Source organism: Paucidesulfovibrio gracilis DSM 16080 (assembly GCF_900167125.1).
GTDB lineage: Bacteria > Desulfobacterota > Desulfovibrionia > Desulfovibrionales > Desulfovibrionaceae > Paucidesulfovibrio > Paucidesulfovibrio gracilis.
Genome location: NZ_FUYC01000009.1, coordinates 1 through 96,731, shown reverse-complemented (window position 1 = coordinate 96,731; position 96,731 = coordinate 1). Strand labels below are relative to the sequence as shown.

The window sequence follows — 96,731 nt, the reverse complement described above, 5'->3', positions numbered from 1 at the left end:
GCACCATTTTGCGGTACGCCGAGTTCAGATCTATGCACACGACCTCGACCTTTTTTCGCCCCTTCATGGAGTTCAAAAAAGTCTGGAGTTCCAGCTCACTGCGACCCTCTGCGATGTCGAGCACCTTGTGCTTCCCGAGGTCGCAAAATGTTGTGAGAAAACCCTTCCGGCGAGTGAAGCGGTGCTCGTCGATCCCCAGGATGCGCGGCCAGATTTTGTTTTTCCGGTGGCTGGCTTTGTTGGTGATGACCTGGTGGTAATAGCGCTCGGCGCTGGCGGGTCTACACCAAAAACGTCTCGCAACGCCTGACGAACAGTTCGCTTTTGTGACTGCCTCTGTTTTTGGTGTAGCCCCCATCATCCGAACACGAAAAGGATCCCGAACGAGTGCGGTCCCCCGGTCACCACCGGGCGTGTTGCTGATTATAACCTCGGGAAGCGTGTGGAAACGGTTACCCGGCTTGCGCCCCGGGCCGACTCTCGCTAGAGTCTGAAATGATTGATGCACACGCAAAAGGCGATTTCAGACCATTGGAGCGACATGATGCGGCTTTTGAAAAACAACACCACAAAAAAAGGGAGCCAGCTTTTTGCCAGCCCCCTTTACAATTCGTGGTGGGTCACCAAGGAATCGAACCTTGAACCTCCGGATTAAGAGTCCGCTGCTCTGCCAATTGAGCTAGTGACCCGCGAAGTTGCGCTATCGCGTCAACGGGAGAGGTATCTATCCGCTGGGGCATGAACTGTCAACACTAAAAATCACTTTTTTTTCACAATATAAAAAAGATATGAAAAAACAAGCTGTTTCGATTCTATTTTTTCTTCTCGGCGTGGCCTGCTTCCACCCTGCACACGCCCAGTATGTGGCCCCGGATGAACCCTTCCAGGTCTCGTTCGCCACATACGCCCTTTCCACGGCCGACGAAAGTACGGGTCCAGCGCACCTGATCGTTCTGACGCTGACCCCGAAAGACGGCTGGTACGCCTATGCCGGTGACCACCCCGGTCCTGTTGGCCGCCCTCCGCAGATTACGGCCCAAACCCTGCCCGAGAACACCTCCCTCGTGCCGTATCTTCCACCGGGGCAGGACAAGCCGGATCCCTTCGATTCCCAGCGGACCATGCGGGTCTATCCCGGCAGCACGCCATTGTTTCTTCCGCTGCCAGGCGGTACGGACTCCGTGGACCGCGTCCAGATCCGTCTGCGTCTGTCGCTCTGCCAGGACACCAAATGCAGGGAGACCGTGGTCAACATGGTCTACCCTATGGAAAAACTCGACGGCGCAACGCTTCCACAGGCCCAGGAACAACCCTGGTGGCCACAATACGAGGCAGCAAGACAACTGGGACCGCAGCGGCCAAACCAAACGACAACAATGCCGGTGTTCGCTCCACCCACAGACCAGACAGCATCCCCCATCCGGGAATCGGACGCCACCCGATGGAACCTGTCGCCTCGGTCCGCGGCCCCCACGCTGGAGGTCGGAGGTCTGATTACGGCTCTGGCCCTGGGGCTGTTGGCCGGACTCATTCTCAATTTCATGCCCTGCGTACTGCCCGTGGTCAGCCTCAAGCTCTCGGGCCTGCTGGCCGGAGGCAGCCTGGAGGAAACGGACAAACGACGCGCTTTCCGCGAACACAATATCTATTTCAGCCTCGGCGTGCTTTCCTGGTTCGCTTTTTTGGCGGCCCTGCTGGCCGCAACGGGAATGGCCTGGGGCGAAATTTTCCAAAGCCCCCTGCTGGTGACCATCCTTTCCGCCGTGGTTCTGGCCCTGGCCCTGAGTCTCTTCGGCGTCTTCACCCTGCCTGTCGTAGATCTCAAGCTGGACACCAAAACCAGCCGTCCAGAAGCCCAGGCCTTCTTCACCGGCGTGCTGGCCACTCTGCTCGCCACTCCTTGCAGCGGGCCGTTCCTTGGCGGCGTGTTGGGCTGGGCCTTGTGGCGGCCCGTTTATGAAGTCATGCTCGTGTTTCTCTGCGTGGGGCTGGGCATGAGTCTGCCGTATCTGACCATGGCCCTGTTTCCCGGTCTTTCGCGCCACTTTCCCAGACCCGGCGCCTGGACCGGCTATGTGGAGCGCGGCGCCGGCTTTTTCCTCCTGGCCACGGTGGCCTATCTGGTAAACATCCTGCCCGAGGAAGCGCTTACGGGCGCCCTGGTTCTGCTTTGGTGTACGGCACTGGCCTCCTGGCTCTGGGGCTTGGGCGGCCCGGCCGCCTCCCGCAGCAAACGGCTCTGGGTGCGCCTGTCCGCTCTCTTGCTTGCTGTCGTGGCCGTGGCATGGCTGGCTATCCCCCGGCCCACGACTCAATCCTGGGTGGAGTTCCACCCCGATGACCTACAAAAACGACTCGGCAGGGAACTGATCGTGGCGGATTTTACGGCGGACTGGTGTCCCACCTGTAAATTCCTGGAACAAACCGTGCTTGTGGATCAACAGCTGCAGCGGTGGGCCGAGGAATTCAATGCCACGTTCGTTCGCGTGGATCTGACGGAAGACGATCCCGAAGCGGAAGCACTGCTTCGGGCGTTGAACAGCCGCTCCATTCCCCTGCTGGCCATCTTCCCCCAAGGGGAACACGCCAATTCCCCCATCGTGCTTCGTGACATCTTTACCACTCGGGGCATTGACGCAGCCTTGAAACAAGCTCAAAACGAATCCGCAGACGAATGACACATCGTGCAAATAATTCGTTGAAGGTATCGGGCTATTCAAAGACATGAGACGCAACACGTTGGGAGAAAACACAATCAAGGCCTCGCCACAGTACGCGAGGTCCGACATGCCTCCTAACGGTGCATAGCCCGCCGCGTTTCAACAATCCGACAAGCTACAAGGAGACCGCATGCTCAACTTCCAATTCTTCATGCCCACACGGCTCATCTTCGGTCCTGGTAGCCTCGCGCAACTGGGCGACACCGCGCACCTGCCCAAAGGGGAAAAGGCCATGATCTTCATCGGTGCATCCGGTGCCATGGTGCAAAACGGCTACCTGGCTCGCGTGCAAGGCCTGCTGGCGGAACAAGGCGTTCGGAGCGTGGTGTACGACAAAGTCCGGCCCAACCCGGAATCAGCCCAAGTGGAAGAAGCCGCTCAAACCTGCCGGGAACTCGGCGTCGACTTTCTCGTTGGCCTGGGCGGAGGCAGCACCATTGACACGGCCAAGGCCGTGGCCCTGCTCGCCACCAATCCAGGCTCCTATTGGGACTACATGCAGGGCGGCAGCGGCGGCAAAATGGAAACGGAACACCCCGGCCTGCCCCTGGTGGCCATTCCCACCACCGCTGGAACCGGCACCGAGGCCGATCCCTGGACCGTGATCACCAAAACCGGTTCCCAGGAAAAAATCGGCTTTGGCACGGACCAGACCTTTCCGGCCTTGTCCATCGTGGATCCGGAACTCATGGTCTCCCTTTCCCCGCGCCAAACCGCGTATACGGGCATGGATGCGTTCTTCCACGCCGTGGAGTCCTATCTAAATACCCGACGTTCCCCTATGAACGACATGCTGGCCATGGAGGCCGTGAACCTCATCGGCCTGTACCTGCCTGACGCCGTGGCCGACGGCGCCAACATGGAAGCGCGCACAGCACTGGCATGGGCGAGCACCGCGGCAGGCATCTGCGAAACCATCGGCGGCTGCATCTCGCACCACTCGTTGGAACATGCCCTAAGCGGTTTTAACCCGGATCTGCCCCACGGCGCCGGGCTTGTACTGCTCGCGCCGCATTACTTTAAACGGCTGGGCGAGATGGCGCCGCAACGTTTTTCGGACCTGGCACTGGCCCTCGGGGATGAAGAAGCCCAGCAACGGCCTGAGGCGGACGGTCCAGCATTATTCCTGGCGCAGCTTGTGGAACTGATCCAGAGCGTAGGACTGGCAGACGAAAAACTCACGGACTACGGCTTTTCCGAAGACCAAGCCGATGCCCTGGCCCAAAACGCCTTCGAAAACATGGGCAAGCTCTTCCCGGTCACTCCGGCCAAAATGTCCCATGATGACGTGGCTGGCATCTTCCGGGCCGCCATCAACGCCTGACCTTCCAATACGACGTCATGGACCGGGAACTTTTCCCGGTCCTTTTTTTTGACTCCGCCTCCATCCCTGAACCGATGGGATTGCCTTCGCCACCGAACCAGGGTATGCGCCCACACATTCCGCATCGTCCCCGGCCGGACGGCCGCAATGTGAAGCCGGTTCGGGTTTTGCATCAGGACCGTCACATACCAAGGACATTGCCAAGGAGGTATCATGCGCTTTATTCATAACACCAACACGGATCCGGCCTTCAACCTCGCCTGCGAGGAATGGCTGCTCAAAAACTCGCCGGATGACGTGTTCATGCTCTGGCGCAATGCCCCGGCCGTTATCGTTGGCCGGAACCAAAACACCCTCTCTCAGATCGACGAGGAATTCGTGCGCACCCGCGATATCCCCGTAATCCGACGTCTCAGCGGTGGCGGGGCTGTTTTTCACGACCTGGGCAACATCAACTTTACGTTCATCGACCTGAAGCACTCAGGCAGCGGCCTGGATTTTCGCCGTTTCACCGAACCCATACTGGATGCGCTCCGCGGCATGGGCGTGCCTTGCGATTTTGACGGACGCAACGACCTAGTCATCAACGGTCAAAAATTTTCCGGCAATGCCCAGCATATCCATAAGAATCGAGTTTTGCACCACGGCACACTGCTTTTCTCCGCGGAAATCACCGACCTTTCCGGCGCGCTACGCGTAGACCCGGAAAAATATCGCGACAAAGCCGTCAAGAGCGTGCAAAAGCGTGTGACCAACATTTCAAGCCATCTCCCGGAACCAATGGACGTGGCCCAGTTTTTGGACCGGTTGATGGGGCATATTTCCTCCGGTACGGCTCAGGGAGGGCTGGAGCTTTCCGAAATGGAAAAACTGGCCGTAGATTCTCTGGCGGATGTAAAATACCGCACCTGGGATTGGAATTTCGGCTATTCCCCACAGTACGGCATGGTCCGAAAAACCAGGACCACCGGCGGACTGCTGGAAGTACACCTGGACGTAAAACAAGGGCGCATTGAACAAATCAGACTCTTTGGCGATTATTTCGGCAGCCGGAACGTGGGGGAGCTGGAGAAGCGGCTCCAAGGTTGTCGGCATGAACGCACCGCCCTGCGAAAGCTGATTGCATCTGTTCCTCTCGCGGATTACTTGCGGGACGTACAACCGGAAGAGCTGTTGAACTGCCTGTTCTGAGCTTCCCCGCACCAGTCCGGAACACATCCAAGGGAGCGGTGTTCCGTTTTCGATCAATGTTCCCTACCGGGACACGGGAGAAAGCGGTCTCATGGGCAGTTATCAACAAAAAAAGTATTAATTTCAAACTATTACACATAAGGCACGAGCTTTGCTTTGGAGACTCCTGACGTGGATCAACCTCAACCTCAGGAGAACAGGACAATGAACGCAGCTGAAAACGCCTCCATGACCCTTGCCAAGATGCAGCAACAGGCTGGTGAGGTGTTCCCCAACTACCTCAACTTCACGAAACAAATCAGCCAATTTGGTCCTATTGACCATAAAATGCAGGAACTCATTCACGTGGCCTGCTCACTCATGTCGCAATGTGAAATGTGCATCTCCCTGCATGTGCAGGGCGCGGCGAGCCTCGGTGCCACCAAGGAGGAAATCCTGCAGGCCGCCATGCTTGCCATCTCCATGGGCGGTTCACCCAAGCTGATGTATATGAAGTACGTGTTCGAGGAAGTAGAGGATCTTTTCGATTAGCCGAACGCTTTACCGACTCGGGGGGGGACCGGTCGACGCGGCCGGTTCCTCCTCTCCATCGACACCTTTGAATCAAGGAACAAGACCATGGACATTACTACCCACACGACCATTGACCAGACCCTTTGCGGCACGCCGGTGGAGCTTGAGGAGGGTCGGAGCATTGTCCGCCTGAACACACGCATGAATATGGCCGCCGATGAAACCGGACTTGTGCATGGAGGTTTTATCTTCGGTCTGGCGGATTACGCGGCCATGCTGGCCGTCAACCACCCGAACGTAGTGCTGGGTAGCGCGGAAAGCCGCTTCCTGCGTCCGGTACGCGCCGGTGAGACCGTGGAAGCCCATGCCCAGAGCGATCCGTTCAACGGCCGCAAGCACATCGTCAACGTCAGCGTGTTGCGCAACGGCGATACCGTATTTGAAGGCGTATTTACCTGTTTCGTCACCGACCGGCACGTTCTGGCAGGTGGGTAATCCCTTAATCCCTTTCCCGCCTTTCCCACCTTTCCCGCTTTCCTGCCAAGGCTCCCGTTTCCCCTCATTCAGGACGGGAGCCGCTCTATTCCCCAACGCCGCTTCCTTTTTTGTTCAATACAAAAAGAGGGGAACGCTCCCGGGTCCGATCCAGGCGCGCTCCCCGTATCCGAGAGGGGAGGACATGCGGAACGATGGATCAAGAAAAAAGCGTGTCCCCACTGACGTTCCCCAGTCCGGGGTGTTGATCGAAACGGACCACGCCCACGGGAACATCCACACTGGCGGCCACCCGGGCTGTCCCGGCACTGCCGAAACCTCCACAAAGTTCAATGGCACCAATGCCTTCGTCTTCAACCAACTGCCGCGCCACTCCCTCGGCCTGGGCATAGTCGGAGACCGCGACGGCAAGCAGATGTATTTGCTTTGTTTTCACCCATTGCCGATGTTCTGCCGGATCGCCCTCCGGGGCAATAAAAATAAATGCGGCCTTCAATGGTTCGCTCATGAGGCTTCTCCTGTTAGTTCTTGGCATTCTCAACAAAAACACCGTATTCCCGGGCCAATTCCATGGCCTGGGAAACGCTGACCACCCAGGGACCGTCCGTGCGCAGGCGCACCGAAGCCCTCTGACCCCGATGAACTTCCACCTCCCGCTCCCCGTCCACGGCAATAATGCAGGGGCTTAGATCCACGGGAAAAACATCACCGGGGTGCATGTCCCGCACCATGCTCACGCCCACATCCGCCAACATGCCCGGAGCGATGGTGGCATGCACCCGCATGGAAGCATCTTGGGATAGATCCAGTGCCAATCCATGCGGCGTGTCGGGTTCAATGTGTCGAAGCGCGCCCCCCACGGCGGAAAGACCGATGGCGTCAGCGCGACAACGCGTCAAAAAAAGCTGCGGCACTTTTTCCATATCCCAAACCGCCCGGGAGGCCATGAACACGTCGCTGTACACGGCCGCGTCAACCAGCGCCACGTCAACAGGCTCCCCGTCCAACAGAATATCGAAGATGCAGGATTGGCGGCAGGCCATTTCCCGCGGGAGCCGCCCCGAGGCCACCAGGCCCGCTGCCAACCCCGCCACCGTCGCTTCGACCATAAACGGAAACACATTGTTGGTGCCGGTGGAAAGGGGCATGAGCGGAACCCTGGTGGTCCCCTTGCACACGGCTCGGCTTGTGCCGTCCCCTCCGAGTACCACCATGACATCCACACCCAATGTTTCCATAATGCCTGCCGCCACCACCGTGTCCTGTTGCGTGTTGCGCATGGGCATTTCCACCGGAAGCACCGGGATGGAAGGAGAAATGGCGTTCAAGGCACGGGGTACGATGCCGTATCCGTCCGGCATGTAGAGAATCCGATCCACTCCGGCCTGTTCCAGACCGAGAATCAACCGGCGGACAATGCGCACTTTTTCCTGATTATCAAAGACGCTGCCATGCGCCACCAACCGCCGGATATCCTTTCCCGAAGCCGGATTCGCCAAAATCGCCGCCGTACTCACCTGGACTCCCTTGGCTCGCGGTTTACAGACAAAAAGGGACGGCCCTCAGGACCGCCCCTTCCCTTATTGTGATCAGCGAAGCGCCTTGACAGCGGCCACGATCTCATCCTCACCAGGGATGTAGGCCTGTTCCAACGGCGGGGAGAACGGCACCGGGCAGAAGGGGGCGGCCACGCGCTTGATCGGAGCGTCCAGATAATCCAGCGCCTCTTCGGCCACAATGGCGGCGATTTCCGCGCCAGGACCGGCAAAGCCCACGGCCTCATGGGCTACCACCAGGGCATTGGTCTTTTTCACGGAGCCGAGAATGGTCTCCTTGTCCAATGGCTGGAGACAACGCGGGTCCACGACTTCGGCGCTGATGCCTTCGGCCTGGAGTTTTTCCGCAGCGGCAAGCGCCGTGTGGACCATCAGCGAGGTGGCCACGATGGTCACATCCGTGCCTTCGCGCTTGATGTCCGCCTTGCCCAAATCCACGGTGTAGCTTTCGTCGGGTACGTCACCGTCCACGCCGTACAGCAGCTTGTGCTCCAGGAAGACCACGGGGTTGTCGTCACGAATGGCGCTGATGAGCATTCCCTTGGCGTCGTACGGGGTCGAGGGAATGGCAACCTTCAGGCCGGGCATATGCATGAACCAGGCTTCCAGAGACTGGGAATGCTGGGCCGCAGCCCCGATGCCAGCCCCCTGGGGCATGCGCAGAGTCATGGGTACCGTGGCTTTGCCGCCGAACATGAACCGCATTTTGGCGGCCTGGTTGAAAAGCTGATCCAGGGACACGCCGATGAAGTCGACGAACATCAGCTCGGCAACCGGACGCAGACCGCTGGCAGCGGCACCAGCCGCCGTGCCGACAATGGCGCTTTCCGTAATGGGCGTATCCATGACGCGGCCTTCACCAAACGAATCGTACAGCCCCTGGGTCACGCCGAAGCAGCCGCCGAACTGTCCCACGTCCTCACCAATGATGAATACCTTCTCGTCCCGTTCCATTTCCTGCCTGAGCGCCTCATTCAGCGCCTGCAGATAGGTTTTCTTGGACATATCGTATCTCCGTTGCGTTGTATCGTTGCGGTAGGTCGATGTCGTGCGGCGCGGTTAGGCGTAGACGTCGTCCATCAATACCGATGGATCGGGCAGAGGGCTCTGCTCGGCAAAAGCCACGGCTTCTTCCACTTCTTTTTCAATGCGCGCCTTGATTTCCTTGAGATCCTTTTTCTTCAATACGCCGCTCTCCACGAGCTTCTCCTCAAAGCGGGGAATGGGATCTTTGGCCATCCACTCCTTGAGTTCCTCGTCGCAACGATAGGTGCAGGCATCCCCCTCAAAGTGGCCACGCCAGCGGTACGTCTTGCATTCCACCAAGGACGGGCCTTCGCCGTTGCGCGCGCGTTTTACGGCCTCGCTCACGGCCTCGTGCACGGCCAGGACATCGTTGCCATCCACCACAACACCAGGCATGTCATAGGCGGCGGCGCGGTCCGCAATGTCGGTCACGGCCATGGACTTGCACTGCGGGCAGGAGATGCCGTACCCGTTGTTTTCGTTCACAAATACGAGAGGAAGTTTCCAGGCGCTGGCCATGTTCAAGGACTCCTGCGTGGTGCCCTGGTTGGAAGCGCCGTCTCCGAAGAAGCAGATGACCACGTCGTCGGTTTTTTCATACTTGTTGGCCAGGGCCGCGCCCAGAGCCAACGGCCCGCCGCCGCCGACGATACCGTTGGCCCCCAGGATACCCAGATCAAAGTCGGCGATATGCATGGAACCGCCCTTCCCTTTGCAATAGCCGTCCTTTCGACCGAAGATCTCCGCCATCATCAGCTTGAGGTCGCCGCCCTTGGCCAACAGGTGACCGTGACCACGATGGGTGCTGGTAATTTTGTCATTGTTGGTCAGACCGGCGCAGGCTCCGGTGGCCACGGCCTCTTCCCCGAGGTACAGGTGTACGAACCCGGGAATCTGACCGGCTGCGAAGAACTCCTGCAGCTTGGTCTCGAACAGGCGGATCCTGTTCATGGTCTCGTACATCGACACCATCTGTTTCTTGTCGGGACTCATTCCTAACTCCTCCGTTATTCGTCTCCCGCGGAGCATCCGCAGGACATTGTTCCGGCAGCGGCCACGTTGCACGCGGTCACCTCCGCCTCATCCATATCCACCGACACGGTCAGTGCGGCACAGGCCATGACGATACGGCTGACGCCGGTCCCAAAGCTCGGAACCTCCAGCCCGTCCGCCAACATGCCGCCCTGCTCCAGGGTCAAGGAGCGCTCGCCGATGGGGATCGCCGCTAGAAGCGCCTCGCGGTCCACGGTGTCCGGCTCTGGCACCGCCACCCGGGCATGCACATGAACTCCCTGAAAACGGTCGCGGCCCAGGATCTCCAACAATCCACAAAGACAGACGCGAGACACGGAATCCCGTACAGCCCGCAATGCGGCCTTGGTCATATTTTCACCGTGCAGGTCCGCGCCGTATCCCATTTCAATGGCAAAACGCTTCATCGCCATGTGCGGCTCCTTGGACATCAGTATTTGCCGGGCATGCTGTTTCCCATGTGGGAACCCCGGACGTTAGGCCATCATCAGGCCGGGTTGCTCCAGCATGTCCGCCAGCTCCCGCAGGAAGGTCATGGCGGGCGCACCGTCCGTAACCATGTGGTTGAAGGTCAGAGAGAGGGTCATCATACTGCGAATGCAGATTTCCCCATTTTTGACCGCAGGTTTTTCCACCACACGGCCAACGCCGAGAATGCCGGTCTCGGGGGGATTCAAAATCGGGGTGAACCCGTCCATACCGAGCATGCTTACGTTGCTGATGGTGAAGGTGCCGCCCGAAATCTCATCCATATCCAGACCGCCCTTGCGGGCACGTCCGGCCACGTCGCGCACGCGCACGGCCAACTCCTCCAACCCGTACGTATCGGCCTGCTTCACGTTGGGTACGATCAGTCCCTCGGGCAGGGCCACGGCAATGCCCAGATTCACATGGGCATGCTGATGAATGCCGTCATCCTGCAAGGTGGCGTTCATGACGGGATGACGCTTCAGGGCGCGGCATACGGCGCATGCAATGATGTCGTTGTAGGAAAGCCGGTAGTCTGGATTGCGCTTGTTGCGTTCGAGTAATGTTTTGCGCAACGCCACCATCTCGGTCACGTCCGCTTCCACGAACACGGTGAGTTGGGCCGCGTTGGTCAGACTGGCATGCATGTTATCCGCAATGATCTTGCGCATGCCTTCCATGGGAACAATGGTGTCCTCACCGGAGGCGGCAATCGGCGCTGCCGGAGCGGAAGCAGGCGCCTCGCTCTGGGAAGCGGGCTGCGGTGCGGCGGCCTGTGGCTGCTGCCCGGCGGCATAATTCGGATTCATGGCCCGCAGGATATCGGCCTTGGTAATTTTACCACCCTCGCCGGAACCCTGCACGTCCGCCAGGTCAACGCCTTTCTTTTTCGCGAACGCAATGGCCTGGGGAGAAGCATTGATGCCTCCGCCGGACTCGGCAAAGGCCTTTACGTCCTTGACTGTAATCCGGCCCTTGGGACCGCTTCCGGTCACCGCGGACAGTCGCACACCGAGTTCCTTGGCCAAACGCCGGGCCGCTGGCATGGCCGGTACGAATTCTTCCTCCTGGCCACTGTCCGCCTCCGAGGCCGAAGCCTGGGGAGCCGAGGCAGCGGAATCCGGAGTCTCCTGCTTGGGGGCTTTGCCCGAAACCGGTCCCACCTCTTCGCCAGGAGCCGCAATAATGCCGAGCACGGCCTGCACCTCGGCGGTTTCACCGGCCGGCACCACGATCCGGGCCAGCACGCCGTCAGTCGGAGCCTCTACGGAGTTGGTAATTTTATCGGTTTCCACCTCAAACAGCGGTTCCCCCGCCTGGACGCTCTCCCCCTCGCTTTTCAGCCAGCGGGCGAGCTTTCCTTCCTTCATGGTCAGACCCCATTTGGGCATGATCACTTCAGTTGCCATTATTGGTCCTCCTGTGTTTGCGCGTATCGTCACAAGAAGAGCAACAACGGTGCCATACAATTTATATCAATAAATTCAATGAACAATAAACAATTTGGCCTGAGCCACACTGCTCAAGGCCTGTTCGGTTCCCGAACAAATTGTGCTAGCCTCTGGCTACGCCAAGGCTTCGAAAGCGATGAATCGCCGATTAACATATCGGAATACAAGAATACTTTTACATCATGTTCCAGTTTGGAACACTTGACGAAATCAACAAAGTAACGAAGCAAGAGCCGAAGGAAACGAATAAAACATCCAACGTGCGATCCCCCACTGACAACCGGAACAGTCCTTTCGGGAGGAATCATGTACACGCTCTATCGGGATGGAGAAGGATTCGGCGTACGCCAGGATACGACGGACATGGCCGTTGTTTCACCGGAACTACGCCCCCTGACGGCACGACGCGTGGCAAGTCCCCGCGTGGCCTACAATCAATGGAAATCCTTTGTTGAGGAGGGACGCGTCCGGGGTCGAAATCCCGATCCGTTACTCCTGGAATCCTGGGAGCGCTGCCGGCAACTCAACGTGGATCCTGCTCCCAGGAGTTGCTGGAACTTCACTCCGATGAATCAGATTGAGCCGTTCACCAACCTGTTGCGTGAAATAGCTTCAGACGTGGAACAACGCACCTATGCCGCACTCAAAGGCAAAGGCCTGCTTCTGACCATCACGGATGCCAAGGGACGGGTGGCACGTACCTGCGGGGAACTGGAAATTCTCAAACAAGCCGACAAACTCAACTTTGGTCCGGGAGCCAATTGGGCCGAAAAAAGCGTGGGTACCAACGCCATCGGTACGGCCCTGGCCACAGGACGCCCCATGCAGGTCTTCGGGCAGGAACACTTCTGCGAAAGCCACCATGCATGGAACTGCACGGCATGCCCCATCTTTGACGCCCGCGGAGAACTTTGGGGCTGCTTCGACATCTCCGGTCCTCCGGATGCGGATCACTCCATGTCCTTTGACCTGGTCCTCAATGCGGTGCGGGAACTTGAAAAACGGCTCTTCCACATGCATATGGTCGAAATGGAGGGAAAATTCTGCTCCCTGATGTCGGCCGCCTTCAACTCCGTACTCACAGGCGTGCTTTCCGTAGGGGTGGATGGCCGCATCAACAGCGCCAACGGCGCCGCAGAAGCCCTGCTCGGTCAATCGGGACAATCCCTACGCGGACGCTTCGCTTCCAACTTTTTGGATTTTGAATCTTTTCTTGCCCGGCAAAAACACGACTCTCCCCGGGCCGAACCAGTGGAACTCCGCTGCCTGACCAATCCCAACGTCACGGCCCGCGCCGCCCCGGTATTCTCCATTGACGGACAATGGTGCGATACGGTGATCACTCTCACAGAGCGTCAGCAATGCCGCAGCTGGACCACCCCGGCTGCGCTGGATAATCTGTCCGAACCGCCCAAGGGATTCGCCGCCATTCTGCACCGCAGCAACGCCATGCGTGAAACCATCCAAAGGGCGGCCAACGCAGCGCGCACGCCATCCACTGTTCTGCTTACCGGAGAATCCGGCACCGGCAAGGAACTGTTCGCCCGAGGAATCCATCAAGCTGGTCCCAAGGCGGACGGTCCGTTCGTGGCCGTGAACTGCGGCGCGCTTTCCGAAGAACTGGTCCAGAGTGAATTATTCGGCTATTGCGGCGGCGCTTTCACCGGGGCGGACAAAAAAGGCCGCATCGGGAAATTTGAACAAGCCAACCACGGGGTGCTCTTCCTGGACGAAATTTCGGAAATGCCCCTGAACATGCAGGTCAATTTATTGCGGGCCTTGGAGGAACGCCGCATCGTCCGGGTGGGTGGATCCACGAGCCGGCCTGTGGACGTGAAAGTCATCGCCGCCACCAACCGTGACTTGGCCCAGCACGTGGCGGACGGGGCGTTTCGTGAAGACCTCTACTACCGTATCAACGTGGTGGGCATCCACATTCCGGCCCTTCGGGAACGGACCGACGATGTACCCCTCCTGGCTCAACACCACGCCCGGCGGCTTTGCTCGGATTTTGAACTGCCTTATGCCGGAATCGCACCAGAGGTTCTCGATGTCCTGTCCCGGCACGACTGGCCGGGCAATGTCCGGGAACTCATCAACTGCATGGAATCTGCGGTGAACAATGCTCCTGAAGGCTATATCCGAATAGAACACCTGCCCCGGCAGCTCCGGGATACGCCGCGGACCAAAGAGAGCGACATGACGCCGCATACGGAGCAGGGGGGATTCCGGCTGGACAATGTGGAAGCCGAGACCATTCGGGAAGCGCTCCAGCACCATAACGGCAACGTGAGCCGCACGGCAAAAGCCCTGGGCATTGGTAGAAACACGCTGTACGCCAAAATGAGGCGGTTCAGCATCGACTACTGAGCACCTGCATTTGCCTGAGCGCCACCCAAACATGCCGAATTCACTTGTAATTCGGCATGTTTTTATTTATTTTTCTTTTTCTGTGTAATTTCAGGATAAAGGAAGAAATCTGTGAGCATCGCCAAACAGTACGCCCTGGTCACAAAAGCGCTGCTTCAGTATGACGCAAGCCGATACTTGGCTGCGCTGCTGGGGCTGGCCATACTCAGCACCATGCGTCCGGAAGAAGCGCTCTTGCCGGTGTTCCCCGGGGCCGCAAACCATTTTATTCTGACGGCCATACTCGGTTTGTGCGCCGCCCTGACCTATGAAACGCTCTACGGCAACCCCACGCCCAAAGCGATTTTGCGACGGGGAACCGCCCTGTTCGGCAAAACCTTTCTACTGCTTCTGGTTCTTGGGCATCTAGCCATGATGCTGTTTTTTCTTACCCTGATACTACCTCAATTCGGAAGTCTGTTGCGGCTGGCCGGTCCCGTGCTGCTACCGTTGATGCAGCTCCCCTTTATGGCCGCGGCCGTAAACCGGGATTTTCCCTCGGCTGCGGTCCGAAGCTGGAAACTGGGTCTGGAAGTCGGTTTTGGTATGGTGCTCATGCCCCTGGTCATCGTGGGATTGTCATGGGCCACAGCCACCCTCACCCGGCCGCTGGCCGATCTTTGCTGGTGGTTGCCCGCCTTTCTCACCTCGCTGGTGCGCGGCGGAGCCGCTCTGCCTTTCTTGGTCTGGCTCATCATCTGTGACCGGGAAAACAAGGCCCGGAACAATGATTCTCCTTCCCCCTCTCCGGATGGCTCCCCGCGAACGCCATAAAAAATCCTGCCCTGAAGGCTCCTTTCCGATCAGGAAACCGGCAAAATTTCGTACTGGTCTCCGGTCATGCAGCGTGCTCCGCCGGGCGTCACCTCAAACGTGTTTTCCACGCCCACCATACCGATGCCCGGGACGCTCTGTTTGGGTTCAAGAGCCAGCACCATGCCGGTTTCCAGAGGACGATCAAATCCCCTGGCAATAACGGGCCAGCCGTCAATGGTCAGGCCGATGCCATGGCCCACAAAGGCGACTTGATTATGCCCACGGCCCATGAACCCTTCCGACATTCCCGCTTTTTGGGCCATTTCCAAACAACGAGCGTACAACTCCGAAGGAATCGCTCCCGGCACCATGCTCTCGACAAGCATGGCCTGCACATCCATGCAGAAGGAATGCGCGGAACGGACGCTCTCCGGAATGGAAGCAACCGGACCGGACCAGTATACCTGGGTCTTGTCCGTGCAGTAGCCTTCCAGGGAAAAGCCGATGTCACAAACCAACGGTTCGCCTTCACCCCAAATGCGCTCGGCACTGCCCATGGACGGAATGGCGGGGTGCTCGCCTCGTACGCCCACCGGACCGTTGAACGCGCTGGAATAGTCCCCGGAATCCCCAATGCTCACATGCCCCAAAAAGATTTCCTCTCCAAAGGCTCCCATGCGCATCTGCCCCATGTGTCCCTTGGAAAAAAACACCTCCCACGCTCGGTGCGCCACGTCCCGTTCGCTCATGCCGGGCCGCAACAGCGGCGGCAATAACGTATAGAGGCACTCATGGTGCAACGCCCCGCACCGCCGAAGGATTTCCAATTCCCACTCGGATTTGTAACTCCGGGCCAACCCAAGTACGGCGTCGCCGGGAACCAGCTCCACGCCCGCCAGCTTGCGGCGCAGCAGGTCACCCAGTTGCCAGGTCAGACCACCGGTCTCAGCGGCCATAACCCCGGATAAATCGCTCCCGGCTTCCCGGGCCAACCCTTCCAACTGGCCGTAGGACGTAAAGGCCAACTTGGTGGGAACGGCGCTTTCCAACTCGGCCCGCTCCACCCCACGACGGCAAAACAGGACTGGATCGCCTTCCAGGGGAAGCCAAAACACACCGTTTGCCAACGTGCCGGACAAATAATAGATATTCACTCGGGAAAAAACGAGCAATCCACCTGCTTCCGGTGCCTGCTGGCGCAATAATTCACGGCAGCGATTCCAACGGACAGCCAATTCAGTTTGCGGGACAAGATAGCGCTGATGAGGCATATTCGGCTCCAAAGGTTTCTTACTAGGCAACAGGGTCCAATTGCGGTAGGGAAGTCCACGAACCAAACGACAGGTCCACGCCGTCGGAATGACGCGTCGCGTCCCGGTTCAGGACGCAAAAGACCGCCCATCCCCGCCGACGTCGAACCGCTGATTGTCATACAAGCATAAAGGACTCGCATGCTGCACGATATTAAGGAGCTAACTGCCCTGCTTCGGGAGGTCAAGACCATTGCCGTACTCGGCGCGGTGGATAAACCCGGACGCCCCGTGGACATGGTGGGACGATACCTCATTGACGCGGGGTACGACGTGATCCCAGTCCACCCCAAACGGACCGATGTATGGGGACTGCCCACCTTTACCAGCCTGTCCGAAGTACCCCGTCCCGTGGATATGGTGAATCTCTTCCGCGCCGCTCCGCATTGTCCCGGACATGCCGAAGAAACACTGCGGCTGGATCCTTTGCCCCGCTGTTTCTGGATGCAGACCGGCATCTTTAGTCCCGAGGCCCGCGCCATGCTGGCCGGCTCAGGCATCACCGTGGTGGAGGATCTTTGTCTGAAAGTCTTTCACGAAGCACATCTGCCTGGAGCCACGGCATGACGGTAGCCTTCGAATGCCGCATGTGCGGTCACTGCTGTCATGGAGAGGGCGGAATCATCCTCAGCCCCAAGGACCAGGCCCGGTTGGCCGATCACCTGGCCATTCCCGTGGACCAACTTCTGGAACGCTACTCCCGCGACCAGGGAGGCAAGCCCTGCCTGCGCACCGGCGAGGATGGCTATTGCGTCTTTTTCGAACAAAACAAGGGGTGTACCGTCCATCCGGGCCGACCCGATATCTGCCGCGCCTGGCCTTTTTTCCGGGGCAACCTCGTGGATCGCATGAGCTGGGAAATGATCCACGACTACTGTCCGGGGGTGAACCCCGAGGCCGGCCACAAGGAATTCGTTCGCCAGGGCAGGGAATATTTGCGAAAACACGACCTGCTCCGCCACGATCCCCAAGTGGACCCAAACGCCCTCATTCTCGACGAGGAATGACCGAGAAGATCAATGAACGTTCGGGACTGTTATCGCATACTTAACGTGCCGCAAGGGGCCGGACCGGATGAGATCAAATCCGCGTTCCGTAAGCAGGCCTTTCGGCTGCATCCGGATCTGAACCCCAGCCCGAATGCAGCGGACCAATTCCGCAAGCTCAACGAAGCGTATGTGATTCTGACCCGAACCCAGGAACAGGACGATGCGTCCTTCCACAAAAAGCAACGGCCCGGGCCGAAGCCGCACTCCCCCCAAAGCGGTCCCCAGGCCTCCCGAGCCCATGGTGCGGGAGCCTACGCCTCTTCCCCGAGCGGCGGCAGTTCCAGCTCTGGGCAACAAGCCTCCCGCGCCAAAACACAACAAAAGCGGCAGACATTTCACTATAAAGAAGAGGAAGTTCTCAGCGATCTGCTCAAGGATCCCTTTGCCCGCAAGGTCTTTGAAGATATTTACAGCCAGATCAGAGACGGACGCCCCGCCCACCGCCCGGCAAAGGTTTCGCGCCGAAGCATCCAGCTCGACTGGGGAAGTCGCAGCTTTAATCTGGATCTGAGCCGGGGCGTACGCACCCGGGTAAGGGATTGGTTTCGCCGTCAGCTCGACGACGAACAGACGCTCAGTTACCCGGCCCATTTGCTGCTGCCCGGGCGGACCATCCGTCTGGACATCCGCTCACGCTTCGCCAAACCACGCACCATTGAAATTCGCCTTCCTGCGGATTTTTCCCCGGGCCGTCCCATACGGTTAAAAAACCTCGGACGCAGTCTCGGCCCCTTCAAAGGTGACCTTTATCTCCGCATCGTGGGCAAATAGACAGCCCAAATTCGCAATTCCGCCTTGGGGAAGACGGCTTTCCGCTTCAACCCGTCCGGCAAATCATCCGCCCACGGCTTGAACTTCCCGCCATATTTTACTAGCAGCTGGAAGCATCAAAGGAGGAGGTTCAGGAATGCTCGCCATCTTCGATTACAACGCCGGCAATCAGACCAGCGTGCATCGCGCTCTCGACGCTATCGGTATACCAAATAAAATAACCAATAATCCGAAAGAGCTACGTAAAGCACACGGCATTATTTTTCCCGGAGTGGGCGCAGCGGGCCAGGCCATGGAGGAACTTGCCTCCGAGGGGTTGGACGAAGCGCTCAAGACATTGATATGGGAAGAAAAACCCGTGCTCGGAATCTGTGTAGGCTGTCAGATTCTGCTGGATTACAGCGAGGAAAACGACACCAAGACCCTGGCGGTCATCCCCGGCGAATGTCGCCTGTTCAACCCATCCTGGACCGATTATAAGGATCAGCCGATCCGCGTTCCGCACATGGGCTGGAACAGCGTGACCCTGGAACAGCCCTGCGAACTGTTCGAGAACATCGAGCCGGATGCGGATTTTTATTTCGTCCACAGCTATTACCCGGCTCCCAAAGAAGAATTCGTCATCGGCACGACAACCTATGGCCGTCCCTTCTGCTCCGTGCATGGACGCAGAGGACTTTGGGCCGTGCAATTCCACCCGGAAAAAAGCGGTCGCCCCGGTCTGCGGCTGCTCAAGAATTTTCACAACTACTGTCTGGAGGTGGCCGATGCTCAGTAAACGCGTCATCCCCTGCCTGGACGTGCGCAACGGACGCCTGACCAAAGGCATCAAATTCAAGAACAACGTTGACATCGGTGATCCCGTGGAAACCGCCAAGCGGTATTATGAAGAAGGCGCGGACGAGATCGTCTTTTATGACATCACGGCCAGCTCCGAAGCACGCGGCATTTTTCTGGATGTGGTGGAGGCCGTGGCCAAGCAAATCTTCATTCCGTTCTCTGTGGGCGGCGGCATCAACAGTGTTGATGACATGCGCGCCGTGCTTCGGGCTGGAGCAGAAAAAGTCTCGGTAAACTCCGGCGCGGTCAAAAATCCGGACATCATCAGCCAGGGCGCCGCCCAATTCGGTGCGCAATGCGTGGTGCTGGGCATGGATGTAAAACGCGTTCCCGTTACCAAAGACATCCCCTCGGGCTTTGAGATCGTCATCCACGGCGGACGCAAACACATGGGCATGGACGCCATCGAATGGGCAAAAACCGGCGAGGCACTGGGAGCCGGGGAAATTTGCCTGAACTCCATTGATGCGGACGGGACCAAGGACGGCTACGACATTGAACTGACCCGCAAAGTGGTGCAGGCCGTTTCCATTCCGGTCATTGCCTCGGGCGGGGCAGGCCATCCCGAGCATATGGTGGAAGCGGTCACGGACGGTATGGCCTCGGCCGCCCTCATTGCCTCCATCGTCCACTACGGAGAGTGGACCGTCCCCGGCATAAAACGCTACATGCATGACCAGGGCGTCAATATGCGCATGGTCTGGTAATATGAAGCACGAAAAAAAGGCGGCATCCCCAAGAGGATGCCGCCTTTTTTTCGTGAACCGCCACACATCATCGCAATTCCCAGGTACGTATCTGCGCGGTCCCGGCCACCTTGAGCAACTCCTGATTGGCCTGCTCCGTCAGCCTGCCTAAAAAACGTTCCTGCCCCGCCTTTGTCTGCAGATCCGGAAATCGCTCCATGGAAAGCGTTTCCAACAGCACCATGGCGTAATCGTTCTTGTGTGACCGAAACCAGACCGCGCCCCGCTCATCGGCAAAGGAAAGCAAAAACTCCAACCGGGCAAAACCGCCCTGCTCAGGGTGCAAATTCCCGAGAATCACCAAAACTTCCTGATGTTCCGGAATCAGCGGAGTGGACTCTTCCGGCTCCTGATGGGCGGCGCATCCTGACAACACGCCACAAGACAAGGCCAGCACCGAGCAACACACAACGATTTGCCACCATCTGAAAAACAATTCGTTTCGATGTACCATGCTCACCGCTTACCTTTCCGCAGCAGCCGAGTAAAGCCGCCTCACAAAATGTTGGGTGTCACCAGCCCAGCCAGCCCAGACACCACAGCACAACCATGCCCGTGACGATCGTCCAAAATAAATTTTTGGTCCGCCATGCCACCACAGAAGCGGCCAAGGCAGCTAAAAAGCGGTAATTCCCAAGAGAAAAATCCAACACTCCGTCATGCGGCCGCAAAATGGCCGGAAAGACCAGGGCGGAGAGAACAGCCGGAGGCACATACCGCAGTCCGCGCATCAGCCACGAGGGCATTTCCCGTTTGCTGAAAATAAGAATAAAGGAAAGGCGGGATGCCAGGGTTACCACGCCGCAAGCCACCATAAGCAACCACAGGGAAGCGCCCTGAAATCCCCCCAGGGCCGCGGACGACGTTACGGGATCGCTCATTTTCTCCCTCCCCGCAATTCCGCGAGCAGCCCGGCGGCAATTCCCGCAAAGGCTCCGGCCATAAGCCCGAGGTTGTAGGGCAACGGTGCGGCCCAAACGGCCACGGACCCGCCCAACACAGCAGCCACACAGCAGGGACGGTCACGCAGGACCGGAAAAATCAAGGCCAAAAAACAAAGAGGCACCGCAAAGTCCAGTTGCCAGGCCGAAGGGATCAGCGCCCCCAAAAATATGCCCATGGCGTTGCCGAGTTGCCATAGGAAAACCATACTCACAGCGGTACCAATGTAGAACCGATACGTCCCGCCCTGCTCCATACGGATCACGGAAACACCGAAAGCCTGGTCCGAAAGCACCCAGCCACCGACCCACCTGGCCCAGGAAGGGGCATTGCGCAAATATGGCGCCAATGCCGCAGAATACATAGTGAAACGAAGATTGACCACCAGTACGGCCAAAACCACAAGGAACGCACCGGCATGCTTGTCCAACAACTGGAGAGCCACCAACTGGGAAGCCCCGGCATTGACGATGAAGGAAAATCCGAACGCCTCGGGGACACGCATTCCTGCCTCTACCGAGGCCATGCCGCAAATTGCGGCAAAGGGGAGCACCCCTGGAACCACGGGAAGAAGCGCCTTCACTCCCTGCAAATATTCATTTCGTGCCGTCATATCGTGCACCAGTATTGATTGTGTGCTCAAAGGGAGCATGCCGCACGGTCCCTTTTTCCCAAAGGAAAAGGCAAACCATTGCGCGGCTTGGTTACGCGCGTAGCTTGCCTTTCGTGTGCGTCCGGCTCAAGCCCTGGAGCACCGTTATGCTCGGGTCATTGTTGCCCGGGCTTATTCGCCCATGACCCGGTCCTTGGCCTTTTTAAAAAAGCTCTTGGCCTTGTTCATGGGCTTTTGTTCCTCAAGCGTCTGAAACTCCTGAAGCAATTCTTCCTGGCGACGGGACAGCCGGGTCGGGGTGAGCACCTTCACCTCCACCAACAGGTCGCCCTTGTGGGAGCTGCCGAGATGAGGAAGCCCCATGCCCTTGATACGAAAGACCTCGCCCCCCTGGGTACCGCGGGGAATGTCCACGGTCACGGGTTCATCCAGCGTGGGTACGAGTACCTTGTCTCCAAGCGCGGCCTGCACCAGTCCAACGTCCTGGGTAACCACGAGATCCCGGCCTTGCCGCCGGAAAACCTTGTCCGGCTCCACGCGGATGTCAACGAAGAGGTCGCCCGGAGGACCGCCGTGTATTCCGGCCCCCCCCTCGCCGCGCAGGCGCAGACGCGAACCGTCGTCGACCCCGGCGGGAATGCGAACCTTCAGATCCTTGGTCTCGCGTTTGACGCCGCGCCCACCACAGGTTTCACAGGGATCGGAAATGAGCTGCCCCTGCCCGTGGCACACGGGGCAAGGCACGGAAATGCGGAAAAAGCCCTGGGCTTGCTGAACCGCTCCGGTCCCGCCACACTGGGGACATGTTTCAGGCGAGGAACCGGGCTTGGCCCCGGAGCCGCCGCAATCGTCGCAAAGCACATCCTTGGGCAACTTCAAGTCCACTTCGGTGCCGCACGCAGCGTCGCGGAAAGAAATGGTCATGGAGTACCGCAGGTCGGCCCCGGTCTGGGCCCGGGTACGTCCTTGCCGACCTCCTGACCCTCCAAACCCGAAAAACTCTCCGAAGATGTCGCTGAACGCGCCGAAGATGTCCTCGGTGGAGGAGAACCCGGAAAATCCGTTGTCCCCCATGCCGGAATGCCCGAATTGGTCGTACCGACGACGTTTTTCCGCGTCCCGAAGAACATCGTAGGCTTCGGCCGCTTCCTTAAAGCGAGCCTCCGCCTCCGGGTCGTCGGGGTTGCGGTCCGGATGATTCTCAAAGGCCATCTTGCGATAGGCCCGCTTGATTTCATCTTCTCCGGCGTCTCGAGAGACGCCCAGCACTTCGTAGAAATCCCGTTTCGACATGATGATTATTCAGCACTTTTGTCACTGATAAGAATGCCCGCTGTTGGCAAATCGCTGTCGGGATGCACTTTTCCCGCAGCAATCTCCCGAAGGGCGGTGACGGCTTCCTTGTTTTTGGAATCCACCAACGGATCGTATCCCTCACGATACTGCTTGACCCGCTTGATGGCCATCTGCACAATAAGAAAGCGGTTGCCGATTTGTTCCAGGCAATCTTCGACGGTAATTCTCGCCATGGCTTCTCCTCGCGAAATACCCGACCGGATGGCCGGTGAGAGAATGTAATGCGGCGAAACGGCTTGTCAACGTCCGGATCGTTACTTCCCTATCGTTACCGACACGGAATGCCGCCCCGCAAAGCGGATAAAAGTATCCGCACGCCCCTTGCAAGTCAAGCGCAAATCCACTACCCATCGCGGCGACGTTGCAAAATGCCGCCAGGAGTCGTTTCGTGCCTCGCATCAAGTTAACATACGCACAAAAAAAATGTGTTGCCACCGTGGGCATGCTCATGCAAAAAACCCAGATGGCAAGCGCAGGAGCCCGCATTGGAATCGCGGTCTCCGGTGGGGTGGACAGCTTCACACTGCTCCAGGTGTTGCTCATCCGGCGACGCATTCTCCCCTTCCCGCTTGAACTCATGGTCCTGCATGTAAATCCGGGATTTGATCCGCAAGACCATGCACCGCTGGTGGATTGGTGCGCCCGCCGCGGCGTTGCCGCCCATGTGGAAGTCACGGATTTCGGTCCACGGGCTCACTCCGAGGAAAACCGTAAGGGTTCCCCCTGCTTCCATTGTTCGTGGATGCGCCGAAAGCGGCTCTTTGAACTCTGCGGGCAATACGGGCTGACGCACCTGGCCCTGGGCCACAACACCGACGATTTGGTGGACACCTTTTTCATGAATATCTTCCAAAATGGTCGCGTGGACGGGCTTTCCTGCAATGAGCCGTTTTTCGGCGGCAAGCTCCATGTAATCCGCCCGGCGCTTCTTGTGGAAAAATCCTACATGAAAACAGCGGCCCGGCAATGGAAATTACCGATCTGGGCCAATGTGTGTCCGTCCAACGGCGTCACCCGCAGAGCCGATATACACGACAAGATTGAGGATTGCATGAAAGTTGGAAAAGGGACAAAAAACAAGGTGTTCAACGCCCTCAAAAGATACCAACTTGACTTGACCTTACAGAATCTCTAGAGTAAAAGCCGAACAGGAATAATTGTGAGACCACTGCCTTTCCACCTCTCAACGCACCGGACAACTGATGTTTTTTAGGAAATATCATATCGTCGTCTTCAAGGACAGACAGGGGTCTTGCCGGAAGTTCCAAATCCGCGGCTGGACGATTTGCTTCCTGCTTACCCTCATGGTTGGGCTGGCCGCCGGCAACATCTATCTGTGGAAATATTACGGAAATCACGCCAGCCTGGAACGCGGTCTGGCCATCTCCGAAAAAATCGTCCAGGAGCAAAAAACACAGCTCCTCTCCCTTTCGCAAAAAATCGCAAACCTGCAGGAAAACCTCACTCGCATCCGGGATTTCGATTCCAAGCTGCGGGTCATGATGAATATCGATCAAAATTCCGGGGAAACCGTAAATCCCCAGGGCGGTCCTACGGGCGCCGACTTTTCGGAAGGCTACCTGCCGCTCTACCGCCAGGAACTGCTTGCCAGAAAAATGCACGAGTTCCTGAATCAACTCAATGTGGAAGCACGGCTCGAAGAAGTCCGCCAACAGGAAATTCTTCAGACGCTGCGTACCAATCAGGATCTGATGCAGACAACGCCCTCCATCTGGCCCACGGCCGGATGGGTCACCTCTCCCTTTGGGCCGCGCATCTCCAAGTTCACCGGAAAACGTGAATTCCATAAAGGTATCGACATTTCCGCCCCGGAAGGTACGCCGGTCTATGCGCCTGCTTCGGGCAAGGTGGTCTTTGCCGGACGCGACGGCTCTTACGGCCTAACCATTAAAATCTCCCACAATTCCAACCTGCTGACCCGCTACGCACATTTGCAATCCGTGGACGTCAAGGTAGGACACAGGATCCAACGCGGCGAAATTATCGGGCGTGTAGGCAACACGGGCCGCAGCACCGGACCGCACCTCCACTACGAGGTTCGTCTCTCCGGCATGCCGGTGGATCCAAGACATTACATTCTCAATTAATGCCCATGACGCGCATCAGCCCTCCCCGCCTCGGCCGGGAGGGCTTTTCTTTTGCATCCCGCATTGCTTACCATGCCACGAAACCCTTGATTCGCATTGTGTTCAACAGCATTACAGCTTTCCAGTCCGACACTTTTCCTGTACTTTCCCGAGTGGCGATTTCTTGTCGTCGAATTCGCCAGCGCCCCGCGCAGTAGCCCACAGAGCGTCACCCCACGGAGACTGGTTCAAAACTTGCTCGGAAAGGCCTGATGGATATTTTCAATTTCGATCCGAACAAGCTGCTCAGCTTTTATCTCACACTGTTTCGATTCAGCGTGGTGCTTTTTCTGCTGCCGTTTTTCGGTGGAAAGACCGTCCCCAAACCCGTCAAGGCCGCCCTTGTTTTGGTGCTCTCCCTGGCCGTCTGGCCGGACCTCTCCTTCCCCGGCTCCCTTATGCCCGGCAATCCTTGGGAAATAATCATCATGTTTCTTGGGGAGCTGCTCATGGGCCTTATCATGGGGATGATGGTCCAATTTCTTTTTGCCGCCATTCAAACAGGAGGACAGCTCATCGGCTTCCAAATGGGATTCGCCATGGTCAACGTTGTGGATCCGCTCACAGGCACCAGCGAAGCAGTCACCGCCCATTTCCTGTACATGATCGCCATGTTGACCTTCCTCGCCTTAAACGGTCCCCTGCACCTGCTCAACGGGGTTGCCGAAAGCTTCAAACTCGTTCCGCCGGGATCGCTGTTGCTGACACCTGAAGCCGTCAACCAAGTTCTCGATTTTTCCAAACAAATATTTGTTCTTGCCATCCGCATCGCCGCCCCCATCATGGCCGCTCTCTTCATGGTGGATCTCGCCCTGGCACTTATCGGTCGCGCCGCTCCGCAAATGCATGTGCTTGTTCTTGGATTCCCCATCAAAATTTCCGTGGGCTTCTTTTTTCTCGGCATGCTTTTCGACATCATGGCCACTTACGTAGGCAACTACATCCAGGCTCTGGACGCGGTTTACATAAACCTGTTCCGGGCGCTCGGGCCGGGAACCGGCGGGTAGGAGCTTTGCATGGCCTTTGGACAAGAAGATCCGAGTAAAACGGAAAAAGCCACCCCCAAGCGTCGGAAAAAAGCCCGCGGCGAGGGCAACGTTCCGAAAAGCAGTGAAATGAGCAAGGTCATGACCCTGCTCACGGGTGTGATCATGCTTCGGATCATGGTTCCCTACTTCTATGAGCGCCTGGGAGGTATCTACCGCTGGAGCTTGCATGATGCCGTTGGCATGGAACTGGATAAGCAGCGCGCCTACGAATTGTTCGTCTGGTGCGTCAAGGAAATCGCCCTGCTCGTCATGCCCATTCTTCTTGTCGTGGCGCTCATCGCTTTTCTGACCATGCGCCTGCAGGTCGGTCAGCTTTGGACGACCAAGGTGTTCAAGCCCAAATGGGGACGGATGTTCAACCTGGTCAAAGGGATCAAGCGCCTCATGATCAGCCCTCAGGCACTGTTCCGGCTGGGCAAAAGCGTGGGGCAGGCCGTTGCCGTGGGTATTGCTCCCGTGATCATCCTGCGCCAGGAGTACCCGAAGCTGATTACCCTCTTCGACATGACGCCGGAAGCCGTGGCCGTCTACATCCTCAGCATCGGCTACAAAATGGCCTGCTATGCCCTGATTCCCATGCTCATCATCGGCATCATCGACTTGATCTACAACCGCTGGAACTACGAAGAGCAGTTGAAAATGACCAAGGACGAAATCAAGGATGAACGCAAACAGGCTGAAGGTGACCCGGAAGTCCGCGCTGAACAGCGTAAAAAAATGATGGAAAGCATGGCCCAGCGCATGATGGAAAGCGTCCCCAAAGCGGACGTTGTGGTTACCAACCCGGTCCATCTGGCCATTGCGCTGAGCTACAACCCGCTCGATGCTCCTGCTCCCCTGGTACTGGCCAAAGGCTCGGGTGCCACGGCGGAACGCATTAAGGATATCGCCCGCGAACACAACATTCCCATCCGTGAAGACAAGCCTCTGGCACAGGCTTTGTATAAACAGGTGGAGATCGGGGACACCATCCCCGAGGAGCTGTTCCAGGCGGTTGCCGCGATTCTTGCCAGACTTGACAAATTCCGCGCCAATCGTTGATTCCCGGCTCCGCTCCAGCTGAAAGCCCAACCGAGCGAGGTGTCAAAAATATGGCCGGAACCAATACCAAGAACTTCCTCCAAAATATCGACTACGAACGCTTCGCCAAACAGGGAGATGTACTGCTGGCAGGCGGCGTGGTGGTTATTCTCTTCGTCATGCTGGTGCCGCTGCCGACCATCTTCCTGGACTTCATGCTTTCGGTGAGCATCTCGCTCGGGCTGGTGGTTTTGATCACGGCCATGTTCATGACCAGCCCCTTGGAATTCTCCATCTTTCCGTCACTTTTGCTGGTCACGACCCTGCTCCGTCTGGCCCTGAACGTGGCCACCACGCGCGTCATCCTGCTACACGGCGATGAAGGCACCTCAGCTGCGGGGTCGGTCATTCAAAGTTTTGGCGAATTCGTTGTGGGCGGCAACTACGTCATCGGAATCGTCATTTTTATGATCCTGTTCATTCTGAACAAGACCGTCATCGTCCAGGGCACCACACGCATCGCGGAAGTGGCCGCACGCTTCACCTTGGACGCCATGCCCGGTAAGCAGATGGCCATCGAGGCGGACCTCAATGCAGGACTCATCGACGAACAGCAAGCCGTGCAGCAACGCGAGAACATCCGTCGCGAGGCCGACTTCTACGGCGCCATGGACGGTGCGGGCAAGTTTGTTTCCGGAGACGTGAAAGCCGGCATGATGATCACCATGGTCAACATCATCGGTGGATTTCTCATCGGTATTCTGCAGAAAGGTATGGATTGGCGCGACGCCGCCTCCACCTACACCCTGCTGACCATCGGTGACGGCCTTGTGGCCACCATCCCTTCTCTCATCATTTCCACCTCTGCAGGCATCATTGTTTCACGCGCCGCCTCCGAAGCCAAGATGGGCGAAGAATTCATCGGTCAGCTGACGCTGCACCACAAAGCGCTGCAACTCGTTTCCGGCATCCTGGTGGTCTTCGCCATTGTTCCCGGCATGCCCACCATCCCCTTCCTGGTTCTTGCCGGATTGCTGTTCGGCCTGAGCCGACTTTCCCGCGCCCAGCAGCAATCTCTGCAAGGTGCCGAAGAGGACGGTGCCAAGGTGCCCGCCACCACCCTGGACACGCCCGAGGAAGTGCAATCCCTGCTGGCTCTGGATCAACTGGAACTGGAAGTGGGATACGGACTCATTCCTCTGGTGGATGAAGAGCAAAGCGGCAACCTGCTCTCCAGAATCCGTTCCATACGGCGGCAATTCGCTCTTGATATGGGCGTAATCGTCCCCTCACTGCACCTGCGGGACAATCTTCAGCTCAAGCCCGGTGAATATCGGGTCATGATCAAAGGCAACTCCGTGGCTTCGGCGGAAATTCTCATTGATCACTATCTGGCCATGGACCCGGGTGACGCCAAACATCGTATTCAGGGAGTGGACACCGTGGAACCGGCTTTCAACCTGCCTGCGGTCTGGATTCCCGAGGCACAAAAGGAAGAGGCCATGCTCGCCGGCTACACCGTGGTGGATCCTTCCACTGTGGTGGCCACGCACCTTACGGAAGTGTTCCGCAGAAACCTTCACGAATTCCTCGGCCGACAGGAAGTGCAGGAACTTTTGGACAACCTCTCGGAACGCGCACCCAAGGCCGTGGAAAACCTGGTGCCGGGCATCATGTCTCTGGGCGTGATGCAAAAAGTTCTGCAATCACTGGTGCAGGAAGGCGTTTCCATTCGCGACCTGCTGACCATCGTGGAGACCCTGGCCGACTATGGCACAGCCATTCAGGATCCGGCTCAGCTGACGGAATACGTGCGTTCCCGCATGGGGCGGACCATTCTCAAGCCTTACCTGGCTTCGGACGGCAGCCTGCCCATCCTGACCCTGGATCCGGATATTGATCAAGTACTTAACGACAGCCTGCGCCAGACCGACCAGGGTGCGTATCTTGCCCTGGAGCCAGGCTTGGCCCAGCGCATCATCCAGAACATCAACCAAACCCTGGACAACGCCGTGGGTACGGACGGCACCCCGGTACTGCTGGTGACGCCTCACCTGCGTACCCATCTGGCGCAGCTTACGGTTCGTTTTCTGCCGACACTGCCGGTTATTTCCCAGGCCGAAATTCCGGCGGACGTGAAAATCCACTCCCTGGCCGTGGTTAAGTTGAGCTAGCCCATGCAAGTAAAGACCTTCCATGCCAAAAGTACGGCTCAGGCGCTGCTCATGGTCAAGGACGCCCTGGGGGATGATGCCGTGATCCTGTCCAACCGCACCGTGGAGCACGACGGTGACAAAGTGTGCGAAATCATGGCCGCCGTGGAACGCGGCGAACAGAAAAAGCAGGCGCACGAGGCCGCCCAAGCCATCGGCAAGGTCCGGGCCGCCACCCAGGGAAGCAGAACAACCACGGCACGCCCCACCAAGGACGACGTTCTTACCGAAGCGCTGGACGCGGGAGTTCCCTTTGCCGAGGAATGGTGCCGAATCAAAGAGCACTTCACGACACTGCTCAAGCCACAGATGCGCCTTCAGGAATTGGCGCCACGGCAGCGCGTAGCCCTGGACTACCTGGAGCGGGAGGGCGTGGCCGACAGCGTGGTCATGGATGTGTATCAGGAATTACACGCGGACCCGAACCGGAGCATCCTGCCCATTCTGGACGGCATGGCCTCGGCGCGCCCCTTTGGCAACGGACAGTGGCCGCAAAAATTCCAGGCATTTGCCGGGCCGAACGGCACAGGCAAAACCTCCTGCTGTATCCGGCTGGCCCTGCAGGAAAAAAAACGCCGCCCCAAATCCCGCATCTGCGTGGTTAGCGCGGATCAACGGCGCGGCCAAGGGCGTTTAATACTCCGCCACTATGCCGATCTCTCGGGGCTGGCATTCCGGGAAGTGGCCACGGCCGAAGATTTTGCCCAGCTCAAGACCGAAGCGCATTTGTTTGATTTGGTGCTTTTGGATCTTCCCGGGCTGGAACGAAAGGAAGTGCTGGATTCCCGCCTGCTCACTCTGGGAATGCTTCCCCATGACGATTTTGCGGTGCATCTGGTTCTGCCCCCGTTTTACAACGAAGCGCAATACCGAAATCTCCTCAGCCGCTATCACGCCCAAAGCGTGCAAAGCCTCATCTGGACGAAACTGGACGAAGCCTGTACGTATGGAGCCATGCTCAACGTGGCGGCTCGAACCGGTCTGCCCGTTTCGGCCCTGTCCTACGGCGCTGGGTTTCGGGAGGCGATCCAACCGGCCGAAACCGAAATGATGTGGCGGCTCCTGTTCAAACATCAGCTGCCCGGACAGAACAACTCCAAGGAGCATGCATAACCCATGAGCGATCATCTTCCCCTGGTTTTTTCCGTCACCTCCGGCAAGGGCGGAGTCGGCAAAACCAACCTCTCCGTCAACATGGCCTGCACCCTGGCGGATCAGGGAAAAAACGTGGTATTGTTGGATGCGGACCTCGGTCTGGCCAATGTGGACGTGGTGCTCGGGCTGGCACCCAAGTACAATCTGTTCCACTTGTTTCACGAAGGCGCGTCCCTGGACAAGATCCTCATGGAAACACCCTATGGATTTCGCATCCTGCCTGCCGCCTCCGGAGTAAGCGACATGGTCACCCTTTCCACCGGCCAAAAGCTGGAACTGCTGGAAGCCATGGACGTGCTGGAAGACGATCTGGATTACCTGATTGTTGACACCGGTGCGGGCATTAACGATAATGTTTTATATTTCAACATTGCGGCCCAGGAACGACTGCTCGTTCTCACACCAGAACCCACGTCGCTCACCGATGCCTATGCCCTGATCAAGGTGCTCAAAGTGCACCACGGGGTGGAACGCTTTCGCGTTTTAATCAACATGGTCCGGGACGAACGGGCGGCCAAGGAAGTGTATCTCAAGCTCTCCAATGCCTGCGACCACTTCCTCAGCGGGGTTTCGCTGGACCTTGTAGGCTTTGTGCCTATGGATCCGGCCGTACGTAAGGCAGTCGTGGAACAGCGTCCCTTCATCCAGTCCGCGCCGAACGGTCCGGCCGGTGTTGCGCTTCGCAAGGCGGTTCAACGCATCAACAAATGGAAAGCAGCATCCAACGTCGATGGCAATATTAAATTCTTCTGGAAAAAGCTCCTCTTCCAAGAGCGATCCGTGGCATGACCTGGAAAGCGGCCGGGTTGCCTGGGCAGACTTTTCGCCCAAGCAGCAGGAGGCCATTGTCAGGCATTTCGCCCCGAAGATCCGCATTCTTGCGTTGAGGCTGAAGGCAAAACTTCCACAGAGCGTGGAACTCTCCGAGCTGATGAGCGCGGGGAGCCTCGGGCTGTTGGACGCCTTGAAGAAGTTCGACCCCACCCTGGGCATCAAATTTGATACCTACTCGGAAAACCGCATCAAAGGCGCGATGCTCGACGAATTGCGCCGCATGGACTGGTTTTCCCGAGGACTGCGGCACAAGGTCAAAACCATTGAGGAAGCGTCCCGCCAGATCGAACACAAAACAGGCCGGCAGGCCACAGCCAGGCAAATTGAAAAGCACACGGGCATGAGCGCGAAGGAAGTGCAGCAGGGTATGGAGGCGTTGCAAAACCAACTCTGCATCAGCCTGGATAATTTTCAGGAAAATCTGGTGGGTGGAAAAAACGCCCTTGGAGAAAATGAACCCTACCAGTCCGCCGCATTCCAGGAAATGGTGGACAAGGTCGCCCTTTTGATTGAAGAGTTGACTCCACGGGAAAAACTCGTCATCTCCCTATACTATGGGGAAGAACTGAACATGAAGGAAACCGCCGAAGTCATGGACATCACCGAAGGACGCGTTTCCCAATTGCATTCCCAAGCCCTGCTCAAGCTGCGAGCCAAGTACCGCGACCGGTTTGACGCGGAATAACCCTCAACTTTACAGAGACTAAAGACGCATGAAAAAGCACCCGAAAATGCGCATTCTGGTGGTGGACGACTTTTCCACCATGCGGCGAATCATCAAAAACATCCTGCGACAGCTCGGATACGACAACGTGGTGGAAGCCGACGACGGCACTACGGCATGGGAAGTTCTGAACAAAGACAATATTGATTTCATTGTTTCGGACTGGAACATGCCGCAGATGACGGGCATCGAATTGCTCCGCAAAGTCCGCTCCAGCGAAGAGTACTCGGACATTCCCTTTCTTATGGTCACGGCTGAGGCTCAGCAGGAAAACATCATTGAGGCGGTTCAGGCGAAGGTCAACAATTACATCGTCAAACCCTTCACACCGGAGACGCTTGGTCAAAAAATCGACAAGATCTTTGGTGGGTAACTTCCCGGGAAGGTGACGCATGGTTTTCATGGTGGCGGACGAGCCGGACGAAGTCCTGGAAACGCCGGAAGGCGACCTCGAGGGCGAGGGGACACTCAAGGCCCAGCTTGACGACACAGAAATCTCCCGTGCGTCCCAAAAGGTCGACCTGGACCTGGACGATGCTCCGTTTTTGGAGGAGGAGGAAGAGGAAGAAGAGGTTCTGGAAGAGGAACCCCTTACCGACGAAACCGAAGAAACGCCCCAAAAACGACGCAAGGCTCCGGCCTGGGCCCAAAACAAACTGCTGCTCATCGGCTTGCTTGTGGGGCTGTTGCTCGGGGCCGGATCCTTTTTCCTCTTTTCCGGTTCTGAAGCCCCTCCGGAAGAACCACCAGCTCCGGCAGAAGTCGCTGAACAGCCTGCTCCGGGGGAAGAACCCCTGCCTCAGGAAACAGCAGAACCGGCTCTGGAACCGGAAACCGTCGTGGAAGAAGAGTCTCCGCCCCCCGGGGAATCCCTTGTTCGGCTTGATCCCTTCCTGATCGAACAGCGCGACGACGAGGGAGAACTTCGATTCCTTGAGGTCAGCCTGGTCTTTGCCACTCCGGATATGGCGCTGGCTTCCAACCTCACCCGGGAAAGTCCCACAGTGCGTTACGCGCTTTATTATTACATGCGGAATAAGGATCTTCAGTTTTTGACCGATGAGAACAATACGGAGCAATTAAAAAAGGAACTACTGGCCGTGGTCAATCAGTACATGTCCGCAGGTCGGTTCGAGACGATCCTTTTTGAAAAATACCTGGTGAGGTGAAGCCATGTCTTCTCCCATCGATTACCCGATCCTGGTTTCCCAGCTGCCTTTCGTCAGCAAGCTGGCCACGGCGGAACAAACACACCCCGAGGTCCGCCAGGAACAGTTCGCCAACCTGCTGAGCCAACAGCAGCAGGCAGAACGCGCACGGGTCAAGGAAATCGAAAAAAAGGAGAAGAGCAGCACCGTAACCCGTGACGGCGGCGGTTCCGGCCAGGGCCAAACGGGTCAACAGGCGCGGGAAAAGTCCCCGCCCAAGGAAGAACCGCCTCTCGCTTCCAATGCCTCTCCCTGGTCCGGAAACATCATCAACAAGCGAGTCTGATTCCGCATGGACAACACCGGCATCCTCCTCATTCTTTTCACCGTTATCGAACTCGTTCTTCTGGGTGTGGTCACGGCGTTCTTCATGCGCTTGAAAAAATCAGAAGCGCTGGTGTCCACCCTGCAGGAACGCCAGGAAGAATTCCTCAACCGGCTGCAATTTAATGCGCAATTGGAACAAGAGCTGGTGCAGTCCTTCCAGCAGCGACAAAAACAGCTTACGGCTTTGGACGAGCAACTGGAAACCCAGGCCAAGCGACTGGAAAAACTTCTGGCCCAGGCTCGGGAATACAGCAAATCGCCCAGCTTCCTGCGGCAAATCATCCTATCCGGCCACAAGGAAGGCGCCTCCCCCGAACGACTGGCCAAATCCACCGGGCTTTCTTTGGAAGAGGTACAGCTGATCATTGATCAGGCCGGATAGCCCCGGATTTTCGCCATGCCCTCCCAATCAAACGGCCCTCATCCGCCCTACAGCTCCGGGGACCAACGCCGCGGCACCCGCTTTCGGCGCCGACATACCCCGGGTGATCTCGTGGCCGGACGTGTCGTGCGTAATGCGGGCGAAGGCATGGCCTGGGTCGATTTTGAAGGCGAAGCCCTGCTCACCAACATGTCTCCCTGCCCGGCTCCCGGCACCATGCTTACTTTTGAGGTTTTGCGCACTCACCCGGAAATCCAACTTCGCGAAGCCCGTGGCGCGGCCAACACCGCCAGCGGACTATCCCGCCAGATTCATGACTTTTTTGCGGCCCGATCCGCATTTGAAGCCCGGCTGGCGCAAGGAGACCACACCACAGGAACGGACCAAGCGTCCTTTCTCCAAGCACTCCCGCCCGGTGCCACTGAATTGTACGCTCGCGTCAACGACTGCGTCCGCGCCATCAATGACATCATCCGCGAACAGCGAAGCGACCGGCTTTCCTATCCTCCGTGGCTGGCTCCACATGCCAGAGAACTGGAGCTGCTTTGCACCCCGCCGGACGCGGCATGGGGCCACGCCGTATTGGGACTTCGCACCGCCCGATTCGGGGCGGTGCAGATTCGAGCAGTCCTTCGCTCCCCGCAACTTCGCTGCCGTGTCTACGCCGAACACCCCCAAGGAGCGGAACGCCTGGTCCCGTTGCTGGTTGTTGCCCTGCCCAGATCGGAAACGTCCTGGGAGGTGGAATCGGGCCGGGCCGAACGACTCCCGAAACGCCATCGTGGAGGGTTGCCTGCGGAATTATTGGCACCAATACCTCCACATTTTTCGCTCTAACAGCGCTGTTGGAAAAAACGCACAGTTAAGAGGCTGCTTCTAAGACATCAAATCGTCGCGTGCAGGAAGTACCCGTCGTCCTGATTTTTTTGCGCCTTGCACCCGCACCTTGGTGACCAGCCAGGATATTGTTTTCTTCAATGGTCAGCGAACACGTTGTTGGAAAAACGATACGTCCCCATTGCACAAACAAAAAGCTCCGCAAATGCGGAGCTTTTTTGTGCGACGACCGGGAGTTTCCCAAAACACTCCCGCAGACCTTGGAGTACTGATGCCTACACGGGAACCGGAGCGGGTTCCATAACCCCGCCACGTTCCGGTTTCTCTTTGGAAGCGGGGCGCACGGGCAGAGGCCGCGAGACCTCTTCCAAATACTCTTCGGCGTTTTCCTGCAGATGGCGGAGAAATTTGTTGTTCAGCTCATGCCCGGAGGCAAAGATTTCAAAACGGCCAAGCAACGGCTGATTCAGCACTGCGATATCGCCGATAAAATCAAGCAGCTTGTGACGCACGAATTCATCTTCATAGCGCAGGCCTTCCTCGTTCAGCACCGCGTAATCATCCAAAACAACGGCGTTGTCCAGGGAACCGCCAAGAGCCAGACCATTAGCATGCAGATATTCAACTTCCTTGAGGAAACCGAATGTCCGGGCCTTGGCCACTTCACTGGCAAATCGTTCGGGGCTCACATCCAGAGCCAAATTCTGGCGACCAATGGCGGAATGGGCGAATTCAATGGTGTAGTCCACGAACAGACCGTCATAGGGGCTGGCTTTGATGAACTTCCCGTTCTGCTCGAAGAGCATGGGCTTCTTTACGGCCAAGCAGGTCCGGGGCTTGCTCAACGTACGCAGTCCGGCTTCCCTAAGGAGGTAAACGAACGGAGCGGCACTGCCGTCCATGATCGGCAGTTCGCTGCCGTCGACATCAATAAGGATGTTGTCGATGCCCATACCGCGCACAGCGGCCATGAGATGCTCCACAGTGGAGACGGAAGCGGATTCGTTGCCCAAGGTGGTGGCCAATCCGGTGCTCACCACGAGTTCTGGCGTAGGGGTCAGAAAAACGGAGCCGGAGCCGTTCCGAACGGAAAAAAGGATCCCGGTATCTTCCGTGGCGGGCCGCAAAGTCAAGCCGACTTGTTTTCCACTATGAAGTCCAGTTCCGGTGCAGCGAATTGTCGAATGAATCGTGGTCTGTAGCATGTCGCCTCCTGGCCCCACATAAGCAAAATAGATACCAACACTCACACTTTTCTATCTAGCTGAAAAGAAACAATAAATCACAACGAACCAGCACCCGAAAACTGTTTCAAAAACGCCAATCGTGGCAAGATCACAACACCATTTGCAGCATTTTCGCCACTGCGAAACAATGTCCCTCAATCCCGGGTTCGCCAAGCCATCAACATGCGGTCTCGCCCAGCAAGATCAGGCGCAATCCGGGCATCCCGAAACCCGCTTGCAGCGTCTTGAAATAGACGCAGCACGCCCGATCCCTGCTGCCAGCCGATCTCCACAAGCAACAAGCCGCCAGGACGCAAGCTCTGCGCCGCCATGGGCGCAAGCCGCCGGACATGGTCCAGGCCATCCTCCCCCGGACCGCCGCTCACCAGCGCTCCACGCGGCTCAAAGTCCGCCACTTCCCGACTCAGCTCCAAATATTCCTCGTGAGTGACGTATGGTGGATTGCTCACCACCAGATCCACCCCGCCGACCGGCAAAGGACGCCCCATATCGCCCTCAACGAAAACAAGCCGGTCATCCACGGCATTGCGGCGGGCATTGGACTGGGCCACGCGCAATGCGGCAACGCTCTGATCCAAGCCAACCCCCAAGGAATAGGACAGAGAAGCCGCCAATGCCACGGCCAGCGCTCCGGACCCGGTTCCCAAATCCAGAAAACGGACCGGCGCGGAATCATGCAGATGATCCAACGCGGCATCCACGAGTAATTCTGTTTCCGGGCGCGGTATGAGCACATCCGGCGTCACAAAAAAGGGTAGACCATAAAATTCCTGTTCCCCGAGCAAATAAGCCACAGGCTCCCCCCGCTCCCTGCGGCCCACCAGGATTTCAAACGCCGCCAGTTCCGCGTCCGTGAGTGTCCGGCGGTGCTCCATGAGGAGTTGTTCCGGAGTGCGCAACAAGGCTTTCCCCGCCAAAAGGCGGGCGGACAGAGCAGGAGAATCCACCCCGGCCCGATGCAATCGCTCTGTCGCATTTCTAAGCGCCTTGCCCAACTCCATACCCAGCCTCCTGTACCCGCCATCCTTTCAAAATAAAACGCCCGGGCAGGTCTGATGGAACAGTCCCGCATCGGGCGCTTAACCGCGCTTCCAACGTTACAATACGTTGTCGGCTCGGCGCGTGGTTTAATTACCGGCCTGACTCTTCAACGCCTCAGCCTGATAATGCGCACTCAGGGCGTTCACAAAATCATCCAGATCGCCTTCCATAACCTGATCCAGCTTGTAAAGCGTCAGGTTGATGCGGTGATCGGAAACGCGCCCCTGCGGAAAGTTATAAGTACGGATGCGCTCGGAACGGTCACCGGTTCCGACCTGGGAACGCCGGTTGGCGTCCTGCTCGGCCTTGGCCTTCTCCTGCTCCATCTGCAACAGCCTGGAACGCAGCACTTTCAAAGCCTTGGCCTTGTTCTTATGCTGCGATTTCTCGTCCTGACACGTAACCACCAGTCCGGTGGGCAAGTGCGTCAGGCGAATAGCTGAATCCGTGGTGTTCACGGACTGACCGCCCGGACCGGAGGAACGGTACACGTCAACCCGGATTTCGTCGGGCTTGATGTCCATGTCCACTTCCTCGGCTTCCGGCAAGATCGCCACAGTCACGGCCGAAGTATGAATGCGTCCCTGGGACTCGGTAGCCGGGACACGCTGCACGCGATGGGTGCCGGATTCATATTTCAAGTGGCTGTAGACCCGTTCCCCGGAAATATTGACGATAACTTCTTTAAGTCCGCCCGTGCCGGTTTCGTGCTGCTCCATCAGTTCGGCTTTCCAGCGCTTCTCCTCGGCGTAGCGGGAATACATGCGAAAAAGATCAGCAGCAAACAGCGCAGCCTCCTCGCCACCGGTACCAGCCCGAATTTCGAGGATAATGTTTTTTTCATCCAAGGGATCCTTGGGCAGCAGAAGCACCTTCAGGTCTTCGGTCAATTCTTCCAGACGCTCTTCCAAATCCGGAATCTCGGCCTGGGCCATTTCCCGAATGTCGGGATCCTTATCCCGCAACAATTCCTTGTTGTCGGCAAGATCACCAGAAATCTTTTTATATTCACGATATACCCGGACCACCTCGCCCAATTCACTATGGCTTTTGGTGACCTTGCGGTACCGCTCCTGGTCATTAAAAATATCAGGTTCCGCAAGCTGCTGTTCCAGCTCGTCGTAGGAAGCCTCAATCTCGTTAAGTTTTTTAAACATTTAGGCGCCCTCCTCGGAAACGGCGCATTCCAGGGCCGCAATGGCCACTTCGATCTGTGCGTCGTCGGGTTCCTTGGTGGTCAGCCCCTGCAACAGCAGACCCGGCCAACAAAGCATCCGGCACAGGACATTCCGGTGGAATTTTCCGGAAAACCGAATCAATTCGTAGGACAGACTGCTCACCGGCACCATGAGCAACAGCTTCAGCGCCACGATATACAGATGCTTGAGCACGAAGTGTTCCGGCGCCCATATCATGAGCAGCAGCGGAACAAGCACGGTGAACAGAATGATGGACAAAGCCAGCACGAACAACAAAAACGCGGTGCCGCAACGGGGGTGCAGCCGGCTGTATTGCCTTGCTTCGGACGGCACAAGGCGGGAACCGTTTTCAAAGGTCCAGATGGTTTTGTGTTCGGCCCCATGATACTGGAACACCCGACGGATGTCCGGCATCAGGGAAATAGCCAGAATGTATCCGACAAACATGAGAATCTTGAACAGGCCATCCCATATATGAAAGGACAAAGCGTTCACGTCGCCGGAAAGCCCCCACCACTGCATGACCACGGAGAAGAAATGGGGCAGCACGACAAAAAGCCCCAGGGCAAAGGCCAGGGCCGCCACCAGGGTGAGTACGAGATGCCACGTGGACAGCCCGCTTTTTTCTTCGCCGGTTTCCTCGTCCTCTTCCACGAGGGCTTCTTCCGCAGACCAGTTCAACGCCTTGATGCCGTTGACCATCGTTTCCAGCAGAACGGGAAAACCGCGAACAAACGGTTTTTTGAGCCAGGGACGATTCGTGAGTGAAAACCAGGGACGCAACTCCACCTTGATTTCCCCGTCCGGACGCCGAACGGCAATGGCCAGCCGGTCACGGGCGCGCATCATAACGCCCTCGATCACGGCCTGACCGCCCACGGAAAGCTTGGGAGCAGCGCAGAGTAAACGAGTCAATTTCACGGGAACCTCACTGTGGAAAGACGTTCAGCCACCCACCGAGGATAATATTTGCCCCGGAAAAGTAAAGCACGTCCGGGGGCAGCCGGCCCGCCGAACAAACAAGAACGCCTCCATTGGGCAGGCCCAACAGAGGCATTTCTCGCGGCCACGGCCCGAAACAGGGCCGCTACTTGTCGTCGCCCTGACTGAACTTGGCGTACTTCTTCCGGAAACGGTCGATACGACCGGCAGTGTCAACAAAACGCTGCTTACCGGTGTAGAAGGGGTGGCACTGGGAACAGATTTCCACTTCGATCTGCTCTCCCTTGGTGGAGAGGATCTCAGTTTCAAAGCCGCAGTGGCAATGAATTTTGGCCTTATAAACTTTGGGATGGATATCCTTTCTCATGACGGTCTCCTGTCATTGATTGCGTGGAGCGGAGTTATATAGCCGGTATCGCCTCGTTTGGCAAGAGGCAATACTCGACCTTCGACGATTTCCCGGCACCACGTGGAAAAAGCGGTGCCAAGGTGCGTCTACCGCCCGAGCGCTGTCGCGCAACGGCGCACCACGAGGTGCAGCGCGAACGTGCCCAGGATGGTGACAAGGGTCGGTCCCACCAACAACCCGAACGGCTTCAGCTGGTAATACAAGGCAACGCCAAGTGCAAGACTTATCGTGGCTGCCGGATCCCAGGATGTTTTTCTTTTATCGGTGCGCAGCACATAATAATCCGCCAACAAAATGGCCACCAACGGCGCGAATACGGAACCCAACGCATACAGGAACCATTCATACTTGGTAATGGGTACATACATGGCAAGCACGGTGCCGATCACCGCGAACACCACGGAAGTCCAACGACGGCTCAACCTGGGGAAGATATTCAGACTGGAAACAGCGGCGGAGTAAACGTCCAGAAACGTAGTGGTAATGGTGGACAAACCGATAATGCCCAAGGCCACCATGCCCAGATTGGCCGCCAGCATCATGGACGCGGGATCAAAGCTGCCCGAGTGCAGCGCTCCCAGGATGCCGATGCCGTACATCCAGCAACTGCCCAAAAAATAACCCAGCAGCGGCGCGAGCCAGGAAGCGGTGCGCGTCTTGGCCATGCTCGTATAATCGGAGATGAGCGGAAACCAGGACAGCGGCATGATGATGGCCATTTCAAAACCGAAATGAAACGGCCCGTCTCCGCCTGCGCCGGCAATGGCCTCCGGCCGGGACAGCAGCACCCAGCTGAGCACCACGGTCAACACGAGCAGCAGGCTCACCGCGACCATATTCAGCCATTTGAAACCGCGAATCCCCAAAAAAACCCACAATCCGATGAACGCCCCAACAACGGCGGAAAGCAAAATCTGATTGTCCAGCCCCCAGAGTGCGGTGGTCAGGCCGTTGAGCGCTCCGCCGCCCAAGAGCACCATCCAGGCCGTCCAGCCAAGTAGCTGAAACACGTTGATGACGGAGATGAGATACGAACCCTGGCGGCCAAAGGAAATACGGGTGGACATGATGGCGGGAAGGCGTTCGCGGAATCCGATCCAGCCCGCCAGCACAAGGAGTGCGGTTCCGGCCAGATGTCCCAATACATTGGCCCACAGGGCTTTTTCCAGCCCCAGATCGGCAAGCAGGCCACCGGTAAGAATTTCGGCCACGGAAACGGCCGCACCAAACCAGAGAAAAAACAGATTGGCAAAGGAAAGTTGGTGTTTGGACATAAAAAAGCCCCTTCAGATGATGTTCAAGGGGCACTGCGCGAAAAGAGGTGCAAATTTGTATTGCGCCAGATTCCGTACGGCAGTGCGAACTGCTTCACGTTCCAAGGGTGTGATCTCAGCTTCGGCTCAAGCGAAGCACCCCCATCGGCAAAATCGACGGCTATCAAAAAGCCGTAACGGAATCAAGCGGACCCCGACAATAAATCGAGGTCCGCTGTAGCACAAAAATCCTATTTTTCGGTGAACAAATGCACATCCTGCTGAGGAAACGGAATGGTCACGCCCTGTTCGTCGAATGTTTCCTTGATGGAACGGATCAGATCAAACCGGACAGACCAGTAATCGTCCGTCCGAACCCAGGGCCGCACCACAAAATTCACGCTGCTGTCCCCCAGTTCCGACACCGCGACCATGGGTTCCGGCTCCTTGAGGATACGCTCGTCCGCGGCGAGAAGACCTTCTAAAATTCCCTTGGCCTTGGAAATAATGTCTCCGTATCCGATTCCCACTACCAGATCGATGCGCCGCGTATCATTGGCCGTCACATTCACGATGACGTTCCCAAGGATGCTGGAGTTGGGGACGTAGACCTTTTGGTTGTCCGGCGTGGCCAGCTCGGTGTTGAACAAATTCACGGCCATGACCGTTCCCGAGGTGCCGCCCACCGTGACATAGTCGCCCACACGGAAAAATCGGAAAAAGATGAGCAATACGCCCGCCGCAAAGTTGGACAGGGAATCCTTGAGCGCCAGGCCAACGGCCAAACCAGCGGCGCCGAGCACTGCCAGAAACGATGTCACATTGATGCCAAGCTGTCCGAGGGCCGCTATGCCGACGGCCGTCACAAGCAGATAATGCAGGGCATTGCGTACAAAACTGACCAGAATGACATCAACGCCGCCCTTTTCCATCAGCCGTCCCACCAACGAGGACAGCCGTCGGGAAAGCACGAAGCCGACCCAGAACAAAATCAGGGCGACCACGAGACGCAAACCATACTGTCCCACCCAATACACAAGCATGTCCACCATGGATTGCAGCATGGAGGCATTGAACTGAATTCCGTCCATCATTTCTCCTTCGGTATGGAATGACCAATCGTTGTCGGATACCACGCGTTTTTCAACACCGGCTCATAACACACCCCAGGGCGGGATTGAACCCACCGGGCAGGCAGAGACACAAAAAAGGCGGAGACCGAAGCCTCCGCCTTAATCATCACTGGTTTGCGTGGATTACACACAACCCGTGGGCTTGGGCAAGCCAGCCATCTTACAGGCTCCCTTGCCGGGTCCGGACGGGAACAGCTCGTAGATCTGCTTCAGCTTAAAGCCGGTGACCTTGGAAAGAATACGGACCATCGGGGCGATGCCGTTCTTCTTGTAGTAATCCTGCAGGAACTCAATGACCTTCTGGTGGTCATCGGTGATTTCGGCGATTCCTTCCTGTTCTTTGACGTACTCGACCCAGTCCGGGTTCCAGCCGTCGAAGCTCTGCAGGAAACCGTCCTCGTCAACTTCAAAGGATTTGCCGTTGAATTCAACAGTAGCCATGGATTTTCCTCCTGGTTCGTTGCAAGCCTTTCGGCGCTAACACTGCGCCCGGCCGCACCGGGCCGCTCCTTATCCTATAAGCGGCGATCCACCGCTTTTTCGACAAACTTTTTCGGTTTGAATAAATGTCCATGCCCGAGTTGTCAATACTCTCAAGCCGCGGCTCCGACTACTCGCCCTCCAGCAACTCTTCAAGATGCGGCATGGCCCAGTCCAAGGAAGGGTCCATGTGCAGGGCAGTACTCAAATAATCCGTAGCGGCCTCATGGTTGCCGAGAAACTTTTCGCATAAACCAAGATTGGCCAAATCCGGAGCCGAACCACTGTCCAGTTCCAAAGCGGCCTTGAAATCCAGGGCTGCCTCTTCATACCGCTTTGCCTTGAACCGCGCCACCCCACGCAGGTTAAACACTTCTTTGAAACCGGGATCCAGGGCTGCGGAACGGGAGAGCGGCTCTTCCACCTCGTCCCATCGTTCCAGACGGCTCAAGGCATAGGCCCGATAAAATGCGGCCAGCGCCTGTTCCTCCGGTGCGGGCTGCAACGGCTCCGCCGTGGCAAAACAGCGCGCCGCCTCAGCGGGATCCTCCAGACGCAACGCAAGCAATCCCTTAAAAAACGGGACAAAATGAGCGTCAGGATATACTTCAGCCAACATCTCCAGCCCCACCACGGCCTGGGCTTCCGGCGCTTCCTCAGCCAGGGAGCGGCCCACGAACAATCCCAAGCTGGCATGGGCGGTACGCTCCCGAAAAGCGAATCCAGGCACAACATTGTAATTCGCCGCAGCTTCCATGCCCGGCGGCGTGGTCGCCACGCTGTACAATGCATACCCCTGGGCATTCAGCTTGCGGGCCAATGTCAACAATTCTTCATAAATGTCATCGTGTTCCACATCGGGCAGTTCCCGCAGGGAAACCACCGGGCCACGGCGCAACCAGTCGAACTGGTCCAGCGATGTGAACTTGGGCAGCCCCGAGGCCTCATAAATCCGGCCGGTGGAAAAATCTCCCGCGAGTTGAGCCACCTCAGTAAGAGCGCGAACAGCGGCTTTCACCGGAGAAGAAGACGTTCCCGCCGTGAATACGATCTCACTCATGCCGGGGAATGTGGACGGATCCCAGGCCACCGCCGCCACCGTGGGAACGGGCATACCCAGGCTGAAATCCTTGAGTAGCACGCGAACACCGTTACGTTCGAACGCGTCCACCAGTTCCCGCAATACCGTATCCTCGGAATCCGACGGATCAATGGTGGGCAGTTCGGGCCGCTCACGATCAACAAGCGCACAGACATGGCGCTCCACCAGTTCACAGGCTCCTTGCAGGATGGATTCCTCAGGGCTGTTCCCGGCAGAGGCACCGTTGAATTCGTTCAATTTTTTGAACCAATCCAGAGGAACCACCACGTCCCGGCCCGTTGCCACATCCAATGCCGGACAAAACCGCCACTCCACCAGATCCAGCACGGTACGAGCCTGTTCGGGCGCCAGGGTCTCATCCACGGATTGCAGCATCTGCTCCAAAGGCAACAGCTGTTCCGGCCATTGTTCCTCGGCTTCGCTCCAGGTCAATTGGGTGAAGGCCTCACTCTCCCAGAAATGAAAAAAGCTATAGCGTTCCACCAGTTCCATCAAAGCCGAAGCCCGGGCCTGGTCCGGTGTGGCACCTTTGCCCATCTGCTTTCGGGTGGGCATGACGGCCCGTGCGTCAGGTCCACACTCGCTCACATACACGGGGATGCCGAGTCGTCCCGTGTCCACACGGTCGATTTTCGCCAACACGCCGGGGAATAATTTTTCCAGACACGCCTGCACCCTGGCTACTGTATCCGCAGGAGACACAACCTTGTCCTGATCCAGGGCGTAGGATTTTGGACAGCTGCCGAGTCGCAACATCAAGACTTCCTCCGCATCCGATAGAGGCAGGCCGTGCGCTGTTCGCCGGAGTCCTTGTCCGAAAACGGTACGTCCTGACGCATGATGGCGTAATCGGTACAAACGGCCTTAAAAAAAGGAATCCCCTCGCGCTGACTGTCCACGCTGAGCACGATCTCGGCATCGGGACGCGGGGCAAGATGCGCACCGAGAAATGCTCCAAGCGGTTCGAACATGCTTTGCCGGAACAAGACCTCTCCGCCAAGAATTCCGTCAAAAGTACCTTCCAGACGGTCACGGGTGAAGTCGGCGGCGACGACATCCACATTCTGTTCCAGACCGTTCCGCAGAGCGTTGATACGGCAAAACAGCAACGCATCCGGCTCCAGGTCCGTCAGCGTCACATGGACCCCGCGCCGGGCCAGAATCAGTCCGGCCAGTCCTACGCCCGCACCGATTTCCAGGTACCGGCCGTGCTCCACCAGGGGACACCGCTCAAGGTACATGGACAAAACCACGCTGCCGGGCCAGATCTTCGCCCACAACGGTAACTGGACATCACCGGAATTGCCCGCCCGGGCAACGATTTTATCGATATATGCGGTCATGTCCCGGATCTGGAGAATCTCCAACGGACCGCCGCTTAACCCCACTTCCTGAAACTCCACCTCACCAAAGCGCGAACGCGCCGTATGCAGCAATTCGTCCAGGGAAGCCCGGGGATCAAAAGGTGCTTTCGCCAAAGTCACTCCTCATCAGGATGCGGGTTCACTATAGGATTCCATGCGCTCCAGCCGCCACATGGACGACGGGTCGCGGGGGTCGCGGCCAAAACGCCAGACCTGCCGGACCTCCTCCGGCTCAGGCGACTCATTGCCGCGCCGCACCAACGCATCGAACAATACAACAGCCTCTTCACTCTCCCCGCTCTCGGAATGCTCCAACAGCTCGGCCTCCACAAGCACCAACTCCGTGGTTGTGGGGACCGCACCGGAACGGGCGCGGGCGCGCAAGCCTTCCACCACCGCCTCGGCGGCGAACGGAGCTGCGGCATCCGCATCCAGCGCGTCGAATGCCTCGGTCAACCGGGCATAGGCCAGTTTGGCACCGCGCAAAAACTCACTTTCATCAAACCCACCGTCAGCCGATGCCGACGCCGCCCGGGAAGATGCAGCCGCCTCCCGGGGCTTACGGGACTCCCCGCCTTCCATCCATTCCCATTGCGCTCGTGCGCGGCGGTATGCTTCCCGGAGATGTTCGGGATCGTCCTCCTGGGAAAACCGACTGTCGCCCTTCCCACTGCTGGACGACGGGAAATCTGAATCCTGATCGTCGCGACGGCGATGAACCCCTCGAAAAAACAACCAGGCCAGCGGGATAATCAAAATAATGGGGATAAACTGCAAGCCGAATCCCCTGGGTTCCCTGCTCGGTTGCCGGGGGGCAGCCGCCTGTGAATCACCGGGCTGCGGCGCGGTGGTCTGTGAGACGGTCTCGTTTGCCTGTCCCCACTGCCATGCCTGGGCGGGAACGCTCGCGGTCAACCAACAAACAGCCAGGACCGCACAAAGAATATACAACAGCTTCGGCTTCATGATCCACTCCCATGGTTCCGGTGTGTGGGGAATCGAACCGGGAAGATACGGAAACCCGGGCGACCTGTCCAGACACCGGCCCCCTTCCTCCTTGCCATGGCGCGCCATGGGCAGTATGTGTGGGCAGCACAACGTAAGGAGCCGCCATGGATTCGACGATTCTGCATTTTATTTCGCAAAGCGCCGTCCCCACAGGCTGGGAATTCTGGCCCTTCACCAGCGGTACGGGAGAAAGCTGGCTTCCGCTTTTGGCCCGACTTGCCTTTTTGGTGGCCATTTTCGCAGTCATCGCCGGTTTTCTGCGCATCCTGCACGGTCCCAAAGGCCTGCTTCGCGATAAGGAACTGGACGCCGAGGCCGAAGAACTGCGGCGTAAGGAACTGGATGAACTGAAACGAGAATATGAGCGGGGAGACTGGAGCGAACGGCAATATCTCCGCCACAAACGCCGCATTGAACGATCATGACCATTTCTCTTCAACAACTGGATGAGCGCTTCCAAAACTACGTTGCTGGATATCTTACCGGCGACCCCGACAACGACTACCACATCGACCTCAAAATCCGGCACAGCCTGCGCGTGCGGGATCTGGCCGCACGCATCGTGCGCGACGAGAAGCTTGATGCCGCCACGACACGACTCTCGCTCATAGCGGCTCTGCTGCACGATACGGGTCGGTTCGACCAATACCGCACCTACGCGACCTTCCACGATCCCTCGTCAAAAAATCACGCCCGGCTCGGCATTACCTCCCTGCTGCATTCAGACCTCATGAGTGGATTCTCCACCTTTGAACGCCGCACCGTGCTTGGCGCCGTGTTCCTGCACAACGTCCGCGATCTGCGCCCCGACCTGCCCGAACCGCTGAACACCGTTGTTCGCGTGGTCCGCGACAGCGACAAACTGGACATCATTCCTGTGGTCCTAGAACATCTCTCTGCCGGAGCCGATGCCAGCTCCAAGGTGACCCTGGACACCAAGGATGCCCCCGCACGGTACACACGTTCCATTTATAATAAGGTACTGGCCGGCGAGACGGCGAACTATCGGGACATGCGCTGGCACAACGATTTCCGTCTGCTCTTGCTCGGCTGGGTCGCGGGTCTGAACCATGCCGCAGCCCGCACCATCTACCGGGAACGAGGCTATGCCGAGACCCTTTTCGCGGCCATGCCCGACGACGCCCCCATGCGGCAACTCCGCAGAAAGATAGCGCTTCGACTCGACAGCCCCTCCGACCACACCTCGCTCTCGCAACCCCGTACCAAGCAAACAACTGTTTCCGGCTGAAGCAACACTTCGAACGGTCCGCGCCGCACACGACCCGTCCCAGCTTCGGAAACAACTGCCCCGCCGATTGCTTTGTCATACCGCGTTCCCCTTCCCTGGGGGAGCATGTCTCCTGACGCAGTTCGCATGCAGGAATGGAGCGGCACGGACAAAACGATGCAAGCCGCTGCTCCCTCCTGAGCCGCTATTATGTGAAAATTCTGTCATGCTGACAAATTGCGGCTTGCCTCTTGCCTTTTTTCGCCACGCCTTTAGTATGGGGATTGCCCTCTTCACCGTAGAACATTGAGGAGCTTTCATGAATCGAATCTACGATGTCGTCATCCTCGGCTCCGGTCCCGGCGGCATTCAGGCCGCCATCCACGCGTCCCGCAAAAAAGCGGACGTGCTCATGCTCGGAAGAATGCACAAAAGCAGCCTGTTTTGGGCGCATGTGGAAAACTTCTGCTGCCAGCTCAAAATCACGGGCGAAGAAATGCTCGAAACCGGCAAGATGCAGGCAGAGAACTTCGGCACTGAGATCATTGAAGAAGACGTGCTCTCCATCCTGCCACAAGGCAAACATTTCCAATTGACCATCGAAAGCGGCCGCACCTTTACGGCACGCTCCCTGGTGCTGGCCACAGGCACCAGTCGCAATCGACTGGGCGTCCCCGGTGAAAAAGAACTTCTGGGGAAAGGCGTAAGCTATTGCGTGGAATGCGACGGCGGCTTTTTCCGCAACGAACCGGTGGCAGTGGTGGGCGGCCAGAGTGCCGCCGTGGGCGGATCCGTAACCCTTTCCCATACCGCATCAAAGGTTTGGCTTATCAACGACCGCTTCGACGTGGCTCCGGAACTACTCGCCCAGGCTCGGGAACAAGGCGTCACCATCCTTGAAAATGCCGAAGTCGCAGCCATCGAAGGGGAAAACGCGGTCACCGGTCTACAACTCAAGGACGGCACACGCCTGGATGTTGCCGGGGTGTTCATCGAACTCGGGGCCAAAGGTGTCCTGGAGCTGGCCGCCACTCTTGGGCTGGAACTGGACGAGACCATGAAATACGTGCAGACCGACAAAAAGCAGCGTACCAACATTCCCGGCGTGTACGCCGCTGGCGACATCTGCGGTCCCCCTTTGCAGATCGCCAAGGCCGTGGGCGAAGGATGCGTCGCGGGAATCGAAGCCGCGTCCTATTCCAAGCGGCTCAAGACGGCACAAACCGATGCTGACAAGGAAACCGATTAAATCGGGAATCCCTTGCCGGAACCGCCGGAATTGGCCATGGCGCTGCCACAAAGTCTATTTCAGCGGTTTCCGGTTCCTTTTTCCGTCAAACGAAACACTGTTTTTTACACAACGGCGCAAACAGCCCGTTTCAAACGACGGCAACGGTGGTTTTCGCGGGTATGGACGAAGTCCGGTAAACATGGTTATACTTCCCGCCCAACAATAATTTTAGGTACGCCATCTTGCAAAAACGCCACATTCCCATCACGGTAGTCGTCTGCCTGCTGCTTGCCGTGGCCTTGGCTGGATATCTTCTCCCGGCCACAGCCCAAAAGCTGCCCGTGCGCATTCTGTTTCACAACAACGGCGGCCGGGTGATTTTCTCCCACCTTCGCCATCATCGGAACTACGAAATAGCCTGCGTGCAATGTCACCACGAAACCAAAACGGAACATGACAGACAGCAAGCTGCGAAAGCCGAACCTGTCCCCTGCGGTTCCTGTCATCCCGCATCCTTTGACCAGGACTACATCGCCGAGCACGTCAATTCCTTCCCGGACAAAAGCTACTGCGTGAAATGTCACCACGCGGAATTCGGCGAGCTGGCCTTCGACCACGAAGCACACAAAGAGTATGCCTTTGACGACTGTCAGGCCTGCCACCACGGGCCGGATATCGAGGACGAACCAGGCCACTGCAACCAATGCCATGACCTCGCCGGGGATGAATATATGCCCAGCCTCCGGGACGCGGCCCACAAACGCTGCGCCACCTGTCACGACGATATGTTCGACAAAGGCATCAAAGGGTGCTCGCCCTGCCACCGCATGAAGGATATGACCAATTATTCCGGCTCTTACACCCCGTGTCAGCAATGCCACCGCACTCCGAATCCGGACCGTGAGCTGGTACTCACGCGCACCAATGCCTTCCATGACCAATGCATGAACTGCCACCGGGATCTGCAAAAAGGCCCCTACGGCGAAAACGACTGCGACAAGTGTCACATCAGGTAACCGTCCATGGGCAAAAACGATTTCATATTGCATACTGATCCGGGCAGCCCGTTGCAGGACGCCCCGCAGGCACAAGAAGTCCACATTCCGTTGCGTGGAGGCCTCCCCCTGGTGACTCCCGGGGAGGAACTTCCCCGCTTCGGCGCTGTCGGCCGACCGGCCCACCCCCTCGGTCCCTGGACGCATACTCCGGTTGCCGGCGAGGTGACAGGGGTGCAAGACGGGTTTGTCTCTGTGCGAAGCGGTCCTGTGGCCGTCGAGCCGGTGGCGGCCAGGGATCTGAGCGCCCTGAACGGCTCCGCACTGAAAAACGCCCTCAGCGAATGCGGCATGGATGTGGACGCCCTGCGACCCGCCCGACGATTGGTCGTCAACGCCACCCCACCGGAACCGAATATCTTCATCACCGGACGGCTGCTTCGCGACTTTCGAGATACGCTTTCGAAAGGGCTTCGCCTGGCCCGCACGCTGATCACGCCGACCCAGGTGACCGTGGTCGGCCCGGACGTGGATGCATCGGCTTTCGGCAACTGTGACGTTGTCCGGATGCCGCCCCGACATCCCAACGGCATGAAAACCATGATCCTCCAGGCCATCGGCGAAAAAAACGTCTCTAAAAAAATCACCGTGATCAACATCTTCACGCTTATGGCGCTGGGACGGATCATGGAAACCGGCCTGCCGCGAACAGAAGTTTTCCTCACCGTCCAAGGCCGGAACCTGCGCGCCATGGTTGGAACGCCCGTTCACGACCTGCTGGAAGCCACCGGCTCCCTGCCCGATGCAGGAGATCGGGTGTCGCGCGGCGGTCCCCTGTGCGGCCAGGCACTATTCGACCTGAATACCGGTCTCCATCTCCAGGATTACGGTGTGACCGTCATCCCGCAAAGCACCTACCCGCCGGTGCGGGACGCGGCTTGCCTTAACTGCGGCCAATGCGCCCGCCACTGCCCGGCACGGTTGTTTCCGGGAGAACTCAGCATGTGTGCCGAGGCCGGTCTTTGGGAACGTGCCCGTTTCGGCCATGTCGCAGCCTGCTTCGAATGCGGCATTTGCGGATATGTTTGCCCGGCGCGCCGCCCCCTGCTGCAATACCTGCAACTGGCCAAATCCGAATTGGCCCGGCTCGATGCCTCGGCCCAAGCAGAACAACCCCCTAACACGGCCCCATCCCAAGACACGGAGGAAGCCTGATCATGCGTCCGCCCTCTCCTTTGCTGACCGTGTCCTGCCCGCCCCACATCCATTGCGGACGAACCACCCGCGGCATCATGCTGGAAACGTTGCTGGCGCTCCTGCCGGCAGTGGTGATGGCCGTGGTCAACTACGGCCTGCCCGCTTTGCGTGTCATGGCCTTGTGCGCCGCGGCCGCCGTTGTCGTGGAGGCTCTTTGCGCACGCATTATGGAACGGGAAAACGAAACGGACGATCTGCACGCTCTGCTCACGGGGCTGCTGCTGGCCTTTCTGCTGCCCGCCTCCGCCCCCTGGTGGCTGGTGTTGGCCGGAGCCGCCGCAAGTATTGTCCTGGGCAAGGCCGTATTCGGCGGCATCGGGGCCAGCCCCCTTGCCGCGCCCTGCGTGGGCTGGGCCATCCTGTCCATCTCCTGGCCGGAACTCATGAACACGGAGTTGACCCTGCTGGACTCCAATTTCCTGGCTCCTCTCCATGAACTCAAGCATTTCGGCTATCTGGCCGTAGAAGACGTTCCCTTGATGGACTTACTTCTTGGCCACGAAATCGGCGGACTCGGGGCCGTGCAGACCTTGCCGGTGCTGGCGGGCGGTCTCTGGCTCCTGGCACGGAACCGCATCAAGCCGCTCATCCCCCTGGGATTCGTCCTCGGCGTTACCCTCACCGCGTTGTGTTTCCAGCTCATCAACCCCGAAGAGTACGCGGGACCGGTGTTCCACCTCCTGGCGGGCAGTACGCTGTTCGCGGCCTTTTTCCTGACTACGGACAACGGCTCTTCCCCTGTTTTTCCCATCGGCACGCTTCTTTTCGGCCTTCTAGCGGGTTGCTTGCTGATCATCATCCGCGTCTGGGGCGTTCACCCGGACGGCGCAGCCTTTGCGATCCTGCTGGCCAACCTTGCGGCTCCCCTGCTGGACCGCATCCGGCCCAAGCCGCTCATCGTGCATGAGGGGGCGTACTGATGCGCGAAATGCTTAAAATGATTGTCGTGCTCTCGCTGATCTGCGGCCTGGCCGGACTCTCCCTGGCCAGCCTGAAAAAATTCACGGCCCCGCACATTGTGGAGCAGGAACTCACTTTCGTCCAAGGTCCGGCCATTGCCGCCGTGTTTCCGACATTCAACAACGACCCCGTGAAGGAACGCCACGTATTCACAATTCCGGATACGGACCAGGAGATCACGGTCTTCCCTGCCAAGAAAGACGACAAGCTGCTGGGTGTGGCCTTTGAAACCAAAAGCCGGGGCTACGGCGGCCAGATCGGCGTCATGGTAGGATTTACATTTGATCCCGGCACGGTCCAGGGCATCGGCGTAACCACCATGAAGGAAACACCGGGGATTGGTGCCCGTGTAGCCAAACACGGATTCACCGGCCAATTCCGCGGGCATGAGCTGACCAACCTGGAACTGCGCTCCCAGGGCGGTGACATCGACGCTGTTTCCGGTGCCACCATATCGTCCACGGCCTCTGTCATGGCTGTGAAAAAAGCCCTGTCCATTTACACGGCCCTGAAGGACGACTTTCGGCGCGTCTTTGCTGAAGCCGCGCAGCAATAGCGCGGGTCCGGCATGATGGAGAAATCATGATCAGAATGTGGAAGGAATTTTCCAAAGGATTGTGGAAAGAACTGCCGCCTTTCCGCCTGGTGCTCGGACTCTGCCCCGTGCTGGCCGTGACCAAGACGGCAGACGGCGGATTCGGCATGGGCATGGCCGTTGTATTCGTGCTCACCCTTTCCAACCTGCTCGTTTCCCTGGTGCGCAAAATTGTGCCCCCCAAGGTACGCATCGCCTGCTATATCGTTATCGCGGCCTCGCTGGTGGTGGCCGTGGAGCTGCTCATGCAGGCCTTTGCCTACACCCTGTACCAAAAACTGGGGATCTTTGTTTCCCTCATCGTGGTAAACTGCATCATCCTCGGAAGAGCCGAAGCATTTGCTTCCAAGAATCCGCCGCACCTTTCCGTGGCGGACGGTCTGGGCATGGGGCTGGGTTTTACGCTCTCCCTGACCTTTTTGGGAGCGATCCGCGAAATCTCAGGCTACGGCACCCTGTTCGGCGCAGAGCTTTTCGGTCCCTCGTTCAAACCCTTCAGTTTCATGATTGAGGCACCTGGCGCGTTCGTCTGCCTGGGCATGGTTCTGGGAGCCATGAACTATTTCACCAACCTGCAACGCCGTCGCCGGGGACTTGCGCCCCGGGCCAACCCCACTCACGAGTGCGGGTCATGCGGCTTGTGCAAGGGAACGGAGCGCTAAGCCATGCAGGAATATCTGCTTCTGGTCCTGGCGGCCATATTCGTCAATAATATTGTCCTGGCCCAATACCTGGGCAACTGTCCCTTTATCGGCACGTCAAAAAGTTTAAGCGTGGCCGGGGGCATGGGCGCGGCCGTAGTCTTTGTGGCAACCCTTTCCACAGCCATCACCTGGCTGGTGCAGGAGTATCTGCTGCTTCCCGCGGGCCTTGGCTACCTGCAAACCATCGCCTTCATTCTGGTCATCGCCTCGCTGGTGCAATTCGTGGAGATGTTCCTGAAAAAGATGCTGCCCCCGCTCTACCGTTCACTGGGTATTTTTCTGCCGCTCATCACCACCAACTGCGCCGTGCTCGGCATCGCTCTCATTGTGCAACGCAAGGAATACGACTTTTTCAAAGCCGTGGTCTTCGCCTTTGCCTCGGGTGTCGGGTTTGCGTTGGCCCTGGTGATCCTTTCCGGCATACGGGAACGGCTGGATTTGGTGCGGGTACCGCGATCCTTGAAGGGTACCCCCATCGCCTTGATTCTGGCCGGACTTATGTCCCTGGCGTTCTTCGCCTTTAAGGGCATGATTTCCTAGCCCGGCTCACAAGCGGCCTGCTGTAGCAGGCGACACGGTCACAAACTCGATCCGTATGTTCAGCTTTCGTCTTCGCAAGGAGCGTTCATGATTTTCACATCCTTCCTGGCCCTGATGGGCATCGGATTCACCGCCGCCGTTATTCTGGGCGTGGCTTCCCGTCTGCTGTATGTGGATGAAGACCCTCGCCTGGCCCAAGTGGAGGACGCCCTGGCCGGAGCCAACTGCGGTGGCTGCGGCTACCCAGGATGCGCCGGAGCCGCCGCTGCCGTGGTGGCCGGCAAGGAGGGGGCCGACGTCTGCATCGTAGGCGGCGAGGAAGTCGCCCGCAACGTGGCCTCGATTATGGGACTCAAGGTGGTCACTCTGGAACCGCGTCTGGCGCATGTGGACTGTACCGGCGGAATCCGCGCCGAGGAAAACTATCACTATGAGGGAGCATCCGACTGCCGCGCCCAACACCTGCTTCACGGCGGTTCCAAGATGTGTCCCGAAGGTTGTCTGGGCTTGGGGAGCTGTGTTCGCGCCTGCCCGTTTGACGCCATTTTCATGGGCGAAAACGGATATCCAGTCGTCAATCCAGATGCCTGCCGCGCCTGCGGCAAATGCGAAGAGGTTTGCCCCCGGGGAGTCATGTCCGTTTACGGCGTCACCGACTCGCTTCTGCATCTCAACCAGACATCGGACTGCCTGGCTCCCTGCCGCCAGCGCTGCCCGGGTGAAATCAATATTCCCAAATACATCAACTGCGTAAAAAACGGCGACTATGCCAGCGCAGTGCAGACGATCAAGGAACGCAACCCCCTGCTGCTGGTTTGCGGACGCGTCTGCCCCCGCCCCTGCGAAACCGTTTGCCGACGGGGCCATGTGGACGAACCCGTGGGCATTAACATGCTCAAACGGTTTGTAGCGGATTGGGAGATGAATTCCGGCACCCGGTTACCCGTGCATTGCGCGCCCTCCACGGGTCAGCGCGTGGCCGTCATCGGCGGCGGTCCGGCTGGTTTGTCCTGCGCCTACTTTCTGCGCCGCTTCGGCCACAACCCCACCATTTTCGAGTCCATGCCCAAACTGGGCGGCCAGCTCCGCTACGGCATCCCGGAATACCGGCTCCCAAAGGATGTGCTCGATTGGGAAATCCAGGGCATCCTTGATCTCGGGGTCAAAGTGCGCACCGAAAAACGCTTCGGCCGGGATATTACCCTGGAATCTCTTGGTGAACGAAATTACGACGCTGTATTCCTGGGGATCGGAGCCTGGGCCAACGCCACGTTGCGCATCCCCGGCGAGGACGCCCCCGGCGTCATGAGCGGCACGGAAATGCTCACCAAAGTCGGCTTGAACGTACGCACCGGCATCGGCAAACGGGTCATCGTCATCGGCGGCGGCAATACCGCCATTGACTCGGCCCGAACAAGCGTACGCCTCGGTGCGGACGTAACACTGATGTATCGGCGATCCAGGGAGGAAATGCCCGCCAACCCGGAAGAAATCGAAGGAGCGGAACAGGAAGGCGTGAACTTCCAGTTCCTGGCCCAACCCGTGGAGGTGGTGCTTGATGATTCCGGCCATGCCTGCGGCGTGAAATATGTGCAGATGCGTCTCGGCGAAGCAGACGCGTCAGGCCGCCGCCGTCCGGAACCGGTTCCCGGCTCGGAGACCGTATTGGAAGCGGATTCCGTACTCGCGGCCATCGGCCAGAAACCGGCCCTGGACTGCCTGTATGAAGAGGACCAGGAATGCCCCCTGGAAGCCACACGCTGGCGGACGCTGGCGGCTGATCCCGACACTCTCCAGACCGCCATCCCCTATGTCTTCACAGGCGGCGATATGTTCACCGGTCCCAGCCTCGTCATTTCCGCCATTGGCGCGGGGCGGCGTGCCGCACGGGCCATTCATCACTACCTCGCGTCCGGCAAGGTCACCGTTCCCGACAACGTGCTGCATGGACTCATGGATTACACGCTGTTCAAAGACGTGACGGACGTTGAATTGAAGGAACGCACGGCCATGCCCCATGTCTGCGATCTGGACGACCGCACGCAGTGCTTTGACGAGGTGGAAGGCACCATCAGTGAATCCGAGGCGCTTTACGAAGCCAACCGCTGCCTGCGCTGCGGCTTGACCTGCTACGACCGCGACATGCCCGCTCCGCTTCTTGGTGCATCAAGTGATGCAGCGACGGGAAAAACCGTGGAAGTGAAATAAAAAAATTCCGGCCCGAGGCAAAAAAGTACTTGCCAATCCACCGGCCTTTTGGTTAAACACTTCTCCTCACGAGGGCGATTAACTCAGTGGTTAGAGTGCCATCTTCACACGGTGGAAGTCCCAGGTTCAAATCCCGGATCGCCCACCACTGCAATGAACAGACCGGCAAGTCAGCGATGATTTGCCGGTCTTTTGCATGCTCTCAACCATACAAAACGCTCCACGCAATTCTACGCCAAAATTGTCGGCTCCCGTAAGGTCAGTTCTGGCTGCCAACCAAACCACACCGCTGGATAAGCGCCGTAGCCCAAATGTATATCAGCCCCACAACGAAAAATCTCAGGTTGAAGAATACCGAGCATGGGATTCTCTGCTAGGCGGTCCAATGCGGTCTTGATGTCGCGCGGGGAGGCGTCTGCCTGATCCTCGTCCCACTGTTCCGTCGTGTATTTCCAGATGTCGAGTAACTGCACCTTGGCTGCCGGAGTGATGCGGACATCAGCCATTTCGGCGTTGCCTTGCCTCGGCGATGATGTCTTCCATGATGTCTTCGAAGAACTCGCCGCGTTCTGCCTGCTCGGCTCCAAGGCGTAGTTCCCGCCTGAGCGCGTCGATCTTCATCTGCCGGACCAGCTCCTCGTGCGTCTCCATGAACCGCAATGCCTCCCGAACAACCTCACTCCCGTTGTTGTAGAGCCACTTTCATTTTGGAGCGATCGCTTTCGTGCAGAGTCCTGTTTGGCGTCAGGAATCAGCGTGTTTTCGTAGGTTCGGAAGAGGGTCTGGGCTATCCCACCAGGGTGTGCCGCCGCTCATGTATGCCATGAAGATGCTCATTATCCATATTCCTTTAGGGGAGTTGTTCGGCGCGGTTTCTGCGATTTTTTCGAGGCGCGTCCTCATTCGTAAAATTCCTCCCTTGGTCGTATCGGATTCCTCGGGATTGTTGTTGAACCAGTCAAGGGTGTCGATGAGGAGATAAATTTCGGGATACAACCAGCCGAACGCGGATTCATCGGCGCTGTTCACGCGGTCGAACATCTCCTGAAATGCGGCCCGCGCTCTCTTTCCGATGCTCTCGTCCGACAGCTTGTCGATTTCATTGAAGATAGCCTGTCGTTTCATCTCCCATTTTTCTTTCTCGGGAGAGTGCCGGTGCGTATACAAGACCGTGAGCAGGATCATGTATCCATCGCATTCCCGGTAGATGTCCGACGGTATGTCCTTCACGGTTCTCTCTCATGTGATTTTGGCCGTTTCGCTGATTGAAACACTCTGTTCGGCGCCGCTGGCTGCGGCTGAACCCTTTTTCATGAAAAGGGCAGCTTGCAGACGATATCCATATAGGCGCTATTTTGACCCTTTGCAAATCATCTGGTCATGTAGACCAAGGGGGACTCATGTGGGATCTAGGACTCATGTGGATTTCGGCACGGTCCTGGCCGGGGGCGGAACTCTGGCTTGAAATGAGAGAGCCGGACGTCCTCTCCAGCCCGTTATTTTCGTACAACCAATAACTATCCGTCCCCCTGCACGGGAGACCCCGTCTCGCGATGAATTCCCCCCGGCCATTTCTCCAGGGACAAGCAGGCAGCACACAGGCTATTTGAACACGGTCCCACTTCTGAGCACATGCGCTATATACGCAACCCCGCCCAAACCATAAAGCCAATAGTTCCACATTTCATCCAACGGCGGGTCAAACCCCAGCAGTTCCCCGGGGAGCACCACCACGACCGCATAGCCCATGGCAGTCAACACACTTCCGGCAAGAAAAATAAAAACCAACATAACAACGACTTCGAAGAGGGATTTGTCCTCCATACAAACCTCCTTGGTTGATTACATCCTTTGCCAAAAAGTCCCGGGCAATCCTCGGGCAATCAACGAGGACCACCACAAACACAAAGAGGCTGCCAGCGGTGAAACTGACAGCCTGCATACTTTGAAATATGGCGGAGAGGGGGGGATTTGAACCCCCGATAGAGTGTTAGCCCTATACTCGCTTAGCAGGCGAGCGCCTTCAGCCTTGCTCGGCCACCTCTCCATATGGTTTGCACACCGCTGTGTTACGGTGACCAGGGGGAGGCTTTACCCTCTCCCGTATCTCCTGTCAAGACGTACGCTTCGATTCAACGAGATCCGCCCCGGCGCCGTTTTTTTTGCCGCCACTCGGTCTTGGCCACGGCACGCCCGCTTTTTCGTGCCGAAACGCCTTCGGCGCTCTCCTCTTCACCCCCGGGAACCTTTCGGCCCGGACCGACTTTCCCCAATGCGGAAATGCCCCGCTTCAGCTCTTTGACCTTTTTCTCATGCGTAGAACGAAAAACGAGATGCATGGGGGCGTACTGGATGCCAAACATTTTGCGGAGCTGGTTCTCCAAATAGCGTCGATACGCGTCCTTCAGCAACGTGTGGTCGTTCATGAAGAACACAAAGGTAGGAACGTCCGCATCCGCCTGAGTAAGATAATAAAACTTCGGACGGCGCCGTTTGACCACAGGCGGCTGATGCCGTTCCAGCGCCTCGGTCATGGACCGGTTCAGCACGCCGGTTCCCACCCTGGTGGCGCATTCCTTATGAATCTGACCGGCCAGCGGCAACACCTTGTTCAACCCTTTTTTCCGCAATGCCGAGGTATAAAGCACCGGCACATGGGGAGCAAAACGCAGTTCAAAGGCGAACGCCTTCTTCAAATCCGAAAGCGCCCCGGAAGGCACTAGATCCGTTTTGTTTACGGTTACCAGAAACGGAGTCTTCTCCTTGACCAAAAATTCCAGCAGCCGTTTGTCCTGACGGGTCAATCCTTCAATGGCATCCACCACCATGACCGTGACGTCCGCTTTTTTGCTGCTCTTGAGGGCGCGCACCACAGTAAACCGCTCCAGGCGCTCCACAATGTTGGTTCTCCGGCGCACCCCGGCGGTGTCCACAAATGTATACCGCTTATTGCCCCGCTCAAAGGTCACGTCCACGCTGTCACGCGTCGTTCCGGCCACATCACTGACAATGAGCCGGTCCTGACCGATGAGGGCGTTGATGGTAGAGGATTTGCCCGCGTTGGGCCGCCCCAGCAAGGCGATTCGCAAACCCTGTTCCACGTCCGAGGGCGGTTCGTCCGGCGCATACTCCTGAGCCATATCCGCCACCCTGTCCCGCAGGGTTTGCAGGTTAAAGCCGTGGGAAGCGGACACGGAAAGCATCTCAAATCCCAATCCGTGGAACTCCACTTGGGCCTGGTCTTCCAATTCCGCGCCGTCCACCTTGTTCACGATCAACAGCACAGGCTTACCGCTCTGCCGGGCCAAGCGTGCGGCTTCTTCGTCCAGGTGGGTCAATCCGGCCCGACCGTCCACCACCATCAACACGGCCTGGGACTCCGCCATCCCTTCCTGGGCCTGTTGCACGATTTCGGCTTCAAAGCCCTGGCCGGTCACACCCTGCCCCGGGTCGGACTCCAACCCGAGAACCATGCCCCCGGTGTCGATGAGGGCGAACGGCACACCACGCATCAGTCCTTCACCGTAGATACGGTCCCGGGTTACGCCGGGCGTATCGTGCGTAATGGCGAGGCTTCGGCGCAAAAGCCGGTTAAACAGGGTGGACTTCCCCACATTGGGGCGCCCGATAAGTGCGAAAGTGGCTGGCATGTCGATTCTCTATTTGTTGCGGGAAGGCTGCGGGACGCGTTCGATGTTCGCGCCGTTCCCGAACCTATGGATTGAAAAAAAATTACACGGAGATCATAAAGGAGGCCGATACCGAGCGCAACCGCCCGGTGGCCGCCCGTGGCAGGAATGGCCGAACAGCGGTCCGCAGCCATACACGACTGCGACACGACATGCAAGCATCCGCCTTCCGTCCCGGCATGAGACCGGGGTATGGTGCGGATCCTCACAGCCCGACAAAATAACACATCCGAAGCAATCCAGCGACTGCCGGAACGCTCCCTAGCGAAACAACGCGGCAATGGCCTCCGCATACGGCGGGTACAAGACCCCTTTCTCGGTGACGATACCAGCAATCAATTCGTTGGGCGTGGGGTCAAAGGCCAGGTTGTAGACCTCCACACCATCGGGGGTGATTTGATGATCCCCGACGTGCGTCACCTCACGCGGCGTACGGTCCTCAATGGGGACATGGTCGCCGGTGGGCGTTTCCGGATCAATAGTATAGACCGGGGCGGCCACGTAAAACGGAATATCAAAATGTTTGGCCAGCAACGCCACACCATAGGTGCCGATCTTGTTCACGGCATCGCCGTTGGCCGCGATGCGGTCCGCGCCCACGACCACCTTTTGCACCAGCCCTTTTTTCATCAACAGTGCACAGGCATTGTCGCAGGCCACTTTCACGGGGATGCCGTCCCGGTGCAGTTCGTACGCCGTGAGCCTCGCCCCCTGCAAAAACGGACGAGTTTCATTGGCAATGACCTGAATCCGCTTTCCCTGGTCCACGGCCCCGCGGATCACTCCAAGAGCCGTGCCGTACCCTGCCGTGGCCAAGGCTCCGGCATTACAGTGGGTCATGACGGTGTCGCCGTCCGCAATCAGGGCGCCGCCAAACGTGCCAATGGCTTCACACATGGCGATGTCGCCTTCGTGAATCTCTTTGGCCCGGGCCAGCCAGATGCCGCAGAGTTCACCCAAAGCAACCGAGCCAGCCTCGTTCCAAATCCGGCGCATCTCCCGCACGGCCCAGCGCAAATTCACGGCCGTGGGGCGAGCATTCTCGATCTGGTCCAGCTTGGCTTCCAATGCAGACCGCCATTCCCCAACACCGCTTTTTTGCACCTCGCGCGCAGCCACATAACAACCATACGCGGCCGTCACCCCGATGGCCGGCGCGCCCCGCACCACCATGGTAACCAAAGCATAACAAATTTCATCGGTTGTGGTGCAATCAAACCAATCCTCGCGGTTGGGCAGAACCCGCTGATCCAGCAAAACAAGGCAATCTTTTTCCGGTGAAAACTGAATATGCTCGGTCATGTTTCCTCCTGACGGCGCGCCATGCGGCCATGTTCCACGTTTTTCGCCATGTCCCGGAGGCTGCCCCGGGAAACCGCGCTCCGACCACCTGCCTTGAATGTCCGCAGCTGGTTTCGGGGGTATCCCATGGCGGAATTACGACAGCTTCTGCGCCAGCATCTTACTGACCACGCCGGGGTTGGCCTTGCCTTGGGTCTTACGCATAATCTGCCCCATCAAAAACCCAATGACCTTCTTGTCACCAGCGCGTACCCGCTCGGCCTCGTCCGGATTCTCGGTAATGACTTCCTCAATGACCGCTTCCAACGCGCCCGTATCCGACTCCTGCGCCAAGCCCTTTTCCTTGACCAAGGCCTTGGGGTCTGCGCCGTCACGCAGCACTTCCGAAAGGATATCCTTGGCGGACTTGGCACTCACCGTGCCTCCCTCCACCAAATCCACCAATGCGGCCAAATACTCGGGCGAACCTTTGCACTCCGCCAGGGAAAGGCCGGATTCGTTCAGCAGATGTGCCACGTCCACCATGACCCAGTTGGCGATTTTCTTCGGTTTGCTGGTGGCAGCACGGGCCGCGACCTCAAAAAAGTCCGCGGTTTCCCGCTCGGAGGTGAGCTGCACTGCGGTTTCTTCGGCAAGACCGTACTCCAAGAGAAAGCGTTCACGGCGAACCGTGGGAAGCTCGGGCAGTTCATCCCGCCATTGCGCGATCCAGGCTTCGTCCAGCACCATGGGGACCAGATCGGGACAGGGGAAATAGCGGTAATCGTGCGCCTCTTCCTTGCCGCGCATGGAATGGGTCGTCCCCTTATCCGCATTGTAGAGCCGCGTTTCCTGGATCACGGCTTCACCGTCCTCCACCAGGTCGATCTGCCGTTCAATTTCATAATCAATGGCTTTCTGCACATGGCGGAAGGAGTTCATGTTCTTCAATTCCGTGCGGGTACCGAATTCCTTCTGCCCCCGCGGACGAATGGACACGTTGGCATCGCAACGAAACGATCCCTGCTCCATGTTGCCGTCGCAGATGTCCAAATACCGAAGAATGGAGTGCAGCGATTTGAGATAGGCTACAGCTTCCTCGGCAGACCGCATGTCCGGCTCGGAAACGATTTCCACCAACGGAACGCAAGCCCGGTTCAAATCGACGAAACTTACGTTCTCCGAAGCGGAGTGAATCGATTTTCCTGCATCTTCTTCCATATGGATACGGGTCACGCCGATGGTTTTCCGACCTTTGGACGTTTCGATCACAATCCGGCCATGTTCGCAGATGGGCAGATCAAACTGGGAGGTCTGGTATCCCTTGGGCAAATCGGGATAAAAATAATTCTTCCGAGCAAACACGGATTTGCGGTTGATCTCGCAATCCACGGCCAGTCCGAGCTTGGCCGCATACTCCAGCACCTTCTCGTTCATCACGGGCAGCACACCCGGCATGCCGGAACAGACCGGACAGACGTTTTCATTTGGATCATTGCCGAACCGTGTGGAACAGGCACAAAACAGCTTGGATTCGGTCTTGAGCTGGGCATGCACTTCCAGCCCGATCACTACCTCGTATTGGGCCATGGGGCGCTCCTGAATGCTAGGATATTGCTACGTTATACAAAGTCTCAACAATTTCTGGGAACATTGGGCGTCACGCTCGACACCGGAAAACGTCAGTGGGATAGGGCGCGCTTGCTCAACAGCAAGTACGCGGTCGCGCGGCTGTAGACATGGCAGGCCACCGGCTCAATATCATGCCCCACGCCTATAAAATAATCCAACCTGGCTCCCTTGATGGCCGATCCGGTATCCTGGGCCAGCACCACGCCATGGACACGGCGTTTTCCCGTGCCGTCCGGCCGGGGAATGCCCGCGTCCAGCACCATCATGCTGCCCAAAGGGAGCAATTTGGGATCAACGGCCACACTGACCATGGGCGTGAGCGGCCTGCCAATGGCGCCAAGGGAAGGATGGTCCGCAAAACGAAAGAACACGTAACTCTTGTTCTCGGCCATGAGCTTGCGGGCCAGTTCGGGATGCTCGGCGCAAAACCGCCGCACATACTTTTGCCCGCGTTTGGACTTGGGCAGATAGCCCCTATGGTAAAGGATATTCCCTAGCCCTTCGAAATCGTGGCCGTTCTTCGCACCGTAGACCACGTGCCGCGCACTGCCGTCCGGCAGTCGCAACCGCCCCTGGCCTTCGATCTGCAGGTAAAACACATCCACGGGATCCTTGGCCCAGGCGATTTCCAAGCCCTTGCCCGCAAGCACCTTGCCCAGATCCACCTGGGCGCGGGTATGGTACGGCAAGACCCGCCCGTTTTCAACACGATAGACAGCGGGTACCCCGGACTGCCCGCGTCGACGCACACGCAGATCCGGCGGAACACCGTAAATCGGGTATTCATAGCCAGGGCGGGGGACCAGACTGGCCTCAATCTCAGGCGTATAATATCCCGTCATAAGCGGGGGCGGTGTCAGGACAAACCACCGAAAATGTTCGGCCAGCAACTCGGGACGACGATCCAGGTAGGGCAACAGCCGGATCAACTCCTCTACGCTGGCCCGGACCTGCCCCCAGGTGACCCGTATGCCGTGCCGGTCCATTGCAATCGAATTTTCAGGCTTGCCACGCAGATAGTCCAGGCTGTACCGCAGTCCCGCGTCAAGCTCCATCCATGAATGCAATCCCTGGGTCCGCAGATCCAGGGTTCGACTTTCCGTGGTGGTACGGCCATGGTTAAAGCGCAAAAAACGGGCCGCCTCCGACAGAGAAGGCGGCGGCGCGGGCGTGACGTCCGGAACCTGCCTGGGGGCGCACCCCGCAAGCAACACAAGGACCGCGACCAACCCCAATGCCAAACGCGAACCAACCGTGCCGGGCTGCGACCACTCCTTGAAGCGCACGACAACATTCCTCATAACGGGCTGGACTCGTTGCAGTCTTCGATGGCGACGTCACAGAATTTCCCCACCCCGTATTCCCGGCGTCGGAAAAACTTTTCCGGGCTGGGACCAATGATCTGCAATTCCCGATGCCGTCGCTGCACGTCCAGGGCGATGTTCATCTCCTTGGTGCAGCCGGTGGAATATGTGGCATCCTTCCCTGCCCAGACGGGCGGCACCTTGCGATTCATCAATTCAAAGCTGCGTTCGATATCCTGCACGGACTGGAACCGCCAGACATTGATAAACCCGCTACGCTGCACTTTTTCCCACATGTACATCAGATCGTCGGCGTCCATGCCTTCCTCAAAATGTTCCGCCGGATTAATGATGTACACGCCGTCCAAACGGGAGCGCAAATACCGGATAAACGTATTCATGACTTCGATGGCCATGCTGGTCTGGCCCGGTATGGACCCCACAATGCCCGAATAGAACATCACGGTATTGCCTGCGGCCGAAGCACGGCGCATGTCGGCGATGATGGCCTCGGCCTTGGCCAGAATGTCCGATTCGCTGAACTTGCGCGCCCAGCTCGCCTTGGGCTTGAAATGCAGTTCCAGCTTTCCGTTCTCCCCCCGGAAATAGCTGAAGATATCCCGGGTGAACGAATGGCTCGTCAAAATGGTACGGCGGTAATTCTCCTGCCCCTTGGCCATGATCAGATCGGCTTCCTTCCAGACCCGCGCCAGGGTCACGCTCATGCGGTAGGGATTGAGTCGCTCCCGGGTGCCGTCGGAAATAATCACAAAAGGATGTTCGCGCATTTCCCGCAACAATTCGTTCTTGCTGATGCGTACGTTGCTGATCACCCTGGCGTCCTTGAAACAGTCGGCCAATAATGGATCGTGCTCCGTATCCCAAAAGGACGGCGCATCGAAATAAAACCCTTCCTTCAGCGCCAGCACCACCCGATGCCCCCAGCGAAGCAACGCCCGGATAAGCTGCAGGTCGAAAATCAACCCGCCGCTGTTGTAGGGCAAAAAGAGAATCCGCAGCGGCCCGCTGCCTCGTTTGGGTGAGAACTGGCGGTGCAATTCATGGAAGATATCCTCATGCTGCTGCAGTTCCTGCTCCACCTTGCCGCAATCCTGAAAGAACTCGGACCAATGGTCAAAGTTGCCAAGGGTGGAGGCACAAAGCAGCCGCTGCATTTCCAGAAAATCCATTTCAAAACGCAGGTCGTCCATGCGCCGACAGGTATGGAAGGATTCGGGACAGGCATTCACAAAACGGTCCCATTCCGTGCTTTCCACGATCTTGGCGGCCTGGGCATTGGCCTGCTGTTTGCGCTTGCGGTGCGGGTCGTCGATCCCGCTCTGGGACATGAAGATGGTGATGAGCCGTTTCATGACCCGCGAAGGAATGGTTATGCAGGAATCCATGATCATGCGAAATTTATAGCGGGCCAGATTCATAATCTTGCGACGCTGATCCGGATCATTGCACGAGTCGCGCACAAGCCGCACAAACCTGTGCCACTGCTGGAGATACATCTGTTGCAACTCCGGTGACATACGGGACTGGAGCAGCTGCAATAGCATCCAGTCCGAACAGGGAGCGTAAAACGTATCGTCCTCACAAGCCACCATAAAGCGAATCTGCTCGGCGGATGCGTTTTTCAGCGGGTCGATCGTGTACTCAAGACCGTTCTCGGTCATGAAATGCAGCAGCAATGCATCCATGGCCGGATCTTCACCCCGGTGTATATCGAGAACGGAACGGTAGTCCTTTAATTTGGGCATATCATCCTCCCAACAAAAACCCCCGGCCAATCAGGCGCGAGAAAAAATTGCCGCCGCCCGTCTGGGCCAGCAGCAAATGCTCGGGGCAGCGTTCAATGGTCACAAGATCGCCATAGTCCAGGGTCACGACTTCCTGACCATCCTCCGTGAGAAAGACGTCGGCCACCTTGCCATATTCTTCGATTTCAACAGAAAGAGGCTTGTCCGCCGGAAGCACTAACGGCTTGAATCCGTTCAAAAACGGACAAATCGGCGTGACGCTGTAGGCGTCGGTCTCCGGAAACAGCAATGGACCACCAGCCGAGACACTATAGGCCGTGGACCCGGTGGGCGTGGAGATGATCACCCCATCCGACCGCATGCTTGTAATGGGCTCGTTGTCAAAATACATACCCAGACGGATCAACCGCGCCAGGGATCCCCGGCTGATCACAATATCATTGACCGCCACGCCCTGCGCCACCCGATGCCCCTGTCGCAGCACGGAATACGATAACAACATCCTTCGGGACAAGCGATACCGCCCCTCCAGGATGCGCCCCAGACGGCGTTTCCAGTTTTCCCGGGAAAGCTCCGCCAAAAAGCCCACCTGACCGAGGTTTAAGCCCACCAGCGGGGCGCCGAGCGCATACAGACGGCGGGCCGCGCTAATGAGCGTACCGTCTCCGCCAAGAACGATGATCAGTCCGAAAGGACGGCTGTCTGCGGTCGCCACATCGCCGGGCGCATCGGTCCGATGCTCACAGCAGTGCGCGTCGCATCCATGCTCGGACAGATACGCCGCAATCTCCTCGCCCAATTTCCGGGCCTCGACATTGCCTTCCTTGCTCACAAGAAGTATGGATTCAATGGCCTTCGACATGCCCAGGACATAATCGTTTTCCCGACTGAACGCCACCGGATTATGGACCCACCATCCCGGTCCACCAATGCTTCCCCCTTTTTTTGATTTTCTTCGCTCCCAACCCTAAAGTTTTTGTCTCGGCAACCGATACATACATTAGGAGGAAATCTGTATCGTGAGTAAAAGTCCTGCTGAAGTTCGCAGAATGCTGCACACTTACGGAAGGCAGCTAACCAGTGCGAAGCGTCTTGCGCGGTTCCGGCGAGCCTTGCTCGCATCCGGCGCGCAGGATCAGGTGGACATCTCACGGGAGGCCAGGCGGCGCGAGTTGGTGCAGCGCATCGCCAAAGAGATCATTGAGAACCTCATCGTCAACGGCAACCATTCGCCGGTCATCGAAGACATTCTGGACCAACTGGAAACCGAGACCGGAAACAGGGTGCTGCTTGATTACCCCCTGGACGGCGGGGATGTCCGCCTACTGACGGAAACCGAAACCGGAGCCAGGGAGTTGACGGGAGCGCAAAAGAACCGCATCCTAAAGCGGCTGTGGGAGATCACCCTGGCCAAGGTGGACGACACCATGCTTTGACCAGGCTCAGGGAGGCAATATGGATATCAGACACATTGCGGGGGAACTCAATCCCTACGCCAAGCAAAAGGTCCAGGAGGGCCAGCGGACCAAGGGTGGTTCGTCATCCAACACCGCGTCGGAACGCGGTGACAAGGTCCAGCTCTCCTCCGAAGCCAGATTGCGCGGCGCCGCCTTGAGCGAAGCCGGCGGTACGTCGGACGTACGGGCCGACAAGGTCCGCGACCTCAAGGAAAGAGTCCGCAACGGCACGTACAAGCCGGACATCAAGAAGGCGGCCGCGAATCTGCTGCGCGACGACATCAATCTTCTGACCTGACCCCCGAAACGACAGTACGTTTCGGTCTCAAGAGAAGTGCGCCCGACAACAGTATAAATCATCAATATATTCAGACAGTTTTGTTGCCAAAAACAAACGAACGGTCCCGCCTCACCCTGAAGTGAAGCGGGACCGTTCGTTGTGCAGCTCTCTCCAGCCGCACGGCAACACCGTTAAAACATTGCTTCGTGTCCGATTATTCCGCACCAGTCAAAAAGACATGCGGCGGAAAAGAGGAGTCGGTCTGCGGCGACTGCAACCCCACCCGGGCCTTGGTATTGATGACGATGGGACCGGAAAGATTGAGCGTGGTCTCCTGGGGCCGGTTGCGAGGGATGCTTACCGTGGTAAGGATCGCGAGTTCGTCGTCCTCCGCATTGCCAAGAATCCGCTTTTCCGCGCCGTCCAAACGAACGCCGTAGTGCGCAATAAAGGCCAAAGGATCGGCCACCAACAGCCCCAACCCCGGGTCTTCCAGCGACTGCAGTAACAAAAAGGGAGAATCGTCGTTGACCTGCAACAGAACAAACTGGCGCCGGTCCTCGAACCCGATAAGCCCATGCGGGAAGCAAACCACGGCGTCCTCGGCGATTTCCCGTTCGCCGAGGCGGGTCTGGATCACTCGCTTTCCTTGCGCTGCCATAACGTCGCCGCCTGAAGCAGATCCTGGTCTGTACATTCCAGAGCCTGCCGGTTTTGTTCCTTAATTCGCAAATACACCTCTTCCCGGTACACGGTCATCTCCTCGGGCACTTCCAGCCCGAGTTTGATCTGCTTTCCTTGCACGCTCAACACCTTCAATTTGATGTTGTCGCCCAGGTAAAGGCTTTCTCCGGGTTTCCGGGTGAGAATCAGCATCGGTTCCTTCCGTTTTCCTCGTTGCCGGGATAGTGGGCCGGGAGGCGTCCCGGTGGACCGGATTTACCCCAGCACCACGAAAAAGTCCAGGTGATCCCGAACCTTCACCGCTCAATTTCCCCTGCGCTTCCCGCTAGATGAACTTCATCAGGTTCATATTCATGATCAACGAAGTGGACCGCAGCACGGATTCATACACGATCTGTCCCTGCGTAATCTGGGTCATGAGTTCGGCCACATCCGCGTCCTCGATGCTGGACATGCGTTCCTTTTCGTTCAGCTCCAGATTCTCCACCAGCCCCTCGGCCACGGTCAGACGATTTTCCCGCCCGCCCACGCTGGCCGCGGCAGTGAGAATCTGCTGCTGAGAGCGGTCCAGACTTTCCAGACAGCGCTGCACGCCGCTTTGATTGTTGGTTTCCAGAAACGCCACCAGGTTTCCGACGGTTTCAAAAAGGTTCCGCGTATACCCGGCATTGGATCCCGTCAGAGTGCTGGCTCCGGTGCCGTCGTCGAAAACGACCTCGGTATTATCGCTGGATACGGCCAACCGATTACCGCCATTGGCACGGATGGCGTCGGGATCCTGATACAGTCCCCCGAAAATATCCTTGCCCACATCGTTGACCCGCACGGTTTCGTCCACGGAAATGCCTAAATTCACCGACGAGGTGCGAGGCGTGATCACAAACTGACTGCCGGGCTGCAAGGTATTTCCGCCGTTGGAGGACAACGTAAGCATGCCGCCCGGCGGAATGGTGATCAGCGACTGGTTGGACGTCGTGTCCGCGGACGTGGTGTTGCCCGTGGTCCAGCTGGCTCCCCCGTCCAAGCTGTAGGAGTATTCGATGACCTCATCCATGTCCACGGGAGCATCGTTGTCAATGCGCACCACCACGTTGTTGCTCTTAAAGGAGCCTTCGGCAGTGGCCGTGACGTTTTCCACACCCTGGCCAATGCTGTCGACCCGGATGGCGTCCATGTCGTCCCCGAGATACAATGCCGAGGGACGCAGCCAGGCCCACGTGCCGCCCGCGTCATCCGTATCGTCGGGATCATTGGCCTTGACACCGTCACCGGGCTGCACGTCCGAGAACACAACGGACGCGCCGCTTTGCGGCAAATTCACCCGGACCTCGCCGCCCACCACATTGCTTACGGTGCCGTCATCCAAAAATGTCTTTCCACCGTCCACGGAATAGCGCACCCCGACGTTGCCGGAATCAAAGGAGACCGTATCCCCTACCCCGGCCGCGCCCGAAGTATCATAAAACTGCATGAGCACGGTATAATCCGCGTTACCCTCAATGCGAAAATTGGTATTTTCGTTGAGATCGCGGTCATTGGTGGTCATCCAGAGCATCTTTTCAAAAGCATTGGAATCGGTCTTGTGCCCGGCATAGATGCTGTTGTCCTCGAACTCCATGTTGGACATTTCCACCAACTGGTCGAAGATGGAGCGCAATTCATAGCTGATCTGCTCGCGGTTCTGTTCGTCATACGTGCCGGTGGCGGCCTGTTCCGCCAGTCCCTTGGCCCGGGTGATCAACGAAGAGACCTGCATGAGCGTGGAGTCGGAACGCCCGAGCCAGCCCTTGGCCGTGCCGATGTTTTCCTTATACTGCTCAAGGGTGCGCAGAGCGTCGCGATGATCCAGAACACGCTCCATGCCCACGGGGTCATCCGAGGGCCGGATGATCCGCTTTTGCGACTGCGCCTTGATGTTTAAATCCATCAAGTTGGTCAGGGACGCATTCATATTTGTCACGTAGTGCGCGTAGAGCATTTGCTGGGAAACCCGCATAGCGCTCCTCCCTTACGGCTTCATGGACAGCACGGTTTGCAGCATCTGGTCCGCCGTGGTGATCAGCTTGGCTGCGGCGGTGTAGGAATGCTGATAGCGAATCAGGTTGGCCATTTCTTCATCCAGGTTCACGCCCGCCACTTCCTGCTGCCGGTCGTTGAGATCCCCGGCCATGGTTTCGTGGTACGTGTTGTTGAACTTGGCGGTGTTCACGTCCGCGCCCACGCCGCCCACGATGCCGTTGTAATAGTCCAACAACGACTGGCTGGAACGGCCTTCCTGCACGGTGTAGATGCTTACGTCCTGATCCTGCAATTCACTGATGGCCCGTGCCGTGGTGTTGTCCCCGGCGTTCATTTCCCCGGCGCCGTTCACATGCCCGGCGCAAAGAAAATCCTGGTCGCCAGAGATCCGGGTGTTCACCTCCATGGTGGAGGCATCCGTTCCCGTGAAAAATGTGTTCACTCCCAAAGCCGCGTTCAAGCCCGACGTATCCGCGCCATAGAGAAATTCCTTGCCGTCCTTGGCCTCCACGCGCAACCGGTTGTTCACCACCGTAGCCGTAAGATGATCCCCAAAGGTCCGGTTGTACGCATCTGCAACGTCGTTCAGACTGTGCATGTCCGGATTGAAGTTTTGCTGGCCCGCGGCATCCGAAAAATCCAAGGCCGCGCTGGAGGCAAGCAGCCCGGTCTCCTGATTGTAAACGTAGACCATGGCGCTGCCCGATTGCAGACGGCTGCCAAAGGCCAACCCAGAGGAATCGCTGCCCAAAGCTCGATCCGGCGCGTCCACGGCATACGTGCCGTCCACGTAGGTGAATTTTTCCAGGCCAGCGCCCTGGCTGTGCCGACGGTTCACTTCCCAGATCATGGTTTCCGCAAAAGCGTCCAGCTTATCCCGATACTTGCCCACGTAGGCGTCACGGAAATTAAAATACGCGGCCAGGCTGCCGCCCGTGGTACGCTGCTCCTCATCCATACCCGTAAAACGGATGATGGGAGTGATGTTCTCCTTGTGCGATGTATTCTCCACCCAGTACAAACCCTTTTGGGGAATGATGGTGAAGGTATCGCCGGCCTTCATCTGATTGGCAGGCATGGTCCGGGCGTTGCTCGTGGCGCCGAAATATATCCCCAGATCATTGGCCTGTACTTCCTGGCCGTAGGGACGCGCCTCAAACACCTTGGTGGAGCCGTCCTCATCCTGGAGCCAGGTGGCCCCGCCGTCCATGGACACCCGGAAGGTGGCCACATTGGGTGTTCCCGCACTGCCAACCACGCCGTCGCTGAGCACGTCGATAGTGTACTCGTAATTATCGTTGCCCGTGAAATACGCGGTGCCGTCGAAATCCGAACCTTCCGTCACCTGCTTCACGGTCTGGGGAGCGCCCACCTCCAGGCTGAAATGCTCGTAGCCGTCCACCAGTGTCTGTCCGCCCTTGGTCAGGACCGTGAGATTCCCGCTGCCCTTATCCACGGTATAGACGTCAATGATACCGCCCAAGTCGCGAATCAACTGGGCGCGCTCGTCGTACAGATTGTTGGGCGCGTTCTGGCCGAGGTTTTCATGAATATTGATGTTGCGGTTCGTTTCAGCGATCTTTTCAATAATGGTGTTGGCATTGGTCACATCGTTGGTGATCAATTCCTCAATCCGCTGTTGCATCTGGTCCAGGTTGTCGTTGGCGGTCTTCAACGTGGAACTCAGGGTCAGGGACTTTTCCAGCAGATCGTTGCGGGTGCCGTAATCATCGGCCCGCTGGCTAAGATCATTCCAGGAATTGAAAAACTCGGAGATGGAATCACTGATGCCCACTCCGTTGGCTTCGTTGAACAGCGTCTCCACGGTTTGCAGGGAGGAATGCAGCGCCCCCCAGCGTTCGCGCTTGCTGGCCTGCTCCAGATACTGGGTCTCCACAAACTTATCGAAGTGCCGAACCACCTCGGCGGCCCGCACGCCCGTACCCATCTGGCCGGGGCGGTAATCGATGCTCACGCCCTCTTCCAGGCGCACGGTTCGCCGTGAATACCCCTCGGTATTCACATTGGAGATATTTTCGCCCGCAACGCGCAGTTGCATCTGCGAGGCGAACAAGGCCCAACGGCCCATGTCCAGTATGGAGTTGGCTCCGAACATTACAAGGTTCCCCGCACCAGATGCGATTCACCCGGACGTGATGCGTACCGACCGTTGGCGGCGTATCCTTCCACCTTGGTGGGCTTGACCTTGGAATGCATGTAGTCCAGAAGCTTGCTGCTCTGCTCAAACAGGGCCATGGCAACCTGCTGATTCTGTGCGGCCTGGCGGGCGCAACGCTGCTCCTGTTCATCCAGGGCGCGCAGTTGCGTCTGCACTTCTTCCCGTTCCTCTTCGGGCATTGACGGCAGATAGTCGCGCAGCCGCCCCGTGTTCCCATTGGTAAGCATGGTGACCACGCGGACCAAGTCCTCGCGCTCCGCCACCAACTGCCGCATCAGTTCCTGGATGGACAGTTCCATGGGGGTCACACCACGCGCATCCCGCTTTTGCAGACGGGAAAATTCTTCCTCCAGCAGCATCTGCAACAACAGCATGGCCTTTCCCTGGCGGGACAAATTTTCCTTGATCCGGTTCTTCATGACCTTCCCCCGCAATTCGTTAACATCCTTTTATGACGGTCTTTTATTCCCGCCATTCTTCGGCGGCCGGACTCGTCATGGAATACTCTGCAAGTATCCGGCCAGTTTCACGACTGCGACTTCCCAGTTCACGGGCCAGCTGATCTAATCGGGCATTCACCTCGGCCTGGCTCAGCGCTCCCACGGACGACGGCGCTTCGGACGTTGTCGAAATGGACGGATTCGGGTTCCGGACATCCGGCGATACGGCATCAGGTGCCACGGCTTCCCCGGCCTGCACCGGCGCGCTCAATTCCTCGGGCATTTCCGGCTCCGGACCTCTGGTGTGAGGGTCCAAACGGGTATCCAGCGCCACTTCCTCCAGCGTCTTCAGATCCGGCTTGCCGTTGCGGTCCAGAGGCTTGAGTTCCGCTCCACCGGCCAGAGTGTCATGGCTGGCGGACTTGAGCTGCGAGGCCAACTGGTCGTAGAGCATATCCGCCAGGCCAATGCCGCCGGAATCGGCCATGTGCTCGGAAAAGGAACGATCAAACATGGAGAGGTACATGTCTTCCTGCTTGGAATGCATGGACGTTTCTTTCGGCACGGTTCGGCGCATCTGTTCCCAAAGCTTGCCGATAAACACGGCCTCGAAATCACGGCAGGCTTCCCGAAGCTCCTGCTCTTCCCCAGGCGCCCCATTCAGACGCTGCTTGAGGCTGTCCATGCGTTGCTTGTAGCGCACCAACTCCTGGCTTTCGGCCCGCCCCGAAGCGAGCTGGCCGGTCATGGCATTCATTTGCTCCGCCGTAGACATGATCAGATGACCTCCAGTTCCGCATACAAGGCTCCTGCGGCTTTGAGCGTACGGATGATGGAAATGAGATCGCGGGGAGCCGCGCCGATGGCGTTCAACCCATCCACCAACTCCTGAAGCGTTGCCCCTTCCATGAGCATGAGACGGTTGTTCTGTTCTTCCACACCGATGTCGGTCTGCGGCGTGACCACGGTTTCCGCATTTTCCGCAAAGGGACCAGGCTGGCTGACCTCGGCAGACTCGGCAATGACAATCTGCAAATTGCCGTGGGCCACGGCTACACGGGAAAGACGCACGTCGCTCCCCAGCACAATGGTGCCGGTCTTTTCGTCCACCACGACCCGGGCCTTGCTGTCCGGAGCGATGGTCAGATTCTCAAGCGAGGCCATCAGCGGCACCATGTTGCCCCGATACTTGGGCGGTACGTCCAGATGCACGGTGGAAACATCACGCGCCCTGGCAAACTGACCGCCCAGCACCGCGTTGATCCGATTGACCACCTGCATGGTGGTGCCGAAGTCACGCACGGAAAGATTCACGGTAAGGTGATTTTGTTCATTAAAATTGAACGGCACCTCACGCTCCACAATAGCGCCGTTGGGTATGCGTCCGGCAGTGGCAATATTCTTCTGGGCCGTGGCTGCCTCGCCCCCGGCGGCAAACCCGCCAATGGTCAATGGTCCCTGGGCCACGGCATAGACCTTGCCGTCCAATCCCTTGAGCGGCGTGATGAGCAACAACCCACCTAACAAGCTCTTGGCATCACCAATGGAAGAAACACTTACATCCAACGGCGCCCCGGTCCGTGCGGAAACAGGCATCTTAGCCGTGACCATCACGGCGGCCACATTCTTGGGCCGCAGACTGGTGGCGTCCACCTCCACACCCATCTTGTCCAGCATGTTGCGCATGGACGTGACCGTGAAGTTCGAATTGGTACCGTCGCCCGTGCCGGAAAGTCCCACCACCAAGCCATAGCCCACCAGCTCGTTGTCACGCACGCCGCTGATGGAAGAGATATCCTTGAGCCGCACGGCCTGGGCCACCTCCGCAAAAGCCAAAAGCAACAGCAGAATCACGATGACCGCCGTGACCATGCGGTCTCCGGTCCGTAAACGCGGCTTGCGGCTGTGACGTTGACTGATCATTCCTTTTCTCCCTTATCCTTGGCTTTCCACCGGTCCCCGATCAGAAGGGCCAGACATTATCCAAAATACGCGTCAGCCATCCAGGGCGTTGCTTGTCTGAAAGCACTCCCTCGCCATACAGTTCGATCTGGGCCTCGGCCAGGTAGCTGGACGGAACAGAGTTGTCGGCTCGAATGTCACGGGTCCGCACCAGTCCGCGCACGACAAGGATCTGCGTCTCGTTGTTCACCCGGACCCGGCGCGCACCTTCCACCTGCATGACGCGACCCGGCAGCATGCGGACAATGCGCGAGGCCACCGTGGCGGACAGTTCGGATTCTCGGGTGGTTTCACCGGTTCCCTCGAACTCGTTCGCATTATTCGATTCGATGGACAGCCCGGGCTGCAACCCCACGGTATCAAGCGCCCCGCCCACCAAGGTGTCGGTACCGGGCAGGGAGGTAATGCCGTATTGGTTATCCGAGGTGCGGTCCGTGGTGGTTTCCGCCTTTTGGGAGGCATCCGTCACCTCGGAGACCACCACCATCACAATGTCGCCCACACGGTGAGCACGATTGTCGTCATAGAGGAATTCCGCGGTGTTGGGGGTGAACAGCGATCCGGGATTGTCCATGGGTTCCGGTTCCTCATACGCGGGTTCGGAAAGCACCGGCATGGGCGTTGGATCGCTTTTGGCCGCACAGCCCGCAAGCAATGCAAAAGCTGTCAAAGCCACGGTGAGCCGGAAAAAACCTGCCCAATGTTTGTTGCACGTCATCATCTTCAAACCCCTTATCGAACCATCACGGTATTGCGGTCCACGACCGTGGCCAACACGGTCTTGCTGCTTTGCAGGTTACGCACCTCCACGGTCTGCCCCTGATCGCCGTCGGCCAACGCCTCCGCTTTCACCGCCAGGGTAATGCGCGGACCACGATAGACGAGGTTGACCTTGTCCCCCCGGCCCACCATGGGTTCGGATTCCAGAAAACTCATTTCCAGAGGGCGCCCGGTCCCAACGGAACGGGTCATGCGGTACGGACCGCCACTCTTGCCGTCCCAAACCTCGTCAAGGTACGCTAGGTTCTTGCGCATGAAGGTGATCTTATCGGGTGTCACGGAGTCATGCCGGTTGATGGGCTGAGCGGCACACGGCACGGCCTTCCAAAGATTCACAAAAGCACTCGCCGAAATGCGCCGGGTAATACGCCCGTCCTCACCAACGGCCCGTACGAGCATGGTCACCCGGCCCGGACGCAGGTCGTTGCTCAGGGCGATCTCCAATTTGTCGAACGGACTCTCGAGAAACACAAAGGAGGGAACGCGCACGTCTTTGATTTCCGGCTCTCCGCCCAGCGATGCGGCGCGGGGTGTCAAGAAATCGACAACCAGTCGCTGCAAAGCGCGGCCCCCGTAGACCCTTCCGCCCCGTTGCACCACCAATCGTCCGGGCAGCACGCATGCCTCGGCCACGTCCGGCACATAATACGCCAACATCCGTTCGATCTGCTTGCGGGGCAACGCCTGCTGCCGACCCGAGTATTGCGGTCCCTGCCAGAGGGTCTGTTGCGAGAGTTCCCGCCAGACCTCCGGACGGATAGTTCCCACAGGCTCGGCAATGTCGCCCAGCCGGACCCGTTCGCCTTCCACACAGGCGGCCTCGCGAATGCGCAAACTCCAGCCAGGATCGGCCGCGTGCGCGGCACGGCACGGTAGAACCGCCAACGCCAGCAGCGTGACAGCCAGAGCCATGAGCACCAAAAACGCGGTAACGCGTCCCATGCGAACGATTCGAGCATTGTTACGCGACATACGCTTCCTCCCTTCCTCGGCCGCTTACCGCTTCACGTTGATGGCGGTCTGGAGCATGGCGTCGGACGTGGTGATCGCCTTGGAGTTGACCTCAAAGGCCCGCTGACCAATGATCAGTCCCACCATTTCGTCCACCATTTCCACGTTGGAGCCTTCCAAGAACCCCTGGGCCAGGGTACCGAAGTTGGTGTCGCCAGGAGTTCCGGCCGTGGCCGGTCCCGAGGCTTCGCTTTCCCGGTACAGGTTGCGGCCGACGGCGTTCAGCCCGGCCGGGTTGATGAAATTGTAAATCTGAATATCTGCGGCCGCGAGTTCCTGTCCGGATGCGTCCAGGGCCGCGATGTGTCCGTCCTCGGTCACGGCCAGACTCACGGTATCCGAAGGAACCGTAAATTCCGGCTGCAACGCGTATCCCTGAGCCGTAACCACACGCCCGTCGTTGTCGATCTTGAACGATCCCGCACGGGTGTAGACATCCTCTCCATTGCGGTCCACCAGGAAGAACCCGTCGCCTTCAATGGCGATATCCAAAGGGTTGCCCGTATTCTGGAGGTTGCCCTCGGAAAAGAACTTGTGCACGGTCACGGGCCGCACGCCCATGCCCACCTGCAACCCCGTGGGAATACGGTTGCCGCCCTCATTGATGGTTCCGGCCATGCGCAGGGTCTGGTACATCAAGTCCTCGAACTCGGCCCGGCTCTTCTTGAACCCGGTCGTGTTCACGTTGGCCAGGTTGTTGGAGAGCACATCGATGTGCGTCTGCTGGGCCACCATGCCCGTAGCCGCTGTCCAAAGCGATCGCATCATAATACTAATCCTCCTGCCGCTTACGCGCTGGTGCGGCCCACTCTCGTGATCAATTTTTGGTCAATCTGGCTCGTACCCTGCATCATCTTAGTATACATCTGATGAGCACGTTGCGTTTCGATCATGTCCACCATCTCGGTGACCACTTCCACGTTGGCCCGCTCCAAAAATCCCTGTTCCACGGACAAGTCCTCGGGGGGAATTTCAGCGGCCGTACCATTGGGGTCGATCTGATAGAGATTGTTGCCGATTTTCTGCAATTGCCGCTTGTCATCCACATCCACCAGCTCAAGCACGCCCACGACCTGATCATCGGCCCGAACCTGGCCGGAACCATCCACCGTTACATTGCGTGCTTCAGGCGGAATGCTCAAAGGCCCGCCCGTTCCGAGCACTTCAAACCCCTGCTCGGTAATGAGCGTTCCTTCGGAGTTGAGACGAAAGCTGCCGTTGCGGGTCAAATAATCGCCGTCCGGCGTTCGCACCCGAAAGAACCCGTCCCCCACCAACGCGAGGTCCAGGGGGTTTCCAGTGGTCTGAAGGGCGCCCTGGGTAAAGTCGGTCTTCTGATCCGAGAGTCTCGGCTTGGCAAAAAGATCCGCCTTGGGCCACATGTCCTTGTCACGCAAGGATGGACGCGCATCCACCATGTAGTCGTGCGCAAACCGCAAAAAGGTGTCGTGAAAGGCCACCTTGTCCTTTTTGTAGGCCGTGGTGTTGACGTTCGCCAAATTGTTGGCGATCTGGTTCATTCTGATTTCATTCGACATTGCGCCGAACATGGCGTTCATCATGCTGTCTCGCATGGGTGTCACCTCCTGTACAGCCATGGAGATGCAACTTCTGGTCCAACGCCATTCCTCCAAGGACTGACACCATGGGCTTTCAAGACACGCCCAGACACAGGATTCGCTCTCCAAATAACGGTTGACAAGCCGCCGGGACGCGCCTAAAAGGGTTTGTTCGCACAGGAGGCGTCCTCTGGTGTGAATGAGCGGGTGTAGCTCAGCTGGTAGAGTACGAGCTTCCCAAGCTCGGTGTCGCGGGTTCGACCCCCGTCACCCGCTCCAAGGCTCAAGAAGGAAATTCCGCCCGAGCCGTTAAGGGCTTGTTCATCGGGGTGGGCCTTAGGGTCCACTTTTTTATTTATGGAAGGGCGGTCAGCCGCCGCAGGCAGCAATATAGAAATGAAGCGCAGCAAACTGGAACAACGAATCCACGACCTGGCGGAAAGCCAGATAACCGCCCTGGGCTACCGGCTCTGGGGACTTATGGCCCCGTCCGCCGGAAAGAAGACCGTGGTTTCGATCTTCATCGACAGCGACCAGGGCGTGAACGTGGACGACTGCGCCAAGGTCAGCCGTGACCTGGGCGTGGTTTTTGATTTGGAGGACGCCATTCCCGGCTCCTACGTGCTGGAAGTGTCCTCCCCCGGTCTGGAACGTCAATTCTTCGAACTCCGCCAACTGCGCGACTACGAAGACCGAACGATCGCCGTGGAACTTCAGGATCCAGTGAACGAACGACGTAAATTCAAGGGGCGGCTCCTGCGTGTCGAGGATGACACGTTCGAGCTGGAGGATGACGGCGCGCCCTTGCGCATCCAATGGCAGACAGTCAAGAAGGCCCGTCTGGTCCACGAATTTTAAATTCCCAGCCCTTCGGACGTGCTCCGAGGGGGGAGGTCGCACCATGTCGGAATTAAAAAAAGCTATCGATCAGATCAGTAAAGATCGCGGCATCGACCGTGACCTGCTGGTAGACACTCTTGAGGAGGCCGTGCGTTCCGCCGTGGCCCGCAAATACGGCGACGCAATGGATATCGAGGTCACCTTCAACGAAGACCTCGGCGAGATCGAAGTCTACCAGTTCAAGGTGGTCGTCGACGAGGTGCATGACGAAATTTCTGAAATTCCCCTGGAAGAAGCGCAGCAGCACGACCCCGGCGTCCGCCTGGACGACGAAATGGGCTTCAAGCTCAAGGTCGAGGATCTGGGACGCATCGCGGCCCAATCCGCCAAGCAGGTGATCATCCAGCGCATGCGCGACGCTGAACAGGAAATCATTTACGAAGAATACAAAGATCGCGTGGGCGAAATCGTGGGCGGCATCATCCAACGCCGCGACCGCACCGGCTGGATCATCAACCTGGGCCGGACCGAAGCGTTGCTGCCCAAGGATGAACAGATTCCCCGCGAACGCTACAAACGCGGTGACCGTGTCCAGGGCTACATCATCGACGTGCAGAAGGAATCCCGCGGACCGCAGGTTTCCATCTCCCGCTCGCACCCGGACTATATGGCCGCCCTGTTCCGGCGTGAAGTGCCGGAAGTGGCCGACAGCACCGTCAAAATCATGGGTGTTGCCCGCGACCCGGGCTTGCGCGCCAAGGTGGCCGTGAACTCCCGCGACCGCGATGTAGACCCCGTGGGTGCCTGCGTGGGTATTCGCGGTTCCCGCATCCAGAACGTCGTTCAGGAGCTTCGCGGTGAGCGCATCGACATCGTTGTCTGGAGTCCGGACATCGTCATGTACGCTCGCAATGCGCTGTCTCCGGCGCAGATCACCCGCATCACTGTGGACGAGGAAGAAGAAGTCCTGGAAGTGGTGGTCCCCGATGATCAGCTCACCCTGGCCATCGGACGCAAAGGGCAAAACGTCAAGTTGGCCTCGCGCCTGCTTGGCTGGAAAATAGACATCTTCACCGAAAGTCGCTACGGCGAACTCAACGCCGCCCGCAAGGGACTGGAGCAGTTGGCCAGCGTAGCCGAGGTGAGCGTGGACGCGTTCCTGAGCGCGGGCATTGAGACCACCGAAGGGCTGGTCCTTGCCACCGACGAGGAACTTCTCGAAGTCAACGGCATGACGGAATCGCGCATCGCGGACCTGCGCACGGCCATGAACATGCTCGGCTTCAATGCCGCTGCATACCAGAACCAAGATGCCGAAGACGAGGCGGACGAAGATACGCCCGCCACGGAAGAGACGGAAGAAAACGATACGCCCCGGGAAGACGAACCCGCGAATGAAGAAGCTCCCCTGAACGCGGAGAACGAAGACGTGGACCAGGACGCCGAAGAAGGCGAGCCGACATCCGGGGACAACGAATAAAAGGAAGGAAACCGGTGCCGAACACCGGAAAGCAGCCGCACGTGCCGATGCGCACCTGCGTGATCTGCCGCCGAAAACTGCCCAAATATGACTTGGCGCGCCACGTGCGCGTCGAGCAGGGGCGGTTGGAGCACGATCCCGGCCAGATACGGCCCGGGCGAGGTATTTACGTCTGCACACAAGCAAAGTGCAGGGAACGATTTGAAAAATTCGGTCTGCGGAAGCATCCCAAGGGGGGAAAGTAATGGCGGAAACCTACAAAGTTCATGATCTGGCGACCGAACTGGACGTCAGCAACAAGGAAATCCTCCAACGCCTTCGAGAACTCGGTGTGCAGGTCAAAAGCCACATGAGCTCGGTGGAACAGGAAGATGTTGATAAGCTTCGGGACGCCTTTGCCCAAAAGTCAGCCACCGGCGAAGTAGTCCGCCGCGAGGTGCAGCCGGGCGTTATCGTGCGCAGACGGCGCCGTGGTCGTGGCAAAAAGCAGGAGGCCCAGGAAGAACCCATCAATGCCGAAACGGTGGAAGGCACCGACGGTGAAGCTGAAGCGGTCGCGCCCGCCGCCCCCCCCCAGCGGGAGGACACGGCTGCCGAGGACACTGCCGCCGCACCCGCCGAGGAGCCGAGCAAGCCTGCGTCCCGCACCACCGCCAAAAAAACTTCCAAGCGCAAAGGCGCCAAGACCGACGCCCCGGTTGCGCGCATTATCTCCCGTCCTGAAGACGAAATCGCCGAACAGGAAGCCTCCACTCCCGAACCGGAACTGGAGGAGGAAACCGCTGCTCCCGAAGCCCCCGCATCGGCCACCCCCCAGGCCGAGCCTGAGGCCAAGGACAAGGCTGCTGCCCCGGACACGACCGAGGACGGCAAGCAGGCCGCTTCTCCGGTCGAAGAACCGCAAGAGCAGGAACAGGCCGTAGCGGACCAGCCTGAAAAAGAAGCCGATGCCGAGTCCCCCGCAGCCGAGGAAAAAAAGGCGAAAGCCCCTTCCAAGGACGGCGCGGAGAAAAAAAGCAAGGCCGAGGACCAGGACAAGGGCAAAAAAACCGCCAAGCAGCAAAAAAAGAAAAAGAAGCGCTCCGTACAGGAAGCGCCTACCGTTCGCGTGATCTCCCGACCGGATCCGGCAGAGGTCGCCCGACAGGCCGCCCTGCGCGAAGCCCGGGACAAATATCTCCCGCCTGTTCCCGCCGCTACCCAGCCCACCAAGGAAAATGGAGCGCCGGTTCCGCCCACGAGCGACGCTGGTGCGCGCCGGAAAAAGAAAAAAGATCGCCGTACAGTGGAATTCAACCGCTACGACGACAACCAGCGCGGCAAAAAATTCAACGATAATTTCGGTGGACGCGGCGGTAAACGCAAAAAAGGACGCCGTCGGCAGGAAGAATCCGCGCCGGCCGCCAAGAACACCCAGCCGCTCAAGGCGGCCAAGCGCAAGCTGCGCGTGGATGACACCGTTCGTCTTTCCGACATGGCCAAGCAGATGGGCGTCAAGGCCCAGGATCTGATCAAAACGCTGTTTGGACTGGGAGTTATGGCCACCATCAACCAATCCCTGGACTTCGACACCGCCAGCGTACTGGCCGCCGAGTTCGGATACGAAGCGGAAAACGTGGCCTTTGACGAACAGGAATACCTGCTGCCGCCCGAGGAGGATTCCCCGGACTCCCTGAAGCCCCGTGCCCCGGTGGTCACCATCATGGGACACGTGGACCACGGCAAGACCTCCCTGCTGGACGCCATCCGCAAGACCAACGTCACGGGCGGCGAGGCCGGAGGCATCACGCAGCACATCGGCGCCTACCACGTCAAAACCGGGCGCGGCGAGATCGTGTTCCTGGATACCCCGGGCCACGAAGCGTTTACCACCATGCGCAAACGCGGTGCCCAGGTCACGGATATCGTCATTCTCGTCGTGGCCGCGGACGACGGCGTTATGGACCAGACCCGCGAGGCCGTAAGCCATGCCAAGGCCGCGCAGGTACCCATCGTCGTAGCCGTGAACAAAATTGATAAGGAAGGCTCCAACCCGGACCGCGTCATGCGCGAACTGTCCGATCTCGGTCTGGTGCCGGAAGCCTGGGGCGGCGAAACCATCTTCGCCAACGTCTCCGCCAAACAGCATACCGGACTGGACGAACTGCTGGAAATGGTGCTCCTGCAGGCCGAGGTGCTCCAGTTGCAGGCCAATCCGGACAAGCCCGGTCGCGGCCACGTGGTCGAGGCCAAGCTCGACAAGGGACGCGGTCCCGTCGGCACCGTGCTGATCAGCGAAGGCACGATTCGTCAGAGCGACTCCTTTGTCTGCGGCATGGTTCACGGAAAGATTCGCGCCATGTTCACGGACCAGGGACAGAAGATCCAGGAGGCCGGTCCTTCCACTCCGGTGGAAATCCAAGGCTTTGACACCATTGCGGAAGCCGGCGACGAATTCGTTGTCGTGGCGGACGACAAGGTGGCTAAGCGCATCGCCTCCATCCGATTGGGCAAGCACCGCGACAAAGAACTTGCGGGTAAGGCCAAGGTCACCCTGGAATCCTTCCTGGCTTCCCGCCCGGAAAACGAGGCCCAGGATCTGAACCTCATTGTCAAGGCAGACGTGCAAGGCTCGTTGGAAGCTGTCACCGAAGCGCTCGGCAAGCTGTCCACGGACGAAATTCATGTGCATGTGCGCCACGGCGGCACCGGTGCCATCACGGAATCCGACATTCTGCTGGCTTCGGCTTCTGACGCCATCATCATCGGGTTCAACATCCGGCCCGAGGCACGCATCAAGGACGTTGCCGATCAAGAAAACGTGGAAATCCGTTTCTACGACATCATCTACAAGCTGACCAACGAAGTGAAGGACGCCATGAGCGGCATGCTCACGCCCGACACCGTTGAGGACTATCTCGGTCAGGCCGAAGTGCGCGACACCTTCAGCGTACCCAAGGTCGGAACCGTGGCCGGCTGCATGGTGGTCCAGGGCAAGTTGACCCGTAACGCCAAGGTCCGCCTGCTGCGTGACGGCGTGGTGGTCTACACCGGAACGCTCTCCTCCTTGAAACGCTTCAAGGACGACGCCAAGGAAGTGGCCAAGGACTTTGAGTGCGGCGTGGGACTGGAACGGTTCAACGACGTCAAGGTCGGGGACATCATTGAGGCGTTCGAGGAACGCGAGGTGGCCCGTACCATCGACTAGCCAACCGGAGGCATTGGGCGGGAATCATTGCGATTCCCGCCCGGTCCGGAATCTTTCGTCACTCCCGTTCGCGGCCTTCGGGCACGGACGGGCCAAGCCGTTTTCAGGGGGGTCGGCCCGCCGCTCCCCTGCTGGAGGCAGGCCATGATTATCGGCGTACTCAGCCTGGAATTTCTGCTGCACGGCAATAATTCCCTCAAAGGCAAACGCAAAGTGGCCCTGAGCCTGAAACAAAAAATCCGTAACAAATTCAACGTGGCGGTCTCCGAGGTGGAGGCGCAGGACGTACACGGCCGCCTGGTGCTGGCCGTGGTCACGGTGGCCAATGAGACCCGAAAGGTGGAAAGCCGCCTGGCCAAAACCCTGGCCATGGTGGAGGCCATTTCCCCCGCCGAATTGGTCCGCTGCGAAACGGAAGTATTTTCTGGGGAATAATCCCAAGGAGCCGAGGCCATCATGAAAACTACCTCTTCCCGCCGGTCCATCCGGCTGGCCGACCAAATCCAACGCGAAATCGGTACCCTCCTTGTAGAGGACGTGCAGGATCCGCGTCTGGACATGGTCACCATCAGCGGCGTGCGCATGAACCGCGACCTGCGCATTGCCGAGGCGCTCTACACCATGAGCGGCGACTCGGAACGTGAAGCCGAGGTGCAAAGCGCACTCGAACACGCGGCCGGATTCCTGCGCTCCAAGCTGGGTCGCCGTCTGAAGCTCAAATTTGTTCCGGAACTGCGCTTTGCGCGTGATACCTTTCTTGAGGACATGGTCTATGCCCACTCCGGCCCACAAGATAGCTGATCTGCTTCGGGAACAGGACGACTTCCTGATCTCCGCCCACGTCAATCCTGACGGTGATGCCATCGGCAGCACCGCGGCCCTGGGCTGGATTCTGCAAGCCCTGGGCAAGCGTTTCACCCTGTATAACGCTTCGGGATTGCCTCGCGCCTTTGACTGGGTGCAGCTACCGGCTCCCGTTACCACGGAACTGCCGAACCCGCTTCCGGCATGGTCGCTGGTGGTGGACTGCGGGGCAAAAAACCGGGTCGGTACAGCCCTGGACGCTGCCTTGATCCCGGAACGCACGGTGAACATCGACCACCACATCAGCAATCCGGAATTCGGCACGTTGAATTGGGTGGATATCGACTACCCCGCAGTGGGAGCCATGATTGCAGAAATCGCCCACGCTTTGGATCTGGAGCTTGCAGGCCCGCTGGGAGAAGCGGTCTACCTGGCCGTGGCCACGGATACAGGATTCTTCACCTACGGCAGCACCAAGCCCAAAACCCTGGAGCTTGCCGCTGACCTGTATCGGGCCGGAGTCAAGCCCGGTGAAATCAACCCCAAAATCATCAACCAGTGGACTCCGCAACGGTTGAAACTTCTCTCCGCCGTCATCGCCACCCTGGAAATGCACCTTGACGGCCGCATGGGTCTCGTGGTTGCGGACCTGGAAACACAACGCCGCACCGGCACAAGTACCGAGGACTGCGATGGCCTGGTCAATTTCGTCCGCCAGCTACGCGGTGTGCGCGTTTCCGCCATCCTGCGCGAGGACGAACCGGAGTACTGGAAATTCAGCCTGCGATCCAACGGCGACGACGACATTCAGGGGGTTGCCGCCCTGCTCGGCGGCGGAGGCCATAAAAACGCTGCCGGCGGAAACCTGCGCGGCTCTCTTGAACACGTGACCCGAACGCTTGTGGACAGCATCGATCAGGTCTTGCAAGGGCTGGCGGAATAGGTATCATGGGCAGGAAACCAAAACGTGATCCACGCCAACGCGACGGCGTGCTTGTGCTGCATAAACCCTCGGGTCCGACTTCAGCCGGTTGCCTTACGGACATCAAGCGTCAGCTCGGACAACGAAAAATCGGCCATGCCGGGACACTGGATCCACTGGCCGAAGGCGTTTTGCTGGTTCTCCTTGGGCAGGGTACCAAACTGGCCCCCTATTTGAGCGAGGATTCCAAAACCTATTCCGGTGAATTTCGTCTGGGAATTTGTACCGATACATTCGACATCCAAGGAAAAATCATCCAGGAAACGAATGTGGACGTCACCCCGGACCAGGTCCGCGAGGCAGTCGACGCCTGGCAGGACTTGACAGAACAGGATGTTCCCGCCTATTCGGCGGCTAAACATAACGGCAAGCCGCTTTACTCGCTCGCACGTGCGGGCGAGGAGGTTCCGGTCAAAACAAAACCGGTAACCATTCATGCGGCTGAATTGCTGGACGTCACCCTCCCCGTGGCGAAATTCCGCGTCAGGTGCTCTACCGGCACCTATGTACGATCCCTGGTCCACAGCTTGGGGAAACGACTTGGATGCGGAGCCACGCTCACGGCCCTTCTCCGGGAGGAGAGCCGCCCCTTCGGGTTGCACCAGGCCCATGGCCTGGACGACGTTCTGAATGATCCGGAACATTTTCCGGAAAAGGTCATTCCCATGGCCGAGGCGCTTCCACATTGGCCCCGGCACCGACTGACCCCGCCCATGGCGGAACTGGTCAAAAACGGTACCTGGTTGCCCGTGGCCGACGCCCCGGACCAACTCCTGGGAGGATCCCCCGGGGATCAAGCGCTGCTGCTCGACAACGAGGGCGGTCCCCTGGCTCTGGTGGAAGCCAAAATTCAGAACGGACAACTCAAATGGGCCATCCTTCGCGGTCTCTGGGCCTGAGATAGCCCGGGAAAACGACGCCGCCCACCCTACAACAGGAGGTAATTGCTGTGGTACTGGATACGCAAGACAAAAACAAAATCATTGAAGAGTACAAGCGTCACGAAGGTGACACTGGTTCTCCTGAGGTGCAGGTTGCTCTGCTCACCGAGCGGATCAACTACCTCACCGATCACTTCAAGGTCCACAAGAAGGACTTCCACTCCCGCACGGGCCTCTTGAAGCTCGTCGGTCAGCGCCGCAAGCTGCTGAAGTACCTTGCCAACAAGGACATCCAGCGCTACCGCGATCTGATCCAGCGTCTGGGTCTGCGCAAGTAGAAGAGCAAGCCGACAACGGGGGAGGAAACACCGTGTTTCCTCCCCCGACCACATCATGCACCTGATCCGGGAGAGCCTTTAGTTGGCTGCGGAAAGCGTTCCTGCCTGTTTGCAGGAGTTCTTCCCCAAGCCGGCTAACGCTCCCGGACCAGAAGGCACAATGCCAACCCGAGGAGGAGCGTATGCTCAAACCTTTTGACAAAACCAGCCTGACCGCCAAGGTGGGCAACATCGAAATCACCTTGGAATCCGGGCGCCTGGCCAACCAAGCCAGCGGCGCGGTCACCATCCAGTCCGGCAACACCGTGGTGCTCGTCACCGCCGTGAACCAGCCCCTGGCCGAAGACCGTGGATTCTTCCCCCTGACCTGCAACTATCAGGAAATGCTCTACGCCGCCGGACGCGTGCCGGGCAACTACTTCCGCCGTGAAGTGGGACGCCCGTCCGAGCGGGAAACGCTGGTTTCCCGTCTCATTGACCGCCCGGTCCGCCCACTGTTCCAAAAGGGCTTCCGCGACGAAGTCCAGGTCATCGCCACCGTGCTTTCCGCCGGAAAGAAGACCAACCCGGACGTACTTGCTCTGACAGGTGCCTCCGCAGCGCTGCACCTTTCCCCCATGCCCTTCCTCGGCCCCGTCGTGGGTGCGCGCGTGGGCTATGTGAACAAGGAATTCGTGCTCTATCCCACCTACCAGGGTATGGAAGAAAATAACGACCTGAACCTCATTTTCGCGGCCACCCGTGATGCCGTGGTCATGGTTGAAGGCGGAGCCAACTTCCTTTCCGAATCCATCATTGCCGACGCCCTGGAATGGGGACACGAGCAAATCAAGCCCTTGTTCGACCTGCAGGACGCTCTGCGGGAGAAAGTGGGCAAGCCCAAGCAGGAAGTGGTCGAACCGCAGGAAGACGAAGAGGTCTCCTCTTTCGTGGAAGAGCTGGTCTCCGACGAACTGAAGACCGCGTTGACCACGCCGGAAAAGATGGCCCGCAAGGCTGCCAAGGACGCGGTCAAGACCAAGGTCAAGGATGCCGGTGCCGAAAAATGGGCCGAGCAGCCCGAAAAGGTCAAGGCCATTGGCGACGTGCTGTCCAAACTTGAAAAGAAGATCGTCCGCCGCCGCATTGTGGAAGAAGGCAAACGCATCGACGGTCGCGACCTGACCACGGTGCGCCCCCTCTCCATTGAAGTCGGACTGCTGCCTATGACCCACGGCTCGGCTTTGTTCCGCCGCGGCGAAACCAGCGCCTGCTGCGTGGCCACCCTGGGTTCCTCCCGCGACGAACAGCGCATCGAGACCCTGACCGGCGAACTCAACAAAGACTTCATGCTGCATTATAACTTCCCGCCGTATTGCGTGGGTGAGGCCCGCATGCTGCGCGGTCCCAGCCGTCGCGAAATCGGCCACGGCGCCCTGGCCGAGCGGGCCATCAGCCCGGTGTTGCCGGGTGATGAATTCCCCTTCACAGTGCGTGTGGTTTCCGAAATCATGGAATCCAACGGTTCGTCCTCCATGGCTTCCGTCTGCGGTGCCACCATGGCCCTGATGGACGCCGGCGTGCCCATCAACGCTCCCGTGGCCGGCATTGCCATGGGCCTGTGCAAGGAAGACGATGAATATTACGTGCTCACGGATATTCTCGGCGACGAGGACGCCCTGGGCGATATGGACTTCAAATGCGCGGGTACCGCGGAAGGCGTGACCGCGATCCAGATGGACATCAAGATCACCGGCATTCCTTCGGACGTGCTGCGCCGCGCTCTGAAGCAGGCCCGGGAAGCCCGTCTGCACATCCTGGAACACATGCAGGAATGCCTGGAGAAGCCCCGTGAGGAGCTTTCCGCCTACGCCCCGCAGATGGCCGAATTGACCATCAATCCCGAGAAAATCCGCTCGGTCATCGGACCCGGCGGCAAGAACATCAAAGCCATCACCGCCGAGACCCAGGCCGATATCGACATCGAGGATTCCGGCAAGGTGATGATCTTCGCCCCTAACCAGGCTTCCCTGGAAAAGGCTCGCGAGATGGTCCAATACTACGACCAGACCCCGGTGCCGGGCCGCAACTATGTGGGTACGGTGCGCAAGGTCTTGGAAGTGGGCGCCTTGGTGGAAATCCTGCCCGGTGTGGAGGGCATGCTGCACGTTTCCCAGATCGACGTGGAACGTGTGGAAAATGTCTCCGACGTGGTGCAGCTTGGCCAGGAAGTGACCGTCAAGGTCATCGAACTGGAAGCGGGCGGCCGTATTCGCCTGTCCCGCAAGGCCTGGCTCATGGAGCAGGCTGGACAGGAAGTCAACATCGAGGACTTCAAGCGTCCCGGCGGCGGTCGTGATCGCCGAGGTGGTGGACGAAATGACCGCGGCGGCCGCGACAATCGCGGAGGTCGCGACAACCGCGGCGGCGGACGTCGGCGCTAATAAGCGTACGCCTTCGGGCCGACAAACATCGCATAGAACAAAGGGACGGTCCGAGGACCGTCCCTTTTTCATGCGCTTCGTGCGCTACCACTCCCAATAAAAAGATCAATCCATAAGAATTCCGGCGTAGCCCACCACCTGCTCCACGTCCTGCGTCACCTCGGCAGACGTGGCATAGCTCACCAATCGGGCCGATTTCGCTCCCATGGTCACGACGGCCGCCAGCCCCATGGTCATGGGCAACACACCGCACATGGTGATTCGCTCCCGGCGCACGGTTTCATATAGCAGGCCTGGCTCCAGCGAACGCAGAGCGTCAATGGCCATGCGATCCAACTCATGAGCCCGCTTTTCAGAAACATAATGGCTCATGTCCGAGCTGACGACCAAGGAAACCGGTTCCTCCCAGGCGGCCAGCAATTCTCCCAAAACCCGCCCCGCAGACACAAGACTTTCCGGTGAAGGCTCCGAAACAGCCACGGGAACAACCTGAATTTCCGGATGCAGGCAGCGTAGGAACGGCAGCACCACTTCCAAGGAATGTTCCCGTTTATGCGCCAGCGGATCGAACGTGCATCCCGGCACCTGGGCCACCATGGACTGCGCCAGGGATTCCGCTATGGGTATCCCGCCCCCGGGCAGTTCCCACTGCCCTTGCCCCCACACAGCCATGCGCTCCCCCAGGCCGGTATGGTTCGGTCCGAGCAACACAATGGTACGGGGCAGACGCGCCTCGCCCAATGTCCGTCCGCAGACGCCCCCGGAGAACATGTAGCCCGCATGCGGCACCATGGCCAGCAACGTCCGTCCCTCCGCGGTCTCGGACACATCGGCCTGGGATAAATAGCCACGCACCTCGCGTTCCAGGATTCCAGGATCGGCCGGATAAAACTGTCCTGCAACAATCGGCTCTCGCTTCATTGTCATCCCCCCTTCTCCGTGAAACAAAAACCTATAATACACGCTGACGTATATCGGTCAACAGTTCTCAATTGGGAATCGGTGCATACTCCGAGGCGCGGCGTTCCAACTGCTCGGTTTCCAATGCGGTAGCGGCCAGACGCCCATACAGCGTTCCAGGCCGAGCGTCGCGCAGTCCCTCCATGGTCTCCCGCCATTCTTCCGGAAAGCCCGACTTCCGATACAGCTGTGCAATCTTATACCGATGCCCAGCCCACTCGGCATCGTCCTCAGGAACATACTTGTCGTATTCCAACGCCCACTTCAAGGCTTGCCGATAGCGTCCTGACCGCTCCGTGGCATGAATGGACATCAGCATGCAATCCTTGATCTTTTCCTGATCACCATTGGTGGAAAGCAGCAAGGACAACGCCTCCTGCGAATACACGAAGACCCGGCGCAGATCGTCATGCTTCATGGCCTCTTTGGCCATGAAATAGAGGGAGTCGGCACGGATAAACGCTTCCACGTCCTCATCCGCACCCAGCTGCGCCCAAAGCCGCGCACTCTTGCGATGCTCACCGAGATTTTCCAGCGCCACGGCGTTGGCGTGCATGAGCAACCGACGAGCACGGTCCGACAAATCCCAATGCTCCGTGGCCAATGAGGAAAGACTGTTGATGCGATTCCAGGCACGTTGTTTCAAATATACGTCCGCAGCCACGGCCAGAGCCATCTCGGAAAATTCCGGCACCTGCTCTTCCTGCAGGAATGGCTTGAGCAGCGCCAGGGACTTGTCGTACCGATCCAGAGCGGCATACGCCCGGGCCACGCCGATACGAGTGGCGTTTCCTTCCTCGCCTTCGGATTCGTTGATGAACGGATACCGCTCCCAGTAGTCCACCACTTCGGCATAGCGTTCCTGGTCCAGCAGCTGCGGCACGGCCAGGGCAAAGGCCCGATTGCCCAGCTCCCTGGCACGGTCGGTCAGCTCACTACGGGGGTATTCATCCATGAGACGCTGGGCTGCGGCCAGTGCTTCGGGGTATTCCTTCTGGTAAAAATGCCACATGCCCAACTTGAGTAGCGCCAGGGGAGCCAGCGGACTGGTCGGATGCTCGTCTACGATCTCCGTGTAGACCTGCTTCGGACGCAACGTGAACGGTCGGTCAAAAACCGTGACCATCTCCAGCATGGTGGGTTCGTCGTAAATGCCTTCCTCGGCCAGCCGCATCTTGGCGATCAGCCCGCCTTCCATATCGGGATACTGTTCCACCACGCGTTCATAGATGCTTCGGGCCGCTCGGGTCTTGTCCTGCCGCAAAAAAACATCTCCGATACGGGCCAGCACGACATCCGCCTGCTCAGCCTGAGGGTTGATATTGTAATAGGTCCAATAATGTTCCTTGGCGGGGTCCAGCTTGCCGAGGTGGTACTCCACGTCACCAGCCAGCTTGAGGAACCCTGGATTGGATTCAAAAACCTGGGGCCAGCGCTTGTCGATATAATCCACAATCTGAAAAGCCTGATCGTACAATCCGAGATTCTTCAGGGACTCGGCCAAACGAAAGGCCGCCAAACGCGCCAGGCGTTCCTGCTCGGGGTAGCGCTCGATGAAATCCTGAAAACGGTCCGCCGCCTCCTGCCAATCCTGCTGCCGGTAGTAATGCTCTCCCCAATAGTATTCCACGGCGGGAACGCTTTCGTTGTCCGGATACTGGGATTGGAGCAAATCAAAATAGGCCCGGGCCTCGGGGAGGTTGCCGACGCGCAGATTGATCAACCCCAGATTCAGCAATGCCTGAGGGATATTCGGCGAATCCGTATCCGCGTTCATGGCCTCTTTGTAGAGACTCGTAATTTCGTCAAAATGCGCTTCCGGTGCGTCCTTGTACAATGTCATGAGCACGCCGCCCAGACTGTATGTCGCCTCCAGACGCATCTCAGACGTCAGTTCCGGGGCGGCCAAGATACTTTCCAGTTCGTCCCTGGCTTCACGCAGTTTCCCTGCCGCCACGTGCGACTGGGCCTTAAGCAATTGCAGTTGCAACGCCTCCAGACGCTGTGCCTGCTCCGGTGGCAACCCACTGTCCTGAGCCACGCTGCGGGCCTGGGCGTTTTCCGCCTCAATGGTGTCAATGGATTGCTGGACGGCTTCGTCGTCCACCCGGACGCCTTCCTGCTGCGGTTCGGCATCCGAAGCCGCATCCGCAACGGCCTCCTCCTGCACAGGTGCTTCTTCAGACACCTGTTGCGGGGTGTCCTCCTCCCCCTGGTCATAGGCTTGCTGCGCCTCGCGCATGGCCTGCGCCGCCTCTTGCTCCAAAGACGAAGAAGGCGGCTCCGAAGCCGCCACTGTCGCGGAATCCTCCTCCGTCCGGGTCATGCCGTCAGCCGGGGAAACGCCCGTCCCTTGCTCCACGCCCGGCTGGTCCGATTCGGAAGGCGGCACCTCAATACCCGTCGGAGGCAACACATCCCGGGGCGGCGCCGGTTCCGCGACCGTATTCACGGCCTTGAATCGGGCCGACCCGGTATCCATATCCACGGATCCCACCTCGCTGGGAGAAACACGCACCTCGTTGTCCAATCCGGAAACCGGCACGCGCACGGCGTAGGGTACGGAAAAAAGGGAATTCCCATTCGTTCGGGGAGAGGCAAGAGCGCGATCCGGTGGAACACCGACTGGATTCCGGCCTTGTTGCCCGGCAGGGACTTCCCCGCCCTCAGCAGGCAAGTCCGTTTCCTGAACTTGCGGGATGTCGGCAGAGACCGGACCCTGTTCAGGAACCGCGACTGTTGGCGTATCCGGGTTCGGAGCCGGATTCGGCTCGTCCGGAACGGGTACGGCGGTCTCCTGCGTTCCTGCCTCCTGCTCCTGGGGCGCGGTCCAGCGTGCTCCTGTGGGATCGCGGAAAAATTGTACCTGTAGGCTATTTTGCCCTGGAACGGGCGTAAAGATGTATCCAAAACCATTGGTGTTCAATTCCACCAGCGCACCTTCCGCAACAGGGGAAACTGTCCCGATCAGCCGCGCCCCGGTAAAGGGACCGGTTGTCTCAAGAACGTCCCCCTCCGGCAGGCGAACCAGAACACTTCGCGCACCATTTCGCCGTACGGATGCCTCCTGCGGTGATCCGGCAAGCTCAAACGTGAGTACGTCCGTGTCGGCCCGGGTACGGAAGGCCACGGAAGCAGCGTCGGCCTCGCCTCCCCACACCAGCATCCAGGCAAAAGCCAAAATCCAGGCAAGGGCCGACAACGCCGGTCCGGGCAATGGTCGCACAAGCGGTGGAAATTGTTTCACGTCCACACCCCGCCTTCTTGCAAAACCCGTGCAAGGCCGGAAGTGCCGCTCGATCACCCTTCGAGCAGCTTGCGCTTTTTCATTTTCTCAATCAGCGTCGTACGCTTGATGCCGAGCAATTCTGCGGCCTGATTCTTCACCCCGCCCACTTGCTCCAACGCTTCAAGGATCAAACGGTCCTCCATCTGCTCCAGGAAATCCTTCAGCGCAAAATCCTTTTCCTTCATGTCCCGCAGGCGCGGCCAACGGAACCCTGCGGGAATCGATGCTGCCGGTACCGGGCGGGCTACAGGCTCTTCACCCACTTCCCGGAGGATTTTGCCGGGCAGATCCTCCAAGCCCACGCTGGTGCCGTCACACAGAATGGAAAGCCGCTCCATGAAATTTTCCAGCTCGCGAACGTTGCCGGGCCAGGAGTAAGCCAGGAGCATATTTTCGGCCTCAGGGGAAAGCCGCAACTCGCCACGATCCTTATCCTTGCAAAAGCGCTGGAGAAAATGCTTGGCCAGCAGCAATACATCCTCGCCGCGTTCCCGCAGGGCCGGAAGCTGCAAAGGGATGACGTTCAAGCGATAGAACAGATCTTCGCGAAAACGTCCCTCAGCCACTTCCCGCTCCAGTTCCCGGTTGGTGGCCGCCACGACCCGCACATCCACCTTTTTGACGGCCGTGCCGCCAACGCGCTCGATCTCCTTTTCCTGAAGAACACGCAATATCTTGACTTGCAGGGAAAAATCCATTTCCCCGATTTCGTCCAAAAAGATGGTTCCCCCGTCCGCCAGTTCAAACCGGCCGGACCGAGAACGAATGGCATGGGTAAACGCCCCCTTTTCGTGCCCGAATAACTCCGACTCCAACAATTCTTTCGGAATCGCACCGCAGTTGATGGGAACAAAAGGTTGATCCCGCCGCCTACTATTGTGGTGCAGAGCGCGTACGAGCAATTCCTTACCCGTGCCGGATTCGCCTGTGACAAGGACAGTGGAATCCGTGGGAGCCACCTTGCCCAGCACCTGAAAGACCTCCTGCAATGCAGGGCTTTCGCCTATGATTCCATCGATATTGAGCACTTTGATTCCTCCGGAAAACAACAGGACAAGCGGTCGCCTCCGCTCCAACATACCCACCGGAAAGGCGGCGAACCCGCTTGAACTCTATACTCCCACCTCACTGTCAATAGAATGACACAAAGTCAATCCCTTTTCTAAAAAAAGACCAAAAAAAAGGGCCGAAGCCCTTTTTTCTGCGGGAAAACCGCTGCTATTCCCAGTCGCAGCTCCAGCCAGCATACGCCGAAGCAGGACGAACCGTGATCATAAAGTGGCCCGGGCCTACCCGGATTTTGGAAAACATGCCCACAGTCTCCCGTGCCACATATTTCCCGCTCGGCTTATCCACGATATCCACATGGTACGTCTGCTTGCCCTTTTTATACGGATCACGAAAGTGCAGCCCCACACTGCGGGTGGTGGTCAATTCCCATACGGAATAGTCTTTGCCCGGCTCCACGGATCCATGGGCGTCTCCCCACTTGGCGCTCATATTGCCCCCGGTTTTCCAGGCCCGATCCACCAATCCCGGAACCTGGGTTCCAGCCCCGGCCGTGGCGGATCCTCCGCCCCCGGAGACCGTTCCCGGTTGTTCCCGGCCAGGCTGCCACGCGCCACCCTGTTGTGCGGCACACCCCCCACCGGATCCATTGGTAAACACAAAACTGTCCAGCGCCATGCGAACCTGGGAAACCAACGCCGCACGATCCTCCACATACAACGCCTGCAGGACGTATGTCCGCCCACTGTTCACCATGCCCGCCACCACGGAATGGAATCGTGCTCCATTGGCCATACCGGTGTATTCCCGGACCAATGCCGGTACACCGGTCACCGTTGTGGCCTGTTGCTTCAATCGGGACTGAAATGGTAGCCCACGCGACAGCATTTCGGTTTCCCACTCCTGAAGCAACCGCTCCAGGGGCAGCACTTCCCCTTGGGAAGCATACAATTCCACAAACGCATCCTGTGTAGGCGCAATGCACTGCTTGACCAAATCATCCCCCAGGCCGGACCGTTCGTCGGTCCACCCCGGCGGACATTGCATACTCCACGATGCGGCCATGACGGGCAATGCCCACACACACGACAATAACGTAACGATTACGGCCATACGCTTCATGAATCCCCCTCCATATATGGCGTGTTTTGTTTGGTATCGTTGTTACACTTATTTCCGTGTTACGGCAATGCATGGACATGAAAAAGCCGCCTCTCATTCAGAAAGGCGGCTAATGCGTCTGTCAAAAAACAGCATCCCGAGGTCGGACCGTCTCGACGGTCAGTTGCACTTCGGTAGCCATTTTATGGCCGGAATACTCACGTCAGGCGCTTGGCAATCGCCTTGGCCGGAATCAGTCCCGTTGCTGCGGCGGAAACGATATTTCCGGCAACCCCCGGACCGTCACCCGCCACAAACAACCCCTGCACGCCGGTTTCCAACTGGGAATCCGTGTCCACCTGCGTGGCAAAGAATTTGATTTCCGGGGCATAGAGCAAGGTCTCGTCGTTGGAAACGCCCGGCACCACTTCATTGAGTTTTTCCAAACCATCCACAAGGTTGGTCAGAATACGCTCCGGAAGGGCCATGGCGATATCGCCACAGACCACATTACGCAGCGTGGGTTCGATGGAACTGTTGCGAATGCGGTTCCAAGTAGAACGGCGCCCCCGCTTGAGGTCTCCGAAACGCTGCAAAATAGGCTTGCCCCCACCGATGAGCGTGGCCAGTCGGCCGATGGACTCCCCATAGGACTGATTGTCCGTCACGGGATCATCCAGCACCACCTTGGAGAGGAAGGCAAAGTTGGTGTTGTCGGACTTGCGCCCCGTGTAGGCATGGCCGTTGACGCAGACAAAATCCTGATAATTTTCCAACGCTACGAACCCACCCTGGTTGGTGCAGAACGTGCGGGTCTGATCATCATATTTGGCCGTGCGGATGAAGAATGTGGGATCATAAATAATACCGCAAAGATCTTCCATGATTTCGCGGGACACCTCCACGCGAACCCCTACCTCGATGCCTCGCTGGGAAACGCCGAGTTCCAATTCATGGGCCACCTTGGCCATCCATTCGGCCCCGACACGGCCAGGAGCCAGAATAACGGAACGAGCCGAATACTCCCCACGGTTGGTGCGCACACCGCAGACCGCGCCATCTTCCACCAGCACGTCGCGCACGTCCTCAGACGTATGGAAAACCACACCCTGCTCCTTGATGTGCTCCGCCATCCCCGCGATGTGTCCGGGCAGATTGTCGCTGCCCAAATGCTTTTGCTTGATGAGCAGCAAATCTATGCCGTGCTTTTTCGATTCACGCCGAATGGCCTTGGCCGCTTCCATGTCCGTGGGATACACGTCCGCATCCATGCCGAAACGGTTGAAAATGGACTCCGTCTCGTCGATGAGCTTCTTGGCCTCGGAAACAGGCATGAACTGGGTCAGGTCTGTCTTTCCCAATTTATGAATATAATTCAATTTTCCATCGGAAAACAACCCTGCACCGCCCACCCCGCAAAGGATATTGCAGGGGCGGCACTTGATGCACCCGTTTTCACCGGCAATGGGGCAGACCCGATTCAGACTGCGCTTGCCCTTCTCCACCACGAGCACGTCCAGCCCGGTATGCTCTCCAAGCCAATACGCGGCGAACAGTCCGGCCGGACCGCCCCCCACGATGATCACATCAAAGTCCGTCTTTGCGGAAGTATTCGGAACCATACTTTTCTCCTGACAGAAAAAGACCCCGTACCCATTGGCCGGGGCTAAACACACTTTTTTGCCCGCAAGAGGGCTTAATAGCGTTTATCAGAATTCCTGGACAAAGGGAATCCCTTTCCGGCACGCGCAAGAGCGCACGCAACATGTCGGAATCGCTGCATAAGCGTTGCAAAAAAGAAGAAATGATTTTTGAAAAACAGAGAAGAAGTCAGACCGTACGGTTGACCAACAGACCGGTGGTTTCGTCCCAGGCACGGACCATGGCGGCATTGGCGGCAAATGCGTTTTGCGAACGGATCAAATCCACGGTCTCCCGCGCCACATCCACATTGGAGCCGGAACGGGGCGCGGCAGCCCTGCCCGCATCAACGGGGCGTTGTTCCGCAATGGGCGGGCCAAGCGTGGTATCCACA

98 protein-coding genes, 4 tRNA genes and 1 riboswitch are annotated in these 96,731 nt (G+C 58.3%); of the genes, 49 read left to right on the top strand and 53 right to left on the bottom strand.

Going from position 1 to position 96,731, the window contains the following annotated elements:
• Window positions 1-358: transposase (locus B5D49_RS15135; RefSeq protein WP_407670529.1), on the bottom strand; the 358-nt coding region annotated here is incomplete at its 3' end.
• 255 nt (window positions 359-613) lie between these two features.
• Window positions 614-689 (bottom strand) — tRNA-Lys (locus B5D49_RS10200).
• Between the two features lie 99 nt (window positions 690-788).
• Between B5D49_RS10200 and B5D49_RS10195 the strand changes: the two genes are divergently transcribed.
• The 5 genes from B5D49_RS10195 (at window position 789) to B5D49_RS10175 (ending at window position 6,243) form a co-directional block, all read left to right on the top strand.
• On the top strand, window positions 789-2,678 hold the full coding sequence (locus B5D49_RS10195; protein WP_078717596.1) for a protein-disulfide reductase DsbD family protein: 1,890 nt from the start codon (window positions 789-791) through the stop codon (window positions 2,676-2,678).
• Between the two features lie 172 nt (window positions 2,679-2,850).
• Entirely contained in the window at window positions 2,851-4,044 is a 1,194-nt protein-coding gene (locus B5D49_RS10190; protein ID WP_078717595.1) for an iron-containing alcohol dehydrogenase, read from the top strand.
• Between the two features lie 213 nt (window positions 4,045-4,257).
• Window positions 4,258-5,235 (top strand): lipoate--protein ligase, encoded by a 978-nt coding sequence (locus B5D49_RS10185; protein ID WP_078717594.1) that lies wholly within the window; start codon window positions 4,258-4,260, stop codon window positions 5,233-5,235.
• 204 nt (window positions 5,236-5,439) lie between these two features.
• On the top strand, window positions 5,440-5,766 hold the full coding sequence (locus B5D49_RS10180) for a carboxymuconolactone decarboxylase family protein (protein WP_078717593.1): 327 nt from the start codon (window positions 5,440-5,442) through the stop codon (window positions 5,764-5,766).
• 87 nt (window positions 5,767-5,853) lie between these two features.
• A complete protein-coding gene (locus B5D49_RS10175) occupies window positions 5,854-6,243 on the top strand; it encodes a PaaI family thioesterase (RefSeq protein ID WP_078717592.1) in 390 nt (129 codons plus the stop codon).
• Window positions 6,244-6,442: 199 nt separating this feature from the next.
• On the opposite strand, the gene B5D49_RS10170 is transcribed toward B5D49_RS10175, so the two are convergent.
• From B5D49_RS10170 to B5D49_RS10145, 6 genes are all read right to left on the bottom strand, one after another.
• Window positions 6,443-6,751, bottom strand: coding sequence for a DUF6506 family protein (locus B5D49_RS10170; protein WP_078717591.1), 309 nt, complete (start codon window positions 6,749-6,751; stop codon window positions 6,443-6,445).
• A 13-nt stretch (window positions 6,752-6,764) separates the two neighbouring features.
• The gene (locus B5D49_RS10165; protein WP_078717590.1) at window positions 6,765-7,760 is read right to left on the bottom strand and encodes an ATP-NAD kinase family protein; all 996 of its coding nucleotides are present in this window, start codon (window positions 7,758-7,760) and stop codon (window positions 6,765-6,767) included.
• 72 nt (window positions 7,761-7,832) lie between these two features.
• On the bottom strand, window positions 7,833-8,804 hold the full coding sequence (locus B5D49_RS10160; protein ID WP_078717589.1) for an alpha-ketoacid dehydrogenase subunit beta: 972 nt from the start codon (window positions 8,802-8,804) through the stop codon (window positions 7,833-7,835).
• A gap of 54 nt (window positions 8,805-8,858) precedes the next feature.
• Window positions 8,859-9,818: a thiamine pyrophosphate-dependent dehydrogenase E1 component subunit alpha gene (locus B5D49_RS10155; protein ID WP_078717588.1), complete on the bottom strand. Its 960-nt coding sequence runs from the start codon at window positions 9,816-9,818 to the stop codon at window positions 8,859-8,861.
• Between the two features lie 14 nt (window positions 9,819-9,832).
• On the bottom strand, window positions 9,833-10,270 hold the full coding sequence (locus tag B5D49_RS10150; protein ID WP_078717587.1) for a Lin0512 family protein: 438 nt from the start codon (window positions 10,268-10,270) through the stop codon (window positions 9,833-9,835).
• A 63-nt stretch (window positions 10,271-10,333) separates the two neighbouring features.
• Window positions 10,334-11,734 (bottom strand): 2-oxo acid dehydrogenase subunit E2, encoded by a 1,401-nt coding sequence (locus B5D49_RS10145; protein WP_078717586.1) that lies wholly within the window; start codon window positions 11,732-11,734, stop codon window positions 10,334-10,336.
• A 348-nt stretch (window positions 11,735-12,082) separates the two neighbouring features.
• On the opposite strand from B5D49_RS10145, the gene B5D49_RS10140 reads away from it, so the two are divergent.
• Window positions 12,083-14,146: a sigma-54-dependent Fis family transcriptional regulator gene (locus B5D49_RS10140; RefSeq protein ID WP_078717585.1), complete on the top strand. Its 2,064-nt coding sequence runs from the start codon at window positions 12,083-12,085 to the stop codon at window positions 14,144-14,146.
• A gap of 111 nt (window positions 14,147-14,257) precedes the next feature.
• Window positions 14,258-14,959 carry a hypothetical protein gene (locus tag B5D49_RS10135; RefSeq protein WP_078717584.1) on the top strand — a complete coding sequence of 234 codons (702 nt, stop codon included), beginning with the start codon at window positions 14,258-14,260 and terminating at the stop codon, window positions 14,957-14,959.
• Window positions 14,960-14,988: 29 nt separating this feature from the next.
• Here B5D49_RS10135 and B5D49_RS10130 read toward each other — a convergent pair whose 3' ends face one another.
• Window positions 14,989-16,212 (bottom strand): M24 family metallopeptidase, encoded by a 1,224-nt coding sequence (locus B5D49_RS10130; RefSeq protein ID WP_078717583.1) that lies wholly within the window; start codon window positions 16,210-16,212, stop codon window positions 14,989-14,991.
• 180 nt (window positions 16,213-16,392) lie between these two features.
• On the opposite strand from B5D49_RS10130, the gene B5D49_RS10125 reads away from it, so the two are divergent.
• From B5D49_RS10125 to hisF, 5 genes are all read left to right on the top strand, one after another.
• Window positions 16,393-16,818, top strand: a complete 426-nt coding sequence (locus tag B5D49_RS10125) for a CoA-binding protein (RefSeq protein ID WP_078717582.1) — start codon at window positions 16,393-16,395, stop codon at window positions 16,816-16,818.
• Window positions 16,815-17,258 (top strand): YkgJ family cysteine cluster protein, encoded by a 444-nt coding sequence (locus B5D49_RS10120; protein ID WP_078717581.1) that lies wholly within the window; start codon window positions 16,815-16,817, stop codon window positions 17,256-17,258. The genes B5D49_RS10125 and B5D49_RS10120 overlap by 4 nt, the downstream gene beginning before the upstream one ends.
• Window positions 17,259-17,270: 12 nt before the next feature.
• Window positions 17,271-18,071: a J domain-containing protein gene (locus tag B5D49_RS10115; RefSeq protein ID WP_078717580.1), complete on the top strand. Its 801-nt coding sequence runs from the start codon at window positions 17,271-17,273 to the stop codon at window positions 18,069-18,071.
• A 136-nt stretch (window positions 18,072-18,207) separates the two neighbouring features.
• Entirely contained in the window at window positions 18,208-18,849 is a 642-nt protein-coding gene (gene hisH, locus B5D49_RS10110) for an imidazole glycerol phosphate synthase subunit HisH (protein WP_078717579.1), read from the top strand.
• Window positions 18,839-19,618, top strand: a complete 780-nt coding sequence (hisF, locus tag B5D49_RS10105) for an imidazole glycerol phosphate synthase subunit HisF (RefSeq protein ID WP_078717578.1) — start codon at window positions 18,839-18,841, stop codon at window positions 19,616-19,618. The genes hisH and hisF overlap by 11 nt, the downstream gene beginning before the upstream one ends.
• Window positions 19,619-19,685: 67 nt before the next feature.
• Here the strand turns inward: hisF and B5D49_RS10100 are convergent, their stop codons facing one another.
• From B5D49_RS10100 to rpoZ, 5 genes are all read right to left on the bottom strand, one after another.
• Window positions 19,686-20,111: a hypothetical protein gene (locus B5D49_RS10100; protein ID WP_078717577.1), complete on the bottom strand. Its 426-nt coding sequence runs from the start codon at window positions 20,109-20,111 to the stop codon at window positions 19,686-19,688.
• Between the two features lie 58 nt (window positions 20,112-20,169).
• Window positions 20,170-20,538, bottom strand: a complete 369-nt coding sequence (locus tag B5D49_RS10095) for an AzlD domain-containing protein (RefSeq protein WP_078717576.1) — start codon at window positions 20,536-20,538, stop codon at window positions 20,170-20,172.
• Window positions 20,535-21,212: an AzlC family ABC transporter permease gene (locus tag B5D49_RS10090; protein ID WP_159447199.1), complete on the bottom strand. Its 678-nt coding sequence runs from the start codon at window positions 21,210-21,212 to the stop codon at window positions 20,535-20,537. The genes B5D49_RS10095 and B5D49_RS10090 overlap by 4 nt, the downstream gene beginning before the upstream one ends.
• A 171-nt stretch (window positions 21,213-21,383) precedes the next feature.
• The gene (gene dnaJ / locus B5D49_RS10085; RefSeq protein ID WP_078717574.1) at window positions 21,384-22,505 is read right to left on the bottom strand and encodes a molecular chaperone DnaJ; all 1,122 of its coding nucleotides are present in this window, start codon (window positions 22,503-22,505) and stop codon (window positions 21,384-21,386) included.
• Between the two features lie 5 nt (window positions 22,506-22,510).
• Window positions 22,511-22,741 (bottom strand): DNA-directed RNA polymerase subunit omega, encoded by a 231-nt coding sequence (gene rpoZ, locus B5D49_RS10080; protein ID WP_078717573.1) that lies wholly within the window; start codon window positions 22,739-22,741, stop codon window positions 22,511-22,513.
• A gap of 215 nt (window positions 22,742-22,956) precedes the next feature.
• Between rpoZ and B5D49_RS10075 the strand changes: the two genes are divergently transcribed.
• From B5D49_RS10075 to B5D49_RS10015, 13 genes are all read left to right on the top strand, one after another.
• The gene (locus B5D49_RS10075) at window positions 22,957-23,703 is read left to right on the top strand and encodes a tRNA lysidine(34) synthetase (protein WP_078717572.1); all 747 of its coding nucleotides are present in this window, start codon (window positions 22,957-22,959) and stop codon (window positions 23,701-23,703) included.
• A gap of 67 nt (window positions 23,704-23,770) precedes the next feature.
• Window positions 23,771-24,676: a M23 family metallopeptidase gene (locus B5D49_RS10070; protein ID WP_078717571.1), complete on the top strand. Its 906-nt coding sequence runs from the start codon at window positions 23,771-23,773 to the stop codon at window positions 24,674-24,676.
• Between the two features lie 251 nt (window positions 24,677-24,927).
• Window positions 24,928-25,722, top strand: a complete 795-nt coding sequence (gene fliR / locus B5D49_RS10065) for a flagellar biosynthetic protein FliR (protein ID WP_078717570.1) — start codon at window positions 24,928-24,930, stop codon at window positions 25,720-25,722.
• Between the two features lie 9 nt (window positions 25,723-25,731).
• A complete protein-coding gene (gene flhB, locus B5D49_RS10060) occupies window positions 25,732-26,805 on the top strand; it encodes a flagellar biosynthesis protein FlhB (protein WP_078717569.1) in 1,074 nt (357 codons plus the stop codon).
• 50 nt (window positions 26,806-26,855) lie between these two features.
• Entirely contained in the window at window positions 26,856-28,958 is a 2,103-nt protein-coding gene (flhA, locus tag B5D49_RS10055) for a flagellar biosynthesis protein FlhA (RefSeq protein ID WP_078717568.1), read from the top strand.
• A 3-nt stretch (window positions 28,959-28,961) separates the two neighbouring features.
• Window positions 28,962-30,110: a flagellar biosynthesis protein FlhF gene (locus tag B5D49_RS10050; protein ID WP_078717567.1), complete on the top strand. Its 1,149-nt coding sequence runs from the start codon at window positions 28,962-28,964 to the stop codon at window positions 30,108-30,110.
• A gap of 3 nt (window positions 30,111-30,113) precedes the next feature.
• Entirely contained in the window at window positions 30,114-30,941 is an 828-nt protein-coding gene (locus B5D49_RS10045; protein WP_078717566.1) for a MinD/ParA family protein, read from the top strand.
• On the top strand, window positions 30,883-31,671 hold the full coding sequence (locus tag B5D49_RS10040; protein WP_078717565.1) for a FliA/WhiG family RNA polymerase sigma factor: 789 nt from the start codon (window positions 30,883-30,885) through the stop codon (window positions 31,669-31,671). Before B5D49_RS10045 ends, B5D49_RS10040 begins: the two co-directional genes overlap by 59 nt.
• 28 nt (window positions 31,672-31,699) lie before the next feature.
• Window positions 31,700-32,083: a chemotaxis response regulator CheY gene (locus B5D49_RS10035; protein WP_078717564.1), complete on the top strand. Its 384-nt coding sequence runs from the start codon at window positions 31,700-31,702 to the stop codon at window positions 32,081-32,083.
• A gap of 19 nt (window positions 32,084-32,102) precedes the next feature.
• Window positions 32,103-32,879, top strand: a complete 777-nt coding sequence (locus B5D49_RS10030) for a flagellar basal body-associated FliL family protein (RefSeq protein WP_078717563.1) — start codon at window positions 32,103-32,105, stop codon at window positions 32,877-32,879.
• Between the two features lie 4 nt (window positions 32,880-32,883).
• Window positions 32,884-33,204, top strand: coding sequence for a hypothetical protein (locus B5D49_RS10025; RefSeq protein WP_078717562.1), 321 nt, complete (start codon window positions 32,884-32,886; stop codon window positions 33,202-33,204).
• A gap of 6 nt (window positions 33,205-33,210) precedes the next feature.
• Window positions 33,211-33,627: a hypothetical protein gene (locus tag B5D49_RS10020; RefSeq protein WP_078717561.1), complete on the top strand. Its 417-nt coding sequence runs from the start codon at window positions 33,211-33,213 to the stop codon at window positions 33,625-33,627.
• 15 nt (window positions 33,628-33,642) lie between these two features.
• Window positions 33,643-34,464: a hypothetical protein gene (locus B5D49_RS10015; RefSeq protein WP_078717560.1), complete on the top strand. Its 822-nt coding sequence runs from the start codon at window positions 33,643-33,645 to the stop codon at window positions 34,462-34,464.
• A gap of 275 nt (window positions 34,465-34,739) precedes the next feature.
• Here the strand turns inward: B5D49_RS10015 and lpxC are convergent, their stop codons facing one another.
• From lpxC to B5D49_RS09960, 11 genes are all read right to left on the bottom strand, one after another.
• Window positions 34,740-35,669 carry a UDP-3-O-acyl-N-acetylglucosamine deacetylase gene (gene lpxC / locus B5D49_RS10010; RefSeq protein ID WP_078717559.1) on the bottom strand — a complete coding sequence of 310 codons (930 nt, stop codon included), beginning with the start codon at window positions 35,667-35,669 and terminating at the stop codon, window positions 34,740-34,742.
• Between the two features lie 176 nt (window positions 35,670-35,845).
• The gene (gene prmC / locus B5D49_RS10005) at window positions 35,846-36,712 is read right to left on the bottom strand and encodes a peptide chain release factor N(5)-glutamine methyltransferase (RefSeq protein ID WP_078717558.1); all 867 of its coding nucleotides are present in this window, start codon (window positions 36,710-36,712) and stop codon (window positions 35,846-35,848) included.
• A gap of 126 nt (window positions 36,713-36,838) precedes the next feature.
• Window positions 36,839-37,909, bottom strand: a complete 1,071-nt coding sequence (gene prfA, locus B5D49_RS10000; RefSeq protein WP_078717557.1) for a peptide chain release factor 1 — start codon at window positions 37,907-37,909, stop codon at window positions 36,839-36,841.
• A complete protein-coding gene (locus tag B5D49_RS09995) occupies window positions 37,910-38,872 on the bottom strand; it encodes a DUF1385 domain-containing protein (protein WP_327083019.1) in 963 nt (320 codons plus the stop codon). It abuts the gene before it with no gap.
• Window positions 38,873-39,038: 166 nt separating this feature from the next.
• Window positions 39,039-39,260, bottom strand: coding sequence for a 50S ribosomal protein L31 (rpmE, locus tag B5D49_RS09990; RefSeq protein WP_078717555.1), 222 nt, complete (start codon window positions 39,258-39,260; stop codon window positions 39,039-39,041).
• Window positions 39,261-39,388: 128 nt separating this feature from the next.
• Complete coding sequence (gene cytX, locus B5D49_RS09985) at window positions 39,389-40,576, bottom strand: putative hydroxymethylpyrimidine transporter CytX (protein ID WP_078717554.1); 1,188 nt, start codon at window positions 40,574-40,576, stop codon at window positions 39,389-39,391.
• Between the two features lie 54 nt (window positions 40,577-40,630).
• Window positions 40,631-40,729, bottom strand: a riboswitch (TPP riboswitch).
• Window positions 40,730-40,806: 77 nt separating this feature from the next.
• Entirely contained in the window at window positions 40,807-41,646 is an 840-nt protein-coding gene (locus B5D49_RS09980; RefSeq protein WP_078717553.1) for a mechanosensitive ion channel family protein, read from the bottom strand.
• A gap of 165 nt (window positions 41,647-41,811) precedes the next feature.
• Window positions 41,812-42,129, bottom strand: a complete 318-nt coding sequence (locus B5D49_RS09975) for a TusE/DsrC/DsvC family sulfur relay protein (RefSeq protein ID WP_078717552.1) — start codon at window positions 42,127-42,129, stop codon at window positions 41,812-41,814.
• A 169-nt stretch (window positions 42,130-42,298) separates the two neighbouring features.
• A complete protein-coding gene (locus B5D49_RS09970; RefSeq protein WP_078717551.1) occupies window positions 42,299-44,026 on the bottom strand; it encodes a YcaO-like family protein in 1,728 nt (575 codons plus the stop codon).
• Window positions 44,026-44,748 (bottom strand): class I SAM-dependent methyltransferase, encoded by a 723-nt coding sequence (locus B5D49_RS09965; RefSeq protein WP_078717550.1) that lies wholly within the window; start codon window positions 44,746-44,748, stop codon window positions 44,026-44,028. The genes B5D49_RS09970 and B5D49_RS09965 overlap by 1 nt, the downstream gene beginning before the upstream one ends.
• Window positions 44,749-44,760: 12 nt before the next feature.
• Complete coding sequence (locus B5D49_RS09960; RefSeq protein WP_159447198.1) at window positions 44,761-45,600, bottom strand: TIM44-like domain-containing protein; 840 nt, start codon at window positions 45,598-45,600, stop codon at window positions 44,761-44,763.
• Window positions 45,601-45,746: 146 nt separating this feature from the next.
• Between B5D49_RS09960 and B5D49_RS09955 the strand changes: the two genes are divergently transcribed.
• From B5D49_RS09955 to B5D49_RS09905, 11 genes are all read left to right on the top strand, one after another.
• Window positions 45,747-46,067: a hypothetical protein gene (locus B5D49_RS09955; RefSeq protein ID WP_078717548.1), complete on the top strand. Its 321-nt coding sequence runs from the start codon at window positions 45,747-45,749 to the stop codon at window positions 46,065-46,067.
• On the top strand, window positions 46,064-46,891 hold the full coding sequence (locus tag B5D49_RS09950) for an HD domain-containing protein (protein ID WP_078717547.1): 828 nt from the start codon (window positions 46,064-46,066) through the stop codon (window positions 46,889-46,891). The genes B5D49_RS09955 and B5D49_RS09950 overlap by 4 nt, the downstream gene beginning before the upstream one ends.
• A 298-nt stretch (window positions 46,892-47,189) precedes the next feature.
• On the top strand, window positions 47,190-48,119 hold the full coding sequence (locus B5D49_RS09945) for an NAD(P)/FAD-dependent oxidoreductase (RefSeq protein ID WP_078717546.1): 930 nt from the start codon (window positions 47,190-47,192) through the stop codon (window positions 48,117-48,119).
• A 224-nt stretch (window positions 48,120-48,343) separates the two neighbouring features.
• Window positions 48,344-49,117, top strand: coding sequence for a cytochrome c3 family protein (locus B5D49_RS09940; protein WP_078717545.1), 774 nt, complete (start codon window positions 48,344-48,346; stop codon window positions 49,115-49,117).
• 6 nt (window positions 49,118-49,123) lie between these two features.
• Window positions 49,124-50,311, top strand: a complete 1,188-nt coding sequence (locus B5D49_RS09935) for a hypothetical protein (RefSeq protein WP_078717544.1) — start codon at window positions 49,124-49,126, stop codon at window positions 50,309-50,311.
• 2 nt (window positions 50,312-50,313) lie between these two features.
• Window positions 50,314-51,273, top strand: coding sequence for an RnfABCDGE type electron transport complex subunit D (locus B5D49_RS09930; protein WP_078717543.1), 960 nt, complete (start codon window positions 50,314-50,316; stop codon window positions 51,271-51,273).
• On the top strand, window positions 51,273-51,869 hold the full coding sequence (gene rnfG, locus B5D49_RS09925; RefSeq protein ID WP_078717542.1) for an RnfABCDGE type electron transport complex subunit G: 597 nt from the start codon (window positions 51,273-51,275) through the stop codon (window positions 51,867-51,869). The genes B5D49_RS09930 and rnfG overlap by 1 nt, the downstream gene beginning before the upstream one ends.
• Window positions 51,870-51,895: 26 nt before the next feature.
• Window positions 51,896-52,570: an electron transport complex subunit RsxE gene (gene rsxE / locus B5D49_RS09920; RefSeq protein ID WP_078717541.1), complete on the top strand. Its 675-nt coding sequence runs from the start codon at window positions 51,896-51,898 to the stop codon at window positions 52,568-52,570.
• A 3-nt stretch (window positions 52,571-52,573) separates the two neighbouring features.
• The gene (locus B5D49_RS09915) at window positions 52,574-53,152 is read left to right on the top strand and encodes an electron transport complex protein RnfA (protein ID WP_078717540.1); all 579 of its coding nucleotides are present in this window, start codon (window positions 52,574-52,576) and stop codon (window positions 53,150-53,152) included.
• Window positions 53,153-53,239: 87 nt separating this feature from the next.
• Window positions 53,240-55,360 carry an FAD-dependent oxidoreductase gene (locus B5D49_RS09910; protein ID WP_078717539.1) on the top strand — a complete coding sequence of 707 codons (2,121 nt, stop codon included), beginning with the start codon at window positions 53,240-53,242 and terminating at the stop codon, window positions 55,358-55,360.
• A gap of 72 nt (window positions 55,361-55,432) precedes the next feature.
• A tRNA-Val gene (locus B5D49_RS09905) sits at window positions 55,433-55,508 on the top strand.
• An 82-nt stretch (window positions 55,509-55,590) separates the two neighbouring features.
• On the opposite strand, the gene B5D49_RS09900 is transcribed toward B5D49_RS09905, so the two are convergent.
• From B5D49_RS09900 to B5D49_RS09850, 11 genes are all read right to left on the bottom strand, one after another.
• The gene (locus B5D49_RS09900) at window positions 55,591-55,866 is read right to left on the bottom strand and encodes a type II toxin-antitoxin system RelE/ParE family toxin (protein WP_078717538.1); all 276 of its coding nucleotides are present in this window, start codon (window positions 55,864-55,866) and stop codon (window positions 55,591-55,593) included.
• A complete protein-coding gene (locus B5D49_RS09895) occupies window positions 55,859-56,011 on the bottom strand; it encodes a hypothetical protein (RefSeq protein WP_144019408.1) in 153 nt (50 codons plus the stop codon). The genes B5D49_RS09900 and B5D49_RS09895 overlap by 8 nt, the downstream gene beginning before the upstream one ends.
• 93 nt (window positions 56,012-56,104) lie before the next feature.
• On the bottom strand, window positions 56,105-56,545 hold the full coding sequence (locus B5D49_RS09890; RefSeq protein ID WP_078717537.1) for a hypothetical protein: 441 nt from the start codon (window positions 56,543-56,545) through the stop codon (window positions 56,105-56,107).
• A 417-nt stretch (window positions 56,546-56,962) separates the two neighbouring features.
• Complete coding sequence (locus B5D49_RS09885; protein WP_078717536.1) at window positions 56,963-57,184, bottom strand: hypothetical protein; 222 nt, start codon at window positions 57,182-57,184, stop codon at window positions 56,963-56,965.
• A 129-nt stretch (window positions 57,185-57,313) separates the two neighbouring features.
• Window positions 57,314-57,407, bottom strand: a tRNA-Ser gene (locus tag B5D49_RS09880).
• Between the two features lie 85 nt (window positions 57,408-57,492).
• Window positions 57,493-59,010 carry a ribosome biogenesis GTPase Der gene (der, locus tag B5D49_RS09875; protein ID WP_078717535.1) on the bottom strand — a complete coding sequence of 506 codons (1,518 nt, stop codon included), beginning with the start codon at window positions 59,008-59,010 and terminating at the stop codon, window positions 57,493-57,495.
• 300 nt (window positions 59,011-59,310) lie between these two features.
• A complete protein-coding gene (mtnA, locus tag B5D49_RS09870; RefSeq protein ID WP_078717534.1) occupies window positions 59,311-60,351 on the bottom strand; it encodes an S-methyl-5-thioribose-1-phosphate isomerase in 1,041 nt (346 codons plus the stop codon).
• Between the two features lie 135 nt (window positions 60,352-60,486).
• Complete coding sequence (gene gatB / locus B5D49_RS09865; RefSeq protein WP_078717533.1) at window positions 60,487-61,920, bottom strand: Asp-tRNA(Asn)/Glu-tRNA(Gln) amidotransferase subunit GatB; 1,434 nt, start codon at window positions 61,918-61,920, stop codon at window positions 60,487-60,489.
• Window positions 61,921-62,012: 92 nt separating this feature from the next.
• Window positions 62,013-63,248 (bottom strand): MltA domain-containing protein, encoded by a 1,236-nt coding sequence (locus B5D49_RS09860; protein WP_159447197.1) that lies wholly within the window; start codon window positions 63,246-63,248, stop codon window positions 62,013-62,015.
• Between the two features lie 11 nt (window positions 63,249-63,259).
• On the bottom strand, window positions 63,260-65,032 hold the full coding sequence (locus tag B5D49_RS09855) for an ARMT1-like domain-containing protein (RefSeq protein WP_078717531.1): 1,773 nt from the start codon (window positions 65,030-65,032) through the stop codon (window positions 63,260-63,262).
• Window position 65,033: 1 nt separating this feature from the next.
• Entirely contained in the window at window positions 65,034-65,894 is an 861-nt protein-coding gene (locus tag B5D49_RS09850) for an NAD(+)/NADH kinase (RefSeq protein WP_144019406.1), read from the bottom strand.
• Window positions 65,895-66,051: 157 nt separating this feature from the next.
• Here B5D49_RS09850 and B5D49_RS09845 point away from each other — a divergent pair, with 157 nt between their 5' ends.
• Together B5D49_RS09845 and flgM are read left to right on the top strand one after the other, a co-directional pair.
• Window positions 66,052-66,468, top strand: coding sequence for a DVU0524 family FlgM-associated protein (locus tag B5D49_RS09845; protein WP_078717529.1), 417 nt, complete (start codon window positions 66,052-66,054; stop codon window positions 66,466-66,468).
• 19 nt (window positions 66,469-66,487) lie between these two features.
• Window positions 66,488-66,787, top strand: coding sequence for a flagellar biosynthesis anti-sigma factor FlgM (flgM, locus tag B5D49_RS09840; RefSeq protein ID WP_078717528.1), 300 nt, complete (start codon window positions 66,488-66,490; stop codon window positions 66,785-66,787).
• A 196-nt stretch (window positions 66,788-66,983) separates the two neighbouring features.
• Here flgM and fliW read toward each other — a convergent pair whose 3' ends face one another.
• The 11 genes from fliW to flgF all read right to left on the bottom strand — a co-directional run bounded on the left by fliW (window position 66,984) and on the right by flgF (window position 77,418).
• Window positions 66,984-67,430, bottom strand: a complete 447-nt coding sequence (fliW, locus tag B5D49_RS09835; RefSeq protein ID WP_078717527.1) for a flagellar assembly protein FliW — start codon at window positions 67,428-67,430, stop codon at window positions 66,984-66,986.
• Window positions 67,406-67,645 (bottom strand): carbon storage regulator CsrA, encoded by a 240-nt coding sequence (csrA, locus tag B5D49_RS09830; protein ID WP_078717526.1) that lies wholly within the window; start codon window positions 67,643-67,645, stop codon window positions 67,406-67,408. Before csrA ends, fliW begins: the two co-directional genes overlap by 25 nt.
• A 133-nt stretch (window positions 67,646-67,778) precedes the next feature.
• The gene (gene flgL / locus B5D49_RS09825) at window positions 67,779-69,449 is read right to left on the bottom strand and encodes a flagellar hook-associated protein FlgL (RefSeq protein ID WP_078717525.1); all 1,671 of its coding nucleotides are present in this window, start codon (window positions 69,447-69,449) and stop codon (window positions 67,779-67,781) included.
• A gap of 12 nt (window positions 69,450-69,461) precedes the next feature.
• Window positions 69,462-71,588 (bottom strand): flagellar hook-associated protein FlgK, encoded by a 2,127-nt coding sequence (gene flgK, locus B5D49_RS09820; RefSeq protein WP_078717524.1) that lies wholly within the window; start codon window positions 71,586-71,588, stop codon window positions 69,462-69,464.
• Window positions 71,588-72,070: a flagellar export chaperone FlgN gene (gene flgN, locus B5D49_RS09815; protein WP_078717523.1), complete on the bottom strand. Its 483-nt coding sequence runs from the start codon at window positions 72,068-72,070 to the stop codon at window positions 71,588-71,590. The genes flgK and flgN overlap by 1 nt, the downstream gene beginning before the upstream one ends.
• Before the next feature lie 43 nt (window positions 72,071-72,113).
• Window positions 72,114-72,866 (bottom strand): rod-binding protein, encoded by a 753-nt coding sequence (locus tag B5D49_RS09810; protein ID WP_078717522.1) that lies wholly within the window; start codon window positions 72,864-72,866, stop codon window positions 72,114-72,116.
• 2 nt (window positions 72,867-72,868) lie between these two features.
• The gene (locus tag B5D49_RS09805; RefSeq protein WP_234990681.1) at window positions 72,869-73,963 is read right to left on the bottom strand and encodes a flagellar basal body P-ring protein FlgI; all 1,095 of its coding nucleotides are present in this window, start codon (window positions 73,961-73,963) and stop codon (window positions 72,869-72,871) included.
• A gap of 91 nt (window positions 73,964-74,054) precedes the next feature.
• Window positions 74,055-74,771, bottom strand: a complete 717-nt coding sequence (locus tag B5D49_RS09800) for a flagellar basal body L-ring protein FlgH (RefSeq protein ID WP_078717599.1) — start codon at window positions 74,769-74,771, stop codon at window positions 74,055-74,057.
• Between the two features lie 14 nt (window positions 74,772-74,785).
• Complete coding sequence (gene flgA, locus B5D49_RS09795) at window positions 74,786-75,805, bottom strand: flagellar basal body P-ring formation chaperone FlgA (RefSeq protein WP_078717520.1); 1,020 nt, start codon at window positions 75,803-75,805, stop codon at window positions 74,786-74,788.
• Window positions 75,806-75,829: 24 nt separating this feature from the next.
• Window positions 75,830-76,612: a flagellar basal-body rod protein FlgG gene (gene flgG, locus B5D49_RS09790; RefSeq protein WP_078717519.1), complete on the bottom strand. Its 783-nt coding sequence runs from the start codon at window positions 76,610-76,612 to the stop codon at window positions 75,830-75,832.
• A 20-nt stretch (window positions 76,613-76,632) separates the two neighbouring features.
• On the bottom strand, window positions 76,633-77,418 hold the full coding sequence (flgF, locus tag B5D49_RS09785) for a flagellar basal-body rod protein FlgF (RefSeq protein ID WP_078717518.1): 786 nt from the start codon (window positions 77,416-77,418) through the stop codon (window positions 76,633-76,635).
• Between the two features lie 188 nt (window positions 77,419-77,606).
• Between flgF and B5D49_RS09780 the strand changes: the two genes are divergently transcribed.
• From B5D49_RS09780 to pnp, 11 genes are all read left to right on the top strand, one after another.
• Window positions 77,607-77,682 (top strand) — tRNA-Gly (locus B5D49_RS09780).
• Between the two features lie 117 nt (window positions 77,683-77,799).
• Complete coding sequence (locus B5D49_RS09775; protein WP_078717517.1) at window positions 77,800-78,261, top strand: ribosome maturation factor RimP; 462 nt, start codon at window positions 77,800-77,802, stop codon at window positions 78,259-78,261.
• A gap of 43 nt (window positions 78,262-78,304) precedes the next feature.
• A complete protein-coding gene (nusA, locus tag B5D49_RS09770) occupies window positions 78,305-79,723 on the top strand; it encodes a transcription termination factor NusA (RefSeq protein ID WP_078717516.1) in 1,419 nt (472 codons plus the stop codon).
• Window positions 79,724-79,737: 14 nt separating this feature from the next.
• Window positions 79,738-79,968, top strand: a complete 231-nt coding sequence (locus B5D49_RS09765; protein WP_234990679.1) for a YlxR family protein — start codon at window positions 79,738-79,740, stop codon at window positions 79,966-79,968.
• A complete protein-coding gene (gene infB, locus B5D49_RS09760; RefSeq protein WP_078717515.1) occupies window positions 79,968-82,910 on the top strand; it encodes a translation initiation factor IF-2 in 2,943 nt (980 codons plus the stop codon). The genes B5D49_RS09765 and infB overlap by 1 nt, the downstream gene beginning before the upstream one ends.
• A gap of 144 nt (window positions 82,911-83,054) precedes the next feature.
• Window positions 83,055-83,345 (top strand): DUF503 domain-containing protein, encoded by a 291-nt coding sequence (locus B5D49_RS09755; protein WP_078717514.1) that lies wholly within the window; start codon window positions 83,055-83,057, stop codon window positions 83,343-83,345.
• A gap of 21 nt (window positions 83,346-83,366) precedes the next feature.
• Window positions 83,367-83,711, top strand: coding sequence for a 30S ribosome-binding factor RbfA (gene rbfA / locus B5D49_RS09750; RefSeq protein WP_078717513.1), 345 nt, complete (start codon window positions 83,367-83,369; stop codon window positions 83,709-83,711).
• Entirely contained in the window at window positions 83,683-84,657 is a 975-nt protein-coding gene (locus B5D49_RS09745) for a DHH family phosphoesterase (RefSeq protein WP_078717512.1), read from the top strand. The genes rbfA and B5D49_RS09745 overlap by 29 nt, the downstream gene beginning before the upstream one ends.
• A gap of 5 nt (window positions 84,658-84,662) precedes the next feature.
• Window positions 84,663-85,595, top strand: coding sequence for a tRNA pseudouridine(55) synthase TruB (gene truB, locus B5D49_RS09740; protein WP_078717511.1), 933 nt, complete (start codon window positions 84,663-84,665; stop codon window positions 85,593-85,595).
• A gap of 50 nt (window positions 85,596-85,645) precedes the next feature.
• Window positions 85,646-85,915, top strand: coding sequence for a 30S ribosomal protein S15 (gene rpsO / locus B5D49_RS09735; protein ID WP_078717510.1), 270 nt, complete (start codon window positions 85,646-85,648; stop codon window positions 85,913-85,915).
• A gap of 182 nt (window positions 85,916-86,097) precedes the next feature.
• Entirely contained in the window at window positions 86,098-88,338 is a 2,241-nt protein-coding gene (pnp, locus tag B5D49_RS09730; protein ID WP_078717509.1) for a polyribonucleotide nucleotidyltransferase, read from the top strand.
• A 105-nt stretch (window positions 88,339-88,443) separates the two neighbouring features.
• Here pnp and amrB read toward each other — a convergent pair whose 3' ends face one another.
• The 6 genes from amrB to B5D49_RS09700 all read right to left on the bottom strand — a co-directional run.
• Entirely contained in the window at window positions 88,444-89,265 is an 822-nt protein-coding gene (gene amrB, locus B5D49_RS09725; protein WP_327083017.1) for an AmmeMemoRadiSam system protein B, read from the bottom strand.
• A 61-nt stretch (window positions 89,266-89,326) separates the two neighbouring features.
• Window positions 89,327-92,545, bottom strand: a complete 3,219-nt coding sequence (locus B5D49_RS09720) for a tetratricopeptide repeat protein (protein ID WP_144019399.1) — start codon at window positions 92,543-92,545, stop codon at window positions 89,327-89,329.
• Between the two features lie 53 nt (window positions 92,546-92,598).
• On the bottom strand, window positions 92,599-93,666 hold the full coding sequence (locus tag B5D49_RS09715) for a sigma-54 interaction domain-containing protein (protein ID WP_078717507.1): 1,068 nt from the start codon (window positions 93,664-93,666) through the stop codon (window positions 92,599-92,601).
• 139 nt (window positions 93,667-93,805) lie between these two features.
• On the bottom strand, window positions 93,806-94,717 hold the full coding sequence (locus tag B5D49_RS09710) for a hypothetical protein (protein WP_144019396.1): 912 nt from the start codon (window positions 94,715-94,717) through the stop codon (window positions 93,806-93,808).
• 197 nt (window positions 94,718-94,914) lie between these two features.
• Window positions 94,915-96,318, bottom strand: a complete 1,404-nt coding sequence (locus B5D49_RS09705) for an NAD(P)/FAD-dependent oxidoreductase (RefSeq protein ID WP_078717505.1) — start codon at window positions 96,316-96,318, stop codon at window positions 94,915-94,917.
• A 208-nt stretch (window positions 96,319-96,526) separates the two neighbouring features.
• A partial coding sequence (locus B5D49_RS09700) for a flagellar basal body rod C-terminal domain-containing protein (RefSeq protein ID WP_327083016.1) occupies window positions 96,527-96,731 on the bottom strand: 205 nt, incomplete at its 5' end.

Coding starts and splice junctions, on each gene's coding strand:
- B5D49_RS09915 (WP_078717540.1), top strand. CDS start 52,574: ATGCAGGAATATCTGCTTCTGGTCCTGGCGGCCATATTCGTCAATAAT.
- rsxE (WP_078717541.1), top strand. CDS start 51,896: ATGATCAGAATGTGGAAGGAATTTTCCAAAGGATTGTGGAAAGAACTG.
- der (WP_078717535.1), bottom strand. CDS start 59,010: ATGCCAGCCACTTTCGCACTTATCGGGCGCCCCAATGTGGGGAAGTCC.
- B5D49_RS10115 (WP_078717580.1), top strand. CDS start 17,271: ATGAACGTTCGGGACTGTTATCGCATACTTAACGTGCCGCAAGGGGCC.
- B5D49_RS09930 (WP_078717543.1), top strand. CDS start 50,314: ATGCGTCCGCCCTCTCCTTTGCTGACCGTGTCCTGCCCGCCCCACATC.
- flgA (WP_078717520.1), bottom strand. CDS start 75,805: ATGTCGCGTAACAATGCTCGAATCGTTCGCATGGGACGCGTTACCGCG.
- csrA (WP_078717526.1), bottom strand. CDS start 67,645: ATGCTGATTCTCACCCGGAAACCCGGAGAAAGCCTTTACCTGGGCGAC.
- B5D49_RS10175 (WP_078717592.1), top strand. CDS start 5,854: ATGGACATTACTACCCACACGACCATTGACCAGACCCTTTGCGGCACG.
- B5D49_RS10095 (WP_078717576.1), bottom strand. CDS start 20,538: ATGAGCGATCCCGTAACGTCGTCCGCGGCCCTGGGGGGATTTCAGGGC.
- B5D49_RS09935 (WP_078717544.1), top strand. CDS start 49,124: ATGGGCAAAAACGATTTCATATTGCATACTGATCCGGGCAGCCCGTTG.
- prfA (WP_078717557.1), bottom strand. CDS start 37,909: ATGTTTAAAAAACTTAACGAGATTGAGGCTTCCTACGACGAGCTGGAA.
- B5D49_RS09900 (WP_078717538.1), bottom strand. CDS start 55,866: ATGGCTGATGTCCGCATCACTCCGGCAGCCAAGGTGCAGTTACTCGAC.
- flgM (WP_078717528.1), top strand. CDS start 66,488: ATGGATATCAGACACATTGCGGGGGAACTCAATCCCTACGCCAAGCAA.
- gatB (WP_078717533.1), bottom strand. CDS start 61,920: ATGGCCCAATACGAGGTAGTGATCGGGCTGGAAGTGCATGCCCAGCTC.
- B5D49_RS10090 (WP_159447199.1), bottom strand. CDS start 21,212: ATGACGGCACGAAATGAATATTTGCAGGGAGTGAAGGCGCTTCTTCCC.
- B5D49_RS10140 (WP_078717585.1), top strand. CDS start 12,083: ATGTACACGCTCTATCGGGATGGAGAAGGATTCGGCGTACGCCAGGAT.
- B5D49_RS10160 (WP_078717589.1), bottom strand. CDS start 8,804: ATGTCCAAGAAAACCTATCTGCAGGCGCTGAATGAGGCGCTCAGGCAG.
- B5D49_RS10130 (WP_078717583.1), bottom strand. CDS start 16,212: ATGCCTCATCAGCGCTATCTTGTCCCGCAAACTGAATTGGCTGTCCGT.
- B5D49_RS09800 (WP_078717599.1), bottom strand. CDS start 74,771: ATGACGTGCAACAAACATTGGGCAGGTTTTTTCCGGCTCACCGTGGCT.
- B5D49_RS09890 (WP_078717537.1), bottom strand. CDS start 56,545: ATGATCCTGCTCACGGTCTTGTATACGCACCGGCACTCTCCCGAGAAA.
- rpmE (WP_078717555.1), bottom strand. CDS start 39,260: ATGAGAAAGGATATCCATCCCAAAGTTTATAAGGCCAAAATTCATTGC.
- infB (WP_078717515.1), top strand. CDS start 79,968: ATGGCGGAAACCTACAAAGTTCATGATCTGGCGACCGAACTGGACGTC.
- rbfA (WP_078717513.1), top strand. CDS start 83,367: ATGAAAACTACCTCTTCCCGCCGGTCCATCCGGCTGGCCGACCAAATC.
- B5D49_RS09895 (WP_144019408.1), bottom strand. CDS start 56,011: ATGGAGACGCACGAGGAGCTGGTCCGGCAGATGAAGATCGACGCGCTC.
- B5D49_RS09715 (WP_078717507.1), bottom strand. CDS start 93,666: ATGTTGGAGCGGAGGCGACCGCTTGTCCTGTTGTTTTCCGGAGGAATC.
- B5D49_RS09755 (WP_078717514.1), top strand. CDS start 83,055: ATGATTATCGGCGTACTCAGCCTGGAATTTCTGCTGCACGGCAATAAT.
- B5D49_RS10045 (WP_078717566.1), top strand. CDS start 30,114: ATGAGCGATCATCTTCCCCTGGTTTTTTCCGTCACCTCCGGCAAGGGC.
- B5D49_RS10180 (WP_078717593.1), top strand. CDS start 5,440: ATGAACGCAGCTGAAAACGCCTCCATGACCCTTGCCAAGATGCAGCAA.
- B5D49_RS09945 (WP_078717546.1), top strand. CDS start 47,190: ATGAATCGAATCTACGATGTCGTCATCCTCGGCTCCGGTCCCGGCGGC.
- B5D49_RS09910 (WP_078717539.1), top strand. CDS start 53,240: ATGATTTTCACATCCTTCCTGGCCCTGATGGGCATCGGATTCACCGCC.
- B5D49_RS10020 (WP_078717561.1), top strand. CDS start 33,211: ATGGACAACACCGGCATCCTCCTCATTCTTTTCACCGTTATCGAACTC.
- B5D49_RS09855 (WP_078717531.1), bottom strand. CDS start 65,032: ATGCCCAAATTAAAGGACTACCGTTCCGTTCTCGATATACACCGGGGT.
- hisH (WP_078717579.1), top strand. CDS start 18,208: ATGCTCGCCATCTTCGATTACAACGCCGGCAATCAGACCAGCGTGCAT.
- amrB (WP_327083017.1), bottom strand. CDS start 89,265: ATGACAATGAAGCGAGAGCCGATTGTTGCAGGACAGTTTTATCCGGCC.
- fliW (WP_078717527.1), bottom strand. CDS start 67,430: ATGGCAGCGCAAGGAAAGCGAGTGATCCAGACCCGCCTCGGCGAACGG.
- B5D49_RS09970 (WP_078717551.1), bottom strand. CDS start 44,026: ATGTTGCGACTCGGCAGCTGTCCAAAATCCTACGCCCTGGATCAGGAC.
- rnfG (WP_078717542.1), top strand. CDS start 51,273: ATGCGCGAAATGCTTAAAATGATTGTCGTGCTCTCGCTGATCTGCGGC.
- fliR (WP_078717570.1), top strand. CDS start 24,928: ATGGATATTTTCAATTTCGATCCGAACAAGCTGCTCAGCTTTTATCTC.
- flhB (WP_078717569.1), top strand. CDS start 25,732: ATGGCCTTTGGACAAGAAGATCCGAGTAAAACGGAAAAAGCCACCCCC.
- B5D49_RS09805 (WP_234990681.1), bottom strand. CDS start 73,963: ATGGTCACGGCGGTCATCGTGATTCTGCTGTTGCTTTTGGCTTTTGCG.
- B5D49_RS10195 (WP_078717596.1), top strand. CDS start 789: ATGAAAAAACAAGCTGTTTCGATTCTATTTTTTCTTCTCGGCGTGGCC.
- pnp (WP_078717509.1), top strand. CDS start 86,098: ATGCTCAAACCTTTTGACAAAACCAGCCTGACCGCCAAGGTGGGCAAC.
- prmC (WP_078717558.1), bottom strand. CDS start 36,712: ATGGAGTTGGGCAAGGCGCTTAGAAATGCGACAGAGCGATTGCATCGG.
- B5D49_RS10150 (WP_078717587.1), bottom strand. CDS start 10,270: ATGGCGATGAAGCGTTTTGCCATTGAAATGGGATACGGCGCGGACCTG.
- B5D49_RS10170 (WP_078717591.1), bottom strand. CDS start 6,751: ATGAGCGAACCATTGAAGGCCGCATTTATTTTTATTGCCCCGGAGGGC.
- B5D49_RS10030 (WP_078717563.1), top strand. CDS start 32,103: ATGGTTTTCATGGTGGCGGACGAGCCGGACGAAGTCCTGGAAACGCCG.
- rpoZ (WP_078717573.1), bottom strand. CDS start 22,741: ATGGCGAGAATTACCGTCGAAGATTGCCTGGAACAAATCGGCAACCGC.
- dnaJ (WP_078717574.1), bottom strand. CDS start 22,505: ATGTCGAAACGGGATTTCTACGAAGTGCTGGGCGTCTCTCGAGACGCC.
- B5D49_RS09975 (WP_078717552.1), bottom strand. CDS start 42,129: ATGGCTACTGTTGAATTCAACGGCAAATCCTTTGAAGTTGACGAGGAC.
- B5D49_RS10040 (WP_078717565.1), top strand. CDS start 30,883: ATGGCAATATTAAATTCTTCTGGAAAAAGCTCCTCTTCCAAGAGCGAT.
- B5D49_RS10050 (WP_078717567.1), top strand. CDS start 28,962: ATGCAAGTAAAGACCTTCCATGCCAAAAGTACGGCTCAGGCGCTGCTC.
- B5D49_RS09810 (WP_078717522.1), bottom strand. CDS start 72,866: ATGTCTACGGCGGAGCAAATGAATGCCATGACCGGCCAGCTCGCTTCG.
- B5D49_RS10025 (WP_078717562.1), top strand. CDS start 32,884: ATGTCTTCTCCCATCGATTACCCGATCCTGGTTTCCCAGCTGCCTTTC.
- cytX (WP_078717554.1), bottom strand. CDS start 40,576: ATGTCCAAACACCAACTTTCCTTTGCCAATCTGTTTTTTCTCTGGTTT.
- flgF (WP_078717518.1), bottom strand. CDS start 77,418: ATGCGAGACAGCATGATGAACGCCATGTTCGGCGCAATGTCGAATGAA.
- lpxC (WP_078717559.1), bottom strand. CDS start 35,669: ATGCTACAGACCACGATTCATTCGACAATTCGCTGCACCGGAACTGGA.
- flgL (WP_078717525.1), bottom strand. CDS start 69,449: ATGCGGGTTTCCCAGCAAATGCTCTACGCGCACTACGTGACAAATATG.
- flgG (WP_078717519.1), bottom strand. CDS start 76,612: ATGATGCGATCGCTTTGGACAGCGGCTACGGGCATGGTGGCCCAGCAG.
- B5D49_RS10190 (WP_078717595.1), top strand. CDS start 2,851: ATGCTCAACTTCCAATTCTTCATGCCCACACGGCTCATCTTCGGTCCT.
- B5D49_RS10035 (WP_078717564.1), top strand. CDS start 31,700: ATGAAAAAGCACCCGAAAATGCGCATTCTGGTGGTGGACGACTTTTCC.
- B5D49_RS09950 (WP_078717547.1), top strand. CDS start 46,064: ATGACCATTTCTCTTCAACAACTGGATGAGCGCTTCCAAAACTACGTT.
- B5D49_RS10100 (WP_078717577.1), bottom strand. CDS start 20,111: ATGGTACATCGAAACGAATTGTTTTTCAGATGGTGGCAAATCGTTGTG.
- flhA (WP_078717568.1), top strand. CDS start 26,856: ATGGCCGGAACCAATACCAAGAACTTCCTCCAAAATATCGACTACGAA.
- flgK (WP_078717524.1), bottom strand. CDS start 71,588: ATGTTCGGAGCCAACTCCATACTGGACATGGGCCGTTGGGCCTTGTTC.
- B5D49_RS10015 (WP_078717560.1), top strand. CDS start 33,643: ATGCCCTCCCAATCAAACGGCCCTCATCCGCCCTACAGCTCCGGGGAC.
- B5D49_RS10145 (WP_078717586.1), bottom strand. CDS start 11,734: ATGGCAACTGAAGTGATCATGCCCAAATGGGGTCTGACCATGAAGGAA.
- B5D49_RS09960 (WP_159447198.1), bottom strand. CDS start 45,600: ATGAAGCCGAAGCTGTTGTATATTCTTTGTGCGGTCCTGGCTGTTTGT.
- B5D49_RS09775 (WP_078717517.1), top strand. CDS start 77,800: ATGAAGCGCAGCAAACTGGAACAACGAATCCACGACCTGGCGGAAAGC.
- B5D49_RS10185 (WP_078717594.1), top strand. CDS start 4,258: ATGCGCTTTATTCATAACACCAACACGGATCCGGCCTTCAACCTCGCC.
- B5D49_RS09710 (WP_144019396.1), bottom strand. CDS start 94,717: ATGAAGCGTATGGCCGTAATCGTTACGTTATTGTCGTGTGTGTGGGCA.
- B5D49_RS09980 (WP_078717553.1), bottom strand. CDS start 41,646: ATGGACGGAATTCAGTTCAATGCCTCCATGCTGCAATCCATGGTGGAC.
- B5D49_RS09885 (WP_078717536.1), bottom strand. CDS start 57,184: ATGGAGGACAAATCCCTCTTCGAAGTCGTTGTTATGTTGGTTTTTATT.
- B5D49_RS09745 (WP_078717512.1), top strand. CDS start 83,683: ATGCCCACTCCGGCCCACAAGATAGCTGATCTGCTTCGGGAACAGGAC.
- flgN (WP_078717523.1), bottom strand. CDS start 72,070: ATGAAGAACCGGATCAAGGAAAATTTGTCCCGCCAGGGAAAGGCCATG.
- B5D49_RS10070 (WP_078717571.1), top strand. CDS start 23,771: ATGTTTTTTAGGAAATATCATATCGTCGTCTTCAAGGACAGACAGGGG.
- B5D49_RS10155 (WP_078717588.1), bottom strand. CDS start 9,818: ATGAGTCCCGACAAGAAACAGATGGTGTCGATGTACGAGACCATGAAC.
- truB (WP_078717511.1), top strand. CDS start 84,663: ATGGGCAGGAAACCAAAACGTGATCCACGCCAACGCGACGGCGTGCTT.
- B5D49_RS10120 (WP_078717581.1), top strand. CDS start 16,815: ATGACGGTAGCCTTCGAATGCCGCATGTGCGGTCACTGCTGTCATGGA.
- mtnA (WP_078717534.1), bottom strand. CDS start 60,351: ATGACCGAGCATATTCAGTTTTCACCGGAAAAAGATTGCCTTGTTTTG.
- B5D49_RS10125 (WP_078717582.1), top strand. CDS start 16,393: ATGCTGCACGATATTAAGGAGCTAACTGCCCTGCTTCGGGAGGTCAAG.
- B5D49_RS09850 (WP_144019406.1), bottom strand. CDS start 65,894: ATGTCGAAGGCCATTGAATCCATACTTCTTGTGAGCAAGGAAGGCAAT.
- B5D49_RS09955 (WP_078717548.1), top strand. CDS start 45,747: ATGGATTCGACGATTCTGCATTTTATTTCGCAAAGCGCCGTCCCCACA.
- nusA (WP_078717516.1), top strand. CDS start 78,305: ATGTCGGAATTAAAAAAAGCTATCGATCAGATCAGTAAAGATCGCGGC.
- hisF (WP_078717578.1), top strand. CDS start 18,839: ATGCTCAGTAAACGCGTCATCCCCTGCCTGGACGTGCGCAACGGACGC.
- B5D49_RS09705 (WP_078717505.1), bottom strand. CDS start 96,318: ATGGTTCCGAATACTTCCGCAAAGACGGACTTTGATGTGATCATCGTG.